We start from the raw sequence: 84,252 nt of genomic DNA, 5'->3' as shown, positions 1-84,252 counted from the left end.
AGCGGCTGCCGCAGTACATGGTGCCGTCGGCGGTCGTGGTGCTGGAGGAGTTGCCGCTGACGACCAACGGGAAGCTGGACCGTGGGGCGTTGCCCGTTCCTGAGCATGTGGTGGGCACCGGTGGCGGTCGGGCGCCGGTTTCGGTGCGGGAGGAGATCCTGTGCCAGGTGTTCGCCGATGTGCTGGGTCTGCCGACGGTCGGCGTCGATGACGACTTCTTCCGCCTGGGTGGACACTCACTGATGGCCACCCGCCTGGTCAGCCGGGTGCGCACGGTCTTCGGGGTCGAGGTCCCGCTGCGGATGTTGTTCGAGATCCCGACGGTGGCGAGCCTGGCGGCGTTCCTGGCCGAGGCCGATCACGCACGGGCGCCACTGGTTCCGGTGGCTCGTCCGGAATGGATACCCCTGTCGTTCGCGCAGCGGCGGTTGTGGTTCCTCGCACAGCTTGAAGGCCCGAGCGCGACCTACAACAGCCCCGTCGTGGTGCGCCTGACCGGTGATCTCAACCGCAAGGCGCTTGAGGACGCGTTGCGCGACGTGCTGGGACGCCACGAGGTGCTGCGGACGACGTTCCCGGTCGCCGACGGCGAGCCGTACCAGCGGGTGATCGGCCTCGACGAGCTGTCATGGGAGGTGACGTCCGCCGACGTCACTGCCGAGGGACTGCCGGACGCGGTGGCCGAGGCGAGCGGGTACGCCTTCGATTTCTCGATCGAGGTGCCGGTCAGGGCATGGCTCTTCGCGGTGGGGCCGGACGAGCACGTGCTGGTGCTGGTGGTCCATCACATCGCCAGCGACGGCTGGTCGAAGGGACCGCTGGCGCGGGACGTGACGGCGGCGTACGCGGCGCGGTGTGCGGGCCGGGAGCCGGAGTGGACACCGCTGCCGGTGCAGTACGCCGACTACGCGATCTGGCAGCGGGAACTGCTGGGCGACGGCGACGACCCGGACAGCGTGCTGTCGCGTCAGGTCGAGTACTGGCGCGAGGAACTGGCGGGCGCCCCCGAGGAACTGCCCTTGCCGTTCGACCGGCCGCGTCCGGCGGTGGCCTCCCATCGCGGTCATGAAGTCGACGTGAGTGTTCCGGCCGAGGTTCATGCCCGGTTGCGTGAGGTCGCGCGTGCCGAGGGCGTGACGGTGTTCATGGTGCTGCAGGCGGCGCTCGCGGTGACCCTGTCGCGCTTCGGCGCGGGCCGCGACATCCCGATCGGTTCGGCGGTCGCGGGCCGCATGGACGAGGCTCTGGACGGGCTGGTCGGGTTCTTCGTCAACACGCTGGTGATCCGCACCGACCTGTCCGGTGACCCGACGTTCGCCGAACTGCTGGCCCGGGTGCGCGAGAAGGGACTGCGCGCCTACGAGCACCAGGACGTGCCGTTCGAGCGGCTGGTCGAGGAACTCGCCCCGATGCGTTCGCTGGGCCGCCAGCCGCTGTTCCAGGTCATCCTGACCATGCAGGACGTGGACGGCGGGCCGGCGACCGGTGCGGGCGGACCGCGTGCGGGCCGGGCGGGAGCGGCGGCGTCCGGAGTGCGGGCGAGCCGGCTGGCGGCGACGGGCGCGGCACGGGCGAAGTTCGACCTGTCGGTGCTGGTGGGCGAGCGGTTCGACGCCGACGGCGAGCCCGCGGGCATCGGCGGACTGGTCGCCGGCGCGCTCGACCTGTTCGAGCCGGCCTCGGTCGAGCGGGTGGCCGACGGCCTCGTCCGGGTCCTGTCGGCGCTGGTCGACGACCCGTCGCTTCGGGTGAACGAGATCGACGCGCTGGACGGGGCCGAGCGCCGCAAGGTGCTCGTGGAGTGGAACGACACGGCGGTGGACGTGCCCACGGTCTCGGTCCCGGAGATGTTCGCGGCGCAGGCGGCGCGCACGCCGGGCGCGGTGGCCGTGGTGGCCGGTGATGTGCGGGTGTCGTACGCGGAACTGGACGCGCGGGCGAACCGCCTGGCGCACTGGCTGCGTGGCCAGGGCGTGGGTGCGGAGTCAGTGGTGGGCGTGTGCCTGCCGCGCGGCGTCGAGATGATCACCGCGATCCTGGGCGTCTGGAAGGCCGGGGCCGCGTACGTCCCGGTCGACCCGGCGCAGCCCGCCGAGCGGATCGCGTTCGTGGTTGGCGACAGCGGCGCGGTGCTGACCTTGACCTCGGAGGAGGTTCTCGACGACCTGCCCGCCGGGCGGCACCGCTGGGTGGCCTTGGACGACCGGCTGACCCTGATGCAGTTCGGCATGCAGCCGGAGTCCGCTCCTGAGGTGAGCCTCACGCGTGGGCGGGTGGCGTACGTGATGTACACGTCGGGTTCGACGGGCCGTCCGAAGGGTGTGGCGGTCACGCACGGCGGCCTGGCCAACTATGTGGCCACCGTCCCGGAACGGGTGGGGTTCGGCACGTCCGGCGGCGACCGGTACGCGGTGTTGCAGGCCCAGGTCACCGACCTGGGCAACACCGTGGTGTTCGCGAGTCTGGTCTCGGGTGGCGAGCTGCACGTTCTGGACGAGGACACGGTCACCGACGCGGTGGCGGTGCGCACCTACCTGACCGAGCACGGCATCGACCATGTGAAGGCCGTCCCGTCGCATGTGGCGGCGTTGGGCGGTGTGGTGCCGGGCAGGTCGCTGGTGCTGGGCGGCGAGGCCGCTCCCGCCGACCTGGTGACCGGGCTGCTGGCGGCCGGTGACCAGGCGGTGTTCAACCACTACGGCCCGACCGAGGCGACGATCGGCGTGGCCACGACCCGGCTGACGCCGGAGCTGGTGGCGTCGGGATCGGTGCCGATCGGCGCGCCGGTGGCCAACACCCGGCTGTACGTCCTCGACGGCCGGCTGCAGCCGGTGCCGGTGGGCGTCGCCGGAGATCTCTACATCGCCGGTGACCAGCTGGCCCGTGGCTATGTCGGCCGGCCCGCCCTCACGGGCGAACGTTTCGTGGCGTGCCCGTACGGCACCGTGGCCGAGCGGATGTACCGCACCGGTGACCTGGCGCGCTGGACGCCTGACGGACGGCTCGTGTTCGCGGGCCGGGCCGACGAGCAGGTGAAGATCCGCGGGTTCCGGGTCGAGCCCGGCGAGATCGAGGCGACGCTGGCGGCTCATCCGCAGGTCGCCCAGGCAGCGGTCATCGCGCGTGAGGACACCCCCGGCGACCGGCGTCTCGTCGCCTACGCCGTGCCCGCCCCGGGCGCCGACGCCGCCGGTCTGGACGTCACGATCCGCGAGTTCGCCGGAGGCCGGCTGCCCGACTACATGGTGCCCTCGGCCGTGGTCGTCCTGGACGGCCTGCCGCTGGCCTCCAACGGCAAGCTCGACCGCAAGGCCCTGCCTGCCCCCGACTACGCGGCGGCGGCGAAGGGCGGGCGCGCTCCCGCGAGCGTGCAGGAGGAGGTCCTCTGCCAGGCGTTCGCGCAGGTGCTCGGCCTGGACGCCGTCGGTGTCGAGGACGACTTCTTCATGCTCGGCGGACACTCGCTGCTCGCGGTCAGGCTCGTGGAACTGCTGCGGCTGCGGGGCCTGTCGGTGTCGGTGCGGGCACTGTTCCAGACACCGACGCCCGCGGGGCTCGCGGCGGTCGCCTCCGCCGCCTTCGAGACCGTGGAGATCCCTCCGAACCGCATTCCCGAGGACGCGACCGAGCTCACCCCGGAGATGGTGACGCTGGTCGACCTGTCGGCCGAGGAGCTCCGGCGGCTGGTCGCGGCCGTCGACGGCGGCGCCGCCAACATCGCGGACGTGTACCCGCTCGCCCCCCTCCAGGAGGGCATCTTCTTCCACCACCTGATGGCGGACGGCGGCCCGGACGCCTATGTGGTGCCGCGTGTGCTGCGGTTCGACTCGCGGGAGCGGCTGGACGCCTTCCTGGCGGCACTGCAGCGGGTGATCGACCGGCACGACATCTACCGGACCGCGATCGTGTGGGAGGGCCTGCCCGAGCCGGTCCAGGTGGTGGCGCGCCGGGCGGCGCTGCCGGTGACCGAGGCCCGGCCCGCGCCCGAGGGAACGGACGTGGAGGCGCACCTGCACGCGTCGGCCGGCGGCCTGGCGATGGACCTCGGGCGGGCGCCGCTGATCGACGCGCACACCGCCCCCGAGCCGGGCACCGGCCGATGGCTCGCGCTGCTGCGCATGCACCACCTGGTCCAGGACCACACGTCCCAGGACGTGCTCCGCGGCGACCTGGGCGCGATCCTGGCGGGCCGGGAGGAGTCGCTGTCCGAGCCGCTGCCGTTCCGTGACTTCGTGGCGCAGGCCCGGCTGGGCGTGTCACGGGAGGAGCACCGGCGCTACTTCGCCGACCTGCTCGGGGACGTGGAGGAGACCACGGCCCCGTACGGGCTGATCGACGTGCACGGTGACGGCAGCGACGTCGAACGGGCGGAACTGCCCCTCGACGAGGAGGTCGGGGAGCGGGTGCGTGAGGTGGCGCGCTCGCTGGGCGTGAGCCCTGCGACGATCTTCCATCTGGCGTGGGCGCGGGTGCTGGGCACGGTGAGCGGCCGTGATGACGTGGTGTTCGGGACGGTGCTGTTCGGCCGGATGAACGCCGGTGCCGGGTCCGACCGGGTGCCGGGATTGTTCATCAACACGCTTCCGGTACGGGTACGCCTGGGCGAACATGGCGTCGGTGAGGCGCTGACCGGCATGCGGGACCAGCTCGGTGAGCTGCTGGTGCACGAGCACGCGCCGCTGGCGCTGGCGCAGCAGGCCGGAGGAGTCGCCGACGGCGGCCCCTTGTTCACCTCGATCCTCAACTACCGGCAGAACCAGTCCATCGCCGCGCTGGACCGCGGGCGAGCCCAGATCTCGGGGATCGAGGTCGTCTCCCTGCGTGAGACCACGACCTATCCGGTGGTGGCGGCGGTACTGGACAGCGGCGCCGACTTCCTGCTGGCCGTCGACGCGGTCGGCCCGGCCGACGCGGCGGGGTTGTGCCGGTTGATGCACACGTGCGTCGGCAACCTGGTGTCCGCCCTGGAGCAGGACCAGGCCTCGCGGATCGGCTCGGTCGGGGTCCTCGGCAAAGTCGAACGCGACCGGCTGCTGCGCGAATGGAACGACACGGCGGTGGAGTCCGCGGCGTCGACGCTGCCGGACCTGCTGGCGGCCCAGGTGGCGCGCACCCCGGACGCGCCCGCCGTGATCGCGGGCGGCGCCGAGGTGTCGTACGCGGACCTCGACGCGCGCGCGAACCGGCTGGCACGCCTGCTGGTGGCCGGCGGCGTCGGCCCAGACCAAGTGGTGGGCGTGGCACTGCCGCGCTCGGTGGACCTCGTCGTCGCGATCCTCGGCGTGGTGAAGGCCGGTGCCGCCTATCTGCCGGTGGGCGGTGACCTGCCCACCGGCCGCGTCGCGTTCATGCTGGACGACGCGGTCCCCGCCGCGCTGATCACCGACTCGGCCATCCGCCGAACCCTCGCCGGCGCGGTCGAAGGGCTGCCGTGCGTCGTGCTCGACGAGCCCGACACCGCGGCGCGGCTGGCCGGACTGCCCGGCCACGACCTCGCGGACACCGATCGCAACGGCCTCCTGCACAGGGACCACCCCGCGTACGTCATCTACACCTCGGGGTCGACGGGACGTCCGAAGGGCGTGGCGGTTCCGCATCGCGGCATCGTCAACCGGCTCGTGTGGACGCAGGACGAGTACGGTCTGGACGCCTCCGACCGGGTGTTGCAGAAGACACCGTCCGGCTTCGACGTGTCGGTCTGGGAGTTCTTCTGGCCCTTGATCACCGGAGCCGGCCTGGTGATGGCCGAGCCCGGCGAACACCGCGACCCCGCGTACGTGGCGCGCGTCATCCAGGAGCACCGGGTCACGACCGTGCACTTCGTGCCGTCGATGCTGGAGGCGTTCCTGGCCGAACCCGCGGCGGCGGGCTGCGCGGGCCTGCGGCGGGTGATCTGCTCGGGCGAGGCACTGCCGTCGTCCGCGGTCGAGCGCTTCTTCGAGGTGTTCGACGGCGTCGGACTCCACAACCTGTACGGGCCCACAGAGGCCTCGGTCGACGTGACGAGCGCGCGGTGCGCGCCCGGCCGGGCCGGTCAGCCGGTGCCGATCGGCCGTCCGGTGTCCAACACCCAGGTGTTCGTCCTGGACGCCCGGCTCGAACCGGTGCCGGTAGGCGTGCTGGGCGAGCTGTACCTGGCGGGAGAACAGCTGGCGCGCGGTTACACGGGACGGCCCGGCTTGACGGCGGAACGTTTCGTGGCGTGCCCGTTCGGCGGGGCGGGCGAGCGGATGTACCGCACCGGGGACCTGGTCCGCTGGACCGCGGACGGCGAGCTGGTGTTCGCGCGCCGGGCCGACGAGCAGGTGAAGATCCGCGGGTTCCGGGTGGAGCCGGGCGAGGTCGAGACGGTGCTCGCCGGCCATCCGGGGGTCGCGCGGGCCGCGGTGATCGTACGTGCGGACGCTCCGGGCGGCGCACGACTGGTCGCCTACGTCGTCGCCGAAGCCGATCAGGCCGCGGAGACGTTGCCGGCCGAGCTGCGTGACTTCGCGGCCGAGCGGCTGCCGCACTACATGGTGCCGTCGGCCGTGGTGCCGCTGGAGTCGTTGCCGCTCAACGTCAACGGCAAGCTCGACCGCCGGGCGCTGCCCGCTCCGGACCGCGCGGCCGCCGGTGCCGGCACCGGCCGGGCCCCGGTGTCGGTGCGGGAGGAGCTCCTGTGCCAGGTGTTCGCCGACGTGCTGGGCCTGCCGTCGGTCGGCGTCGAGGACGACTTCTTCGCACTCGGCGGCCATTCGCTGCTGGCGATGCGCCTGATGAGCCGGGTGCGCACGGCGCTGGGCGTCGAAGCCCCGCTCCGGGCGCTGTTCGAGGCGCCGACGGTGGAGGTGTTGGCGGCTCGGCTGGACGGGGCGGGCTCGGCGCGTTCGGCGTTGGTGCCGGTGGCGCGTCCGGCTCGTGTGCCGTTGTCGTTCGCGCAGCGGCGGTTGTGGTTCCTGGCCCAGCTGGAGGGTCCGAGCGCGACCTACAACAGCCCGGTCGTGGTGCGGTTGACCGGCGACCTGGACCGAGGAGCCCTCGAAGCCGCGCTGCGGGACGTGCTGGAGCGGCATGAGGTGCTGCGGACGGTCTTCCCGGTCGCCGACGGCGAGCCATACCAGCGAATCCTCACGGTGGAGGAGACCGGGTTCGGGCTTCCGCTGACGAACGTGACCGCCGAGGCACTGCCGGGAGCGGTGGCCGAGGCGAGCGGGTACGCCTTCGACTTCGCGGTCGAGGTGCCGTTCAAGGCGTGGCTCTTCGCGGTGGGGCCGGACGAGCACGTGCTGGTGCTGGTGGTCCATCACATCGCCAGCGACGGCTGGTCGATGGCACCGCTGAGGCGGGACGTGACGGCGGCCTACGCGGCACGTTGCGAAGGCGAGGCGCCGGAGTGGACGCCCTTGCCGGTCCAGTACGCCGACTACGCGATCTGGCAGCGGAAGCTGCTGGGCGACGGCGACGATCCGGACAGCGTGCTGTCGCGCCAGGTGGCGTACTGGCGCGATGAGCTGGCGGGGGCGCCGGAGGAACTGGCGCTGCCGTTCGACCGGCCGCGTCCTGCCGTGGCCTCCCATCGGGCTCACGAGATCGACGTGAACCTCCCACCCGAGCTCCACGAGCGGCTCCGGGAGACGGCACGTGCCGAAGGCGTGACGGTGTTCATGCTCCTCCAGGCCGGACTGGCGACCTTGCTGTCGCGGCTGGGAGCGGGCACGGACGTGCCGATCGGCTCCGCGGTGGCGGGCCGCGTGGACGAGACCCTCGACGAGCTGGTCGGCTGCTTCGTCAACACACTGGTGATCCGAAGCGACCTGTCCGGTGACCCGACGTTCGCCGAACTGCTGGGCCGCGTCCGCGAGAAGGGGCTGCGCGCCTACGACCACCAGGACGTGCCGTTCGAACGGCTGGTGGAGGAGCTGGCCCCGCCCCGTTCGCTGGGCCGCCAGCCACTGTTCCAGGTCATCTTGACCATGCAGGACGCCGCGGCGGCGGGCGGCGGCACTGGAGCCGGAGCGGCCGCGTCCGGAGTACGGGCCAGCAGGCTGGCGATGGGCACGACGCGAGCCAAGTTCGACCTGTCGGTGCTGGTGGGGGAGCGGTTCGACGCCGACGGCGCGCCCGCGGGCATCGGCGGCGTGATCGCCGGCGCGGTCGATCTGTTCGACGACTCCACGGTACGGCGACTCGCCGCCGCCTTCGTCCGGATGCTGTCGGCGCTGGTCGACGATCCCTCGGTGCGGGTGAGCGCGGTGAACGTGCTGGACCCGGCCGAGCGGCAGCGCATCTTGGTGGAGTGGAACGACACCGCGATCGAGGTGCCGCCGGTAGCGGTGCCGGAGCTGTTCGAGGCACAGGCGGCGCGGACCCCGGATGCGGTGGCTGTGGTGGCCGGTGATGTGCGCGTGTCTTACGCGGAGCTGGATGCGCGGGCCAATCGGCTCGCTCACTGGTTGCGGGGTCAGGGTGTGGGTTCTGAGTCGGTGGTGGGCGTGTGCCTGCCGCGTGGCGTGGAGATGGTCACCGCGATCTTGGGTGTGTGGAAGGCGGGGGCGGCATATGTCCCGGTCGATCCGGAGCAGCCCGCTGAGCGGATTGTGTTCGTCCTGGCCGACAGCGCCGCGATCCTCACGCTGACCTCTGAGGAAGTCCTCGAAGATCTTCCGGTGGGGCGTCATCGCTTGGTGGCGTTGGACGATCGGCTGACGGCGATGCAGCTTCAAGCGCAGCCGCAAAGCCCCCCTGAGACGGATCTCGCGCCGGATCAGGTCGCGTATGTGATCTACACGTCCGGTTCGACGGGTCGTCCCAAGGGTGTCGCTGTCACGCACCGGGGTCTGGCCAATTATGTGGCCACGGTTCCGGAGCGGGTGGGGTTCGGCGCGTCGGGTGGCCGGTATGCGGTGTTGCAGGCGCAGGTCACCGACCTGGGCAACACGGTGGTGTTCGCCAGCCTGGTAGCGGGCGGTGAACTGCATGTCCTGGGCGAGGAGATGGTCACCGACGCGGTCGCGGTGCGGTCGTATCTGGTCGAGCACGCCATCGATTATGTGAAGGCCGTGCCGTCGCACGTAGCCGCCCTAGGTGGCGTCGTGGCGGGCCGGTCGCTGGTGCTGGGCGGTGAGGCCGCGTCAGCCGAACTGGTGACCGGGCTGCTTGGTGTGGGCGGGCAGGAGGTGTTCAACCACTACGGGCCGACCGAGGCGACGATTGGTGTGGCCACGACGCGGTTGACGCCGGAGTTGGTGGCTGCGGGGTCGGTGCCGATCGGTGCGCCGGTCGCTAATACCCGGCTGTATGTGCTGGACGATCGGTTGCAGCCGGTCGCTGTCGGTGTGGCCGGTGAGCTGTATGTCGCTGGTGAGCAGTTGGCGCGCGGCTATGTCGGCCGGGCGGGGTTGACGGCTGAACGGTTCGTGGCCTGCCCGTATGGGTCTTCGGGTGAGCGGATGTATCGCACCGGGGATCTGGTTCGGTGGACTGCTGACGGCCGGCTGGCGTTCCTTGGCCGGGCTGACGACCAGGTGAAGATCCGCGGGTTTCGCGTCGAGCCCGGCGAGGTCGAGACGGTGCTTGCCGCGCATCCGCGTGTTGAGCGAGCCGTGGTGGTCGTCCGTGAGGACGTCCCCGGTGACAAGCGGCTGGTCGCTTATGCGGTTGCCGTCGATGATGATCCGGAGGGGCTGGAGGTCGCGGTCCGGGGCTTCGCCGAAAGTCGGTTGCCTGATCACATGGTGCCCTCGGCCGTGGTCGTCCTGGAAGGTCTGCCGCTGGCCTCCAACGGCAAGCTCGACCGCAAGGCGCTGCCCGCTCCCGACTATGCCGCGGCGGCCAAGGGCGGCCGTGCCCCGGCAAGCGTGCAGGAGGAGATCCTGTGCCACGCGTTCGCCGAGGTGCTGGGCCTGGAGGACGTCGGGGTCGATGACGACTTCTTCATGCTCGGCGGCCACTCATTGCTGGCCGTCCGGCTGGTTGAGTTGCTGCGCCGCCGTGGTGTGGGGGTGTCGGTGCGGGCGCTGTTCCAGACTCCGACCCCCGCTGGTCTCGCGGTGGCGGCGGGTCCGGTGGAGGTCGTCGTGCCGCCCAACCGCATCCCGGCCGACGCGGTAGAGATCACTTCGGAGATGCTGACTCTGGTCGACCTCTCTCGGGAGGAGATCGAGCGTCTGGTGGCGGCCGTTGACGGCGGCGCCGCCAACATCTCGGACGTGTACCCGCTCGCTCCGCTCCAGGAAGGCATCTTCTTCCACCATCTGCTGCAGGCCGGCAGTGACGCGGACGTGTACCACCGGCCGCGGGTCGTCGGATTCGAGTCACGGGAACGCCTGGACGCCTTCCTGGCGGCCCTGCAACGGCTGGTCGACCGCCACGACGTCTACCGCACTGCGATCGTGTGGGAAGGGCTTCCCGAGCCGGTCCAGGTCGTGACCCGGCGGGCGACGCTGCCGGTGACAGAGGTCGAGCCGGTCACCGACGGATCAGACGCGGTGGAACGCCTGCTGGCCATCGGCTCGTCCGGGATGGACCCGGGCCGCGCGCCCCTGCTGGACGTGCACACGGTCGCCGAGCCCGGGACCGGCCGGTGGCTGGCGCTGCTGCGCATCCACCACCTCGTTCACGATCACACCACCCAGGACGTCATGCTCGACGAACTGGCGGCGATCCTGGACGGCCGGGAGGCGTCGCTGCCCGAGCCGCTGCCGTTCCGCGACTTCGTGGCGCAGGCACGCCTCGGGGTGACCGGCGAGGAGCACGAACGGTACTTCGCCGACCTGCTCGGCGACGTGGACGAGACCACCGCGCCCTACGGCCTCCTGGACGTCCACGGCGACGGCAGCGGTGTGACGCGGGCACGCCGGCCCGTCGACGAGGACCTCGCACGGCAGGTACGGGACGTGGCGCGGGCCCGGGGAGTGAGCCCGGCCACGGTCTTCCACCTGGCGTGGGCGTCGGTCCTGGCCACGGTGAGCGGTCGTGACGACGTCGTGTTCGGGACGGTGCTGTTCGGGCGCATGAACGCCGGGGCGGGCGCCGACCGCGTGCCGGGCCTGTTCATGAACACCCTGCCCGTACGCGTGCGCGTCGGCGTGAACGGTGTCGGGACGGCGCTGGACGATCTGCGGCACCAGCTGGCGGAACTGCTCGTCCACGAGCACGCGCCGCTCGCTCTCGCGCAGCAGGCCAGCGGCGTCCCCGGCGGCAGCCCCCTGTTCACCTCGATCCTGAACTACCGGCACATCCAGCGCGCGGACGCGGGTCCCGCGCGGGAGACCGGCGCCGGGCTCCAGGGCGTCAGGATGGTGTTCAGCCGCGAGGCCACCAACTATCCGGTGGCCGTCCTGGTCGAAGACACGGGGACGGAGTTCGCGTTCATCGTGGACGCGGTGCCGTCGGTCGACGGAGCGGCGCTGTGCCTCATGCTGCACACCTGCCTCGGCAACCTGGTGACCGCCCTGGAGGGCGAGCCGGAACGCCGGCTGGGGGCGGTCGAGAGTCTCGGCGAGGCTGAGCGTCAACGCCTTGTGCGGGACTGGAACGACACCGCCGTCCGGGTGCCATCGCAGTCTGTGCCTGAGCTGTTCGAGGCACAGGTGGCGAGGACTCCGGATGCCGTGGCGGTGTCGGCGGTCGGTGTCGAGGCGTCCTACGCCGAGCTGAACACGCGCGCGAACCGGCTGGCCCGGTACCTGCTCGCCCATGGCGCGGGACCGGAGACCGTATTCGCGGTCGCGATGGAGCGTGGCGTCGATCTGATCGTCGCCCTGCTCGGCGTGCTGAAGGCGGGCAGCGCCTATCTCCCGCTCGACGCCGAACACCCGGGCGAACGCATCGCGTACATGCTGCGGGACGCGAACGTGCGGGCCGTTATCACCACGACGGACTGGGAGGGGTCGCTGCCGAACGACGCCGAACGGGTGCTGATGGACGACCAGGAGACCGTCCGGGCGCTGGAAGGCCTGGAAACTGAGCACGGGAGCGGCGCCGTACCCGCGCTGGCTTCTGCTGCATATGTGATCTACACGTCGGGGTCGACGGGCCAGCCGAAGGGCGTGCTCGTCTCGCATGCGGGTGTGGCGAGCATGGTGGCTGGTCACGTCCAGGATCTCGGTGTCGGTCCGGGCTCACGCGTGGGCCAGTTCGCGTCGGCGGCGTTCGACACGTTCGGGTGGGAGTGGATGATGGCGCTCCTGACCGGTGCCGCGCTGGTGGTCATTCCGCGTGATCAGCGTCTGGGGGGTGCGTTGCCCGCCCTGCTGGCACGGGAGCACGTCACCCATGTGACGTTGCCGCCGGCTGTTCTGGCGACGTTGGAGGAGGGCTCGATCAGCCCAGATGTCGTGCTCGTCGTGGCCGGTGAGGCCTCCTCGGCGGAGGTGTTGGGGCGGTGGGCGCCGGGTCGGCGGATGTTCAACTCCTATGGCCCTGCCGAGACAACCGTGGACGCCACGTTGTGGCGGTGTGATCCCGCCGCCGGTGAGGTCGCGATCGGCCGACCAGTGGCCAACACGCGGGTCTTCGTACTCGACGACCGGCTGCAGCCAGTTCCCGTCGGTGTGATCGGTGAGCTGTACGTGTCGGGTCTCGGCCTGGCGCGTGGGTATGCCGGAAGGCCGGGGCTGACAGGAGAACGGTTCGTGCCGTGCCCGTTCGGTGAGTCCGGCGAGCGGATGTACCGCACGGGCGATCTCGTCCGCTGGACTACCGATGGGCACCTCGTCTTCGCCGGGCGCGCCGACCAGCAGGTGAAGATCCGGGGCCAGCGGATCGAGCCCGGCGAGATCGAAAGCGTGCTGGCCGCCCACCCCGGAGTGGCACAGGTCGCGGTGATCGCGCGTGAGGACGCTCCTGGCGACAAACGTCTGGTCGCCTACGCCGTACCGGCCTGGCCGGACCAGAACGGCCAGGAGCTGCCGGAGGTGCTGCGAGAGCTGGCCGCTCGTCGCCTGCCGGGATACATGGTCCCCTCGGCGGTCGTCGTCCTGGAGGAGCTCCCGCTCACCACCAACGGGAAACTGAACCGCCAGGCGCTGCCCGCCCCCGAGTACGCGGCGCGCCCCGGCTCGCCGGAGCGCGGGGGATCGGCCAGCGCCCTGGAGCAGACGGTATGCGAGGCGTTCGCCGAGACGCTGAACGTGCCCGCCATCGGGCTGGACGACGATTTCTTCACCCGGGGCGGCCACTCGCTGCTGGCGATCTCGCTGGTGGAGCGGCTGCAGGCCAAGGGCATCACGGTGTCGCTCCGGGAGCTGATCACCAATCCGACCCCGGCGCGGCTGATCGGGACGCTCGGCCTGTCGTCCGTGCGTGACGCGCTCGACGGTGTCCTGCACATCCGGTCGGGCGGGACGGACGCGCCGTTCTTCTTCGTGCATCCGGCGGGCGGGCTGAGCTGGTGCTACCTGCCGTTCGCCCGGCACCTGCCGGAGGGCCATCCGCTGTACGGCCTGCAGGCGGACGGGCTGGACGGCACCGGGGACCTGGCGGGTTCCGTGGACACGATGGCGGCCGCGTACGTGGAACGGATCCGTGCGCTGCACGCGTCCGGGCCCTACCACGTCGTCGGGTTCTCCTTCGGCGGAGCCCCGGCGCACGAGATCGCGATCCGGTTGGCGGACGCGGGCGAGGAGGTCTCGTTGATCATCATGGACTCCTACCCGCCGGAGCAGGGCGGCGTCGCCCCGGCCGTCCCGCGCGACGAGGCCGTCTCCTCCGCGACCGAGGAGGACGTGGCGCACCTGGCGCAGCGCATCCGCGACGAGGTGGGCGACATGCTGGGCGGCCTGTCCGATGACGAGGTCACCCGGCTGGCGCGCGTGTTCCACAACAACGTGACGCTGAAGGCCGCGCATGAGCACGGCAGGTTCGGCGGTGACACGCTGGTCCTGGCCGCCGCCGAGGGCAAGCCCGACGGCTTCTCGGCGGACGCGCGGTGGCGTCCCCACCTCGCCCGCCCGGCCGACCTCGTTCAGCTGCCGTGCGGGCACTCGGACCTGATCCGGCCCGACATGATCGCGCTGGCGTCGGAGGCCATCGTCCGGTGGTTCCACGCCCGGCGGGACGGGCGTGGCTGAACCCGCCGGCGGCCCCGCGGCGGACACGCCGATGCCCGGTCACCGTGGTGGTGACCGGGCATGCGGGCCGGTGGGCTCAGGCCCAGTAGGTGCCCAGTACCGCCTTCGTCAGCGGGGCCGTGGGCTTGACCACCTCGTTGATCTGCACCTTCGCTGGACCGCTGAAGTGCGGGCACGCCATGGTCGTGAAGGTCTCCGGCCACGGCTTCGCCGCGTAGAGATACCAGGTGACGCAGCCGCCGTCCGGCCCGGAGAACGCGCCGTCCCCGGGCAGCAGGTCCTCGACCCAGCCGACGGCGCGGTAGGTGCCGTCGCCCTGCGGGCAGACGGAGATCTCGCCGCGGCCGAAGGCATGGGCCTCGCTCGCGGTGAGGCAGTCCGCCCGTACGGACGGCGCGGCCTGAGAGGGCGCGGCCTGGGACGGCGCTGCGGTGACGGGTAACAGCGCGCAGCCGACGGCGATCGTGGCCGCGGCGCGGACAACGGACTTCATGGGGATTCCTTTCGTCCCTGGGGGCCGAAGGCCACGGGCAGTCGCTCGGGGCCGTTGACGACGATCGAGTCCAGGAGCTTCGGCTGACCGTCGAGGGTGAGGTGCGGGGACCTGGTGAGCAGCTCGCGGTACAGCAGGCGCAGCTCGACGCGCGCCAGCATGCTGCCGAGGCAGAAGTGCTCACCGAACCCGAGCGCGAGATGGCGGTTCGGTTTGCGGGCGATGTCGAAACGGTCGGGTTCGTCGAACACCGACTCGTCGCGGTTGGCCGAGGGCAGCCAGAACACGACCTTGTCGCCGGCCGCGATCCGGCGGTCGTGCAGCGTGACCGGCCGGGTGGCGGTGCGCATGATGTGGGTGGCGGTGGAGGTCCAGCGCAGCACCTCCTCGACGGCGGAGTTCAGCAGCGAGGGGTCCTCGACCAGGGCCCGCCACTGGTCCGGGTGCTCCAGGAACGCCAGCATCCCGCCCGCCGCCGCGATCCGCGTGTTCTCCGTGCCGCCGACGAACAGGTTGTCGCAGTTCAGGATGACGTCCTGCGGGTCGAGCCGGGCGCCGTCGACCTCCGCGGTCGCCAGCACGCTCACCAGGTCGTCGCCGGGGTCGGCGGCCCTGGCCTCGCGCAGCTTGTCGAAGTAGCCGAGGATCTCCAGATGGGCGATCCGGCGGGTGAGCGCGTCGTCGGCCGCGAACGCCTGGCTGGTGAGCGTGTACATGTACTCCCAGTCCGACTCCGGGATGCCCATCATCCGGCAGATGACGTAGAGCGGGACGCGGGCGGCGATGTCGGTGACGAAGTCGCAGCTCCCGGCCTCCAGCGCCCGCTCCACGACGTTCTGCGCGATGTCGGCCATGTCGTTCTCCAGCGCGCGGACCGCGCGGACCGCGAACCATTCGTTGACCAGGCCGCGCAGCTGCCGGTGGCGGGGCGGGTCGGTCAGGGCCAGCGTCCGGCCCCCGCCGGGATCGGCGCCGTGTTCGTCCGGCCGCAGCAGGATGCCGTGGGCCGAGCTGAACGTCTCGTGATCGTTGTACGCCTCGCGGATGTCGTCGTAGCGCGTCAGGGCCCAGAAGCCGGGGAGCTCGGTGGGGGGATGCCGGTGAACCGGGTCGTTGGCGCGCAGCCACTTCCACTGGGTGAACGGATCGCCGTGCGAATACAGCCCGGGCTGCACCAGGTTGATGGGTGGCGCACTTGTGGTGTTCATGAGTCGCTGCTCCAAACTGGCGGGCCGGGTGGCCCGGCCTAGCGCTGGTGGGCGAACTGGCTGCGGTAAAGGTCGGCGTACAGGCCGCCGGCGGCGAGCAGCTTGTCGTGGGTGCCGCTCTCCCGGATGCGCCCCGCCTCGACGACGAGGATCTGGTCCGCCTCGCGGATGGTGGAGAGCCGGTGCGCGATGACCAGGGAGGTGCGGCCGGCCAGCGCGGTCTTGAGGGCCCGCTGGATCGCGGCCTCCGACTCGGAGTCCAGGTGGGCGGTGGCCTCGTCGAGCACGACGATGGGCGGTGCCTTGAGCAGCAGCCTGGCCAGGGCGATGCGCTGCTTCTCGCCGCCGGAGAACCGGTGGCCGCGCTCGCCGACGACGGTGTCCAGCCCTTCGGGGAGCGCTCTGATGGTGTCCCAGATCAGCGCGGCCTCGCACGCTTCGACCAGCTCCCGTTCGCCGGCCCCGGGCCGCGCGTACGCCAGGTTGGCGCGGACCGTCTCGTGGAACAGGTGCGCGTCCTGGGTCACCACGCCGATGTCGTCGCGCAGCGACGCGAGGGTCAGGTCGCGGACGTCGTGACCGCCGACGCGAACCGTGCCCGAGGCCGGGTCGTACAGGCGGGGCACCAGCTGGGTGATGGTGGTCTTGCCCGCGCCGGAAGGGCCGACCAGGGCGGTGAGCCTCCCCGCGGGGGCGTGGAAGCTCAGGTCGTGCAGGACCGGCCTGTCGCCCGTCGTCCGCTCGGCCTCCTGCACCGCGGCCGACTCCAGGGACGCCAGCGACACCTCGGCCGAGGTCGGATACCGGAACGACACGTTCTCGAACTCGATGTCGGGCACGGTCGTCGTCGCGTCCAGCGCGCGGGCGCCCGGCCGTTCCGCGATGAGCGGGCGCAGGTCGAGCACCTCGAAGACGCGGTCGAAGCTCACCAGGGCGACCATGGCCGACGACTGCATGGCCGACAGCTGGTTGATGGGCCCGTACACCCGCAGCAGCAGCGCCACCATCGCCACCAGGGTCCCGAACTGGAGGCTCCCGTCGACGGCGAGGCCTCCGCCCAGGCCGTAGACCAGCGCCGTCGTGAACGCGGTGAGCACCATGACCACGATCTGGAGCATGCGGTTCCACACGACCACCTGGGCGGACACGTCACGGACCTGCGCGGCCCGGCTCGTGAACAGGCTCCGCTCCTCCGGCGCGCGGCCGTAGAGCTTGGCCAGCGTCGCGCCGGAGACGTTGAACCGCTCGGTCATCATGGAGCTCAGTTCGGCGTCGTGCTCCATCATCGTGCGGTTGAGCCGCTGCAGCCGGCGTCCGATCAGCCGGGCGGGGATGAGGAAGACCGGCACCATGACCAGCGCGGCCACGGTGATCTGCCAGGACAGGTACAGCATCGCGCCGAGCACCAGGACCAGCGTCAGGACCGCGGAGACGGCCTGCGTCAGCAGCGACGTCACGGCCTGCCGGGCGCCCATGACGTCGGTGTTGAGCCGGCTGACCAGCTTGCCGGTCTGCGCCCGGGTGAAGAACGCCAGCGGCTGCCGCTGCACGTGGGTGAACACCTCGGTGCGCAGCTCGTAGACGAGCCCTTCGCCGACCCGGCCCGAGCACCGGTTCTGCACGTAGAGCGCGACGGCGTCCACCAGCGCGAGCCCCGCCAGGCCGAGGCTCAGCCCGACCACCACGCCGAGGTTCTTGGGCAGGATGCCGTGATCGATGATCAGCTTGAGGAACAGCGGGTTGGCGGCGGCGATGCAGGCGCTCACGACGGTGGCCGCCAGCAGCACCGCGATCTGCCGGCGGTACGGCCGCGCGTACGGCACGATCCGCCGGACCGTGCCGCGCCGGACCTGCCGGCCCTTCGTCGCGTCCCGCGACCCGGTCTTGAGCGAGTTCACGGGCGGCTGCCCCAACATGGTCACGGAAACCTGCCTCGCTCTCTGTCTGACGTGTCCGGCCTGCCCGGACGGCGGTCGGGACGCGCCCCGGACCCGGCGGCGGGGACGCGGCCGGCCGTCTTGTGGAGGAACTCGACGATGGCCGTGTTGACGGCTTCGGGACGTTCCAGGTGGCCGAGGTGACCGGCCGCGGCGATCTCCACGAGATCGCAACCGGGAATGGCGTCCGCCACCTCCGCCACCAGGTGCGGCGGGCAGATGCGGTCGTCGGCGAAAGCGACGGCGCGGCACGGCGCCGCGACGCCGCGCAGGGCCGGACGCCGGTCGCCGAGCGCCTCCACCGCCGCGAGCTGGCCGGTGGCGTGGCCGCCGCCGGAGAGCTCGAACAGCTCCAGCCAGGTCGAGACGGTGTGGTCGTCGTTCAACGTCGCGGGGGAGAGCATTTCGAGGACCGTCCTGACGGCCAGGTAGCGCGACGGCAGCCGGACGCCGCTGTCGCGCAGCTCCCGGTCGGCCTCCGACTGGGCGCGCCGCAGGGCGTCGGCCCGCGCCCTGGTCGCCAGCAGCACCGCCGACCGCACCAGCTCCGGCCGGGCGAGGGCGAGCTCCTGCGCGATCATCGAGCCCATCGAGGCGCCGACGAGATGGCACGGGCCGATGCCCAGCGCCTCGATCAGCCCCGCGGTGTCGTCGACCAGCTCGGTCAGGGCATAGTCGCCCGGCGGCGCGTCCGAGGGCGCCACGCCGCGGTTGTCGAACGTGACGGTCTCGAAGCCCGCCTGGTTCAGCGCGGGTGTCTGGTGCAGGGTCCAGGCCCGCCCGGCGGCGGACGAGCCCATGATCATGAGAACGGGCTCGCCGTGGCCGGAGCGCTGGTACGAGAGCCGGATGCCGTTGGTTTCGACGAAAGGCATGAACCGCTTGTCTTTTCCCGTCGGGGACGCTGAACTCTGAGCGGTACCAATACCAGCACGAGCGGTCCGCGGGCTCCCGGTGTTCAACCCTTTCGGGTGGCGGCTTCGGGTAGCGGCCAACTGCCGCACCGGCACAGTTGAACATCGCTGTGGGACCGGGAAACCGCGGAGTATGGTTCGAGCGCCTGCCTCAGGATGATCCTGCCGGGGCGGGGACCCGTCCCGGTCACGGGAATTGCCCAACTTCGCCGTTCAGACACTCCGTTCTGAACACGGCCGCTCCTTTCTCTTCCTTTCTCTGGAGGTAGTCGCCCGATGGCCGATGAGCAGTTGTTCCTCAAGTCGAAGGTCATTGTCGAGCCGCTGCAGGACAGGTTCTTCACCTGGCCGCACACGCTGGCGCCGATCCAGTCGGCGATGAACCTCGCCTTCCTCCAGGTGCCGCTTCTGGAGTCCTACCTGCAGTCGCCCCAGGTCCACGTCGCGGCCAGCAACAACCCCGAGCTGCGCGGCGGCTACTTCATCAACATCGCCGAGGAGCGCGCCGGCGAGGTCCGCGACCTGCTCGACGGCATCAAGCGCGACCGGGCCCACATCCTGCGGTTCGCCGAGGCCATCGCCGCCGGCCAGGAGCTGCTGCGCGCCAACGCGACCGGCTTCGACCTGACCCCGCTCTACCCGCAGCTGCCGCCGGAGCTCGGCGGCCTGGTCGAGCTGGCCTACGACACCGACAACCAGGCGCAACTGCGTTTCATGGAGCCGCTCGTCTACACCAGCGACTACTACCAGGAGTCGCGCCAGTCGGTGCAGCTGTCGTTCGAGACCGGGATCGAGCGCCCGTTCATCCTGAGCACACCGCGGCTTCCCTCGCCGGACGTCCTGGAGCTCGGCATCCCGTTCCGGCACCCCGGCCTGGAGGAGCTGTTCAAGGCCCGGGTGCGCCCGACCACGCTGGCCCACCTGCGCGAGGCGCTGGGGCTGGACGACGCGCAGGCACGGCAGCTGTCGGGCATGCTCAGCGACCGGCCGAGCCTCGCCCCGGACCGGCACATCGACGCGGGCGGGCGCATCCGCTACTTCGGGCACGCCTGCCTGGTCCTGCAGACGCCCGAGGCGTCCGTCGTGACCGACCCGTTCATCAGCGCGGACAGCTCGGCCGGCGACCGCTACACCCTGGACGACCTCCCGGACCACATCGACCTGGTCCTGATCACCCACGGGCACCAGGATCACATCGTCCTGGAGACCCTGCTGCAGCTGCGCGGCCGGGTCGGGTCCGTGGTGGTGCCGCGCTCGTCGCGCGGCAACCTGTCCGACCCGTCCATGGCCCTCATGCTGCGCCACCAGGGTTTCCCCGTCATCGAGGTGGACGACTTCGACGAGGTCGACCTTCCCGGCGGCAAGGTCACCGCGACGCCGTTCCTGGGCGAGCACTGCGACCTGGACATCCGCGCCAAGTCGACCTACTGGGTCGAGCTGGCCGGCAAGAAGGTCTTCGTCGGCGCCGACTCCTCCGGCATCGCCCCGCTGCTCTACCGCTACATCAAGGGGCACCTCGGCACCGCCGACATCGCCTTCCTCGGCATGGAGTGCGACGGCGCGCCGCTCACCTGGCTCTACCAGGCGCTGCTGACCGTGCCGGTCACCAAGAAGATGAGCGACTCGCGCAAGCTGTCGGGCTCCAACGCCGAGCAGGCCGCCGCCATCATGACCGAACTCGGGGCCAAGGAGGCGTACGTGTACGCCATGGGCGAGGAGCCATGGCTCGGCCACGTCATGGCCACGACCTACAACGAGGACACCTACCAGCTCAAGCAGATCGACGAGTTCATGACCTGGTGCAAGGACCGGAGCATCCCGGCCGGTCACCTCTACGGCCAGCAGGAGTGGCGCTGGTAGAGGCGCGGGCGCGGCAACGGCAAACGGCAAACGGACGATGAGCGATGCTCATCGTCCGTTTATTTATGCTCATCGGTCTGTCCTGGTACCCCCGGTCGGATTCGAACCGACATCGCGTCCCTTTTAAGGGGACTGCCTCTGCCATTGGGCTAAGGGGGCCCGTGCGCGTCGATTCTAAACACGCTGCCGCAGGCGGCGTCCATCCGTTAATGGTTGGACGCGCGGCCGGATGAGGCCTGTTGGACGACCTCCGGCAATGGAATAATTCGACAATGGAATGGTCCCTGAGCGACTTCACGCGGCTGGCCCGGGCACGGACGTCTCACGCCATCTGGGACCTCTTCGAGGGCGGCGCGGCCGGGCGGCGCACGCTCGCGGCCGACCTCGGCGCGTTCGACGGCGTCCGCCTGCGATCCTCGGCCGGCCGCGGGCCGGACCGCCCGGACACCACCACCAAGATCCTTTCTCGTGTACGGGATGCGCCGATCGGTGTCGCGCCGCCGGCGCGGCTCGCCCTCGGGCACGAGTCGGCGGAGCTCGGCGTCATCCGCGGGACGGCCGCCGCGGCCGACGTGCCGGTCGTGATCAGCGTTTCCGCCACGCGCCCGGTCGAGGAACTCGCCGCCGCGAGCGACGTCCCGCTCTGGCTCCAGACCTGCCGCCCGCGCGACCGGCCCGCGAGCGCGCACCTGATCGAACGAGCGGAGGCGGCGGGCTTCGAGGCGCTCGTCCTCACCATCGGCGGCGCCGGCCCGGCCGGGTCCGACCCGGACCTGGACTGGGCGGAGCTGGCCCGGCTGCGGTCGCGGACCGCACTGCCGATCCTGGCCAAGGGCGTCCTGTCGGCGGACCAGGCGCGGTGCGCGATCGACGCCGGCGCGGACGGCATCGTGGTGTCCAACTACGGCACCGGTGCGAACGACGGCGCGGTGGTGGGCACCCTTCACGTCCTGCCGGAGGTGGTGGCCGTGGCGGGCGGACGGCTGCCGATCCTCCTCGACGGCGGGGTCCGGCGTGGCCGGGACGTGCTCGCCGCGCTCGCTCTCGGTGCCGAAGCGGTCCTGATCGGGCGTCCGGTCCTGCACGGCCTGACGGTCGGCGCCGCCGAAGGCGTGCAACAGGTGCTCGGCGTCCTGCTGGGCGAGCTCAGAGCGGCGATGGCGTCCGCCGGTCTCGAAACCATCGCCCAGATCGGCCCCGGGCTCATCGAGACGGACGACGGCGCGCGGACAGTGGCGTTGGCGCCGCCGGAGCCCGGCTCCGTCATGCTGCGCGCGGCCGACCTGCATTCCAGCGTCAGCGACCCGGTCATGGACACGATGAACTTCCTGAACGAGGTGACGCTGCGCAACCCCGGGGCCGTCTCGTTCGCTCCGGGCAGGCCGTACGACGGCTTCTTCGACACCGAGCAGATCTTCACCTATCTGCGCCGCTACCTGGAGCACCTGGAGGCCCAGGGGCGGTCACCGGCCCAGGTGCGCGAAGCCGTCTTCCAGTACGGCCCGTCCGCCGGACTGATCCGCGACCTGGTCGCGGGCGCGGTCCGGCAGGACGAGGGGATCGACGTGCCGCCCGAGTCGATCGTGGTCACCGTGGGCTGCCAGGAGGCGATGTTCCTCGCCCTGCGCGCGCTGGTGACGGGCCCGGACGACGTGGTGCTGGTCTCCAGCCCCAGCTACATGGGCATCGTCGGCGCCGCTCGGGTGCTGGAGGCCGAGGTCGCCGCCGTCGCGGAGGGGCCGGACGGGCTCTCGTGCGCCGGCGTGGAGGCCGCCGTCATGGCCGAGCGGGCCCGGGGCCGCCGCCCCCGCGCGGTGTACGTGATCCCCGACCACTCCAACCCGTCCGGCGTCACCATGCCGCTGGAGACGCGCCGCGAACTGCTCGACCTCGCCGTCCGGCTCGACGTGCTCCTCCTGGAGGACAGCCCGTACCGGCTGGTCAGCCCCGGCGCGCGGCCACCGACGCTGAAGTCGCTCGACCGGCACCGGCGGGTCGTCCACCTGGGCTCGTTCGCCAAGACCGTCTTCCCCGGCGCGCGGGTCGGCTATGTGATCGCCGACCAGCCGGTCCTGCGGAAGGACGGGACGGCGGGCCTGCTGGCCGACGAGCTGGCGAAGATCAAGAGCATGGTGACCGTCAACACCTCGGCGCTGAGCCAGGCCGCGGTCGCCGGTGCCCTGCTGACGGGCGGCGGCGGCGTCTCGGGTCTGACCACCGAGACCGCCGCTCACTATGGCGACATCATGCGGTACATGCTGGAGGGCCTGCGGCGCGAGTTCCCGGCCGGGCGCCGGGAGCGGCTCGGGGTGAGCTGGAACGAGCCTGCCGGGGGCTTCTTCCTGACCGTTCAGGTGCCGTTCGTCGCCGACAACGCCGCCCTGGCGAGATCGGTCCAGGAGTTCGGGGTCATCTGGACGCCGATGTCCTACTTCCATCCGGAGGGTGGCGGCACCCGGACGATCAGGCTGTCGACCAGCTACCTCTCCCGCGCCGACGTGGACGAGGGACTCGCCCGACTCGCCGCCTTCATCGAGGCGGAGGCGGCCGGGTCTCAGCCGACGGAAAGGAAGGCGTAAGCGCGGAGGCGCTGCGGGGAAAGCGGGTCGCGGACGACCCGGATGCGCTCGTGGTCCCCGGAGCGGCCGGGCTGCGCGGGGAGGTGCCTGATCACCAGGCGGCCGACCCCGGCGAGGAGGCCGTCGAGCGCCGCCTCCACGACGAGGTGGTTGACGTTGACCAGGTAGTCCTCGACCGTCAGATCCATGGCCGGGACGTCCAGCCGCGCCCTGCCGGCGGCGTCTTGTCCGGCGATCGAGATCTCCTGTGTGAACGGGACCGGGACACCGCGCGAGCCCCTCCATGGCCTGAGCAGCCGCCGCAGCGACGCGTACTCGGCCAGCGGCCCCGGCCCGTACCAGGCGACGTCGCCGTCGGGGGACGCGTACGCGCAGGGATGGCGCTCGGTGAGGTTGCGCGGGTCGCCGGCCAGGAAGATGGTCCTGGTGAAGCTGCCGTACCAGATCGCGGCCTGCCGCTGATCGAGGGTCCGGGCGAACGCGAGCGCGGAGGAGACGAACGCTCCGGCGTCGAAGTCCCGGAGCACCGCGATGGCGCCGATGTGACGGGCGGTGCTCGGCGTCGGACGCGCCTGGCCCACTCGCGCGATCCGGGCCTCGAACTGCGTGCGCAAGACGTCCTGGGACGGCATCCCGATCCTCACAGGCCGGTGAGCCGCGCGACCCGCGCGGCGAGTTCGGCGGGCGGCGCGGTGTCGGCGCGGACGCGGTGGACGCGGGTCATGGAGAGCGTCATGAGCGCCGCGAGGGCCTCGTTGTAACCCTCGGCGGCCCGCGCCAGCAGCTCTGCGCGTTCGTGCACCTCGGGCCTGCCGCCGCGGGCGCGGAGCCGGTCGAGCGCGGCGTCCACGCCGATGTCGAGCAGCACCGCCACGTCGGGCGGGGTGACGCCGAACCTGGCGGACAGCGCCGCGACCCGGTCTTCGACCGGCAGGTCCAGCAGGCCCGTGAGCTCGGTGGCGACCGTGTCGAGCCGGACGGTACGGCCCGTCCGCTCGCTGAGCACCTCGCACCACGCGAGGGCGGCCTCGACGGCGGCGGGGGACAGGCCGAGGAGCCGTTCACGCAGTGCGGCCGGGCGGCCGGGGCCGCTGACCCGTTCGATCGCCGGGCGGTAGAGCGGGATGTAGGCGAGCGCGTCGATGACGGGATGGCGCTCGGTGAGGATGGTCCGGGCCGACAGTTCGCGGACGAACAGGCGCTCCGCGACACCGTAGGTGCACATCTGGAGGTAGAGGACGCCGAGCTTCAGGTCCGGGCTGCCCAGCCGGTCCGCCTCTTTCGACAACGTGTCGAGGTGGCGCGACAGGCCGTGCAGCGGGGCGTCGGGGTTCTCGTGCGCACGCAGGCTCGACAGGACGACGCGACGCCGCCCGGCGTCCTGCGGGCATGCGGCGAGCCGCCGCGCGAGGGTGCTCTTGCCCGACCCGTCGATGCCGAGGAGCGCGATCCGCACGGCCCCGGTACGGCCGCCGGCGGTCACCCGGCCACCTCGTCCTCGATCGCGATCAGCCGCAGCGTCGTGGCGGTCAGCCGGCCGAGGAACGGCAGCGCGCGGTGGGTGTGCACCATCAGGTAGAGCAGGAGCCGGGTGACGGCGAAGTCCCACAGGGCCAGGCGGTAACCCGCGCGCCAGGTGGCAGGGTCGATCCCGGCGCCGAGCGTGTCCCGGTGCAGGTCGACGAACGCGGTGACGTCCGGCTCGGCGACGTCGGCGGGAAGGACGAACGCCAGGAACTCGGCCAGGTCCCGCTGCGGCACGTGGAGCGTCGCGAGCTCCCAGTCGTAGGCGACCAGGCTCAGGTCGGCGGCGCGCAGGGCGACGTTGCGCGGGTTGAAGTCGCCATGGACCAGCGTCCGCGGCATGGCCTCAAGGCGGCTCCACCAGGCGGGGATCTCGGCGATGATCCGCCGCAGCCGCCGTGCCCCCGCCTCGTCGAGCACCTCCGGGTGTTCGGCGGCCCCGTGGTCGAGCAGGGCTTCCCACAGCTCCCGCATGACCGTCATGCGCTCGGCCGTCCGCACGTCACCGAGCCACTCCTCGGCGCGAAGTTCGGCCTCACGGCCCAGCCAGGCGGCATGCACTCCCGCGATGCCGCGGACGGCCGCCGCGATGTGCGCGCCGCGCCACCGGCCGGGCGCGTCTCCGGCGTCCTTGAGGATCACGTTGGGGCCGAGCCGTTCCATCGCGATCACGTAGGCCTCGCGGCCGGGGTCCTCATAGGTCCCGTAGGTCGTGGGGAGCACGGCGCGCAGCGCGGGCACGCTCGACCGGTAGATTGCCGGCTCCCGCGTGTGCAGGCCCCGGAAACCGGTCCAGTCGCGCCAGCGCGGATAGACCTCGGCGAGCCTGCCGCCGCAGAGCGAGGCCAGCTTGGCGGCCTCGATGATCACCTCGCGGTCGAGGGGCTTGGCCTTGACGACCACCTCGGTCTGCTTGGGGTCCTCACCGTGCCGGCGCACCCAGGTGACGCGGAGCGGCAGGACGCCGACCGTCTTGCGCCGCTCGCCGCGGGCGGTGAGCTCGGTGACCAGGCTCGACCGCGGCGCGTCCCCGATCGGCTCGACGCCGGTCACGCGCAGGTCCGGTGCGCCGAACGACTCGGCGAGCATCGGCTGGAGCAGCGGCGCCCCGAGATCGTCGGCCCGCAGCCAGTCCACCCGGCGGGCGCGGCCGAGCCGTTCGTGCGCGTCGGCGAACTGGCCGCCCGCGACGGCCGCCATCGTCGACACGTCGAGCGCGAGCGCGAAGCCACAGACGATCTCCGCGAACCGGGCGCCCGTCCCGTCGCCGGAACAGCCGAGCGCCGCCAGGTAGTCGCGCTGCTGCGGCAGGCCGGTGCCGCCGCCGACCGCGCCGGTGACCAGGTTCGGCAGGACGAGCGTCGCGCGCAGCGCGCCGTCCTCGACCTCCAGGGAGAACAGGGCGGTGCCCGACTCGTACACGCTGGCGATGTCCTGCCCGGTCGCGACGAACATGGCCGCGATGACGTTGGCGGCGTCGATGTCGTGGCCGGGCATGCCCGCCTGCTGCGCGGCGACCACGCTGATCCGGTACAGCCGGTCGACGGCCTCGGGGGTGGTCTTCAATGTGCGCCGCACCGTCGCCCGGTCGATCACGCACTCGGCCATGACCCGGGTGCCCCGGCCGCCGATCATGTTCAGATGGGTGAACTTCTTGTCGCCGCTGAGGTTGGCCTCGACCGCGAACCAGGTCGGCACCAGGTCCGCCGTCTCCGACAGCCGGTCATGGATCCAGCGGCAGGCCTGCCAGGTCGCCGCGGTCGTCATGTTCTGCCCGCTGGCGTCGGCCGTCTCGTACACGAACCGCAGGTGCACGGCCCGCCCGAGCTGCACGGGATCGAGCTCGACCAGCCGCGAGTGCCGGGAGACCGTCGCGATCTGCCGGTCGAGCTCGGACTTCTGGGCCACGGCCCAGCGCGCGAACCGCGCCGCCGTGCCCAGCCCGTCGAACTCGAACACCGGCACGCGGGTCATCCGCTGCGCGATGACCTGGACGGTCGCACCGCCCGCCAGGGTGATCGCCTTCGCGCCGCGCGACACCGAGGCGACCATCGCGCCCTCGGTGGTCGCCAGCGGCGCCGTGACGAGGCCCTGGACGTGGCCGCCGTTGAGGAGCAGCGGTCCGGCCAGCCCGACGGGGAGCTCGATGCCGCCGACGACGTTCTCCACGTTCCCGGGCAGCGAACGCGGATCTATCGATGAGTGCTCCAGGGAGGGAAGACCCGCCCCCGAGGTCTCGCGCAGCCATCGCAGCCTGGCCCGTCTCGCCTCCTCGCTGTAGTCGCCGCGGCCCGGCATGACCGGGTAGGTGTCGGCGGTCGTCTCGTTCATGCCTCACACTCGTTTCGGATCCGTGTCCGGTCGTTCGTCCCGTTCGGTCAGACGCGTCCAGACGCCGGGATCGTCCTGGAACACCCTGTCCTTCACTCGCGGCGGCCGCTCTCCCGCCTCGACCCGCCGGCGCCACTCCCGCAGGAAGGACTCGGGCGGCACCGGCCTCACCACAGGCGCGGCCAGCTCTTCCGTACGCCGTGCCGCCGCGTAGCCTGGCGACTCTCGCGCCAGTGCGATGTCGAGGGCGTCGCTGAACGCCCGCAGATCCCTGACCGACGGCGCTTCGTCGAAGGCGACGGCCGCCTCATGCCCCTGGCCGCCGCCGTCGGCGGGCCGGTCCTCGGCGGGCCGCGCGCGGTAGGCGAGGTTGCGGATCGAGGCGCCGGCCACGGCGGAGGCGTCCGCCATCGCGCGCAGCACGTGCGACTCGCGCAGCCGTTCGCCCGCGACCGACACCAGGCCCATCCGGCAGGAGTACTCCACGACGGGCGTCGCCCCCGTGAAGCCGATCACTTTGACGATGTCGCGCACCGCGCACCGATACAGGCCGCCGAGGTGGGAGAGGATCACGTGGTACTCGCGCCCTTCCTCCAGCTCGTGCGGCAGCAGGGTCGGGCCGTCGGGTGTGATCTCCTCCTCGGCCGGGATGAACTCGTAGAAGCAGCTCGTCACGGCCAGAGGCCCGCCCGCCGGACGGTCGTCCACCGGGATGGCGAGCGGCCCTTCCGACGAACCGATCGGCGCCGGACGGACCCTGACGTGCTCGCCGTACTCCTCACGCGTCCTCGGCAGGTAGAGCCGCGCGACGTAGGTGTTCCAGGTCAGGAGCAGCTCCAGGCGCGGCCACACGTCCGCCGGGCGGAGGCTCCCGCGCCGCACGGCGAGGCGCTCCAGCGTGGCCGCGCGCTCCCGGTCCGGTGCCCGGAACGGCGCGCCGCCCAGCGTTCCGTCCCTGATCTCCTGAACGAGGCGCGGCCACCACACGCCGAGCTGGTAGGGGAGCGCCGCCGCGATGGCCGGGTTCACCGCGATGACGCCGCGTACGTCGTGCTCGGCGGCGAGCCGCAGCCGCAGGTAGGTGCGTTCCCACGGCCCGGCGTCGGCGAACCGCTCCGGCAGCCGGCTCCAGGGCGCCCGGTTGCCGAGGCCGACGGCGAGGTCCTCGCCGACCTTGCCGTAGTCGAGCTGGCTCGGGCCCAGGTGCGGCCGGCCGCCGCTCGTGCGGCCCGTCGCCGAGTGCGGGTCCTGCCAGAGGTTGAGCACGGCGTCGTCGTGGTCGGGCAGGCCCGGATGGTGCTCGACCAGCCGGCTGAAGCCCGCGAAGTAGAACGGCAGGAAGCAGCGGCGCAGGAAACCGCCGGTCACCGGGATCGCCTTCTCGGTGCCGGTGGTGCCGCTGCTGGCGAAGAACGCGATGGGGTCCTCGCCGGTCAGGACGCGTTTCTCGCCCGCGTGCACCCGTTCGAGCCACGGCCCGAACTCCTCATGGCCGCGGATCGGCACGGCCTTGCGGTAGTCGTCCACTCCCTGCGCCGGGCCCAGACCGTGCTCGCGGCCGAACGCGGCGGCGGCGCCCGCCGCGAGGAGCTCGCCGAGGACCGAGGCCTGGGCCGCGCGCGGATCGTCGAGGGCGCCGAGGAACGCGCGGCTCTCCGCGCGGACCCGGTGACGGTAGGCGTCGGCGCGTTCGGTCGCGGACATCGTTCCTCCTGGGGGCGATCGGTCACAGATAGACCGTGTCGAGCAGGGACCGGGGCACCGGACGGGCGCGCCGGGCGAACAGGCCGTCGGTGAGCCGGTAGGGATCGACCCATCCCGAGGGCCTGACGGAGGTGGCGATCCGCGCGGACGACGAGCCCGCGGGGAGCGCGCCGGGCGGATCGTCGTCGCCCGCGTCCCGCAGCATCCGCTCGGCCCGCGCCAGCGCCCGGCGGAGCAGTTCGGGACGGAACGTCTCGCCCGACGTCCGTTTCAACATCGCGATGAAGTAGAGACGCATCCCCAGGCGGTAAGCGGCGGGTCCGAACTCCTTGCGGCACAGCCGGTGAAGCCGGTCGATGGTGACGTCGTCCCACCCGCCGTGGCGGCTCGACCGGACGGCACCGCCGAGCGGCACACGCCCCAGGGGATACCGTTCCACCCGGCCTCCCAGGGCGTCGACCATCCGGGCGAGGAGGGCGTAGTCGTGCGAGAGGTCGTCGTCGTACACCAGGAGGACCCGGCGTCCCGGTGACAGGCGCGGCACCAGGTCGCGCAGGATGACCAGGAGGTAGTTGGCGTGCCCGTCGGCGCCGATGACCTTGCGCAACGGCATGCCCCATCGGGTGCCGTCCAGATGGACGGGGCCGCCGTGGCGGCGGTGGTCGAGGCACAGCCCTTCGGCGGCGAGCCGTTCGACGACCTCGTCGGTCGACGCCGCGAGCGGCCGGTCCCGCATCAGGCCGGGGTCGTGCACGCCCAGCAGATCCAGATGCCGCTTCCAGTGAAGGGTCATGTGGCGGGTGGCCGGATGCACCCAGCCGTCCCGTTCGACCCGGTCGACGTAATGACGCAGTTCGTTAAGGGGAAGGGCGTCACCGGACGAATGGAACCGCACATACAGCCGCCCAAGGTCGTCGGGAGAAACGCCGTCATAGTCGACAGCGGGATGGTGGCGGTCGAGGTAATCCCAGAACTGGAGGGTCTGCCCAGTGAGATTGGGCGTGCGCGGTCCCCAGTGATACTCCGGATCGGCTATCAGGCGGCTCGCCCGGAAGAGGACGTCCACCCACAGGAACCCCTTCACATGCGTCGGGAGCAGGGGTTTCGTGGCCGTTATCGTGACCGGCACGAGAAGCGGACGCCCGGCCGTCGCGCACGATAATCGCGGTGAACCCATAGCCACGAACGCCCCCGTGCGCTTCGATGCCCGTTCAACGATCCTGCGATTGTCATGGCGGGCCCCGGCGGCGTCAACGGCGGTCGTCGGACGGCACGAATACCAGGTGTTCAGGTACGAGGTGTTCAAGCGACGCACGTGCTCAGTTGGACGGCCGCACGGGCATTGCCGTTGACTACCGCCACCAGAGTGGACGTCCCTGGAGGTGGCGCGTGGAAATCCGGGCGATCGATCATATCGAGCTGTTCGTCGAGGACGCGGAGGAGTCGGCGGAGCGGCTGCGCGACGGCTTCGGCTTCGCGCTCGCCGGTCGTGGCGGAGCGGATACGGGGTTACGGGGGTGCGAGTCGGTCCTGTTACGCCAGGGCGAGATCACCTTGCTGCTGACCGCCGCCACCAGCGCCGGCCACCGCGCCGCCGAGTACGTCCGGTCGCACGGCGACGGGGTGGGCGTCATCGGCCTGCTGGTCGACGACGCGCGGGCCGCCTTCGTCCAGGCGGTCGAACGGGGGGCCGCGCCGGTCGCCCCGCCCGAGAGGTTCGGCCCACCGGGCGACAGGGTCGTCTTCGCCTCCGTGGCCGGGTTTGGCGACGTGGAGCACCGGTTCGTCTCCCGCGAGAGGCCCGAGGGCCCGTTCGCCCCGCTGATCGTGGAGAGCGGCTGCGGCCGCACCGGCGGGGGGCTGCTGAGGACGGTCGACCACTTCGCGGTGATCGTGCCCGCCGGCACGCTGGACGAGACCGTGCGCTACTACCAGGAGGTCTTCGGTCTCACCCAGACCTTCGAGGAACAGATCATCGTCGGCTCGCAGGCCATGGACTCCAAGGTCGTCCAGAGCGCGTCCGGGCGGCTCACCCTCACCGTCATCGAGCCGGACACCACCCGCGACCCCGGGCAGATCGACACGTTCCTGGAGGCCCACGGCGGCGCCGGGGTACAGCACGTCGCGTTCCTCACCGACGACATCACGGCCGCCGTGCGCGCGAGCGCCGAACGGGGCGTGCGCTTCCTCACCACGCCGCCGGGCTACTACGACGCGCTGACGCCGCGGCTCGGGCACGTCGGCGTCGAGGTGGGGGAGCTGCGCGAGCTCAACATCCTCGCCGACCGCGACCACTCGGGCGTGATGCTCCAGATCTTCACCGAGTCACGGCATCCGCGGGGCACCCTCTTCCACGAGCTGATCGAACGTCGCGGCGCCCGCACGTTCGGCAGCAACAACATCCAGGCCCTGTACGAGGCCGTCGAGCGTCAGCGGGCGAGCGACCCGGCGAGCCTGGACTGAGACCGCCATGGCCGACATCGCGCATCCGGTCACGCTCCCGTGACCGGCCCGCGGGAGGAGCGGGCCGCGCCCAAGCGCGTCACCGTCATCGGAACCGGGCTCATCGGGACGTCGATCGCGCTGGCCGTGCGGAAGGCCGGCACCGAGGTGCTGCTGATCGACCGTGACCCCGCGACGGTCCGGCTCGCCGCCGAGCTCGGCGCCGGGACACCGTGGACCGACGAGCTCGCCGACCTGGTCGTGCTGGCCGTCCCGCCTCCGGCCGTCGCCGTGACGCTGCTGGACGCGCAGAGCCGCGGTCTGGCGGCGGCCTACACCGATGTGGCGGGCGTCAAGGGGCCGCCCCTGGCGCAGGCGGCACGGCTGGGCTGTGACCTTCGGTCCTTCGTCGCCGGTCACCCGATGGGCGGCGGCGAACGTTCAGGCCCGCTGGCCGCCCGCCCCGATCTCTTCGTCGGACGCCCCTGGGTGCTCTGCCCCGGCGCCGAGGCCGACGACACGGCGGTCGCGAGCGTCAGGGCGATGGTCGCGGCCTGCGGCGCCACACCCGTCACCATGGACGCGGCCGACCACGACGACGCGATGGCCCTGGTGTCGCACGCGCCGCACGTGGTGGCGAGCGCGATGGCCGCCCGCCTCGCCGAGGCGCCGCCGAGCACGGCGAACATCGCGGGTCAGGGCGTGCGCGACGTCACCCGGATCGCCGCCGGGGACCCGTCGCTCTGGCAGGAGATCCTGACGGCCAACGCCGGCCCGGTCGCCGACGTGATCGAGGCGGTGGCGCACGACCTGGCCGGGACCGCCACCGCGCTGCGGGCACCGGGCGGCTCCCCGGGTCCCGTGGCCGACCTGCTGGCCCGAGGCGTCACCGGGCACGGCCGGATACCGGCCAAACACGGCGGACCCGCCGCGCGCCTCACCACCGTCACCGTTCTGGTCGCGGACCGGCCCGGCGAGCTGGCGATGGTGTTCCAGGCGGCCGGCGTGGCCGGCATCAACATCGAGGACGTCAGTATCGAGCACCTGCGGGGCCGCCCGATCGGCGTGCTGCGGCTGGCCGTGGCGCCCGAGGCCGGGCCGCGCCTGATCGCCGAACTGCGTGCCCGCGGCTGGTCCGTCCCGGGCCCGGACACCGAGCCCGAGGAGACCGATGCGGCTGACACTCGGTGATTTCGCGCGTTCGGCCGAGGCGCGGCTCGATCCCGCGATCTGGGACTTCTTCGAGGGCGGCGCCGGAGAGGAGCGCACCCTGGCGGCCAACGCCCAGGCGTTCGACCGGTGGTGGTTGCGGCCCTCGGTGCTGCGCGGCGCGGACCGCCCCGAGACCGCCGTCAAGATCCTGGGCCGTGCCTGGGACCTGCCCGTCGGGATCGCTCCGGTCGCCTTCCACACCCTGGCCCATCCGCTGGGCGAGATCGCCACGGCGCGGGGGACGGCTGCGCTCGGCTCGGTGCCGCTGGTCGTCAGCACGTTCGCGGGGCGCCGGATCGAGGAGGTCGCCGCGCAGCGCGGCGACGTGCCCCTCTGGCTGCAGGTGTACTGCCTCCGCGACCGCTCGATCACCCGGTCTCTGATCGAACGCGCGGAGAACGCGGGATTCGAGGCCCTCGTCCTGACCGTGGACGCGCCGCACCTCGGCCGCCGGCTGCGGGACCTGCGCAACGACTTCCGGCTTCCCGCGGACGTCGGCCCCGCCAACCTGGCCGGTGACGGGTTCCGGGTGCCGGCCGCGCACGCGAGGGCCGAGTTCGATCCCGGCCTCGACTGGTCGGTGGTCGACTGGCTGCGCTCGGTCAGCGCCCTGCCCGTCCTGGTCAAGGGAATCCTCACCGGCGCCGACGCGGCGCTCGCCATCGGCGCCGGCGTGGACGGCATCGTGGTGTCCAACCACGGCGGCCGGCAGCTCGACGGCGTGCCCGGTACCCTCGACGTCCTGCCCGAGATCGCGGACGCCGTCGCCGGGCGTGTCCCGCTCCTGCTGGACGGCGGAGTGCGCCGTGGCCGCGACGTCCTCGCGGCCCTCGCGCTCGGCGCCGACGCGGTGCTGGTCGGCCGCCCCGTCCTGCACGGTCTCGCCGTCGGAGGCGCCGAGGGCGTGACGGATCTGCTGACGATCCTGCTCGACGAGCTGACCGACGCCATGTCCCTGTGCGGCCTGCGTACCCTCGCCGACATCACACCCGACCTGGTCCGGCCCGTCACATCGTGGCCGGCCCGGCCCGGCGCGGAACGATCCGGCGCCTAGGCTCAGCCGACCGGCATCGCCGTTCTGGTGTGCTCCCTGGCGGCCCTCAGGTGCTGGGCGTCGTGGTGCTCTTCCTGCTCCTCCAGCCGCATGGCGATCCCCATGGCGAAGAAGGTCGGCGCCCACTGCCCGACGAAGATGCCCCACCTGTCCGCGCGGTCGATCCCCGCGGACTCGGCATGCCTGGAGATGAACCACGACATCATCGACGCGCCGACGGACGCGAGGCCCATGCCGTACATGGCGTTGGACGAAAGGCCCATTTTCTGCAGCGTTCTGATCACGTGTGCCCCCTGACAGCGTTGGTCTTTCCTAACGTCGTTCCCCAAGACCTAGAAGCGGGAGCAATGCGCCCATAAGGATTCGGCACCAGACGGGACTGCGGGTGGGTGTTGAGGGGCGGGGACCCCAACACCCGCGGAACGGCCCTGTCAGCCGCCGACGAAGGAGGTCAGGCTGTCGAGAAGGAAGTTGCTGCCCTGCTCGGACTGGTCACGCTCCTCGGCGCTGTCGAAGGTCTGGGACCCGTCCGGCGCCGGTGCACCCGTTCCTACCCGGCCGGACGAGGCAAACGGCCGGGTTTCCGCATCGAGCGGGTCAACGGGTCGTCCGGACGGCGGCCGGCCCGCGGTGGCGTCGCAGCCGGTCGAGCCAGGCCAGGGCCGGGGTGGAGGTCAGGCCGTGCAGGAAGACCGAGGCGAGGACGGTGAAGGCCACCACGGCCCACAGCGATCGCGGCGCGACCCCGAAGTCCGCCTGGCCGAGGGCGTACGCGACGTAGAAGAGCGAGCCGATGCCGCGTACGCCGAAGAAGGCGATCAGCCGCCGTTCCCGCGGCCCGGCCCGGCCGCGGCTCAGCGACAGCCACCCGGCCAGCGGCCGGATCACCAGCAGAAGGAGCAGGCCGACCGCGGCTCCCCGCCAGGTGAGGTCGCGCAGCCCGCCGGTGGCGACATAGCCGCCGAGCAGGATCAGCAGCCAGACGGTGATCAGGCGCTCGATCTGCTCGATGAAGCCGTGCAGGACTCCGTGATAGCCGTGGGAACGTTCCACGGCCCGGATCGCGCAGGCCGCGGTGAACACGGCGATGAACCCGTAGCCCCCCACCGCTTCGGCGATCCCGTAGGTCAGCAGGGTGGCGGCCAGCGCCACGAAACCCTCGTTGCGCTCGGCCAGCCGCAGTGAGGATCGTTCCGCGCGGAAGAACAGCCGGCCCAGCAGCCATCCGGCGCCGAGCCCGACGGCGACGCCCGCGGCGCAGGCGTAGAGCAGCTCGACCGCGAGCCAGTGGCCGAGCCATTCGCCCGGTCCTCCCGTACCGGCGAGGGCCATGGCGACGGCCGCGTAGACCAGCGGGAAGGCCAGCCCGTCGTTGAGACCCGCCTCGGAGGTCAGGCTGAACCGCACCTCGTCGTCATCGTGCTCGGCGTCGGTGGGCTCGCCGACCTGGACGTCCGAGGCGAGGACGGGGTCGGTGGGCGCCAGGGCCGCGCCCAGCAGCAGCGCCGCGGCCGCGGGCCACCCGAGCAGCGCGTGCGCGCTGACCGCGACGAGCAGCGTCGTCACCGGCAGCACGATCACCAGCAGCCGCCAGGTGGTGGACCAGCGGCGGCCGAACGGGCGGTTCAGCGCCAGCCCTGCGCCCATCAGCGAAACGATCAGGCACAGCTCGGTGAGGTGCTGCACGGACCCGCGGTGCGCGACCGGATCGGGCTCGGGCAGGTCCAGCGGCAGCAGGTACAGGAGCATCCCGCCGACCAGGAACAGCACCGGCAGCGAGACCGGAAGCCGGTGGATCAGGCCCGGCAGGGCCGCGGCGAGCAGGGCGCAGGCGCCCGCGACGACGAAGACCAGATCGATGTGCCCCACCTGCTCCCGCTGCCCCCCATGGCTGATCGGCCGAGGCCGTCCCGGATCGGGTTGATCACCGCTCTACCCGTGACGGAGAGGGATATCCAGCCACGTTGTGGCATGAACGGAGCCTTCCGGGTAGGTCATGGCCAGAGGACCCGGTTCGACCGCGGCGCGCAGCCGCAGCCGCCACCGGGAGGCACGCGGTCACCAACGAGAGGAACGCCGATGCTCACCGCGATCGTCACCGCAGCAGCCGAGCGGGTGGCGCGGCTCCGTGGAGCCCGCGCCCTGCACCCCAGGGGCCGCTCATACGAGGCGACGCTGCGGGTGAGCCAGGCGGTACCAGGCGCCGGGCCGCTCAGTGATCGGGACGCCAGGGAGGTCGTCGTCCGCATCTCCAGAGCGGCGGGCGTGCCCGTCGTCCTGCCGGACGTCCTGGGCATCGCGGTCCGCGTTCCCACCGGTCAGGGCACCGTCGATCTGCTGTTCGCGACCACGGGGGCGCTTCCGGGATTCCGCCACGTTCTCCGGCCACGCGGCTCGTTCATGTCGGGCGCCTACACCACGCTCCTTCCGTACGCCCTGGGTGGCCGGACGCGGCTGCTGGGCCTCATCCCCGCCCGGCGCCGGCGGCTGCCCGCGCGACTCGACTCGCTGGACGAGGCGGTGACCGCCGAACCCCTGGTGTTCACGGTGGCGACCGCGACGTTCACGGGCCCCTGGCAGCCCTGCGGAACGCTGGAGATCCATACGCCGATCCCTGAGAACGAGTCGCTGACCGAGGCGTTCGATCCCGTTCTGAACGATCTGCCCGGCCTGCACCTCACCGGGCCACTGCTGACCCTCCGGCGTCGGGCGTACGCGGCCTCCAGGCGAGGCCGTGACGTCCCGGCCCCGATCGGCCCGGAGGCCGAGGCCGTTCTCGCCCGCGAAACCGCGACGTTCCGTGCGTCAGCGCTCGTCGAGGACGTGGCGGCGGTAGTGGCCGGGCGGCATGCCGTAGGCGGCGCGGAAGGCGCGGTTGAAGTGCGCCGCGTCGGTGAAGCTCCAGCGCGCGGCGATCGCCGTGATGGGCCGTGACCGGAACCGGGGATCGGCGAGGTCACCGCGGCACTGTTCCAGGCGCAGGTGCCGGATCCACGCCGCGACCGTCATCTCCTGCTGGGCGAACAGTTCGTGCAGGTGACGCACCGAGATGTGGTGGGCGTCGGCGATGGAGGCGGGGCTCAGGCCGGGATCTCCCAGGCGCTGCCGGACGAAGTGCTCGATCTGCAGGCGGAGCACGCGCCGTCTCGATTCGGCGGTCTGGGGCGCGGGCCGGTCAAGGTGCTGGGTGAGCGCCGCGCCGAGCAGATCGGCGGTGATGTCGGCGAGAACGGGCGCGTCCTGCTCGCTGAGCTCCTCGGCGCGGTGGACCAGGTCGGTGAGCCAGTGGGCGAACACCGCGCTCACGCCGCGTTCGGCCGGGAAGGAGATCGCGGTGAGCTGGTCGGCGGTGTCGGCGGGCAGCGGGAGCATCCGGCGGGGGAGCTGAACGGTCAGGCCCGAGGTGACGTCCCCGGCGCAGGTGCGCCAGGCCTCGAACGGGCGGGAGCTGTCGAAGATCGTGAACCGCCCCGCACCGCAGACGGTGTCACGTCCGGCCTGCGCCAGTCCGGCTTCGCCGCTGAGGACCAGGTTGACCTGGTAGACCTCGGGATCGGAGCGGCGGACCAGCTTGGCGGGCCTGCTGATCCGCACCGACGGATGCGTCATCACGGCCACGCGCACGTCCGTCAGGATGACGGCCCGCGCCCGTCCGAGGAAGTCGCCCGGATCGTCGCACGAGAGCCGGGTGGGCATCATGGCGCTGTCGCCGCGGTTCTGCCAGCATTCGAAGCGATCCCGCGGTGGCACCCGCTCGGTGCTGAACCTGATGAGCCGCATCACCCACCCCACAGGGCGCCGTGGTCGCGTGATTCTGCCACGCGCGCCGCCGGCGGACCACCTCTGGCGGCGGCGCGGCGAAATGGTGGCTTCGGGGGAGTGCGCCGTGCCGTTCCGGGGTCCCGTGCGCGATGATCGGAATCCCGCCCGCCGCCTCGGCGGCGCCCGACCGAACCCCAGCAGGAGCACGTATGAGTCCCCGCGGTCCCGTTCCCTCCACTCCCGGAGACGGTGAACGTCCGCACGAAGCGAAGCCGGAGGAGGCCCCGGCGTCCCGTCGCGGAATCGTCGTGAGGCTGCTGGTCTTCGCCGCGGCGCTGCTGGGGCTCGGTGCCCTGGTGGCGGCGGGCGGCGGCACGTTCTGGGAGAGCGTCAGCGACTGGGTGGAATCGCTGGGCTTCTGGGGTCCGCTGGTCTTCGCGCTGTGTTACGCGCTGGCGGTGCTCGCGCTGATACCGGGTTCGGTGCTGAACGCGTCGGCCGGAGCGCTCTTCGGTGTCGCCGTGGGATCGGCGGCGGTGCTGGCCGGGGCGACGGCGGGTGCGGCGATCTCGTTCGGCGTGGCCAGGCTCCTCGGACGGCCCGCGGTGGCCCGGTACACCGGGTCGGGCCGGCTCGCCCGGCTCGACGGGTATCTGTCGCGCCGCGGCTTCGAATCGGTCCTGGTGCTGCGCATGGTGTCGCTGTTCCCGTTCGGCGTGGTCAACTACGCGGCCGGGGTGGCCGGTGTGCGGTTCGTGCCGTACATGGCGGGCACCGTGCTGGGGATCGTGCCGGGAACGCTCGTCTATACCGGGCTCGGCGGGGCGCTGCGGGAGCCCGGTTCCCCGGTGGTGTGGATCGCGCCCGTAGGGCTGGTCTTGCTGAGCGCCGTCGGGTGGTGGGCGACGCAGCTCGTCCGTTCCCGAACGGGGGTCACACCTCCGAGCTAGGCGGCAAGTGGTTCTTTGGTGTGCAGACTGCGCTATTCGCCTCCACGTAGCTTTCGGGACGTTTCCCCAATCGTCCTCTATCGCTAGGAGGAAAGGTGTCACATCCGGAGAAGCACGCTCTCACACGCCGGACCCTGCTCGGAGGCTCCGCGGCGGCGGGGGCCGGAGCCGTACTCGGGTCCGCCCTACCCGCCGTCGCCGATGCCGGTGCCGGTGCCGCCCGGCTCGACCAGAAAGCGGTCGACGCCGTCGCGGCGCGGCTCGACCGTGACCTGATCGCGCTGCGTCGCCGCATCCACCGCCACCCGGAGGTCTCCGGGGAGGAATGCCGCACCGCCGCCACGGTGGCGCACCGTCTTCGGTCGGCCGGGCTCAGCGTGACGACCGGCGTGGGCGGGCACGGTGTCGTCGCCGTCCTCCAAGGCGCCCACCCCGGCCGGACGGTCGCGTATCGCGCGGACATGGACGCGCTCACGCCCGCCGACCAGATCGGAGGCGGCGGCACGCCCGCGCACCTCTGCGGACATGATCTGCACACCACGGTGGGCGTCGGTGTCGGGCAGGTGCTGGCACGGCTGCGGCACCGGCTCAGCGGCAGGCTCGTCCTCTTCTTCCAGCCCGCCGAGGAAACGCTGACGGGCGCCCGCGCGATGATCGCGGCCGGGGTGCTGGAACGGACGAGGCCCGAAGAGATCCACGCCCTGCACTGTGGCCCGTTCCCGGTCGGCCGGTTCGCCGTCACGCCAGGGACCGGGCTCCCGGGCCAGGACCGTCCCGTCGTCACCGTCTCCGGTCTCGACGCCGCGAAACGGCTGGCGGCCGCGCTCGACGGGCTCAGCACGGTGGCGCACCCCCGGACGGCGGCGGACTTCGAACGACTCGTCCGTGACATGCAGACGCCGAACGGGCCGCTGGCCCGGTTCGTCAGCCTGCGGACAAGGCTGGGCGAGCCTGACGCCGCAGGACGGGTGCAGGTACAGGTGTCCTACCGCTGCTGGCCCGAAGAGAGATACGTGGAGATCCGGAACGAGATCCGCCGCGTCGCCGAACCGTACGGCGCCCAGGTGGATTTCCCCTCCGAGCCGTTCCCCGCGATGGTGTGCCCGGAGAAGGAAGGCCATGCCCTCGGACGGCACCTGCGCAGCGTCTTCGGCCCGGAGGCCGCCACGGAGCTGCACGCGGCGATCCCCTTCAGCGGCGAGGACTACGCGCTCTTCCTCGACCGGATGCCCGGCACGTTCACCTACCTCGGCGTCCGCTCGCCCGGCGCCGACATCACGACCTGCTACCCGCATCTGGGCGGCTTCGTCCCGGACGAACGGGCCATCGGCGTCGGTGTCCGGGCGATGGCGGGCTGGCTCGCCCGCCGCCTCCGCTGACCACGTTCAAGATTCGTTTGCCAGGAGACTCGGCACCCTTGGGGGAGTTTGCCCTGGCCGGAGGGTATGGCCATGCGCAGCGTCATCCATCAGGGGAGAGAGCATGTCTGATTCCGGCCACCCCATCCAGGGGGAGCACAAGTACGAGCAGCACGTGACGTCGCCGGATCAGGGTGAGGAACGGCCCGGCCGCAGTCTGGTCACCACGGACCACGACGTGATCCGCCAATGGGCCGAGGAGCGGGGAGCCGAGCCCGCCACGGTGCCCGGCAGCGAATACGACGGCCGGCCCGGGCGGCTGCTCTTCGACTTCCCCGGCTATGGCGGGGAGGACCTCGAGAAGATCTCCTGGGACGACTGGTTCCGGACGTTCGACGAGCGCAAGCTGAACTTCATCTACCAGGAGCACAAGTCGGACGGGGCGCAGAGCAACTTCTTCCAGCTGGAGAACCCCGGCCGCGGCGACGGCTGAATCAGCCGCAGAACACCCTGGTGACGTGGTCGGTCTTGTCGACCACGACGGTGAGGCGGTCGGCCACGAAGCCCAGGCCTTCGTGCTGCCCGGGCCGCAGGATGCGTATCGAGCGCAGGATGCTCTTGCTCTGCACCTCGATCTCGCCGGCGCGCAACGGTTTCGGGTCGGGATCCATGGCCGTGCCCAGCAGCTGAGGAGACAACCGCAGAGCGTCACAGGCGCCGATCGGATTCGCCGCCTGCGCCTGCGCCGGACCGAGCAGGGAGCCGGTGAACGCCGTGCTGAGGACACTGACCGAGCCGGCTCTCACCAGCATCCGGCGGGACGGAACACGCACGGGTCACTCCTTTCACTGGCGGCGCCCGAACCGAGCGCCCGACTGCACATCGAGGTCAGAAGATAACACTGGGTGACGACAGAATCGGTGACCCCCGCCCCGACACACCGCCTCAGCGATCAGCTTCCGTTGCCTCGTTGGCGAGCCCGCAAATCACGCCGTTCGAGGAGTCCCGTCCTGTCGGGGACCGATGAGTTTCGCATGCGGTCCCGGTCCATATCGGTGTGGATCGACACCTACCGAGGAGGACGGGACAGATGGGCAAGTGGAGACATTGGGCCGGGGCGCTGGCGGTCGGGCTCGTGGTCGGCGGGCAGGGTGTGGGCGTCGTGAACGCGAACGCCGACACCGGCGCCAACGCCGACACCAAGGCCAACGAGCGGCGGACGTACAGGGGTGAGATCGACGGAGCGAGATACAAGGTCGTGGTTCCGAAACGCTGGAACCGCACCCTCGTCCTCTTCAGCCACGGCTACTACCCGGAGGACTTTCCGATCCCGGGCGGGGACGTCGCGCTGAGCAACCATCCGCAGACCGCGGAATGGCTGCTCGACCAGGGGTACGCGCTGGCGGCGTCGGATTACAAGGGCAAGTACGGCTATGCCGTCGAGCCCGCTTTGACGGACCAGATCGCGTTGCTGGACTGGTTCGGCAAGAACGTGGCGAAGCCACGGCGGACCGTCGCGACCGGGCAGTCGATGGGAGGCATCGTCGCGACCCTGCTGGCCGAACGAAACCCGGGCCGGTTCGCGGGGGTCGTCGACATCTGCGCGGCCTTCGACTTCAGCGGCTACATGAACGTGGCGCTGGACCTCAACTTCGCCGTCAAGACCCTGCTCGCGCCGGGCAAGGACATCGACCTCGTCCGCCCCAAGGACCCGAAGGCGAGCGCGCAGGCCCTGTCGGACGCCATCGACGAGGCCATGAAGACGCCCAAGGGCCGGGCCCGGCTGGCACTGGTGGGCTCGTTCGGCAACATCCCGGGCTGGTACTCGACCTACGACCCGAAGCCGACCGAGCTCGCGGAGAAGATCCGCCAGCAGGCGACGTGGGTGCAGGGCGCCTACACCTTGGGCAACGGTCCCATCGGGCGCGCGGACATCGAACGCAGGGCGGGCGGCAACCCGTCCTGGAACGTCGGGGTCGACTACGGCCGCCAGCTGGCACGGTCTGGGCAGAAGACCCTGGTCGCCAAGGCGTACCGGCACGCGGGCCTCAACGTGAAGGATGATTTGGAACGGCTGGCCGATGCGCCGCGCATCTCTGCGGACCGGAAGGCAGTCCCGTATCTGTTCCGCTACGGGGTCGCGCGGGGCACGACGCCCGTTCCGGTCCTCACCATCCACAACACCGGCGACGGCGGCGCCCCCGCGTACGGCCAGCGCTGGTACGCGGGTCAGGTCAGGCGTAACGGCAACCCGGCCAAGCTGCGCCAGACCTATGTCGACCGAGGCAGCCACTGCGCGTTCACGGCCGCCGAGGAGGTCGTCACGATGCGCAACCTGATCGAACGGCTCGACACGGGCACCTGGCCCAACCTCAGCCCCAAGCGCCTCAACAGGCTGGCGAGCGTGTATCCCGCGCCGTACCAGGTCCCCACCGACTTCCTGACCGGTCAGGCGAAGGTCGTGAAGCCCGCGTTCACGACGTTCACCCCCGGATTCCCGCCGCGCCCCTCGCGCTGACACCGAACGTCTGGACGGGCCTCCCACGAGGCCCGTCCACGCGTGTCGGTACGCACGCGGCAGGGCGCCCCGGCTCTGACCAAGCCGGGACGCCCAGCTCCGCAGATCTACCGGCCGCCGCCGATGATCCGGAGGATGGTGGCGCGGAAGTAGGTCACGTCACCGTAGATGGCGGGGGAGACGGCACAGGTGCCGGCCGTGCCGCGGCTGGTTGCGCCGACGAGCTGCCAGCTGCCGGGACCGCCGATCACGGCCGGGCCGCCCGAGTCGCCGTAGCAGGCGCCGCGGCCGCCGCCGCCGTTGATGCACAGCTCGCTGGCCGCGCTGATGCCGCTGCACCGGGAGTCGGCGAGGATGCTGGTGTCGAGCTGGCGCAGGCCGACCGGCGCGCCGCAGCCGCCGCGGGTCGGGCAGGTCTGGCCCCAGCCGATGATGCGGGTGGACGAGCCGACCGGCGCGCTCGTCGCGATGGGAGCGGGAGTCATGGTCGACGCGGTGCTCAGCGTCAGCAGGGAGACGTCGGCGCCGAGCGCCTGGCGGCCGGAGACCCTGCGGACCTCTCCGCCGGATGTGCGGTTGGTGGTGCCGATCCGTACCTGGTAGGGCGTGCCGCAGTGGCTCGCGGTGACCACGTGACGCGGTCCGACGAGCGTGCCGCCGCAGTTGTGGCTGCCGGCGGAGCTCTGCAGGGAGGCCATCCAGGAGTACGTCTCGGTAGCGGGGACACCGCCCACGATCATCGGGGTCGGCGGCGGGGTGGGGTCGTCCTGCGCGAGCGACGTCCCGGCGAACGCCACCACCGCGATCGGGGCGGCAAGCGCGCTTGCCAGTAGGGTCTTCATGCGCATGAGAGTGTGCTCCTCGCAATTCCGGCGGGGGGCGCGCCACCATTCGGAAAATCGGCCGGTGGACGCGCGGACGGGGGAAACCGAACGGTAGACGGGCAAACGGGGCTCGTAAATGGGCCGGGGCGGGCGCGGAACACGTTGATCGACGTCGTTCGTACTTTTTAAGTAATTCTATTAATTTAACAGCGCGGTCCCTGGTCATCGCGACACCGTTGAATGCGGGTGGGCCATTTCTCGCCCGGCGCCGCGGGCACCGCCCGAGAAGTGGCCGCGGCTCCGGTAGAGCGGCCGCCGACCAGGGAAGGAGTGATCAGGACGAACGTCGCGTCAGGGGAAGCGGGGATCGGGTGGCATGGCGGCTTCGGAGAGCACGGGAAAGGCGCGCGGGCCTGCCGGGATACCCCGGCCGGGCGCACGCGGTGACGAGGTGGGCCTGGACTTCGCCCGCGCGTGGGTGGAGTTTCCCGATCCGGCCGACGGCGAGCAGGTCTTCCGCTGTGACCTGACCTGGCTGACCTCGCGCTGGAACTGCCTGTTCGGCCGTGGTTGCCAGGGCATCGTGCCCGGCCGGGCCGGTGACGGATGCTGCTCGCTCGGAGCGCACTTCGCCGACCAGGACGACGAGGACCGGGTCGTGGCGCAGGCCGCGCGGCTGACCCCCGAGACCTGGCAGCACCACCGGGGCCCCGACGGCATCGTCAAGAACACCCGGAACGGCGGCCGCCAGACCAGGATCGTCGACGGTGCCTGCGTCTTCCTCAACCGCCCCGGTTTCCCGGGCGGTGAAGGCTGCGCGCTGCACGCGCTGGCGCTGCGCGAGGGCCGCGAGCCGCTGGAGCTCAAGCCGGACGTCTGCTGGCAGTTGCCGATCCGCCGTACCTACGAATGGGTGGAGCGGCCGGACGCCACCCGGGTGCTGGTGGTGACGATCACCGAGTACGACCGGCGCGGGTGGGGCAGCGGCGGGCACGACCTGCACTGGTGGTGCACGGAGGCCCGGTCGGCGCACGGCGCCGGCGAGCCCGTGTACCTCTCCTACCGCCCGGAGTTGATCGCCATGATGGGGCGCCGGGCCTACCGGGAGCTGGCCGAACGGTGCGAACGGCACCTGGCCGCCGCCCTGCCGGTGGCCCCGCATCCGGCCGATCCCGCCTGATCCCGGGCCCGCGTCAATCAAGATCCGTTCTGCGGGCCCGAATGGCGCAAGGCTCACGCAAGGTCGGCGCCAGAGCCCGTCGGTAGCGTTCTTTTCGTGACGATTCTGGTGACCGGGGCGACCGGAAACATGGGCGTACCACTGGTGCGCGAACTGTGCCGGATGGGGCGTCCGCCGCGGGTGACGACAAGGGACGCGCACAAGGCCGCCTACCTTCTTCCTGACGGGGTCGACATCGCCGAAGGCGATCTGACCGATCCCGAATTCCTCGAACGGGCGCTGCGCGGAATCGGCAAGCTCTTCCTGTTTCTGGAGGCCGGTGATCCGTCCCGCGTTCTCGACGTGGCGGGCCGGTCCGGCGTGCCTTACGTCGTTCTGGTGACCTCCCTGCTGGCCGAGACCCGCCCGCGCTCCTTCGTCGGCCGGTTCGCGCTGGAGACCGAACGCGCGATGCGGGAGGGCGGGTTCCGCGGGACCGTGCTGAGGCCGTGGGAGTACGCGTCCAACACGCTGGCCTGGGCCCGGGACATCAGGGACGGCGACGTCGTCCGGCAGCCGAGCGCGGGCCTCGCGTCCCCGGTCATAGCCCCGGAGGACGTCGCGGCCGTCGCGTCCCGGGCGCTGCTCGAAGACCACGACGGCCGGACGTACGCGCTCACCGGTCCGGCCGAGGTGACCGCGGATGAGAAGGTCCGCGCGCTCGGGGCGGCACTGGGGCGCGAGCTGGCGTTCCAGGAGACCGCGGACCCGGAGCTCATGGAAAGGATCCGGACCTCTCCCGAGGAGGTCGCCGAGAGCGCCGGGGTGTGCTTCATGGAAAGCCCTGGGGTGCGTTCCACCGTCCGTGACATCACGGGCCGGCCGCCGCGTTCTTTCGGCGAATGGGCGCTCGGCCACGCGGGCTCCTTCGAGCCACGCCGGGCCGATGCCTCACCGGCGGCGGTGGCATGGGCGTGCTGAGCGAGCGGCCCGCCGACATCGTCGTCGCCGCCCCGGCCAAGGCGGTCTACCGGCTCATCGCCGACGTCGAGGAGTGGCCGCGCGTCTTCGAGCCCACCGTGCACGTCGAACGCCTCGAAGGAGGAGACCGCCAGGAGCGCCTCCGGATCTGGGCGACGGCGAACGGGACGGCCAGGACCTGGGTGTCGCGGCGCGACCTCGACTCCGCCGCGATGCGCGTACGTTTCCGGCAGGAGAGGTCCCAGAGGCCCGTCGGCGGGATGAGCGGCATGTGGGTCGTCGAACCGCTCCCCGGCGACCGCTGCCACGTCCGGCTGTTCCACGGTTACCACGCGGCGACCGGCGATCCTGCGGAGCTCGACTGGATCGACCGGGCGGTGCACGGCAACAGCAGGGCCGAGCTGTCCGCGCTCGCGGCGTACGCGGAGGCGGCGCACGCCGGGCCGGGGCCCGACGGCGGGCCCCTGCTGACCTTCGACGAGACGGTCGACGTCGACGGCCGCGCGAGGGACGTCTACGAGTTCCTGAACGAGGCGCACCTGTGGCAGGAACGGCTTCCGCACGTCGCGCGGGTCGTCCTCGACGAACCGAGCCCCGGCCTGCAGGTGCTCGACATGGACACCCGCACGAAGGACGGCGCGGAGCACACGACCAGGTCGGTGAGAGTGTGCCTGCCGGACACGCGCATCGTCTACAAGCAGATCCAGGCGCCCGCGCCGATGTCGCTGCACACCGGGAGCTGGCTCATCGACGAGCGGCCCGGCGGGGTGTCCGTCACGTCGCGCCACACCGTGCGGATCGACGAGGCGAACCTCGGCTCCTCGCTCGGTGACGACGCCGGCCTGGCCGACGCGCGGCGGTTCGTACGCGAGGCCCTCGGCGCCAACAGCCGAGTCACGCTCAGGCACGCCAAGTCCTACGCCGAAGAACGGGCCTGATCGCTCATGCCGGGCACAGGAGAACCACTCGACACCGACGTGCTGGTCGTGGGAGCGGGACCCACCGGCCTGGACGTCCGCAACGGCGAGGGCCTCCATCCACGGCCGGACGGCCATGTGGCGTGGGTGAACGGTGAGGAGACCGGCTTGGCGGACGCCTTGCACCGGTGGTTCGGCGCGCCGTTCCCACGACGGCGATCTGAGGAGAGGCGGTCCGCGTGATGACGGACACGGAACGGTCCCCGGCGGCCGTCCCCGCCGGTCTCACGGAGACGGTGCGGCTCGTCAGCGGCCTGGTCGACCGCCGCCTCGCCGCCGTGCTGCGGGGCGACCAGGAGCGCTACGCCGCGCTCGGTGCCCACGCGCGGGACGTCGTCCAGGCCACGCGGGCCGCCGCGTTCGGCGGTGGCAAGCGGCTGCGGCCCGCCCTGGCGTTCCTCGGCTTCGTGGGCGCCGGCGGCGACCCCGGTGATCGCCGCGTCGTCGACCTGGGCGTCGCGCTGGAACTCCTCCACACCGCCTGCCTGGTGCACGACGACGTCATGGACGGCTCGGCGGCCCGTCGCGGCATGCCGGCCACCCACGTCGCGTTCGCCGCCATGCACCGCCGCCGCGGGTACGCGGGCGAGCCGCGCCGCTTCGGTGAGGGCGTCGCCATCGCGGTCGGCGACTTCGCCTTCCTGTCCGCGATGGGCCTGCTGGCCGAGGCGGGGACGGAGGTGCGGCGGGAGTTCACCGAGATGGCCAAGGACGTGTGCGTGGGCCAGTATCTCGACCTCCTCGCGGCCGCGCGGCCCGCCGACGGCACGCCCGACCCGGAGGTCGTCGTCCGCTACAAGACGGCGCGCTACACCGTGCAGGGGCCACTGCGTCTCGGCGCTGCCCTGGCGGGGCGGCTGGGCGACCTGCGTGACGCGCTGGACTCGTACGGCCGCCTGGTCGGCGTGGCCTACCGGCTCAGGGACGACCTCATCGGCGCGCTCGCCGACCCGGCCGTCACCGGCGAACCCGCCGGTGACGACCCGCGGCAGGGCCGGCACATCCCCCTGCTCGAACTCGCCCGCGCCCGCCTGCCGGCCGCCGACCTCGCCGGAAACGAGCTGCTCGACCGGGTGGCGGACGGCCGGCTGCGCGAGGGCGAGATTCCCACCGCCCTCGGCCTGCTGCGCGACCTCGGCGTCCACGAGCACGTGGCACGCGCCTGCGCGGAGCTGACGGCCGAGGCCGGACGCGCGATCGAGCGCGTGGAGTTCGCTGCCGGCGCCAAGGACAGCCTTCTGCAGTTCGCGGCCCACGTCGCCGATGTGTAGGGAGCGCGCCCTGATGATCGCCGGTCACGAGGCGGCGGGCGGACCGACCGGCTGCAGGAGGACCCCGACCTCTACGGGGCCGTGGTCGAGGAACTCCTGCGGCTGCACCGCCCGGTCAACCACCCAGCAGGACGGCCTGGCGGGCGGCGGCCCTCCGCGGCTCGCGGACCAGGTCGCCGAGCGTGAGCCCGGGATCGGCGAGCAGCCGGGCGCTCGCCGCGCGCAGGGCCCGCGGCACACCCGCGCAGAGCTCCGCCAGCTCCCAGGCGGCAGGGATCTCCCCGCACACCCGGTCCGCACCGAGGACCGCGCACAGCATCGTCAGCGACTCGTCCGAGGTGAGCGCGGACACCGGATACCGGCGCGCGCCCGGCAGCTCGCCCAGCGCCGACCGGCTGGTGACCAGCACGGCCGCGCTCGGCGTCCCGGGCAGCAGTGCCCTGACCTGCGCGACGTCCCGGGCGTCGTCCAGAACCAGCAGGACACGCCGGTCGGCGATCCGGGCACGCAGCACCGCGGCGCGCGCCTCGGCGGACCGGGGGAGCGCGTACGCGGGAACCCCGATCGCGATCAGCAGGTCGCCCAGCACGTCGGCGACCGGCTTGGGCGAGGCGCCGTCGCCGTTCAGCGCCACGTACCACTGCCCGTCGGGATAGGAGGAGCGCAGATCGTGCGCGACGCGGACGGCCAGCTCCGTCTTGCCCACGCCCTCGGGTCCCCACAGCACCAGCACCCGTGGCCCGCCGCTGCCGGCGAGGTCGTCGACCAGCACCTTCCGGTCGAGGTCACGGGCGACGAAGTCGGCCGCCGCGGGCGGCAGCTGGCACAGCCGGTCCCAGCTCCGGACGGTCGCGGCCGGCCCGGCGGTCTCCGGCGCGCCCGGCGGTTCGAGCGCGGGGTCGGCCCGCAGGATCTTCGTCTGCAGATCGCGCAGCTCCGCGCCGGGATCGATCCCGAGCTCCTCGTTCAGCAGGCGCCGCACGTCGGTGAACGCGGCCAGCGCCTCGGCCTGCCGGTTGTCCCGGTACAGCGCCAGCATCAGCCGGCCCCAGAAACCCTCCTGGAGCGGGTGGTCGCGGGTCAGGTCGCGGAGCTGGCCCACAAGGAGCGCGTGATGCCCGGAATCCAGGTCGAGGTCGATCTGGCGGCGGATCGTCTCCAGCCGCAGTTCCTCCAGACCCGGCACCAGCGACTGGTGCAGCGCCGGCGAAGGCACGTCGGCGAGAGCGGGGCCGCGCCACAGGGCCAGTGCCTTGCCGAGGCACGTCCGCTCGGTGGACGGCTCGCCGCGTTCACGCGCCCGGCCGGCCTCCTTGAGCAGGTCGTGGAACTCGTGCAGATCCAGTTCGCCGGGCGCGGCCTCGATCAGGTAGCCCGAACTCGTCGTGCGGATGACGTCGGAGTCACCGAGTGACAGCCGCAGCCGTTTCACCATGGCGTAGAGCGACGCCCGAGCGGCCCGGGGAGGTTCCTCCCAGACGTACTCGATGAGCTTGTCCACGGGAACGGTCTCGTTGGCGTGGAACAGGAGCGCCGCCGCTATCGTCCGCTCCTTGCCGGCCGTGACGGCCCGCGCGGTGCCGCCGACGTCCAGCCGCAAAGCCCCCAGTACCGAGAATCTCCGGTTGACACACGCCGCCATCCTCTGCCCCCTCGAACGACGAGATCCGGCTTCCGCCCAGAGCCAGGACCTCCACTCAAAGGGGGTCCTGCCTGCGGCGGCAATCGTTCGGACGGATGTGCACGGGATCGGACGATCTCGAACGGGGCGAGGTTCGGCGGACCTTGCGCACGGGCGTGAAAGTGTGTGGCTTACCATGGCCGCGGTTAGTCACAACAAGGGCCATGGGGGACATGGACGCCGCCGCAGCACCGCCGCCGGGCGATGGCGTCGAACCGTGCCCGTACCAAGGGCTGGCGCCGTTCGAGGCCGACAGGACCGAACTGTTCTTCGGTCGCGCGCGGGCGACCCGCAACCTCCTCGACCGCCTGGCGCCGCGCCTCGGTGAACGTGGTTCCATCCTGCTGGTCTCGGGCGCCTCGGGTGTGGGAAAGTCGTCGCTCCTGCGCGCGGGGCTGATGCCGGCACTGGCCAAGGGAATGCTGCCGGTCAGCGGCTCGCGGGACTGGCCGCGCCTGCTCATCACACCGACCTCCGATCCGGCGCGGGCCCTGGCCGAGGCGTGGGCGAGGACGTACGGCGCGGCCGTCGACGAGGTCGAGAAACACCTCCGGGACGACCCGGACCGGGCCCTGCCGGGACCGTTCGCGCCGGAGGATCGTCTCGTGCTGGTCGTCGACCAGTTCGAGGAGCTGTTCACGCTGGTGGCCCGCGAGCAGGAGCGCCAGTCGTTCGTCGGCATCCTGCGGGCCCTCTCCGAAGGCCCCGCGCGGGCGGCGGTGGTCATCGGCCTGCGCGCGGACTACTGGGAACGGGCCGCGGCGTACCCCCAGTTCGCCGAGGCGATCCAGGACGGCCAGGTCATCGTCGAGCCGATGACCGAGGCGGACCTGCGCCTCGCCGTCACCGGCCCCGCGGCGGCGGTGGGCCTGGAGATCGAGCCCGGCCTGGTGGAGACGATCCTGGGCGACCTGCGCGCGGACCGCTCGCCTGACGACCGGTATGACCCGGGCGCCCTGCCGCTGCTGTCGCAGGCGTTGCGCAACACCTGGCACAAGCGGGAGAACGGCCGGCTGACCATCCGCAGCTACGAGGAGGCCGGGCAGGTCCGCGACTCGGTGCGCCGCACGGCCGACGAGGTCGTCCAGGAGCTCCCGGCGGCCGACCGCAAGGTCGCGTTCCGGCTCCTCCGGCGCATGACGGTGATCGCTCCGGGAGGCCGGGCGGCGCGCCGGCCCGCCACGCTCGCCGAGCTGCACGCCGCCGCCTTCGCCTCGCCCGTGCCCCCGGCGGAACGGCGCGACCGGGTCGGCGCGCTGCTGTCGGCGTTCGCGGACCGGCGGCTGATCACCCTGCACGAGGAGACCGCCGAGATCGCGCACGACGCGCTCCTGACAGCCTGGCCCGCGCTGCGGCAGTGGATCGAGCCAGACCTGACCGCGCAGGCGGTGTACGAACGGCTCATCGACGACGCCGGGCAGTGGGCCGAGCACGGCCGTGATCCCGCCTTCCTCTACCGCGGAGTGCGGCTGTTGTCGGTCGACGACAGCCGGCCGCGCTGGGACGGGGACACCGCGAGCTTCCCGCCGCCCGGCCCGACCGCGGACGCCTTCTTCGCGGCCTCCGCCGGGGAGGCCCGGCGCGCCGAGCGCCGCCGCCGCGTCGTCATGGCCGTCCTCGCGGTGTCGACCGTCCTCACGCTCATCGCGGCCGTCGCCGCCCTCGTCGCGGCCGGCAACGCCGACCGCCAGCGCGACCTGGCGATCTCGCGCCAGCTGGCCGCCCAGAGCGAGGTGGCGGGCGACCCGGTCGCCGCCTCGCTGCTGGCGGTGGCGGCGTGGCGGATCGCGCCCACCGTCGAGGCCCGGCACCGGCTGCTGGCCGCCGTGGCGCGCCCGGGCAGGGGGAGGCTCAGCGGGCACGCCTCGGACGTGCGGACCGTGGTGTTCAGCCCCGACGGCAGGCGTGCCGCCACGGGGAGCACGGACGGCACCGCGCGGCTGTGGGACACCGCGTCGCGCCGCCAGGTCGGCGCCCCGATCGCCCATCCCCGGGGCGAGTGCTCGATCTCCGGGATCAAGGCGGTCTTCGGGCTCCAGGGACGGATGCTCGCCACCTCCTGCCTCGGGACGGTCCGGTTCTGGGACGTCGCCACGCACCGCGAGGTGAGCGCACCTCTGGACACCGCGCAGGTCGTGTCGGCGCTCACGTTCGCCCCGGACGGCAGGACGCTCGCCATCGCGAGTTCGAAGGGCACGGTCCGGCTGTGGAACGTCACCGCGCGCCGCTGGACCGGTCATCCCATGGGGCGCGCGTCCCCCGCTCTGGGAGGCACGAACTCCGTCAACGCGGTGGCCTTCACCCCCGATGGCGCACGGCTGGCCACGGCGGGCGCCGACGACACCGCACGGCTCTTCGACACCGCGAGCTCCCGGCAGGTCGGCGCGCCGTTCGAGGGACACACCGAGGACGTCAACGACGTCTCCCTGAGCCCGGACGGGACCACCCTCGCGACCGCGAGCTCGGACGGCTCCGTCCGGCTCTGGGACCTCGCCACCCACCGGCAGCTCGGCGCCGCCCTGGAGACGCCGGAAGGCAGGTCGCCCATCCAGTCCGTCGCCTACAGCCCCGACGGCACGAGGCTCGCCACCGGGGGCAGCGACGGTTTCACCCGCTTCTGGGACGTGACCAGCCACGAGCAGGTGGGGGTGTCGCTCGGCGACAACCACTTCACCGTCCAGCGGGTCGCGTTCAGCCCCGACGGCAGGCTCGTCGCCGCCGCCGGCGCCGACGGCGTGGTGCGGCTGGGAGACCCGGTGACCTACCAGCAGATCGGCGGCGTCCTGCGCGGCTCGACCGCCGTGGCGCTGAGCCCCGACGGGAAGACCCTCGCGGCGGGCGCCCCCGAGGGCTCCGGCACCGGGATCCGGCTCTGGGACGTGGCGACCCGGCGTCCGATCGGCCGTCCCGAAGAACCGGCGGACCGGCGTCGCCCGCGCGGCCGGGCCGGCGTCCACGGGATCGGCTTCAGCCGAGACGGGCGCACCGTCGCGACCCTCGGTTCGGACGGGGTGCGGACGTGGGACACGGCGAGCGGGCGGCAGACCGGTCCCACCACCTACCTCTGGCGGCGCACGGGTGTGTCGCGGTTCGGGCCGGACGGCAGGCTGCTCGCCGTCCAGCGGGGCGACTCCATCCGGTTCTTCGACGTGGGGGCGCGCCGTGAGACCGGGCCGCGGATCCGGCTGCCCGGGCACACCGAGGTCGTGTCGGCGATGGCGGTCAGCCCCGACGGCGCCAGGCTGGCCACCGCCGGCTTCGACCGGAAGGTGCGCGTCTTCGACATCGCCACGCGCAGTCCGGTCGGCGGCCCGCTCGGCGTCTCCACCAACGGCCTCATCGACGCCCTGGCGTTCAGCCCCGACAGCCGGACCCTGGCCATCACCGCCGACGACGAGACCGTGCGGCTGTGGGACGTGGCCCGCGGCCGCCCGGCCGGAGCCACCCTCACCGGTCACACCACCTCGATCACCGCGCTGGAGTTCAGCCCGGACGGCACGGTGCTGGCGACGGGGGCCATGGACGGCTCCATGCGGTTGTGGGACCTGCTGACCCATCGCCAGATCGGCAACCCGCTGACCGGTCACGGCCGTGGCGGGGTGACCGACATCTCCTATGGCCCGGACGGGCGGACCATCGCCACGGCCAGCGCTGACGACGTGCGACTCTGGAATGTGGCGCTGCCCGCCGATCCGGCCGCCGCCGCGTGCGTCAACGCGGGCCGTTCCTTCACCCGCGAGGAGTGGGAACGCTACGTGCCCGGGGAGGCGTTCCGCCAGATATGTCAGTGAGCGCACGGACCGACTCCGGGGTGATCCCCCACGCGGACGGACGAGGCAACGATGTTCCTTCGAGGTTTCCGGCGCCGGACGGGACGGCCCGTCCCGGAACTGGCCGGGCTGTTCCGTTCGATCATCGTCGAGAGCCGGCGGGTCCACCCGATCGCCGCCGACTTCCTCGAGCACTTCATGGACGGCGCGGGCGCGTCCCGGCCGCTGTCACGGCGCTGGCTGCGCTCGTTCCGGGTGATCAGGAAGGCCGAGCGCAAGAACCAGCGCAGGTTCGAACGGCAGCTCGCGCGCGAGGCACGGTCGCTGGCCGACGGCGAGTCGACCTGGGTGCGCGACCACTGGGACGCGCGGATCAACGCCTTCATCGGCACGGAGCTCTTCTACGTCAGCAGGATGAGCCAGCTGCGCTCGCGCGGGTCGTTCACCCTGACCCGCACCGGATCGCAGGTGCGGGTGTCCGGCACGGTCCGGCACCACTGGTTCGACCCCTACGACTGGGACCGCGGCCGCTGGGTCTACATTCCGCGGCACGGGTTCGTCCCCATCGCGGTCGGCAGGGAACTGGTCGAGTCCGATGAGGCGCGTAACTTCCTGATGGAGTCACATCACGTTCAGACGGTGATGGGCACCTGCCATGACGGCCGGTGGCCGCGACGGGAGAGGGCGACGTTCGAGTGGGCGCTGGTGGGGGCCGAGCACCGATGACGACGAGCCCACCACGTCCTCCCGACCCCACCGGGGCCGGCACCCCGGACGACTTCGTCCAGGCGCTGGTACGGCTCCGCCAGTGGGCGGGCGACCCGTCCCTGAGCAGGCTGCGCTCCCTCGGCGGCCGGACGGTGATCCCGGACGGCACGGCGATCGACGCGCTGCCGAAGAGCACCATCTCGCATGTGCTGCGGCAGACGGGCAAGGTGCCGCGGTGGGACTTCGTCAAGGCCTTCGTCACCGCCTGCCTGCGCTACGGCGACTACCCGCCCGAGCTCGTCCCGGGCGAACTCGAACGCTGGCGTGCCGCCAGGACCGCGTTGATCGAGTTGACCGAGTTGACCGAGTCGCCCGCCCGTTCACCGGTCCCTTCGGGGGCCCCCGCGGACGACGGACGTGAGGTGGAGACGGCGGCCGTGGCGGACGCGGAGACCGTGGCGGTGGCCGAGGACACCGCCGTGGCGGTGGCGGCCGACGTACCGGAGGCCGTCCGGGACTGGGTCGTGGCCCAGGCGACGGCGGCCTCCGCCCGCCCCGAGACCGACCCGGCGCTCGACCTCCTGGTGCGGCGCGTGGCCCGGGAGGAGGACCGGGCGCGCAAGGGACTGCTCGGCGGCTACAACATCGCGCCGATCTCCTTCGGCCCGCACGCCGGCCCCCCGCATCCCGGCGAGACCGGTGAGGTGATCGACGACCTGCAGGCGATCGGGCGGTTCTTCGGCCGCCTGACGCCGCGGCGCCTGCTCATCGTGGGCGAGTCGGGCGCGGGCAAGACGGTCCTCGCCATCGAGCTGGTGCTGCAGCTGATGGAGCCGTTCGTCACGGGCGTGCCGCCGGCCGGGCGCCCGATGGTGCCGGTGCGTCTCGACGCGGCCCGCTGGACGCTGGGCAGCCCGTTCGAGGCGTGGGTGGCCGGGCAGCTCACGCAGGAGTACGGGCTCCCCGCCGACGACGCCGCCCGGCTCGTGCGCGACCGCCGGGTCCTGCCGGTGGTGGACGGGCTGGACGAGCTCGATCCCCAGCCTTCCGGGGGGCCGCCGCGCCGCGCGATCGGGCTGCTGGCCGAGCTCAACCGGTACAGCGACCTGTCGGGGCGGCGCGCGGGGGCGGTGGTCGTGACCTGCCGCGCCGATCGTTACGCCGAGCTCGCCGAGGTCCGCGCCGGCCTTGAGGACGCCGCGCGGATCCACCTGCACTCGCTGACCGCCGACCAGATCGGCGCCTACCTGGACGCTCGCTGGCCCGACGGTCATCCATGCGGGAGGCACCGCGACCGCATCGTCGCGATGCTGTCGGGACCGGCGGCCACGGCCGTGCACCTCGCGCTGGCCACGCCGTGGCGGCTGCTGCTGACCGTGACCGCCGTGGAGTCGGGCGCCGACCCGGACGAGCTGCTGGACGCCGGGCCGGACGCCGACCCCGCGAAGGCGGCCGCGCAGATCACCCGGAGACTGCTCGACGCGTACGTCCCGGCGGCGACCGAGCTCACCCCGCGCGGCGCGCACGGCGCCCCGTACCGTCCCGACCAGGTGCGCCGCTGGCTCGTCCACCTCGCCGAGCACCTGCGGTGGCAGGCGGCCCACGCCGTCGAGATCGAGCGGCCGCCGCCCGGCCTGACGGCGATCGACATCGTCCCGCATCTGCTGTGGCCGATCGGCGGCCGGGTCCGGGTCCGGGTGCTGCACGGCCTGGCCTGCGCGGTCTTCGCGGTCATCGCGATGCTGGCGTTCTGGACGGGCTCGGCGGTCGACTCGCCGGACGCCGCGCGCGCCGGGATCGGCGTCGCCGAAGGCCTGACCCTGGCGCTCATGGCGGGCTGGGTGGCCATCGCGACCGGCCTGGCGCTGTCGCCCTGGCCGTCCGCCGCGGGCGGGCGGGCCAACGTGCCGCGCCGCCAGCGCGTGGCCGGCGGGCTCCTCGGCGTGCTGGCGGGCGCTCCGGCGGGCGCGCTCGGCGGCCTGGCGGGGCTCTGGCTCACCGGCGGAGAGCTCTTCGGCCCCGGCTTCGCCGTCACCGCGGGCACCACCGGTGGCCTGGTGCTCGGCGCGGTCATCGGGGTGACCGCGGCGGGACGGCGCGGCGCCGAGCGCATGACCGTCGCCGAGGCGGTCCGGGCCGAGCCGGCCAGCCTCATGGGCTTCGCCCTGTGCGGCGCGCTCACCGGGCTGCCGCCGGTGCGCCTCGCCGGGGCCGGCCCGCTGGCGTTCACGCTCGCGGTCGGGGGTGCCGCCGTGATGGCGTTCGCGCTCGGTGTCGTCTTCAAGATCGCCACAGGCGGCTGGAGCACGGACGCCGAGCTGGCCCATCCCCGGGAGGCACTGCACCGCAACCCCGCGATCGGCGTGGCGTTCGGCCTGACCGGCGGCGTCGCCGCGTTCCTGGTGTTCGTCATGAACCAGGGACCGCTCGTCTCGCTGCTCTGCGCGCTCGTGGGCGGCGTCACGTTCGGGTTCGCCTTCGGCGCGATCGCCTGGTCCCGCACCATGATCGGCCTGGTCGTCGCCGCCTCGCGCGGCCTGCTCCCGCTCCGGCTGTGGACGTTCCTGGACTGGGCCTGCGAGGCGCGCCTGCTGCGCGTCAGCGGGGCCACCTACCAGTTCCGCCATCGCGAGCTCCAGGACTTCCTGGCTCCCGAGGACGCCGAGGCCCACGTGGGAGGGGTGATCGGGATGGGCGCGCGCGACCGGGGTAGGGGCCGGTCGGACGACACGGCTCGGGGGAGCGAGGAGTGAGGACGATGGGATTCCTGGACCGGTTGTCGCGCGGCCGTTCACCCCGCCGCGACGCCGCCGCGCGCGAGCGGCGCCGCACCCCGAGCTTCCGGGAGATGCGCGCCCGGCTCCGCACCGAGAAGGCGGAGGCCAAGCTCCTGGAGACGGAGACCGAGATCCACCAGGAGGCGGCTCGCCTGCGCAGGCGGATGCGTCCCCGCCGGTAGCCCGGGACACTGTGTCACACAGTGCGTCGCATAGCGCTTGGCTCACTGTGCAGAAGATTGCTAATCGGCTGCCTCAAAGAACGCACCGGGCTCCATAGTGTGCGCCGTCCCCTTGGCGCACGCTGAGGTCGTCCCAAAAACACCACTCGTGTATCTGTGAGGTGACGACCGTCATGAGATGGACCCAACGCATCGATGCCGGACCGCGGGCGAGGGGGCCGCGGCGCGGCCCGCTCAGGTGGGGCGCCGCGGCGCTGGCCGCCGCGCTGTGCGCGGTCTCCGTGGGCACCGCCGCGCCGGCCGCCAACGCCCTGCCGGTGAACGACGTGCCGGAGGTCGGTGTGGACACCGGCCGGTTCAAGCTTCCGATCGGCTGCACGATCACCCTCGGCGGGCTGCCGGTGTTCTATCTGCCGACCGACGTCGACGTGCAGGGCGTCGCCCCGGTCCAGCTCGGGCCGGGGCAGGAGTTCTGGCTGACGCAGGGCTCGGGCAGCATCACCTTCCCGTCGTGGCTGACGGCGCTGACGCCGATCCTCGGCATCACCAAGGCGGACGCGAAGATCACCAACCTCAGTATCGGTGCCAGCACGTCCTCGCCCGAGTCCATCAACATCGCCAAGGACAAGCCGTTCGAGATCAAGGACATCGCGATCGAGGCGGGTAAGCCGCTGAAGGTGGGACTGCCCGTCCAGGGACAGCCCAGCTTCGAGGTCGGGCCGTTCACGGCGGCGCAGAGCGGCGCGACGACGCTGAAGTTCGACGGCGCCGTCGCGGAGGTCTCCCTCCGGTCCGACTGGGGCTTCAACCTGCCCATCAAGGCCGACTGCAAGGCCACCCAGGGCAACGCGCTGCTGAAGATCGCGATCGGCGGCCGGGCGGGCCAGCCGCCCGCCAAGATCCAGGGCGCGCCGCTGAACTTCGCCGAGCCGGCGTCCAACGAGCTCGTCGGCATCATCAACGCCCCGTACTCCTGCACGCTCAACGGCGAGCCGCTCGACATCGGCATCGCGGTCGGCGCCAACATCCCGCTGACCGTCAAGCGCAACGGATCGTTCTCGTTCACCCGCGCCTCCGGGGCGCTGACCCTCCCCGCGGCGACCGTGAACAAGCTCGTCGACAAGGGATACACCACGGCCTCGGGCAAGGTCACCAAGCTGAACCTCGTCTCCGAAGGAGGCGTCCCCGAGACGCAGAACGTCGCCGCCGCCGGGATCGACATCCCGCAGATTCCGCTGGTGCGCGACAAGAAGATCGTGTTGTCCCTGCCCGCGAACGGCACCCTGACGGCCGGGCCGTTCACGCCGGCCGCCGGTGCCAAGACCGTGGCGATCATGCTCGGCGAGGCCGCGGCCGACTTCACCTTCAACGGCGGCACCAAGGCCACGGGCAGCTGCGCGTCGCCCACGCCGAAGGTGTACCTCGTGGAGAACCCGGTCACCTGATCCCGAGAACGTGAACCTCCGGGGCGCGGCGCCGCCTCGGAGACCACGGGCTCCCAAGCCACGGGCTCCGGCGCCCAGGGTCGTGGGAGCCCTGCCGCCGTCCCTACACTGTCCGGCACAGGCCGCCCGCCCACCTCAGGCCGGTGGGGTCTGACGGCGGACGCACGGGCACGGCACGAGGGGGCGGCGTGATGGCGCGGAGCAGTGTTGTCGATGACGTCACCGACCGGATCGCGCTCCAGATCGCCACGGGACGGCTCAAGGCCGGCGACAGCCTGCCGTCGATCCGGCGGCTGGCCGAGGAGCACGAGATCAATCCCTCGACCGTCCAGCAGGTGCTGGCCCGGCTGCGGGCGGCGGGCTTCGTGGAGCCGCGCCACGGCGTCGGCGTGGTGGTCCGTGACATCCAGCTCTACGGCGGTATCGAGACCTGGCAGTACCTCTTCCGGTTCTCCAGCACGCTGCCCGAGCTGACCGTGCAGAACGTCAAGGAGATCCTGGAGACGCTCCAGCTGTTCTACCAGGCCGCGCTGAACAGGCTCGCGGCCGATCCGGCGGCCGTCGACGCCGGCCCGCCCCGCCGCGCCCTGCGGCAGTTGCAGCTGCTCTCCGAGACCCGGCCCGTGCGGGCCACCGACGTGCACCAGAGCGTCCTGCAGATCCTGCGCACGCTGCACACCGCGCTCGGCGGCGGTATCACCCTCGGCCTGCTCAACAGCATGGGCGGGATGCTCGGCGAGATCCCCGAAGTCGTGGAGCCGCTCTACAGCGACCCCGCCGAGCACGCGTGGTTCTGGGGACAGGTGATCACCGCTCTGGAGACCGGCGATGTCGAGCTCGGCCGCCGGACGCTGGAGGTGCTGGACGACTGGCACGTCCAAGCGCTCGAACGAGTGCGATCCCGCGTTTTCGGGCAACCTTGAACGGCCTTTCGACAGGGCTGTGGAAAAGCACGAATAAAGGCGTATCAGTGCTCATCCGGAGGTGGAGACCTCCGCGTCCGTGATCGCCATAATTCTCGGTCATGGGCGTCAAAGTACTGGCCGAGGAGCGACTGACCGACAGGCTCCGTGAATTGCGGGTCCGCGCGGATTCGGTCGGCACCGAAGAAATGCGGATCCAGGTGCTGCTGCCGCGGGCGTGGTCGCCGCGCGGCGGGCGGACCTGGCCGTTGCTGACCCTGCACCACGGAGGTCTGGACGACTGCCGGTCGTGGACGCGGGAGACCGACGTGGAACGGCTCAGCCGCGACGACGACGTGCTGGTCGTGATGCCGGACGGCGGCCGGGCGGGCGGCTACGCCGACTGGCGGCGGGGGCCGCAGTGGCAGACCTTCCATGTCCGGGAGGTGTTCGAGCTGGTCAGCGACAGGTACGGGGCGGCTCCGGTACGGGCGGTCGCCGGCGTGTCGGGCGGCGGGTACGGCGCGCTGCTCAGCGCCGCGCGCAACACCGGCACGTTCCGGTACGCGGCGGCGCTGAGCGGTCTGTGCACGATCCGCACACCCGTCACCGCGGTCGGGCTGCTGGCGGCCACGGCCGTCGCGGGACGCGTCAACCCGCTGCACATGTGGGGGATTCCGGTCGTCGACGACAGGCACTGGCGGGCGAGCGATCCGTTGTATCTGGCGCCGCGATTGCGCGGCACCGGGCTTTATCTGTCGGCCGGGTTGACCGGGCGGGCCGGCCCTCTCGACCCGCCCGGCATTCCCTGGAGCCCGGCAAATCTCGCCGAGCCGATCGTCCGTTCCACCGTGGGCCCGTTCCTGCGCCGCCTGCGCGGACTGGGGATCGGCGCGACGACCCACCTCTACCGCGACGGCACCCACAGCTGGCCCTATTGGAAACGTGAATTGCACCGGGTCTGGCCTTTGCTCATGAACGCGCTCAGGACGTAACACAGTCTGTGTCACACAGTGCGCTGGAGATAGGTGGTTCAGCGCCAATCCCTGGGGTCGGTGTTAGCACCGCGGTGAGCCGCGTCCTCAGAACCAGGCGAGCAGGTTCCATTGCCAGAGGAACCACGCGAGCGCGGCCAGGCCGGTGAGCAGGCCGATCTGATGGATACGCGCGGTGACACCGGCACCCGAGCCTCGCCACGCCTTCGCTGTGTAGAACGACGCGCACGCGCCCACCACCAGCAGGACGATGGGCAAAGCCAGCAGAACCCGGAAGCTGAGCGGCATCCCGTAGAGGAAAACGCTGGTATCGCCCAGGACCTGCACGAAGAGCAGTACCAGGAACACGAGCCCCAAGGCGAGGGAGACCGCGGTCAGGGAGCGCGCCGTTCGCCAGGCGGCGCTCGTGGAGCGGCGGCGACGGCGGAGACGGGCCAGCGGCACGGCGAGCGCGCTCACCGCGGCGAGCACGAAGACGAGCAGGACGCCCAGGTTGAACGGCAACGTCTCGGCGGTCCCCATCAGCTCGTACGCGGGACCGTCGGTCGCGGCGTAGCGGCGTCCGCCCGGCCCGGCGAGGAACACGAGGTGGTCCCTGCCGTCACGGCGCGTGTAGAGGCCGCCGGCCTGAGGCGTCCACGTCTCGCCCTTGAAACGGACGGTGCCGTCGTCGTCCACCTTCAGCCGAGCCGGGCCGAGCAGGACCAGGAGCTTCTCCACAGTCGTCTCGTTACGGCGTGCCGGTTTGTAGAAACCGCTCCGCGGTGGCGCCGCCGTGAGCGGCGCCTTCGAGACCGGCGAGGCCGGCCCGGGCGGGGTGGACACCGGTGGGAGCCGGTCGAAGAAGGCGCGTCCGACTTCGGTGAGGGTGTCGATTCCGCCCGTGCCGTTGGCGGAGACGAACACTCCGAGCTCGCATCCGGGTACGAGGATCAGCTGGCTCTGGAACCCTTCCCAGCTGCCGTCGTGCATCAGCACCCGATGGCCGTTGACGGTGCGGTCCATGAAGCCGTGCGCGTATCCGCCCAGGCGCGGGTCGGCGGCGTACGAGCGCTCGTGCATCAGCGCCGTGGTCCGGGGAGTGAGGATGGTGCCCGTGCCCGCCCGGCCGCCGTCCAGCTGGGCGATCATGAAGCGGGCCAGGTCGGAGGCCGTCGCGCTGATGGACCCTTCGGGCGGCATGACGTCGAAGGTGAAGGGGATAAGGCGCGGCGGAGTGGCGTCGGAGTCGTAGCCGCGGGCCAGGTCCGCCGCCAGCGGGGCGGGCACCGGTTCGGAGGCGGTGCTGCGGTTCATGGCGAGCGGCGCGAGGATGTGGTTCTGGACGTAGCGGTCGTAGGGTTCGCCGCTCACACGGCTGACGATGTGTCCCGCGAGCGCGGCCCCGTGGTTGGAGTAGGCCGCGATCTCGCCCGGCGGCCGGATCCGGGCCGGCAGGCGGGAGGCGAGATGGTCCTCCAGAGACGGCACGTCGTCGGCGGTCCGCGCGCCGGTGCCGACGACCCGTTCCTCGAAACCCGCGGTGTGGTTCATGAGGGTGCGCAGGGTCACCGGCCGTCCGTGGGCGGCCGGGACCTTGAACGCCGTCAGGTAACGGTTCACGTCCGCGTCCAGGTCGAGACGGCCCGCCTCGACCTGCTGCATCACCGCCGTCCAGGTGAAGAGCTTGGTGATCGAGGCGATCCGTACCAGGGACCTCGCCGGGTCGAACGGGACGCCTCGTTCCACGTCGGCCTTTCCGTATCCCTTCGCGAAAACGGTCCTGCCGCGTGACACCACCGACACCACCGCTCCCGGGACGTTGTCTCTCTTGAGGCGGCCGGGAATCGTGCCGTCGAAGAACGCGCCCAGGTCCGCGGCGCGGCAGCCGGCGTTGGCGGGCGCGGACGCGGCGGCCGGCGCCACCACGACGAGCGGGAAGCTCGCGAGGACGACGGCTAGGAGGAGCGCGGGCACGGCCCGAACGGTCAGGTGAGTTGTCGGTGTGCGCATGGACGGCCCCTTCGTGGACTGGACGCACGGATCAGTGTCGGAAGGCGCGGGCGGCGCGCACATCGGAGCGCGGGCGACGCCGCGTTCAGACGAAAGTCGGAGACCGGCGGCCGTCGGAGTCGACGAAAGGCGGACGAGGACGGCCCAGGCCACGGCCTAGGCTGCGGGCATGGATGTGCCGCTCCGCTGGCGAACCGGCGTTTCCGGCCGCGGGGCCGCGGACATGGCGATCGTCCTGGCGTGCCTCGTCCTGGCGGTGTTGGCGGTGAAAGGACGCTGGTCGCCGCTGCCTTCCGCGGTCGTCGCGGGTGCGGGCGCGGCGGGGAGCCTGGCACAGGGGTGGCGGCGCCACCGTCCGCGGCTGGCGGCGATCGCGGGTGCGGCGTCCTATGCCGTGTCGGGCAATCCGGGGCCACTGATCGTCGGCCTGTACGCGGGCGGCGCCTACGTGCCGCTCCGGCGGGCGTGGCTGCCGGCGGCCGCCGGATGGGCGGGGCTGGCCGGCTGGTCGTGGATCGACGAGGGCCGTCTCAGCCTGGAGAACGCCGCGTGGACGGCCGGTGCCGCCGCCGTCGTGACGGCGGCGGGCGGATACGCCGCCACGCGGCGGGCACTGGCCGAGTCGTGGCGCGCACGGGCGGAGAGCGCGGAGGCCGAGCGGCGGCTGCGCGACGAGCAGGCCCGGGCGGCCGAACGTGATCGGATCGCCCGGGAGATGCATGACGTGCTGGCCCACAAGGTGTCGCTGATCGCCCTGCACGCGGGCGCGCTCGAACTCGCCGCGGACGAGGGCCCCGCTCCGGTACGGGACGGGGTCGCGTTGATCCGGGTCACCGCCAGGGAGGCCCTCCAGGAGCTCCGCTACGTGCTGGGTGCGCTCCGAGGGGACCAGGCGTCCCCCGGCGAGCCGTTCGCCGACCTGCCGTCCCTGGTCGGCGCGGCCAGGCAGGCCGGACAGCGGGTCGAGCTCGACGATCGGGCGGGGACGCTGCCGCCGGCCATGGCCCGGGTCGTCCTGCGCGTCGTCCAGGAAGGGCTCACCAACGTGCGCAAGCACGCGCCGGACGCCCGGACCACCGTTACCGTGAACCGGGGGACACGAGGCACGGTGACCGTGACCGTCGCCAACACCGCCGGCGCCGAACCCGCCGACCTGCCGGGGGCGGGAGCCGGTCTCGTCGGGCTCGCCGAGCGCGTCCGCCTGGTCGGCGGCACGCTGCACAGCGGACCCGCCGACGCCGGAGGCTGGCGGCTGCGCGCCGAGCTCCCCTGGCGCGACCACGGCATCACCGGGCCGCCGCCGGGCGACGTCTCGTGATCTCCGTCCTGCTCGTCGACGACGAGGCCCTCGTCCGCGCGGGCCTGCGCATGATCCTGGAGACGGCCGACGATCTGACGGTGATCGGCGAGGCCGCCACCGGCCGGGCGGCCATCGGCGCGGTCGCCGGCGCCCGCCCCGACGTGGTGCTGATGGACGTCCGCATGCCCGACCTCGACGGGCTCACCGCGACCACGGCGATCCGCGCCCGGAGCCGTCCGCCCGCGGTGATCGTTCTCACCACCTTCGACGCCGACGACGCGGTCTTCCGGGCGCTGGAGGCGGGGGCGACGGGATTCCTGCTCAAGGACACCCCGCCCCGCGACCTCCTGCGTGCCGTGCGCCTGGCCGCGGCGGGGGACGCGATCCTCTCGCCCCAGGTGACCCGGCAGGTGATCGACCGTGTCACCGCGCAGGACCGCACCGGCCGCAGACGGGAGGCCCTCGACCGGCTGCGGGCACTCACCGAACGGGAACGGGAGGTGCTCGTCCAGATCGGCCTCGGCCATGCGAACTCCGCCATCGCCGCCAACCTGCACATGAGCGAGGCCACCGTCAAGAGCCATATTTCCCGGCTGTTCGACAAACTGGCCGCCACGAACCGCGTGCAACTCGCCATCGCGGCTTTTCGTGCGGGTCTCGTCGAGTGATTCACCGGACGGCCGGCGCCGGCCGCGAGCCGTTCGGTGCCGATGCCGCGAATACAGCGGACCCGATAACACGTCCTCATGTCGAGGCGGCCATCGGGTCCGCTGTTTCGGGCGGGTACTTTTACAGGCTGCTGTTGTAGGCCCGGAATTGGATATGGACGTCGTCGCCGCCGTCCCATGAGACGTTGCCGGGGTCTACGTGGGCATTGGTCTCCGGCAGGATGACCTGGTCGAAGTCCTTGATGGCCCGGATGCTGTCGCCCAGGCAGCCGCAGGTCCCCTCACGCAGGATGACCTGCCCGTGGTAGCGGATGGCGCCGCCCGGCATGAGATCCGCCACCCCGTACAGCGTGCCGAGGACTTCACCGCCGCACGACCAGTCCTGGTTGATGACCACCTGCTGGTAACCGTAGACGACGTCGTTGTCGGTCACGCCGTAGTGGCACTCGTCGTCCCCGAATGTCTCGTCGTCCTCGAGATAGACGGTACCGGAAATGCTGATCCGGCGGGGCGGCTCGTCCGCCGCGAATACAGATGACAGTCCGGTGCCGAGTATTCCGATCATCGCCACTCCGGCGATGCCCAGAGATGCGAACCTCCGAATCACCTACGCCCCCTTTGCCATATGTGATTGGCCCTTTTTCGGTGCCTGAATGCTGTCATCGGCCCCGGTCCTTCGGCAAGCCTTAATTTCCTATCCCTCAGGTTCTGCGAATTGTTCTTTATTTTCGCATTGTCCGTATATCTGTGCGGTGGTAATTCCGGCCGGTACTCGGTGCCGGTCGCTGGGCCGACATGAATCGGACCTGTATCCGGAGGCCGAATCGGCTCTGCCGTGGCGTCCGATCCGGGCGGAAGATCTCTACTGACACCGCGAAAGGGAGAGGTCATGAACACGATGCTGGGTCTCGCACTGGCCGCCGCCGCGCTCTACGGAGCCTCCGACTTCTTCGGCGGCCTGCTGTCACGCCGCACCCACTACGCGCTGGTCGGGCTGGTCGGGCAGGCCGCCGCCGCGACCGGGGCCGTCCTCGCGGCACTCGCCATCGGCTCGGCCGCGCCCGGCGGCGCGGCGATCGTGTGGGGCCTGGTCGCCGGTGCCGGCGGATCGGTGGGCACGCTGGCGCTCTACCGGGGACTGTCGCGCGGACGGATGAACGTGGCGGGGCCGCTGTCGGCCGTGGGGGCGGCGGGCGTTCCCGTGCTGGTCGACATAGCGTTCGGGCAACGCCTGACGGTCGCCGCTCTGCTCGGCATCGGGCTGGCCATCCCCGGCATCTGGCTGGTGTCGTCGGAGTCCGGGCGGCGCGACGCCGGGGGAGTGGGCGAAGGGCTGCTGGCGGGGCTCGGGTTCGCGGTGCTGTTCGTCTGCCTCGACCGGGCCGGGGACGGCGCGGGACTCTGGCCGGTGGCGGCCGGGCAGGTGACCGCCGTCGCGGTGCTCGGCGCCTTCGCGCTCGGCGGCGGTCGCGCCGTGCGCGGGCGGACCCCGTGGACGGCCGTGTGGCCCGGCATCCTCGGCGTCTCGGCGACGATCCTCTACTTCCTCGCCGCCCGCGAGGGAACGCTCGCGATCGCCGCCGTCATCACCTCGCTGTACCCCGCGTTCACCGTCGCCCTCGCCGCCCTGGCGCTGCGCGAGCGGACGAGCCTGGTGCACGGCGCCGGGCTGGCCCTCTGCGCGGTGTCGGTCGGGGCGTTCGTCACGGGATGAGCGCCGCGGGAGGAGCGTCGCGGGCGGGTGGCGGGCTAGCCTGCGACCGTGGCGAGGACGACGGTGAACTCCGGGGTGGTGCACGAGCTTCTCGTGGAGCTCGACCGGACCAGGCCCGTGCCGCTCCACCGGCAGATCGAGGCCGCCCTGCGCGCGGGAATCCGCTCGGGGCGGCTTCCGCTCGGCACGTCCGTCCCGCCCTCCCGGCGCCTCGCCGCCGAGCTCGGGGTCTCGCGCGGGGTCGTGGTCGAGGCCTACGACCAGCTGGTGGCCGAGGGCTACCTCACCAGCACGCCCGGCTCGTACACCCGTGTGGCCGCCGGTCCCTGCCGGACGGGACCGGGCGGCGCGCCGGCGCCCGCCACCGTGCCGCGCATCGACTTCGGATACGGGCGCACGGACCCGGCCGGCTTCCCCCGCGCCGCGTGGCTGCGCTCCCTGCGGAGGGTGGTGACCAACGCGCCGCACGACAGGCTCACCTACCTCGACGGGTACGGCGTGCCCGAGCTGCGGGAGGCGCTGGCCGACTACCTCAACCGGGCGCGCGGAGCCTCGGCGTCGCCGTCCCGGCTGGTGATCACCAGTGGCTTCTGCCAGGCGGTGAACCTCATGGTCGACGTCCTCGCTCGGCGCGGCGCGCGGCGGATCGCCGTGGAGGACCCCTCGGCCGACGACGACCTCCGGCCGCTGGCCGAGCTGCGCGGCCTCGAGGTCGTCGGGGTACCGGTCACCGGCGACGGGATCAGCGTGGACGCCCTGGAGCGCAGCGGCGCCGATCTCGTCATCCTGACACCGTCCCACCAGTGGCCGCTCGGCGGGGTGCTGCCCGCCGCGGCCCGCGCGTCGGTGGTGCGGTGGGCGCGGGACCGGGGAGCGGTGGTCCTGGAGGACGACTACGACGCCGAGTACCGCTACGACCGGGCGCCGGTCGGGGCCATCCAGGGGCTCGCGCCCGACGTGGTCGCCCACGCGGGCTCGGTCAGCAAGACCCTCACTCCCGGCCTGCGCCTCGGATGGCTGGTGACGCCGCCGCATCTCACCGAGGCGGTCGCCGAGGCGAAGCTCCTGGCCGACCGCGGCTCACCCGCGATCGAGCAGCTGGCGTTCGCCGACTTCCTGCTGCGCGGCGAGTTCGACCGGCATCTGCGCCGGATGCGTCCGATCTACCGGCGCCGCCGGGACGCGCTGCTCGGCGCGCTTGAGGAGCACCTGCCCGCCTTCGAGCCCACGGGCATCGCCGCCGGGCTGCATCTGGTCGCGTGGCTGCCCGACGGGCTGCGGGAGGACGATCTGATCGCGGCCGTCGCCGCGCAGGGCGTCAAGGTCGCGGGCGTGGGACCGTACCGGCTCACCGGAGAGGGACGCCAGGGCCTCATCCTGGGCTACTCCGACCTGAACGAGGCCCGGATCGTCGAGGGTGTCCGGGCCCTGGCCACCGCGGCCCGGGAGCTGACCTGACGAGCGAGCCGAGGCGGGGCGCGGCGCCGTCCTTATCGCTCGCCGCCCGGCTCGGCGGAGGACGAGGACGCGGCGTCGCGCGGATCGAGGCCGAGCACGCCCGCGGCAGCGGCGGCGACGAGCGGCTCGTCGTACGGAACCCGCCCCGCGAGCGCGATCACCGTGCCCTCGATCGCGCCCACGAAGGCGAGCGCCAGTGTCCTGACAGGCGGGCCCGCGGGGATCGAGCCCGCCTCGCGTCCGGCCTCGATGAGGCGGGCGCAGATCTGGAGGAGTTCCTCGTACCCCTGCTCGACCTCTCGCCCCACCGGATGGTCCTGCTCGGCGAACTCCAGCCGCAGCGCCATCGCCACGCGCGCGATGTCGCGCCGGCAGAAGACGGCGTGGCGGCGCGCGAGGACGAGCAGCGCGGCCGCCGGGTCGCGTTCGCGCTCGACGTGCGAGCCGACCTCCTGCGTCCACGTGGCGTAGACCCATTCCATGGCCGCCAGGGTCAGGTCCTGCTTGTCCTTGAACTGGTGATAGAGCGCGCCGCGCGTGTAACCGGCGTCCCGGGCCACCTGTTCGAGCACGAGGTTGCCGTAACCGAAGCGGGACAGGCCGCGGGCGGCCGATTCGAGCAGTGCCTCGCGCGAACGTGCCCGCCGGTCGGCCTGCGTGCCGCGCGAGCCGGCGCGGCCCCGGCCGCCGGTCTCCCGACCCTCACCTACATGCATGTATGTACGTTACCTCAACGCTGGACTCTCCTCTCCCCGCGCCACGACACCGTCCTGCTCGGAGGGCGCGGCGGACTGCTCATGGTCGTGGCGGGTACCGGGCGGTGGTGAGGAGGTGAGAAACTTCTGCTGGTTGTTTGTCATCCGACAAACAACCGTGGGGCGAAGGACGGGCTCGCGGGCAGGTCGCTGTCAGCGTCACGCCGGGCGAGATCCGCGTCCACCGGCGTGACGAGAGCGAGGTCGGAACGTGAGCGACACCGTGGGTGGCGGCGAGGCGCGGTCGGCCGGGGCGCGGCCGGCGCCCGAGGCGGCGGGCGGTGGCGGCGGGGAGGCGGGCGAGGCCGAGCTCCGGCAGCTGCTCGCCGGCCTGACCGCCGTGCGCGACGGCGACTTCGGCACCCGGCTGCCCGATGACGCGCACGGCCTGCTGGGCGAGATCGCCGTGGTGTTCAACGGCATGGTGGACCAGCTGTCTCTGTTCACCTCCGAGGTGACCCGGGTCGCCCGCGAGGTCGGCACCGAGGGACGGCTCGGCGGGCAGGCCCAGGTGCCGGGCGTGTCGGGCACCTGGAAGGACCTGACCGTCTCGGTGAACGCCATGGCGGGCAACCTGACCACGCAGGTGCGCGACATCGCCCAGGTCGCGACGGCGGTCGCCAGGGGCGACCTGTCCCAGAAGATCGACGTGGACGCGCGCGGCGAGTTCCTGGAGCTGAAGAACACCGTCAACACGATGGTCGACCAGCTCTCCTCGTTCGCCGACGAGGTCACCCGCGTGGCACGCGAGGTCGGCAGCGAGGGGCGGCTCGGCGGCCAGGCGGACGTGAAGGGCGTGTCGGGCACCTGGCGCGACCTGACCGACTCCGTGAACTTCATGGCGGGCAACCTCACCGACCAGGTGCGCAACATCGCCCAGGTCACCACCGCCGTCGCGCAGGGCGACCTGTCCCAGAAGATCACCGTTGACGCGCGCGGCGAGATCCTCCAGCTGAAGAGCACGGTCAACACGATGGTCGACCAGCTGTCGGCGTTCGCCGACGAGGTCACGCGGGTGGCGCGCGAGGTCGGCAGCGAGGGGCGGCTCGGCGGTCAGGCGGACGTGAAGGGCGTGTCGGGCACCTGGAAGGACCTCACCGAGTCGGTCAACGTGATGGCCGACAACCTCACCGCCCAGGTGCGTTCGATCGCCCAGGTCACCACGGCGGTGGCCAAGGGCGACCTGACGCAGAAGATCCGCGTGGACGCGCGCGGGGAGATCCTGGAACTGAAGGACACCATCAACACGATGGTCGACCAGCTGTCGGCGTTCGCCGACGAGGTCACGCGCGTGGCCCGTGAGGTGGGCACGGAGGGGAACCTGGGCGGCCAGGCCACGGTGCGCGGAGTGTCGGGGACATGGAAGGACCTGACCGACAACGTCAACGTGATGGCCTCCAACCTCACCAACCAGGTGCGTTCGATCGCGCAGGTCGCGACGGCGGTGGCGCGCGGCGACCTGTCGCAGAAGATCACCGTGGAGGCCAAGGGCGAGGTCGCGGCGCTCGCCCAGACGATCAACACGATGGTCACCACGCTGTCGGCGTTCGCCGGCGAGGTGACGCGGGTGGCGCGCGAGGTGGGCACCGAGGGCCAGCTCGGCGGCCAGGCGCAGGTCCCGCACGTGGCGGGCACCTGGAAGGACCTCACCGACAACGTCAACTCGATGGCCGGCAACCTGACCAACCAGGTGCGCAACATCGCCCAGGTCACCACCGCCGTCGCGCAGGGCGACCTCACCAAGAAGATCGACGTGGACGCGCGCGGGGAGATCCTCGCGCTGAAGACCACGATCAACACGATGGTCGACCAGCTGTCGGCGTTCGCCGCGGAGGTCACCCGGGTGGCGCGCGAGGTGGGCAGCGAGGGCAGGCTCGGCGGCCAGGCCGAGGTCGAGGGCGTGTCCGGCACCTGGAAGCGGCTGACCGAGAACGTCAACGAGCTGGCCGGCAACCTCACCCGGCAGGTGCGCGCCATCGCCGAGGTGACCAGCGCGGTGACCTCGGGCGATCTGACCCGGTCCATCACCGTCGACGCCTCCGGCGAGGTGGCCGAGCTCAAGGACAACATCAACCTGATGGTGAAGTCCCTGCGCGACACCACCCGGGCGAACGAGGAACAGGACTGGCTCAAGACCAATCTGGCCCGCATGTCGGGGCTGATGCAGGGTCACCGCGACCTGGCCGTGGTGGCCGACCTGATCATGGACGAGCTGACCCCGCTGGTCGCGGCCCAGGTCGGCGCGTTCTACCTCGCCGAGGACGGCGACGACGGCATCGAGCTGCACCTGATCGGCTCGTACGGCTATCCGGCCGACGGCGACCCGGCCGCGCCCGCCCGGCCCACCCGGTTCGGCCTGGGCCGGTCGCTGGTCGGGCAGGCGGCGCGCAGCCGCCAGGCCATCGCGGTGGACGAGGTACCGCCCGGCTACGTCACGGTGTCGTCGGGGCTCGGCCACAGCGCGCCCACCAGCCTGATCGTGCTCCCCATCGTGGTGGAGGGCCAGGTGCTCGGCGTCATGGAGCTGGCCTCGGTCACGCCGTTCACCCAGGTGCAGCGGGACTTCCTCGAACAGCTGATGGAGAACATCGGCGTCAACGTCAACACCATCGTCGCCAACGCGCGCACCGACGAGCTGCTCGCCGAGTCCCAGCGGCTCGCCGCCGAGCTGCAGGCCCGTTCCGGCGAGCTGCAGGTCCGGCAGGAGGAGCTGCAGCGGTCCAACGCGGAGCTGGAGGAGAAGGCGGCGCTGCTGGCCACCCAGAACCGCGACATCGAGACCAAGAACCTGGAGATCGAGCAGGCCCGGCAGGAGCTGGAGGCGCGGGCCCAGCAGCTCGCGCTCGCGTCCAGGTACAAGTCGGAGTTCCTGGCCAACATGAGCCACGAGCTGCGCACACCGCTCAACAGCCTGCTGATCCTGGCGCAGCTGCTGGCCCAGAACCCGACCCGCAACCTCACGCCCAAGCAGGTGGAGTACGCCGGGATCATCCATTCGGCGGGTTCGGACCTGCTCCAGCTCATCAACGACATCCTCGATCTGTCCAAGGTCGAGGCGGGCAAGATGGACGTCCGCCCCGAGCGGGTCCCGCTGCGTCACCTGCTGGAGTACGTGGAGGCCACGTTCCGGCCCATGACGACGCAGAAGGGGCTGGACTTCCGCGTCACCACCGCCCCGGGGGTGCCCGCCGAGCTGCTCACCGACGACTCGCGCCTGCGCCAGGTGCTGCGCAACCTGCTGTCGAACGCGGTCAAGTTCACCGAGGCCGGCAGCGTCGAGCTGCGCATCGAGCGAGCCGACCGCAAGGAACTGCCGCCGTCCGTGCGGGCCTACGGCGAGGCACTGGCGTTCCGGGTGGAGGACACCGGAGTCGGCATCGCCGAAGACCAGCTGGAGACCATCTTCGGCGCGTTCCAGCAGGCCGACGGCACCACCAGCCGCAAGTACGGGGGCACCGGGCTGGGCCTGTCGATCAGCCGTGAGATCGCCTACCTGCTCGGCGGCTCCGTCACCGCCACGAGCACGCTGGGCAAGGGCAGCACGTTCGTCCTCTACCTGCCGCTCGCCCGCCCCGACTTCGTCGACCTGGCCGAGGGCCGGATCACCAAGATCAGCGCGACGCCCGCGGGGACGACCGGCGCCATCCAGGCGACCGTCATGGAGCGCGCCGACGAGCGGCCGGCGGGCGCGCGGCCGGCGGCGCCGCGGGTGCGCCGGCGCCGGCTCCTGGTGATCGAGGAACGGGCGGGCGGCCTGCTGTCGCTGGTGGCCGAGAGCGCCGTCGCCGACCTGGCCGGCGGCGGGCGCGCCGGAGCGGGCGGTGAGCCGGCCGACCCGCGCGGGCCGGTCGAGATCGTCACCGCGCTGGGCGCCGACGAGGCCGCCGCCGCGCTGGCCGCCGAGCCGTGCCACTGCGTGGTGCTCCAGCTCGACATGGCGGACGGGGCCGCCCTGCGGTTCCTGGAGTCGATGGACGGCGACGCCGCCGTTCGCGCGCTGCCGGTCCTGGCGCACCACAACCGGCGGCTCGAAGCCGCGCGGGAACGCGTGCTGCAGGCGCGTGCCGGGACCCGGCCGCTGGAACTGCTGTCGAGCCTGGACGAGCTGCGCGAGCGCATCGCCCTGCACCTGTCGGCCGAACAGCCCGGAGACGTCCTGCCGCTGGTCCGCCACGACGACCAGGGCGTGCCCGTCCCGCACGAGGTCGACGTCTCCCTGGCCGGCCGTACCGTCCTGGTGGTCGACGACGACGTGCGCAACGTGTTCGCGCTCACCGGCATCCTCGAACTGCACGGCATGAACGTCGTGCACGCCGAGAACGGCCGTAAGGGCATCGAGGCCCTCGCCGACAATCCCGGCGTGGAGCTGGTCCTGATGGACGTGATGATGCCGGAGATGGACGGCTACGCCGCCACCGCCGCCATCCGCGCGATGCCCGAGCACGGCGCGCTGCCCGTCATCATGGTGACCGCCAAGGCCATGCCCGGCGATCAGGAGAAGAGCCTGGCGGCCGGGGCGAGCGACTACGTCACCAAGCCCCTCAACGCCGACGACCTGATCGCGTGCATCCACCGGTGCCTGGACGCGTGACCGAACCCCGCCGAGGAGCCACTCCAGTGCCCGAATCCCTGCCCGGCGGCTCCGCACCAGAGGAGCACGCGGACCGCCACGAACCCGGCGCCGGACTCGACGCCGGACCCGGCGCCGGGGCCTCCGCGGTGCGGGCCGCGCCGTCGTCGCCGGGCGTCACCAGGCTGGCGCTGACCGTCGAGCAGCTGCGCGAAGAGGTACGGCGGGCCCAGGCGGCGGCCGAGGGACGCGGCGTGATCGAGCTGGCCACGGGCATCCTGGTCGAGCGGCTGCGGTGCGGCCCGGTCCAGGCCGCCGCCCAGCTGACGTCCCTGGCCGAGGAGGCGGGGCTGACGCGGATCGAGCTCGCGGCCGACATCATCAACCAGGCGGCGCGCGACCGGGTCACCGAGGTGACCCAGGACTTCCTGGCGCGGGCCATCGGCACCGGCCGGGACGAGCCCGGCCTCGGGTCCGTGGTCGCCTCAGCGGCCGGGAACGATGCCGGGGGAGCGGACCCGGCCGGGCCGTCCCCGGCGGCGCAGCTGCGCGCGGCCGAGAGCGGAGCCCTGGCGGCGGGCGACACCCAGGCGGTGGCCGGCTCGCTGCTCGAACACGCGCTGGCACCGCTGGGCGCCGTCGCGGTCGCCGTCTGGATCGCGGCACCGGACGCCTCGCTGACCCTCGCCGGGTACGCCGGGGTCTCACCCGCGGAGGCCGCCCGCTGGCGGTACGTGCCCCCCGGAGTGGTCACGCCCGCCCGGCGCGCCCTGGTCGAGCGCCGACTCGTCCACCTCGTCTCGCTGGCCGAGGCGGGGCTGCCCTCGATCGGCCACCGCGAGCTTCCCCCGGGCGGGCGCATCACCGTTCCGGCGGGCACCGGCGGGCGCGTCATCGGCGTGCTGGAGATCTGCTGGCCCGGCCCGCTCGGCCCGCAGTCCCGCCAGGTCGAGCGGCAGATCGAGGCCTTGGCCGAACTGTGCGCGCACACCCTGGAGAGCCTTACGCCCGCCGGCACTGCCCTCGCCACTCCCGGCGCGGCCCCGCAGGACCCGGCCTTGCAGGACCCGGCGCTGGCGGAGCTCGTCGACCTGACCGACGGCCTGCACGACCCGGCTCTGGTGCTGCGCCCGCACCTCGACCACGACGGCCGCCTGGCCGACTTCCGCATCCATCACATCAACGGGCGGTTCGTCGATCCCGCTGGGCGTCCCCGCAGCGCGGTCTCCGGGATGCTGCTCCTGGAGGCCTATCCGCTCGCCGCCGAGGAGGGCGGGCTGTTCGAGAAGGTCGAACGGGTGCACGCGACCGGCGAGCCGTTCCGTGCCGAGCGGACGGCCCTCACCGCGCTGGTGGACCAGGTGCCGCTGACAGCCGTCGCCGACATCAGCGTCAGCCGCCTGGGCGCGAGCGTGCTGCTCATCTGGCGCGTCCAGGACGAGATGGCGCGGCTGGCGAGCCTGCTGCAGCACGCGCAACGGCTCGGCTGCATCGGCGGCTTCGAGGAGAACCTCGTCACCGGCGAGATCACGTGGGCCAGCCAGGTGTTCGAGCTGCACGGCCTGCCGCCGACGGCCGCGCCCGTTCCGCTCAGCCGCCTGCCCGCCCAGGCCCATCCGGACGACGACACCGCCATCGGCCGCTTCCTGCGGGCCGTCCTGCACCACCGGCGGCCGGCGTCCACGGCCTTCCGGCTGAACCGCCCGGACGGCATCGTCCGGCACATCCGCGTCATCGCCGAACCGGTGCTCGGCCGTGAGCGCCGCCTGCTCGGGGTCCGCGGGGCGTACCAGGACATCTCGGCCCAGCACTGGACCGAGGTGGCTCTCGCCGCCACCCGCGACCAGCTGGCCTACACCGAACGGCAGGCGGCCGAGCACAACCGGCTGGCCCTGCAGCTGCAGCGCGCCATCATGCCGCCCAGCCGGGCGCCCATCGACGCCGCCGGCCTGCAGGTCGCCGTGCGCTACCGTCCCGCCGAGAACGAGCACCTGGTCGGCGGGGACTGGTACGACGTGGCGGCGCTGCCGAGCGGTCAGGTCCTGCTCTGCGTCGGCGACGTGGCCGGGCACGGAATCCAGGCGGCCACCGACATGGTCGTCCTCCGCAACGCCCTGCGTGGCCTCGCCGCCACCGGCACAGGCCCGGCCCAGCTGCTGACCTGGCTCAACCTCGTCGCCAACCATCTGACCGAACACGTCACCGCCACCGCCCTGTGCGCGCTGTACGACCCGGGCACCCGCACGCTGCGGTGGGCGAGAGCCGGTCACCCGCCCCCCGTCCTGGTACGGCACGGGAAGGCGGGTGTGCTGCCCGCGATCCGGGGTCTCCTGCTCGGCGCGCTCCCCGAGGCCGTGTACGAGGAAGGCGTCCTGGACCTGGAGGCGGGCGACACGCTCCTGATGTACACCGACGGCCTCATCGAACGCCGGGACCGTTCTCTGCAGGAGACCGTGGACCACCTCCTGGCCACGGTCGAGAGGCCCGCCTCCGGCTTGGAGGAGCTCATGGACCACCTCCTCACCCACAGCAACGCCGACACCGACGACGACACCTGCGTCGTCGGCGTGCACCTCCCCTGAAGGCCCGGCGGAGATCGGGCCTTTTCGGCCGCCGGGGGCGCGGCTACCCTGAGGCTGCGTTCCCCGCCGTCGTATGGTCCGCGCGGGGCGGTTCCGCGTGCGGGATCGTCTGGCTCTGCGTCGGCTCCTCTGCCGTTCCCGTTTCGCTGAGGAGTCTTCGATGCTCTTGAGGTACAGACACTGGCTGGCCGCGCTCGTCGCCGCGGCAGCGGCGGCGACCCTGTCGCTCGGCGCGCTGGTCGCCTTCTCCCCGCCCGCCGCCTCGATCTCGTTCATCGCCTGCCCCTTCCCGGCCTGGGCCGAGGGGACGGCCTACACGGCGGGCACCAAGGTGAGGCACAGCACCCGCGGGTACGAGGCGCTCGCCAACCACACCGCCCACCCTGGCGCGGGCTGGTCGCCGAACTCCACCCCGGCGCTCTGGCGCGACCTGGGCGCCTGCGATGACACCGAGCCGCCGACGACACCGCCGACGACGCCGACCACCACGCCGACCACGACTCCTCCCACGGACGAGACCTGCCCGGTGAAGTCGAGGCCGGCCGGCAAGGTCCTGCATGGCTACTGGGAGAACTGGGACGGCGCGAAGAACGGCGTGCACCCGCCGTTCGGCTGGACGCCCATCACCGATCCGCGCATCAAGCAGCACGGCTACAACGTCATCAACGCCGCGTTCCCGGTCATCCGCTCCGACGGCACCGTGCTGTGGGAGGACGGCATGGACGCCACGGTGAAGGTCGCCACGCCCGCCGAGATGTGCGCGGCGAAGGCGGCCGGCGCCACCATCCTGATGTCGATCGGCGGCGCGACGGCCGGGATCGACCTGAGCTCCAGCACGGTGGCCGACCGGTTCGTCGCGACCGTGGTGCCGATCCTCAAGAGGTTCAACTTCGACGGCATCGACATCGACATCGAGACGGGCCTCACGAGCAGCGGCAACATCAACACGCTGTCGGCTTCCCAGGCCAATCTGATCCGCATCATCGACGGCGTGCTCGCGCAGATGCCGTCCAACTTCGGCCTGACCATGGCCCCGGAGACGGCGTACGTGACCGGCGGCAGCGTCACCTACGGCTCGATCTGGGGCGCCTACCTGCCGATCGTGAAGAAGTACGCCGACAACGGCCGCCTCTGGTGGCTGAACATGCAGTACTACAACGGCAGCATGTACGGCTGCTCGGGCGACTCGTACTCCGCCGGGACCGTCCAGGGCTTCACGGCGCAGACCGACTGCCTGAACAAGGGCCTGGTCATCCAGGGCACCACGATCAGGGTTCCCTATGACAAGCAGGTGCCGGGTCTGCCCGCCCAGCCGGGCGCGGGCGGCGGATACATGTCGCCCGGCCTGGTGGCCCAGGCCTGGAACCACTACAACGGCGCCCTGAAGGGTCTCATGACCTGGTCGATCAACTGGGACGGCTCCAAGAACTGGACGTTCGGCGACAACGTCCGTTCGCTCCAGGGCCGCTAGCCCACAGCGAGGGCCCGGCCGCCGCGGGCGGCCGGGCCCTCAGCTTCTCCTGATCAGGCCGGAGTAGCCTGCGATCACGAGGGTCGCGAGGGCCCACGCCAGCAGTTGCAGGATCCACAGGACCGCTGAGACGAGCTGGCCGGGGACGCTGACGGTGTCGACGTCGCACCGCTCGCGGACACCGGTGTTGATCAGCGGGAGGCCGCGGTCCAGGCCCACGCCGACCTGTTCGAGGATGGAGCAGGCGGTCCCGGGCGTGGCCGACTTGTCGGTGTGCGACGCCACGTACCGGTCCGGTGTGGCGTGCAGGTGGCCGGCGGCCAGGCCGAGGCCGACGGCCATCGCGGTGACGGCCAGCAGGGCGGCCAGCGCCCGCCAGGTCTGGTAGCCGTAGCCGAGCAGCAGACGCAGAAGGCGATGGCGCAGGCGTGCCCATCGGCCCGTCACCAGGCCGCGGGCCAGCAGGTCGTCCTGCTGGGCGATGAGGATGCGCCGTGCCTCGGGTTCGTGCCCGGCGGCGCGGTGCAGGGCGGCGAGTTGCTGATAGGGCTGGGCCGCGTACGCGGGAGTGTGGCGCGCGAGCCAGCGCAGCCACTGGTCGAGGTCGGCGCCGCCCGCGCGCAGATCGGTGTAGGTGAGGTTGTCGAGGCCGATCGTGCCGGTGCCGGACCACGTCCCGGGGTCGTGGAGGTCGCCGGCGCCGCGGATCGCGTCGGCGGGGACGCGCAGCCAGGTGGTGGTCGACCAGTAGAGGACCAGCGCGGGGCCGCCCGGGTTGAAGAGCCGGGCGTCCCGCAGGTCGAAGCCGCCGAGCTGGGCCGAGGTGAAGCGCACGGCGCCGAACTCGCCGGTCCCGGCGGCCTCGAAGCCGTCCCGGAGGAAGACGCTGCCCTGCACGCGCGCCCGGTCGCCGGCCAGGGCGGGACCCGTCCGGTTCACCATGGAGGCCTGCTCGCATTCGAGGTTGCCGTCGATGCGCGCGTCGAGGAGGCGCACCGGGCCGTCCGCCCGGAACCCGCCGCACAGGGCCAGATGGCCGCGGATGTGGACACCGTCGGCGTCGATGCCGCGGGTGTGGCTTCCGTCGAGCTTGAGGAACGGCAGTTCGGCCTGCTGCAGGGTCACCCGTTCGCCGAGGTGGCACGACAGCAACGCCAGGGTGACGTCGGTACGGACGCACTCCAGGTCGAGCGGGCCGATGATCCGGGCATGCCGCAGCCACAGGCCCCGGGGGTCGGGATCGTCCAGAAGGCGCCCCAGCAGGATGTCGCGGATCACGTCGGCCCGGATCAGGTGATCGGGATCCTCGCTCGTGGCCAGCTCCGCCGGCCCCAGCGTGCCGCAGGTGAGCACCCGCCCGGCTCGAACCGCCGCGACCAGGTCCTGCTCGCGTGACGTGAGCTCCACGGCACGACGGTAACCGTGAGTGCCGTGCCGCGACCGAACGTTGACCACATCCGGGCAGCCGTTCGCCCGGCCGGGCCGTGCTGGGGCGGCAACGCCCGAGCGGGACCCGAGCGGCAGCAGAAAATCACGGTGCCCCGTTGACGGATGGGGTGAACAACTGTCATCGCACAGTCACTTCCCTCCGGGGGAGCGGCGGGGTTATGTTCATTGAATCGCGCTGTGACCTGGCAGTTCGCCCGCACCGGCCCAGACGGAGGGTGATCGGTCACGCTGCGAGGCACGACCGCCGGCCCGGTATTGGTACGCACGCCCCCAGCCACGAGGGCCGGCGGCCGTGCGGCGCTCCAGGACCCGCCGAGCGCGACCCGAGACTGCGCCGAACCCTTTCAGGAGCTCTGTTCGAGGCGCGCGGGCTCGCGCAGGCGGGAGGCGAGAATCCACGCCATGACCGGAAACACGGTCAGCGCCGCGAGCATGGCGCGCAGCGAGGTCGCGTCCGCCAGTGCCCCGAGCGCGGGAGCGAGAACGCCGCCGACGCTCACCGCCAGGCCGAGGGTCACGCCGCTCGCGGTGCCCACGCGGTTGGGCAGATAGTCCTGCCCGAGCGTGATGTGCAGGGAGAACGGCACGTACAGCGCGATGCCCGCGACGGCGACGAACCCGTACAACGCCGGTCCCGGGACGAGCACGACCCCGGCGATCGCCAGGACCGCCATACCGTAGGCGCCCCGCATCGTGCGTATCCGTCCCCAGCGCCCGGCCAGGCGGCCGCCGAGCACCGTGCCGGCGGCTCCGCCGGCGAACAGCACGAACAGCGCGGCGCCGCCCGCCGCGTCGCCCGCGTGCACCCGTTGCTGGACGAAGAGTCCCAGGAACGAGCTGAGCCCGATGTAGGCGATCGAGCGCAGGATGACGACCGCCGACAACATGCGAAAGGCCGGCCAGTCGTCGCGGCCGCCGGCCCTGGGCGCCGTCGTGCCGCGCGCACGCCGTCCCAGCAGCGGCAGGGTGACCAACGTGCCGAGCACGGCCGGAAGGAGCAGCAGCGGCGTGGCGGCGAGCCCTCCGGCCGCCAGCACCGGCGTCGCGAACACCGGAGCGAGGGCGAAGCCCACGTTCCCGCCGAGCGAGAACCAGCTCATGCCGACGTGGTCGCCGCCGGTCACCGCGCGGGCCAGCCGGGCGGCCTCCGGGTGGTACGCGGCGACTCCGAAGCCGGTCAGCGCGATCGCGGCGAGCGCCAGCGGATAGGACTCGGCCTGCCCGACCAGCGCGACGCCCAGCCCGGCGGCCAGCGTGCTGACCGGGACGAGCCAGGGCATCGCCCACCGGTCGGTGAGGACCCCGAACAGCGGCTGGATCACCGACGACAGCAGCGAGGCGGCCAGCACGAACCCGGACACGCCGAGGTAGCCGTAGTGCCGTTCGGCCACCAGGAACGGCACCAGCACCGGCACGATGCCCTGATAGAGGTCGACGCTCGCGTGTCCGGCGGACAGCCGCAGCCGCTTGTTCGCTCCCATGCCCCAAGCGTCGATCTTCAGCGAGGATGACGGCTTCCGATAAACTGCCAACAAATGTCGATTCCCCGCCATACGCCCGCCGCGCCCACGGGCCTGCGCCGCCTGGCTCCCGGCGCCGGGATCGACGCGCACCGCCACGACGAGCACCAGATCGTGTACGCCGCGCGGGGCGTGCTGTCGGTCACCACCGGCCGGGGCCGCTGGATCGCCCCGGCCACCCAGGCGATCTGGGTACCGGCGGGAACGGTCCACGAGCACCGCGCGTACGGCCGGACCGACGTGCACCTGGTGGGCCTGCCGGTCACCGCGAACCCGCTGGGCCTGGAGGCGCCCGCCGTGCTCGCGGTCGGGCCGCTGCTGCGCGAGCTGATCATCGAGTACACCCGCGACCCGGACGCCGGGGACACCGCCGAACGCGGCAGGCTGCGGGCCGTGCTGCTCGACCGGCTCCGGCACTCGCCCCGGCCGCCGGTGCACCTGCCCACGCCCCGCGACGCGAGGCTGGCCGCCGTGTGCGCGCTGCTGAACGACGATCCCGCCGACGGCCGCACCCTGGCCGAGCTCGGCGCCCAGGCCGGCGCCAGTGAGCGCACGCTGTCGCGGCTCTTCCGTGCCGAGCTGCACATGACGTTCCCGCAATGGCGCACCCAGCTGCGGCTGCACCACGCGCTGATCCTGCTCGCCGACGGAGCCCCGGTCACCGCCGTGGCGCACCGCTGCGGCTGGTCGTCGGCGAGCGCGTTCATCGACGTCTTCCGCCGCACGTTCGGGCGCACTCCCGGCCGGAACGGCTGAGGCCGCGGCGGGGGTCGCGCAGCCGTGTCCGTTTAATCCCGGAGGTACGGGTATTGGCTGTTCATGGGTACTTTGTTGTGGATCATCGCGGTCATACTGGTCATCTCCGGTATCTACGTACTGATCGCGCGCAGGGACATTCTGTGGGGCGCCGTCCTCATCGTCGTCGGCCTGCTGGTCGGCCCCGGCGGCGTCAGCATCTTCACCTGACGCGGTAGGACGACCCGGCCCGTCCTCCTTGTCTGAGCCGGCGACAGTAGGCAGGCCCCGCCGTGGCCTTGGGGGCGAGAACGCGGCGGGGCTTCAGCCTGCTCACTTGCCGATGAAGCCCTTGGACTGGAGCCAGGCCTCGGCGACCTCCACCGGCTCCTTGCCCTTGACGTCCACCTCGCCGTTGAGCTCCTGGAGCACGGCGTCGGTGATCGCCGCCGCGAGCGGGTTGACGACCTTCTCGATGGCGGGGTTGTCGCGGTGGACCGACGCGCGCACCGTCAGCGCCGGGTTGTAGATCGGGAAGAACTTCTTGTCGTCGGTGATCGGCGTGAGGGCGAGCGCCTTGATACGCCCGTCGGTGGTGGTCACCATGCCGAAGTCGCACGGGTCGCGCTTGGCGATCGCGTTGAAGATGGCGCCTTCGGCCAGCGTGGCGACGGCCTTCTTCGGGAGCGTGAAGCCGTATGCCTTCTGCAGGCCCGGCCAGCCGTCGTTGCGGCCCGCGAATTCGCTGGCCACGCATGTGGACGTCTTGTCCGGGTCGCTCTTGGCCAGGCGCGCGTAGTCGGAGAGGTTCTTGATGCCGCGCTCCTGCGCGACGGAGGTCTTCACCCCGATGGCATAGGTGTTGTTGGCCGGTGCAGGGGCGAGCCACTTGACCTGGTTCTTGGCCAGGTCCTGCTGCGCGGCCTCCTGGTACTGCCTGGCGGGGTCGTCGATCGGCTTGGTGTTCTTGAGGTAGTTGATCCAGGCCGTGCCCGTGTACTCCCAATACATGTCGATGCTGCCGGACGTCAGCGCGGCCCGGGTGGTGTTGCTGCCCTGGAGCCCGCACTTCTCGCGTACGGTCGCGCCCGCCGAACGCAGCGCGAGGGCGGTGACCTGGCAGAGGACGAGCTGCTCGGTGAACTCCTTGGACCCGACGGTGAACGTGGCGCCCTTCAACGAGGCGCCCTTGGCGAGGCTGCCCTCCTTGGCGTCGGTGGTCGACGAGCTGAAGCAACCCGTGGTCACGGTGACGAGAACGAGGGAGCAGGCGGCGATCGGGAGCAGGCGCATGGTGTCTCTCCTCAGCTTGGGCCTCTGCTGGGCCGGATGGTCAGACGCCGCGGGGGCGCAGATGGTGCTCGACGATGCCGACGAGCCAGTCGGCGGCCATGGCGAGCACGGCGGTCAGGACGCTGCCGGTGAGCAGGATCGGCGTCCGGTTCAGCGCGATGCCGGTGTTGATGAGATCGCCCAGCCCGCCGGCGTTGGTGAAGGCGGCGAGGGTGGCGGTGCCGACGTTCAGGATCACCGCGACGCGGACGCTGGCGAGAATGACCGGGACGGCCAGCGGCAGCTCCACGCGGAAGAGCACGGCGGTCTTGGTCAGCCCGATGCCCCGCCCGGCGTCGATGAGCGACCGGTCGACCCCCTGCAGCCCCACCATGGTGTTGCGGAGCACCGGAAGGGCGGACACGAGGACGAGCGCGACCACCGCGGGCCGGAAGCCGATGCCGACCGTCACGGCGAGGAGTACGAGCACCCCCACCGAAGGCACGGCCTGCCCGACGTTGGCCAGCGCGAGGAACGGCGTGGCCAGCCAGCGCAGCCGCGGCCGGGTCAGGACGACCCCGAGCGGGATCGCGACGGCGAGGACCAGCGCGGTCGACACCGCCACCAGCTGGATGTGCTCGACGAACCGCTGGACGATGACGTCCCGGTTGATCGCCCTGCGCTCCAGGTCGTCGAGGTCCTGGCCGCGCAGGTAGAGCGCGAGCGCCGCGCACACCGCGATCAGGAAGAGCGGCGTGACCAGCATGCCGAGCGAGGAACGTCCGCCGGTCCGGTCCTCGTCGCGCTGGTCGAGCATGGACGTGACGGTCATCGGCGGCCCCCGGTCGCGTCCGCCGGACCCGCCGGGCCTGACGGGTGAGGTGACTGCTGCACGATCCTCGACCAGCAGACCCGGCCGGCCGGTCTCCCGTCCTCGCCCGTGACGTCGGCGACGTCGGTGCCCGCCCGGAGCATGACGTCCAGCGCCTCGTACAGGCTCTGGTCCACGCGTACCGTCGCCGCGCCGGCCGCCGCGTCGTCCGCGGCCGGGTCGAGGTCGATGGAGCCGACCGGGACGAGCCGCAACCGGCGCATCGCGGCGCCGGAGCCGACGAACGAGGCGACGAACTCGTCGGCGGGCTCCCCGAGGATCGCGGCGGGCGTGTCGTACTGGACGAGGCGCCCCTGCTGTCCCAGGATCGCGATGCGGTCGCCGAGCTTGAGGGCCTCGGTGAGGTCGTGCGTCACGAGCACGATGGTCTTGCCGATCTGGGCCTGCAACTCCAGGAACGCGTCCTGCAGCCGTTCGCGCGTGATCGGGTCGATGGCGCCGAACGGCTCGTCCATCAGCATCGCGGGCGGGTCGGCGGCCAGCGCGCGGGCGACGCCGACACGCTGCTGCTGCCCGCCCGAGAGCTCCTTGGGATAGCGGCGGCGGAACCCTTCGGGTTCGAGCCCCACGAGGTCGAGCAGTTCGTCGACGCGGGCCCGGATCCGCTTCTTGTCCCAGCCGAGGGCCCGCGGGACGAGGCCGACGTTGTCGGCGATCGTCATGTGCGGGAACAGCCCGACCTGCTGGATGACGTAGCCGATCCGGCGGCGCAGCTGGTCGGGGTCGACCCGGGTGACGTCCTCGCCGTCGAGGAAGATCCGGCCGCTGGACGGTTCGATCAGCCGGTTGATGAGGCGCAGCGTGGTGGTCTTGCCGCACCCCGACGGCCCCAGCAGCACGACGATCTCGCCCTCCCGGACGCTGAGCGACAGGTCGGCCACCGCGGGCGCAGCCTGCCCCGGGTAGCGCTTGCCGACCCCGTCGAGCCGGATCATCTCCTTGGGTTCGGACGGCTTCGGTTCGGTCATCGGATGCCCCTGGAGGTGGTGAGCCGGAAGAGGACGAGGAACAGCAGGTCCAGCGCCAGCGCCAGCAGGGCGACGCCCAGCGTGCCGGCGAGCGTGTCGTTCAGCGCGTTGGCCCCGCCGATACGGGCCAGGCCGCCGAAGATGAGCTCGCCGAGGCCCGGACCCGCGACCGCGGCGGCGATGGCCGCGATGGCGACGGTCATGATCGTGGAGACGCGCACGCCGGTGAGCACGACCGGCCACGCCAGGGGGAGCCGGACCCGCAGCATGACCCGGGCGCGCCCGAGGCCCATGCCGCGGGCCGCCTCCTCCACGGCGCTCGGCACCGACTCAAGGCCGGTGATGGTGTTGCGCAGGATCGGGAAGACGGCATAGAGGACCAGGGCGGTGATGGTCGGGGTGAGCCCCAGCCCGAAGAGCGGGATGAGCAGGCCGAACAACGCGAGCGAGGGAACGGTGAGCATCGTGCCGGTGACGCCGAGCGCCAGCCGGCTGGCCCGGGGCCGCCCTTCGACCGCGATCCCGAGACCGATCCCGAGCACGGCCGCGATGGCGACGGCGATCAGGACGACCTGGGCGTGCTCGGCTGTCATCTGGGCGATCGTCGGCCAGCGGTCAGCGAGGTATTCGGAGAAGGACATCGCTGCCTCCTGTCGGGGGTCGCCTCATGAGCCTTACCCACCGGTGATCATCCCGCAAGCGATACTCCCCGCACAAATGTCAGGCCGTTGCGTCACCTGAGCCCGCCGCGCCCGGGGCGTCGCGCGGACCCGTCAGATAACGCGTGAGCATGTCGACCAGCTCGTCCTCGAAGCGCCCGGCGTCCTGGAGCCGCCCGCCCGGATGATCCTGCGCGACGAACCGGTGAACGAGCGACTCGATGGCGTTCACCACCAGGCGCGCGGCCATCGGGACGTCGGCGACGGTCACGCGGGGATCGGCGGCGAGCAGCTCGCGGGCCGCGGCGATGGCCTGCTCCTCCGCCGCGTGAAGGAACTCCAGGAGTTCGGGCGGCCGGGGCGCCTGCTCGAACAGCACCCGGTGCAGGGCCGGATCGTCGCGGTGGTTGTCGATCGCCGCGCGGACGAAGAGCCGCAGCCTGCCGTCGAGCGTGCTTGGCAGCGGGCCGCCCGCCAGCCGGCGCTCGATGGCGGCGACGCCGTCGCGGGCGTGCGCCATGGCCAGCTCGACCAGCATGGCGTCCTTGTTGGGTGCCTCTGTGTTTGTCAAGGCGCCGTAGTGCATGTCGTAGTGTCGGCCGTGGCGGGTCTGGGAAGTGACTTGTCCGAAGAGTCGACCGTCGGGGTTGGGTCGGCTGCGGTGGATGTCAGAGT

56 protein-coding genes and 1 tRNA gene are annotated in these 84,252 nt (G+C 72.2%); 31 read left to right on the top strand and 26 right to left on the bottom strand.

What is annotated here, in order from left to right:
* Positions 1–17 precede the first annotated feature (17 nt).
* Positions 18–14,054 (top strand): amino acid adenylation domain-containing protein, encoded by a 14,037-nt coding sequence (locus ABD333_RS45270; RefSeq protein ID WP_344549109.1) that lies wholly within the window; start codon positions 18–20, stop codon positions 14,052–14,054.
* 76 nt (positions 14,055–14,130) lie between these two features.
* On the opposite strand, the gene ABD333_RS45265 is transcribed toward ABD333_RS45270, so the two are convergent.
* The 4 genes from ABD333_RS45265 to ABD333_RS45250 are packed head-to-tail and all read right to left on the bottom strand — an operon-like array spanning position 14,131 to position 18,567.
* Positions 14,131–14,547, bottom strand: a complete 417-nt coding sequence (locus tag ABD333_RS45265; RefSeq protein WP_344549108.1) for a hypothetical protein — start codon at positions 14,545–14,547, stop codon at positions 14,131–14,133.
* Positions 14,544–15,755 carry a cytochrome P450 gene (locus ABD333_RS45260; protein ID WP_344549107.1) on the bottom strand — a complete coding sequence of 404 codons (1,212 nt, stop codon included), beginning with the start codon at positions 15,753–15,755 and terminating at the stop codon, positions 14,544–14,546. Before ABD333_RS45260 ends, ABD333_RS45265 begins: the two co-directional genes overlap by 4 nt.
* 38 nt (positions 15,756–15,793) lie before the next feature.
* A complete protein-coding gene (locus tag ABD333_RS45255) occupies positions 15,794–17,671 on the bottom strand; it encodes an ABC transporter ATP-binding protein (RefSeq protein WP_344549111.1) in 1,878 nt (625 codons plus the stop codon).
* A 2-nt stretch (positions 17,672–17,673) separates the two neighbouring features.
* The gene (locus ABD333_RS45250; protein ID WP_344549106.1) at positions 17,674–18,567 is read right to left on the bottom strand and encodes an alpha/beta fold hydrolase; all 894 of its coding nucleotides are present in this window, start codon (positions 18,565–18,567) and stop codon (positions 17,674–17,676) included.
* A gap of 315 nt (positions 18,568–18,882) precedes the next feature.
* On the opposite strand from ABD333_RS45250, the gene ABD333_RS45245 reads away from it, so the two are divergent.
* Positions 18,883–20,466 carry an MBL fold metallo-hydrolase gene (locus tag ABD333_RS45245; protein WP_344549105.1) on the top strand — a complete coding sequence of 528 codons (1,584 nt, stop codon included), beginning with the start codon at positions 18,883–18,885 and terminating at the stop codon, positions 20,464–20,466.
* Between the two features lie 83 nt (positions 20,467–20,549).
* Here the strand turns inward: ABD333_RS45245 and ABD333_RS45240 are convergent.
* Positions 20,550–20,625 (bottom strand) — tRNA-Leu (locus tag ABD333_RS45240).
* Between the two features lie 113 nt (positions 20,626–20,738).
* Here ABD333_RS45240 and ABD333_RS45235 point away from each other — a divergent pair.
* Entirely contained in the window at positions 20,739–23,045 is a 2,307-nt protein-coding gene (locus ABD333_RS45235) for an aminotransferase class I/II-fold pyridoxal phosphate-dependent enzyme (protein ID WP_344549104.1), read from the top strand.
* Here the strand turns inward: ABD333_RS45235 and ABD333_RS45230 are convergent.
* The 5 genes from ABD333_RS45230 to ABD333_RS45210 are packed head-to-tail and all read right to left on the bottom strand — an operon-like array spanning position 23,021 to position 29,670.
* On the bottom strand, positions 23,021–23,677 hold the full coding sequence (locus ABD333_RS45230) for a DUF6182 family protein (RefSeq protein WP_344549103.1): 657 nt from the start codon (positions 23,675–23,677) through the stop codon (positions 23,021–23,023). The genes ABD333_RS45235 and ABD333_RS45230 overlap by 25 nt on opposite strands.
* An 8-nt stretch (positions 23,678–23,685) precedes the next feature.
* Positions 23,686–24,528: a hypothetical protein gene (locus tag ABD333_RS45225; protein WP_344549102.1), complete on the bottom strand. Its 843-nt coding sequence runs from the start codon at positions 24,526–24,528 to the stop codon at positions 23,686–23,688.
* Positions 24,525–26,900: a phosphotransferase gene (locus ABD333_RS45220; RefSeq protein WP_344549101.1), complete on the bottom strand. Its 2,376-nt coding sequence runs from the start codon at positions 26,898–26,900 to the stop codon at positions 24,525–24,527. Before ABD333_RS45220 ends, ABD333_RS45225 begins: the two co-directional genes overlap by 4 nt.
* Positions 26,901–26,903: 3 nt before the next feature.
* Positions 26,904–28,604 (bottom strand): GH3 family acyl-acid amido synthetase, encoded by a 1,701-nt coding sequence (locus ABD333_RS45215; protein WP_344549100.1) that lies wholly within the window; start codon positions 28,602–28,604, stop codon positions 26,904–26,906.
* A 22-nt stretch (positions 28,605–28,626) separates the two neighbouring features.
* A complete protein-coding gene (locus ABD333_RS45210; protein ID WP_344549099.1) occupies positions 28,627–29,670 on the bottom strand; it encodes a hypothetical protein in 1,044 nt (347 codons plus the stop codon).
* Between the two features lie 323 nt (positions 29,671–29,993).
* Here ABD333_RS45210 and hppD point away from each other — a divergent pair, with 323 nt between their 5' ends.
* From hppD to ABD333_RS45195, 3 genes are read left to right on the top strand one after another with little or no spacing between them, the layout of a single operon-like run.
* Positions 29,994–31,067, top strand: coding sequence for a 4-hydroxyphenylpyruvate dioxygenase (gene hppD / locus ABD333_RS45205; protein WP_344549098.1), 1,074 nt, complete (start codon positions 29,994–29,996; stop codon positions 31,065–31,067).
* A gap of 39 nt (positions 31,068–31,106) precedes the next feature.
* Positions 31,107–32,237 (top strand): prephenate dehydrogenase, encoded by a 1,131-nt coding sequence (locus ABD333_RS45200; RefSeq protein ID WP_344549097.1) that lies wholly within the window; start codon positions 31,107–31,109, stop codon positions 32,235–32,237.
* Positions 32,218–33,312: an alpha-hydroxy acid oxidase gene (locus tag ABD333_RS45195; RefSeq protein ID WP_344549096.1), complete on the top strand. Its 1,095-nt coding sequence runs from the start codon at positions 32,218–32,220 to the stop codon at positions 33,310–33,312. Before ABD333_RS45200 ends, ABD333_RS45195 begins: the two co-directional genes overlap by 20 nt.
* A gap of 2 nt (positions 33,313–33,314) precedes the next feature.
* Here the strand turns inward: ABD333_RS45195 and ABD333_RS45190 are convergent, their stop codons facing one another.
* The 3 genes from ABD333_RS45190 to ABD333_RS45180 all read right to left on the bottom strand — a co-directional run bounded on the left by ABD333_RS45190 (position 33,315) and on the right by ABD333_RS45180 (position 37,092).
* Complete coding sequence (locus ABD333_RS45190; RefSeq protein ID WP_344549095.1) at positions 33,315–33,575, bottom strand: hypothetical protein; 261 nt, start codon at positions 33,573–33,575, stop codon at positions 33,315–33,317.
* Between the two features lie 334 nt (positions 33,576–33,909).
* Positions 33,910–35,181, bottom strand: coding sequence for a cation:proton antiporter (locus ABD333_RS45185; RefSeq protein WP_344549094.1), 1,272 nt, complete (start codon positions 35,179–35,181; stop codon positions 33,910–33,912).
* 936 nt (positions 35,182–36,117) lie between these two features.
* Positions 36,118–37,092 carry an AraC-like ligand-binding domain-containing protein gene (locus ABD333_RS45180; protein WP_344549093.1) on the bottom strand — a complete coding sequence of 325 codons (975 nt, stop codon included), beginning with the start codon at positions 37,090–37,092 and terminating at the stop codon, positions 36,118–36,120.
* A 290-nt stretch (positions 37,093–37,382) separates the two neighbouring features.
* Here ABD333_RS45180 and ABD333_RS45175 point away from each other — a divergent pair, with 290 nt between their 5' ends.
* From ABD333_RS45175 to ABD333_RS45165, 3 genes are all read left to right on the top strand, one after another.
* Positions 37,383–38,024, top strand: a complete 642-nt coding sequence (locus ABD333_RS45175; protein WP_344549092.1) for a TVP38/TMEM64 family protein — start codon at positions 37,383–37,385, stop codon at positions 38,022–38,024.
* A gap of 95 nt (positions 38,025–38,119) precedes the next feature.
* A complete protein-coding gene (locus tag ABD333_RS45170) occupies positions 38,120–39,403 on the top strand; it encodes a M20 metallopeptidase family protein (RefSeq protein ID WP_344549091.1) in 1,284 nt (427 codons plus the stop codon).
* Positions 39,404–39,506: 103 nt separating this feature from the next.
* Positions 39,507–39,875 (top strand): hypothetical protein, encoded by a 369-nt coding sequence (locus ABD333_RS45165; RefSeq protein WP_344549090.1) that lies wholly within the window; start codon positions 39,507–39,509, stop codon positions 39,873–39,875.
* A 1-nt stretch (position 39,876) separates the two neighbouring features.
* Here ABD333_RS45165 and ABD333_RS45160 read toward each other — a convergent pair whose 3' ends face one another.
* The gene (locus ABD333_RS45160; protein ID WP_344549089.1) at positions 39,877–40,215 is read right to left on the bottom strand and encodes an I78 family peptidase inhibitor; all 339 of its coding nucleotides are present in this window, start codon (positions 40,213–40,215) and stop codon (positions 39,877–39,879) included.
* 257 nt (positions 40,216–40,472) lie between these two features.
* Between ABD333_RS45160 and ABD333_RS45155 the strand changes: the two genes are divergently transcribed.
* The gene (locus ABD333_RS45155; protein ID WP_344549088.1) at positions 40,473–41,900 is read left to right on the top strand and encodes an alpha/beta hydrolase family protein; all 1,428 of its coding nucleotides are present in this window, start codon (positions 40,473–40,475) and stop codon (positions 41,898–41,900) included.
* A 107-nt stretch (positions 41,901–42,007) separates the two neighbouring features.
* Here the strand turns inward: ABD333_RS45155 and ABD333_RS45150 are convergent, their stop codons facing one another.
* Positions 42,008–42,742: a S1 family peptidase gene (locus ABD333_RS45150; protein WP_344549087.1), complete on the bottom strand. Its 735-nt coding sequence runs from the start codon at positions 42,740–42,742 to the stop codon at positions 42,008–42,010.
* Between the two features lie 358 nt (positions 42,743–43,100).
* On the opposite strand from ABD333_RS45150, the gene ABD333_RS45145 reads away from it, so the two are divergent.
* From ABD333_RS45145 to ABD333_RS45125, 5 genes are all read left to right on the top strand, one after another.
* Positions 43,101–43,904 carry a DUF3109 family protein gene (locus ABD333_RS45145; protein WP_344549086.1) on the top strand — a complete coding sequence of 268 codons (804 nt, stop codon included), beginning with the start codon at positions 43,101–43,103 and terminating at the stop codon, positions 43,902–43,904.
* Between the two features lie 96 nt (positions 43,905–44,000).
* Positions 44,001–44,864, top strand: coding sequence for an NAD(P)H-binding protein (locus ABD333_RS45140; protein WP_344549085.1), 864 nt, complete (start codon positions 44,001–44,003; stop codon positions 44,862–44,864).
* Positions 44,852–45,802 (top strand): aromatase/cyclase, encoded by a 951-nt coding sequence (locus ABD333_RS45135; RefSeq protein ID WP_344549084.1) that lies wholly within the window; start codon positions 44,852–44,854, stop codon positions 45,800–45,802. Before ABD333_RS45140 ends, ABD333_RS45135 begins: the two co-directional genes overlap by 13 nt.
* Before the next feature lie 6 nt (positions 45,803–45,808).
* The gene (locus ABD333_RS45130) at positions 45,809–46,024 is read left to right on the top strand and encodes an aromatic-ring hydroxylase C-terminal domain-containing protein (RefSeq protein ID WP_344549083.1); all 216 of its coding nucleotides are present in this window, start codon (positions 45,809–45,811) and stop codon (positions 46,022–46,024) included.
* Positions 46,024–47,112 (top strand): polyprenyl synthetase family protein, encoded by a 1,089-nt coding sequence (locus ABD333_RS45125; protein WP_344549082.1) that lies wholly within the window; start codon positions 46,024–46,026, stop codon positions 47,110–47,112. The genes ABD333_RS45130 and ABD333_RS45125 overlap by 1 nt, the downstream gene beginning before the upstream one ends.
* 115 nt (positions 47,113–47,227) lie before the next feature.
* Here the strand turns inward: ABD333_RS45125 and ABD333_RS45120 are convergent, their stop codons facing one another.
* On the bottom strand, positions 47,228–48,712 hold the full coding sequence (locus ABD333_RS45120; protein ID WP_344549081.1) for an AfsR/SARP family transcriptional regulator: 1,485 nt from the start codon (positions 48,710–48,712) through the stop codon (positions 47,228–47,230).
* A gap of 245 nt (positions 48,713–48,957) precedes the next feature.
* Here ABD333_RS45120 and ABD333_RS45115 point away from each other — a divergent pair, with 245 nt between their 5' ends.
* From ABD333_RS45115 to ABD333_RS45085, 7 genes are all read left to right on the top strand, one after another.
* Positions 48,958–52,584: an nSTAND1 domain-containing NTPase gene (locus tag ABD333_RS45115; RefSeq protein ID WP_344549080.1), complete on the top strand. Its 3,627-nt coding sequence runs from the start codon at positions 48,958–48,960 to the stop codon at positions 52,582–52,584.
* A 51-nt stretch (positions 52,585–52,635) separates the two neighbouring features.
* The gene (locus tag ABD333_RS45110) at positions 52,636–53,289 is read left to right on the top strand and encodes a hypothetical protein (RefSeq protein WP_344549079.1); all 654 of its coding nucleotides are present in this window, start codon (positions 52,636–52,638) and stop codon (positions 53,287–53,289) included.
* The gene (locus ABD333_RS45105; protein WP_344549078.1) at positions 53,286–56,024 is read left to right on the top strand and encodes an NACHT domain-containing protein; all 2,739 of its coding nucleotides are present in this window, start codon (positions 53,286–53,288) and stop codon (positions 56,022–56,024) included. Before ABD333_RS45110 ends, ABD333_RS45105 begins: the two co-directional genes overlap by 4 nt.
* Before the next feature lie 5 nt (positions 56,025–56,029).
* The gene (locus ABD333_RS45100; protein ID WP_344549077.1) at positions 56,030–56,230 is read left to right on the top strand and encodes a hypothetical protein; all 201 of its coding nucleotides are present in this window, start codon (positions 56,030–56,032) and stop codon (positions 56,228–56,230) included.
* A 173-nt stretch (positions 56,231–56,403) separates the two neighbouring features.
* Positions 56,404–57,675 (top strand): DUF6801 domain-containing protein, encoded by a 1,272-nt coding sequence (locus ABD333_RS45095; protein WP_344549076.1) that lies wholly within the window; start codon positions 56,404–56,406, stop codon positions 57,673–57,675.
* 191 nt (positions 57,676–57,866) lie between these two features.
* Entirely contained in the window at positions 57,867–58,598 is a 732-nt protein-coding gene (locus ABD333_RS45090) for a GntR family transcriptional regulator (protein ID WP_344549075.1), read from the top strand.
* Positions 58,599–58,699: 101 nt separating this feature from the next.
* Positions 58,700–59,572, top strand: a complete 873-nt coding sequence (locus ABD333_RS45085; protein ID WP_344549074.1) for an alpha/beta hydrolase — start codon at positions 58,700–58,702, stop codon at positions 59,570–59,572.
* Positions 59,573–59,659: 87 nt separating this feature from the next.
* Here ABD333_RS45085 and ABD333_RS45080 read toward each other — a convergent pair whose 3' ends face one another.
* Entirely contained in the window at positions 59,660–61,564 is a 1,905-nt protein-coding gene (locus ABD333_RS45080; protein ID WP_344549073.1) for a serine hydrolase domain-containing protein, read from the bottom strand.
* Positions 61,565–61,733: 169 nt separating this feature from the next.
* Between ABD333_RS45080 and ABD333_RS45075 the strand changes: the two genes are divergently transcribed.
* Both ABD333_RS45075 and ABD333_RS45070 read left to right on the top strand, forming a co-directional pair.
* Positions 61,734–62,882, top strand: coding sequence for a sensor histidine kinase (locus ABD333_RS45075; RefSeq protein ID WP_344549072.1), 1,149 nt, complete (start codon positions 61,734–61,736; stop codon positions 62,880–62,882).
* Complete coding sequence (locus ABD333_RS45070) at positions 62,879–63,532, top strand: response regulator (protein WP_344549071.1); 654 nt, start codon at positions 62,879–62,881, stop codon at positions 63,530–63,532. Before ABD333_RS45075 ends, ABD333_RS45070 begins: the two co-directional genes overlap by 4 nt.
* Positions 63,533–63,653: 121 nt before the next feature.
* Here the strand turns inward: ABD333_RS45070 and ABD333_RS45065 are convergent, their stop codons facing one another.
* A complete protein-coding gene (locus ABD333_RS45065) occupies positions 63,654–64,097 on the bottom strand; it encodes a hypothetical protein (protein ID WP_344549070.1) in 444 nt (147 codons plus the stop codon).
* A 324-nt stretch (positions 64,098–64,421) separates the two neighbouring features.
* Between ABD333_RS45065 and ABD333_RS45060 the strand changes: the two genes are divergently transcribed.
* The gene (locus tag ABD333_RS45060) at positions 64,422–65,246 is read left to right on the top strand and encodes an EamA family transporter (protein ID WP_344549069.1); all 825 of its coding nucleotides are present in this window, start codon (positions 64,422–64,424) and stop codon (positions 65,244–65,246) included.
* A gap of 48 nt (positions 65,247–65,294) precedes the next feature.
* Entirely contained in the window at positions 65,295–66,704 is a 1,410-nt protein-coding gene (gene pdxR, locus ABD333_RS45055) for a MocR-like pyridoxine biosynthesis transcription factor PdxR (RefSeq protein WP_344549068.1), read from the top strand.
* Positions 66,705–66,736: 32 nt separating this feature from the next.
* On the opposite strand, the gene ABD333_RS45050 is transcribed toward pdxR, so the two are convergent.
* Positions 66,737–67,420, bottom strand: coding sequence for a TetR/AcrR family transcriptional regulator (locus ABD333_RS45050; RefSeq protein ID WP_344549067.1), 684 nt, complete (start codon positions 67,418–67,420; stop codon positions 66,737–66,739).
* 250 nt (positions 67,421–67,670) lie between these two features.
* On the opposite strand from ABD333_RS45050, the gene ABD333_RS45045 reads away from it, so the two are divergent.
* The 3 genes from ABD333_RS45045 to ABD333_RS45035 all read left to right on the top strand — a co-directional run bounded on the left by ABD333_RS45045 (position 67,671) and on the right by ABD333_RS45035 (position 76,082).
* Positions 67,671–72,050, top strand: a complete 4,380-nt coding sequence (locus tag ABD333_RS45045; RefSeq protein WP_410558603.1) for a HAMP domain-containing protein — start codon at positions 67,671–67,673, stop codon at positions 72,048–72,050.
* 26 nt (positions 72,051–72,076) lie between these two features.
* A complete protein-coding gene (locus tag ABD333_RS45040) occupies positions 72,077–74,611 on the top strand; it encodes a SpoIIE family protein phosphatase (protein WP_344549066.1) in 2,535 nt (844 codons plus the stop codon).
* Positions 74,612–74,771: 160 nt separating this feature from the next.
* On the top strand, positions 74,772–76,082 hold the full coding sequence (locus ABD333_RS45035) for a glycosyl hydrolase family 18 protein (protein WP_344549065.1): 1,311 nt from the start codon (positions 74,772–74,774) through the stop codon (positions 76,080–76,082).
* Between the two features lie 39 nt (positions 76,083–76,121).
* Here the strand turns inward: ABD333_RS45035 and ABD333_RS45030 are convergent, their stop codons facing one another.
* Entirely contained in the window at positions 76,122–77,489 is a 1,368-nt protein-coding gene (locus ABD333_RS45030; protein WP_344549064.1) for a hypothetical protein, read from the bottom strand.
* Between the two features lie 386 nt (positions 77,490–77,875).
* The gene (locus ABD333_RS45025; RefSeq protein ID WP_344549063.1) at positions 77,876–79,012 is read right to left on the bottom strand and encodes an MFS transporter; all 1,137 of its coding nucleotides are present in this window, start codon (positions 79,010–79,012) and stop codon (positions 77,876–77,878) included.
* A 54-nt stretch (positions 79,013–79,066) separates the two neighbouring features.
* Here ABD333_RS45025 and ABD333_RS45020 point away from each other — a divergent pair, with 54 nt between their 5' ends.
* Positions 79,067–79,807, top strand: coding sequence for an AraC family transcriptional regulator (locus tag ABD333_RS45020; RefSeq protein ID WP_344549062.1), 741 nt, complete (start codon positions 79,067–79,069; stop codon positions 79,805–79,807).
* 63 nt (positions 79,808–79,870) lie between these two features.
* Positions 79,871–80,017, top strand: a complete 147-nt coding sequence (locus ABD333_RS45015) for a GPGG-motif small membrane protein (RefSeq protein WP_344549061.1) — start codon at positions 79,871–79,873, stop codon at positions 80,015–80,017.
* A gap of 102 nt (positions 80,018–80,119) precedes the next feature.
* Here the strand turns inward: ABD333_RS45015 and ABD333_RS45010 are convergent, their stop codons facing one another.
* From ABD333_RS45010 to ABD333_RS44990, 5 genes are all read right to left on the bottom strand, one after another.
* Positions 80,120–81,079 carry a glycine betaine ABC transporter substrate-binding protein gene (locus tag ABD333_RS45010; protein WP_344549060.1) on the bottom strand — a complete coding sequence of 320 codons (960 nt, stop codon included), beginning with the start codon at positions 81,077–81,079 and terminating at the stop codon, positions 80,120–80,122.
* A gap of 40 nt (positions 81,080–81,119) precedes the next feature.
* On the bottom strand, positions 81,120–81,890 hold the full coding sequence (locus ABD333_RS45005) for an ABC transporter permease (protein ID WP_344549059.1): 771 nt from the start codon (positions 81,888–81,890) through the stop codon (positions 81,120–81,122).
* Positions 81,887–82,918 carry an ABC transporter ATP-binding protein gene (locus tag ABD333_RS45000; RefSeq protein WP_344549058.1) on the bottom strand — a complete coding sequence of 344 codons (1,032 nt, stop codon included), beginning with the start codon at positions 82,916–82,918 and terminating at the stop codon, positions 81,887–81,889. The genes ABD333_RS45005 and ABD333_RS45000 overlap by 4 nt, the downstream gene beginning before the upstream one ends.
* On the bottom strand, positions 82,915–83,559 hold the full coding sequence (locus ABD333_RS44995) for an ABC transporter permease (protein WP_344549057.1): 645 nt from the start codon (positions 83,557–83,559) through the stop codon (positions 82,915–82,917). The genes ABD333_RS45000 and ABD333_RS44995 overlap by 4 nt, the downstream gene beginning before the upstream one ends.
* A gap of 79 nt (positions 83,560–83,638) precedes the next feature.
* Positions 83,639–84,148: a TetR/AcrR family transcriptional regulator gene (locus ABD333_RS44990; RefSeq protein ID WP_344549056.1), complete on the bottom strand. Its 510-nt coding sequence runs from the start codon at positions 84,146–84,148 to the stop codon at positions 83,639–83,641.
* Positions 84,149–84,252: the final 104 nt, after the last annotated feature.

Source organism: Actinomadura fulvescens, from assembly GCF_039533225.1.
GTDB lineage: Bacteria > Actinomycetota > Actinomycetes > Streptosporangiales > Streptosporangiaceae > Spirillospora > Spirillospora fulvescens.
Note: the sequence above shows the minus strand (reverse complement) of the source record. Positions and strands in the feature narration are given on the sequence as shown.

What these genes read in the sequence shown, in the direction of transcription:
- ABD333_RS45270 (WP_344549109.1), top strand. Translation starts at nt 18, where the DNA reads ATGGTGCCGTCGGCGGTCGTGGTGCTGGAGGAGTTGCCGCTGACGACC.
- ABD333_RS45265 (WP_344549108.1), bottom strand. Translation starts at nt 14,547, where the DNA reads ATGAAGTCCGTTGTCCGCGCCGCGGCCACGATCGCCGTCGGCTGCGCG.
- ABD333_RS45260 (WP_344549107.1), bottom strand. Translation starts at nt 15,755, where the DNA reads ATGAACACCACAAGTGCGCCACCCATCAACCTGGTGCAGCCCGGGCTG.
- ABD333_RS45255 (WP_344549111.1), bottom strand. Translation starts at nt 17,671, where the DNA reads ATGTTGGGGCAGCCGCCCGTGAACTCGCTCAAGACCGGGTCGCGGGAC.
- ABD333_RS45250 (WP_344549106.1), bottom strand. Translation starts at nt 18,567, where the DNA reads ATGCCTTTCGTCGAAACCAACGGCATCCGGCTCTCGTACCAGCGCTCC.
- ABD333_RS45245 (WP_344549105.1), top strand. Translation starts at nt 18,883, where the DNA reads ATGGCCGATGAGCAGTTGTTCCTCAAGTCGAAGGTCATTGTCGAGCCG.
- ABD333_RS45235 (WP_344549104.1), top strand. Translation starts at nt 20,739, where the DNA reads ATGGAATGGTCCCTGAGCGACTTCACGCGGCTGGCCCGGGCACGGACG.
- ABD333_RS45230 (WP_344549103.1), bottom strand. Translation starts at nt 23,677, where the DNA reads ATGCCGTCCCAGGACGTCTTGCGCACGCAGTTCGAGGCCCGGATCGCG.
- ABD333_RS45220 (WP_344549101.1), bottom strand. Translation starts at nt 26,900, where the DNA reads ATGAACGAGACGACCGCCGACACCTACCCGGTCATGCCGGGCCGCGGC.
- ABD333_RS45215 (WP_344549100.1), bottom strand. Translation starts at nt 28,604, where the DNA reads ATGTCCGCGACCGAACGCGCCGACGCCTACCGTCACCGGGTCCGCGCG.
- ABD333_RS45195 (WP_344549096.1), top strand. Translation starts at nt 32,218, where the DNA reads ATGCGGCTGACACTCGGTGATTTCGCGCGTTCGGCCGAGGCGCGGCTC.
- ABD333_RS45190 (WP_344549095.1), bottom strand. Translation starts at nt 33,575, where the DNA reads ATGGGCCTTTCGTCCAACGCCATGTACGGCATGGGCCTCGCGTCCGTC.
- ABD333_RS45180 (WP_344549093.1), bottom strand. Translation starts at nt 37,092, where the DNA reads ATGCGGCTCATCAGGTTCAGCACCGAGCGGGTGCCACCGCGGGATCGC.
- ABD333_RS45165 (WP_344549090.1), top strand. Translation starts at nt 39,507, where the DNA reads ATGTCTGATTCCGGCCACCCCATCCAGGGGGAGCACAAGTACGAGCAG.
- ABD333_RS45155 (WP_344549088.1), top strand. Translation starts at nt 40,473, where the DNA reads ATGGGCAAGTGGAGACATTGGGCCGGGGCGCTGGCGGTCGGGCTCGTG.
- ABD333_RS45150 (WP_344549087.1), bottom strand. Translation starts at nt 42,742, where the DNA reads ATGAAGACCCTACTGGCAAGCGCGCTTGCCGCCCCGATCGCGGTGGTG.
- ABD333_RS45145 (WP_344549086.1), top strand. Translation starts at nt 43,101, where the DNA reads ATGGCGGCTTCGGAGAGCACGGGAAAGGCGCGCGGGCCTGCCGGGATA.
- ABD333_RS45135 (WP_344549084.1), top strand. Translation starts at nt 44,852, where the DNA reads ATGGGCGTGCTGAGCGAGCGGCCCGCCGACATCGTCGTCGCCGCCCCG.
- ABD333_RS45130 (WP_344549083.1), top strand. Translation starts at nt 45,809, where the DNA reads ATGCCGGGCACAGGAGAACCACTCGACACCGACGTGCTGGTCGTGGGA.
- ABD333_RS45125 (WP_344549082.1), top strand. Translation starts at nt 46,024, where the DNA reads ATGACGGACACGGAACGGTCCCCGGCGGCCGTCCCCGCCGGTCTCACG.
- ABD333_RS45115 (WP_344549080.1), top strand. Translation starts at nt 48,958, where the DNA reads ATGGGGGACATGGACGCCGCCGCAGCACCGCCGCCGGGCGATGGCGTC.
- ABD333_RS45110 (WP_344549079.1), top strand. Translation starts at nt 52,636, where the DNA reads ATGTTCCTTCGAGGTTTCCGGCGCCGGACGGGACGGCCCGTCCCGGAA.
- ABD333_RS45105 (WP_344549078.1), top strand. Translation starts at nt 53,286, where the DNA reads ATGACGACGAGCCCACCACGTCCTCCCGACCCCACCGGGGCCGGCACC.
- ABD333_RS45100 (WP_344549077.1), top strand. Translation starts at nt 56,030, where the DNA reads ATGGGATTCCTGGACCGGTTGTCGCGCGGCCGTTCACCCCGCCGCGAC.
- ABD333_RS45095 (WP_344549076.1), top strand. Translation starts at nt 56,404, where the DNA reads ATGAGATGGACCCAACGCATCGATGCCGGACCGCGGGCGAGGGGGCCG.
- ABD333_RS45090 (WP_344549075.1), top strand. Translation starts at nt 57,867, where the DNA reads ATGGCGCGGAGCAGTGTTGTCGATGACGTCACCGACCGGATCGCGCTC.
- ABD333_RS45085 (WP_344549074.1), top strand. Translation starts at nt 58,700, where the DNA reads ATGGGCGTCAAAGTACTGGCCGAGGAGCGACTGACCGACAGGCTCCGT.
- ABD333_RS45080 (WP_344549073.1), bottom strand. Translation starts at nt 61,564, where the DNA reads ATGCGCACACCGACAACTCACCTGACCGTTCGGGCCGTGCCCGCGCTC.
- ABD333_RS45075 (WP_344549072.1), top strand. Translation starts at nt 61,734, where the DNA reads ATGGATGTGCCGCTCCGCTGGCGAACCGGCGTTTCCGGCCGCGGGGCC.
- ABD333_RS45065 (WP_344549070.1), bottom strand. Translation starts at nt 64,097, where the DNA reads ATGATCGGAATACTCGGCACCGGACTGTCATCTGTATTCGCGGCGGAC.
- ABD333_RS45060 (WP_344549069.1), top strand. Translation starts at nt 64,422, where the DNA reads ATGAACACGATGCTGGGTCTCGCACTGGCCGCCGCCGCGCTCTACGGA.
- ABD333_RS45050 (WP_344549067.1), bottom strand. Translation starts at nt 67,420, where the DNA reads ATGCATGTAGGTGAGGGTCGGGAGACCGGCGGCCGGGGCCGCGCCGGC.
- ABD333_RS45035 (WP_344549065.1), top strand. Translation starts at nt 74,772, where the DNA reads ATGCTCTTGAGGTACAGACACTGGCTGGCCGCGCTCGTCGCCGCGGCA.
- ABD333_RS45025 (WP_344549063.1), bottom strand. Translation starts at nt 79,012, where the DNA reads ATGGGAGCGAACAAGCGGCTGCGGCTGTCCGCCGGACACGCGAGCGTC.
- ABD333_RS45020 (WP_344549062.1), top strand. Translation starts at nt 79,067, where the DNA reads ATGTCGATTCCCCGCCATACGCCCGCCGCGCCCACGGGCCTGCGCCGC.
- ABD333_RS45015 (WP_344549061.1), top strand. Translation starts at nt 79,871, where the DNA reads ATGGGTACTTTGTTGTGGATCATCGCGGTCATACTGGTCATCTCCGGT.
- ABD333_RS45010 (WP_344549060.1), bottom strand. Translation starts at nt 81,079, where the DNA reads ATGCGCCTGCTCCCGATCGCCGCCTGCTCCCTCGTTCTCGTCACCGTG.
- ABD333_RS45005 (WP_344549059.1), bottom strand. Translation starts at nt 81,890, where the DNA reads ATGACCGTCACGTCCATGCTCGACCAGCGCGACGAGGACCGGACCGGC.
- ABD333_RS45000 (WP_344549058.1), bottom strand. Translation starts at nt 82,918, where the DNA reads ATGACCGAACCGAAGCCGTCCGAACCCAAGGAGATGATCCGGCTCGAC.
- ABD333_RS44995 (WP_344549057.1), bottom strand. Translation starts at nt 83,559, where the DNA reads ATGTCCTTCTCCGAATACCTCGCTGACCGCTGGCCGACGATCGCCCAG.